The organism is Segatella copri, assembly GCF_026015625.1.
GTDB classification, from domain to species: domain Bacteria; phylum Bacteroidota; class Bacteroidia; order Bacteroidales; family Bacteroidaceae; genus Prevotella; species Prevotella copri_H.
In genome coordinates this window covers 2,413,357-2,528,699 of record NZ_JAPDVG010000001.1, presented here as the reverse complement: position 1 = coordinate 2,528,699, position 115,343 = coordinate 2,413,357, and the positions used below count along the sequence as shown (strand labels likewise).

76 protein-coding genes and 3 pseudogenes (2 of these 79 only partly in view) are annotated in these 115,343 nt (G+C 44.3%); 47 read left to right on the top strand and 32 right to left on the bottom strand.

Features of this window, described 5'->3' with window-relative positions; translation table 11 throughout:
* Together ONT19_RS10710 and ONT19_RS10705 are read left to right on the top strand one after the other, a co-directional pair.
* Nucleotides 1-3,191 carry the 3' portion of a SusC/RagA family TonB-linked outer membrane protein gene (locus ONT19_RS10710; protein WP_264951933.1) on the top strand. It extends 121 nt beyond the left edge of the window, so the window shows 3,191 of its 3,312 coding nt (coding positions 122-3,312); its start codon lies beyond the left edge, outside the window; it ends in the stop codon at nt 3,189-3,191.
* A gap of 36 nt (nt 3,192-3,227) precedes the next feature.
* Complete coding sequence (locus tag ONT19_RS10705) at nt 3,228-5,417, top strand: RagB/SusD family nutrient uptake outer membrane protein (protein WP_264951932.1); 2,190 nt, start codon at nt 3,228-3,230, stop codon at nt 5,415-5,417.
* Nucleotides 5,418-6,156: 739 nt separating this feature from the next.
* On the opposite strand, the gene ONT19_RS10700 is transcribed toward ONT19_RS10705, so the two are convergent.
* Together ONT19_RS10700 and ONT19_RS10695 are read right to left on the bottom strand one after the other, a co-directional pair.
* Nucleotides 6,157-6,612 (bottom strand): T9SS type A sorting domain-containing protein, encoded by a 456-nt coding sequence (locus ONT19_RS10700; RefSeq protein WP_264951931.1) that lies wholly within the window; start codon nt 6,610-6,612, stop codon nt 6,157-6,159.
* Complete coding sequence (locus tag ONT19_RS10695; RefSeq protein WP_264951930.1) at nt 6,588-9,215, bottom strand: hypothetical protein; 2,628 nt, start codon at nt 9,213-9,215, stop codon at nt 6,588-6,590. Before ONT19_RS10695 ends, ONT19_RS10700 begins: the two co-directional genes overlap by 25 nt.
* Nucleotides 9,216-9,410: 195 nt before the next feature.
* On the opposite strand from ONT19_RS10695, the gene ONT19_RS10690 reads away from it, so the two are divergent.
* From ONT19_RS10690 to ONT19_RS10670, 5 genes are all read left to right on the top strand, one after another.
* Nucleotides 9,411-11,156 carry a polysaccharide lyase gene (locus ONT19_RS10690; protein ID WP_264951929.1) on the top strand — a complete coding sequence of 582 codons (1,746 nt, stop codon included), beginning with the start codon at nt 9,411-9,413 and terminating at the stop codon, nt 11,154-11,156.
* A gap of 60 nt (nt 11,157-11,216) precedes the next feature.
* Complete coding sequence (locus ONT19_RS10685) at nt 11,217-11,834, top strand: DUF3826 domain-containing protein (protein WP_118151836.1); 618 nt, start codon at nt 11,217-11,219, stop codon at nt 11,832-11,834.
* 43 nt (nt 11,835-11,877) lie between these two features.
* Entirely contained in the window at nt 11,878-14,646 is a 2,769-nt protein-coding gene (locus tag ONT19_RS10680; protein WP_264951928.1) for a DUF6298 domain-containing protein, read from the top strand.
* Nucleotides 14,647-14,683: 37 nt separating this feature from the next.
* A complete protein-coding gene (locus tag ONT19_RS10675; protein WP_153080522.1) occupies nt 14,684-14,941 on the top strand; it encodes a hypothetical protein in 258 nt (85 codons plus the stop codon).
* 117 nt (nt 14,942-15,058) lie between these two features.
* The gene (locus ONT19_RS10670; protein WP_117691936.1) at nt 15,059-15,631 is read left to right on the top strand and encodes an RNA polymerase sigma factor; all 573 of its coding nucleotides are present in this window, start codon (nt 15,059-15,061) and stop codon (nt 15,629-15,631) included.
* Between the two features lie 171 nt (nt 15,632-15,802).
* On the opposite strand, the gene ONT19_RS10665 is transcribed toward ONT19_RS10670, so the two are convergent.
* Nucleotides 15,803-16,471 (bottom strand): 2-C-methyl-D-erythritol 4-phosphate cytidylyltransferase, encoded by a 669-nt coding sequence (locus ONT19_RS10665; RefSeq protein WP_118415506.1) that lies wholly within the window; start codon nt 16,469-16,471, stop codon nt 15,803-15,805.
* A gap of 67 nt (nt 16,472-16,538) precedes the next feature.
* Nucleotides 16,539-17,111 carry a DJ-1 family glyoxalase III gene (locus ONT19_RS10660; RefSeq protein WP_006847960.1) on the bottom strand — a complete coding sequence of 191 codons (573 nt, stop codon included), beginning with the start codon at nt 17,109-17,111 and terminating at the stop codon, nt 16,539-16,541.
* 83 nt (nt 17,112-17,194) lie between these two features.
* Between ONT19_RS10660 and ONT19_RS10655 the strand changes: the two genes are divergently transcribed.
* A complete protein-coding gene (locus tag ONT19_RS10655; RefSeq protein ID WP_117586787.1) occupies nt 17,195-18,085 on the top strand; it encodes an NAD kinase in 891 nt (296 codons plus the stop codon).
* A 216-nt stretch (nt 18,086-18,301) separates the two neighbouring features.
* Here the strand turns inward: ONT19_RS10655 and ONT19_RS10645 are convergent.
* The 11 genes and pseudogenes from ONT19_RS10645 to ONT19_RS10595 all read right to left on the bottom strand — a co-directional run bounded on the left by ONT19_RS10645 (nt 18,302) and on the right by ONT19_RS10595 (nt 33,492).
* Nucleotides 18,302-20,080 (bottom strand): annotated as a pseudogene (locus tag ONT19_RS10645) (alpha-amylase family glycosyl hydrolase).
* A 1,363-nt stretch (nt 20,081-21,443) separates the two neighbouring features.
* Nucleotides 21,444-22,901 carry an IS1182 family transposase gene (locus ONT19_RS10640; protein WP_264951925.1) on the bottom strand — a complete coding sequence of 486 codons (1,458 nt, stop codon included), beginning with the start codon at nt 22,899-22,901 and terminating at the stop codon, nt 21,444-21,446.
* Nucleotides 22,902-23,093: 192 nt separating this feature from the next.
* Entirely contained in the window at nt 23,094-23,474 is a 381-nt protein-coding gene (locus ONT19_RS10635; RefSeq protein WP_264951924.1) for an Rpn family recombination-promoting nuclease/putative transposase, read from the bottom strand.
* Nucleotides 23,475-23,526: 52 nt separating this feature from the next.
* The gene (locus tag ONT19_RS10630) at nt 23,527-23,802 is read right to left on the bottom strand and encodes a type II toxin-antitoxin system RelE/ParE family toxin (protein WP_153119127.1); all 276 of its coding nucleotides are present in this window, start codon (nt 23,800-23,802) and stop codon (nt 23,527-23,529) included.
* Nucleotides 23,799-24,005 (bottom strand): hypothetical protein, encoded by a 207-nt coding sequence (locus ONT19_RS10625; protein WP_118082101.1) that lies wholly within the window; start codon nt 24,003-24,005, stop codon nt 23,799-23,801. The genes ONT19_RS10630 and ONT19_RS10625 overlap by 4 nt, the downstream gene beginning before the upstream one ends.
* A 455-nt stretch (nt 24,006-24,460) precedes the next feature.
* Nucleotides 24,461-24,808, bottom strand: coding sequence for a PDDEXK nuclease domain-containing protein (locus ONT19_RS10620; RefSeq protein ID WP_437182849.1), 348 nt, complete (start codon nt 24,806-24,808; stop codon nt 24,461-24,463).
* 247 nt (nt 24,809-25,055) lie between these two features.
* A complete protein-coding gene (locus ONT19_RS10615) occupies nt 25,056-25,907 on the bottom strand; it encodes an Rpn family recombination-promoting nuclease/putative transposase (protein ID WP_264901463.1) in 852 nt (283 codons plus the stop codon).
* 188 nt (nt 25,908-26,095) lie between these two features.
* Nucleotides 26,096-27,496: an Outer membrane protein SusF domain-containing protein gene (locus tag ONT19_RS10610; RefSeq protein ID WP_118066273.1), complete on the bottom strand. Its 1,401-nt coding sequence runs from the start codon at nt 27,494-27,496 to the stop codon at nt 26,096-26,098.
* A 16-nt stretch (nt 27,497-27,512) separates the two neighbouring features.
* Nucleotides 27,513-28,706 carry a SusF/SusE family outer membrane protein gene (locus ONT19_RS10605; RefSeq protein ID WP_117695723.1) on the bottom strand — a complete coding sequence of 398 codons (1,194 nt, stop codon included), beginning with the start codon at nt 28,704-28,706 and terminating at the stop codon, nt 27,513-27,515.
* A gap of 38 nt (nt 28,707-28,744) precedes the next feature.
* Entirely contained in the window at nt 28,745-30,424 is a 1,680-nt protein-coding gene (gene susD, locus ONT19_RS10600) for a starch-binding outer membrane lipoprotein SusD (RefSeq protein WP_118066271.1), read from the bottom strand.
* A 20-nt stretch (nt 30,425-30,444) separates the two neighbouring features.
* Entirely contained in the window at nt 30,445-33,492 is a 3,048-nt protein-coding gene (locus ONT19_RS10595; protein WP_264953049.1) for a SusC/RagA family TonB-linked outer membrane protein, read from the bottom strand.
* A gap of 343 nt (nt 33,493-33,835) precedes the next feature.
* On the opposite strand from ONT19_RS10595, the gene ONT19_RS10590 reads away from it, so the two are divergent.
* The 18 genes from ONT19_RS10590 to ONT19_RS10505 all read left to right on the top strand — a co-directional run bounded on the left by ONT19_RS10590 (nt 33,836) and on the right by ONT19_RS10505 (nt 65,306).
* The gene (locus tag ONT19_RS10590) at nt 33,836-34,861 is read left to right on the top strand and encodes a LacI family DNA-binding transcriptional regulator (RefSeq protein ID WP_118066268.1); all 1,026 of its coding nucleotides are present in this window, start codon (nt 33,836-33,838) and stop codon (nt 34,859-34,861) included.
* A gap of 20 nt (nt 34,862-34,881) precedes the next feature.
* A complete protein-coding gene (locus ONT19_RS10585; RefSeq protein ID WP_200756251.1) occupies nt 34,882-36,216 on the top strand; it encodes an MFS transporter in 1,335 nt (444 codons plus the stop codon).
* Nucleotides 36,217-36,393: 177 nt separating this feature from the next.
* Complete coding sequence (locus tag ONT19_RS10580; RefSeq protein WP_264951923.1) at nt 36,394-39,069, top strand: 4-alpha-glucanotransferase; 2,676 nt, start codon at nt 36,394-36,396, stop codon at nt 39,067-39,069.
* 184 nt (nt 39,070-39,253) lie between these two features.
* A complete protein-coding gene (locus ONT19_RS10575; RefSeq protein ID WP_264951922.1) occupies nt 39,254-41,389 on the top strand; it encodes a glycoside hydrolase family 97 protein in 2,136 nt (711 codons plus the stop codon).
* A 131-nt stretch (nt 41,390-41,520) separates the two neighbouring features.
* The gene (gene pulA, locus ONT19_RS10570; RefSeq protein WP_264951921.1) at nt 41,521-43,491 is read left to right on the top strand and encodes a type I pullulanase; all 1,971 of its coding nucleotides are present in this window, start codon (nt 41,521-41,523) and stop codon (nt 43,489-43,491) included.
* A 26-nt stretch (nt 43,492-43,517) separates the two neighbouring features.
* A complete protein-coding gene (locus ONT19_RS10565) occupies nt 43,518-45,443 on the top strand; it encodes a glycoside hydrolase family 13 protein (protein ID WP_264951920.1) in 1,926 nt (641 codons plus the stop codon).
* 145 nt (nt 45,444-45,588) lie between these two features.
* Entirely contained in the window at nt 45,589-45,774 is a 186-nt protein-coding gene (locus tag ONT19_RS10560; protein WP_117587261.1) for a DUF6722 family protein, read from the top strand.
* A gap of 219 nt (nt 45,775-45,993) precedes the next feature.
* Nucleotides 45,994-48,987, top strand: a complete 2,994-nt coding sequence (locus ONT19_RS10555) for a two-component regulator propeller domain-containing protein (RefSeq protein WP_264951919.1) — start codon at nt 45,994-45,996, stop codon at nt 48,985-48,987.
* Between the two features lie 370 nt (nt 48,988-49,357).
* Entirely contained in the window at nt 49,358-52,564 is a 3,207-nt protein-coding gene (locus ONT19_RS10550; protein WP_264951918.1) for a SusC/RagA family TonB-linked outer membrane protein, read from the top strand.
* A 52-nt stretch (nt 52,565-52,616) separates the two neighbouring features.
* Nucleotides 52,617-54,374 carry a RagB/SusD family nutrient uptake outer membrane protein gene (locus tag ONT19_RS10545; RefSeq protein ID WP_153079998.1) on the top strand — a complete coding sequence of 586 codons (1,758 nt, stop codon included), beginning with the start codon at nt 52,617-52,619 and terminating at the stop codon, nt 54,372-54,374.
* Nucleotides 54,375-54,459: 85 nt separating this feature from the next.
* On the top strand, nt 54,460-56,271 hold the full coding sequence (locus ONT19_RS10540) for a bacterial Ig-like domain-containing protein (RefSeq protein WP_264951917.1): 1,812 nt from the start codon (nt 54,460-54,462) through the stop codon (nt 56,269-56,271).
* A 131-nt stretch (nt 56,272-56,402) separates the two neighbouring features.
* Nucleotides 56,403-58,061 (top strand): arabinan endo-1,5-alpha-L-arabinosidase, encoded by a 1,659-nt coding sequence (locus ONT19_RS10535; protein WP_153079996.1) that lies wholly within the window; start codon nt 56,403-56,405, stop codon nt 58,059-58,061.
* A gap of 110 nt (nt 58,062-58,171) precedes the next feature.
* Nucleotides 58,172-59,197, top strand: a complete 1,026-nt coding sequence (locus ONT19_RS10530; protein WP_194252684.1) for a family 43 glycosylhydrolase — start codon at nt 58,172-58,174, stop codon at nt 59,195-59,197.
* A 646-nt stretch (nt 59,198-59,843) separates the two neighbouring features.
* Nucleotides 59,844-61,076: a phage integrase SAM-like domain-containing protein gene (locus tag ONT19_RS10525; RefSeq protein WP_264964883.1), complete on the top strand. Its 1,233-nt coding sequence runs from the start codon at nt 59,844-59,846 to the stop codon at nt 61,074-61,076.
* A 64-nt stretch (nt 61,077-61,140) separates the two neighbouring features.
* Complete coding sequence (locus ONT19_RS10520) at nt 61,141-62,352, top strand: site-specific integrase (protein WP_264964882.1); 1,212 nt, start codon at nt 61,141-61,143, stop codon at nt 62,350-62,352.
* On the top strand, nt 62,349-62,711 hold the full coding sequence (locus tag ONT19_RS10515) for a hypothetical protein (RefSeq protein ID WP_264964881.1): 363 nt from the start codon (nt 62,349-62,351) through the stop codon (nt 62,709-62,711). The genes ONT19_RS10520 and ONT19_RS10515 overlap by 4 nt, the downstream gene beginning before the upstream one ends.
* A gap of 229 nt (nt 62,712-62,940) precedes the next feature.
* Entirely contained in the window at nt 62,941-63,993 is a 1,053-nt protein-coding gene (locus tag ONT19_RS10510; protein WP_203069454.1) for a transposase, read from the top strand.
* 266 nt (nt 63,994-64,259) lie between these two features.
* The gene (locus ONT19_RS10505; protein WP_007896893.1) at nt 64,260-65,306 is read left to right on the top strand and encodes an IS110 family transposase; all 1,047 of its coding nucleotides are present in this window, start codon (nt 64,260-64,262) and stop codon (nt 65,304-65,306) included.
* Between the two features lie 390 nt (nt 65,307-65,696).
* Here the strand turns inward: ONT19_RS10505 and ONT19_RS10500 are convergent, their stop codons facing one another.
* Entirely contained in the window at nt 65,697-66,005 is a 309-nt protein-coding gene (locus ONT19_RS10500) for a helix-turn-helix domain-containing protein (RefSeq protein WP_264964880.1), read from the bottom strand.
* A gap of 82 nt (nt 66,006-66,087) precedes the next feature.
* Complete coding sequence (locus tag ONT19_RS10495) at nt 66,088-66,399, bottom strand: helix-turn-helix domain-containing protein (protein ID WP_008656559.1); 312 nt, start codon at nt 66,397-66,399, stop codon at nt 66,088-66,090.
* A gap of 397 nt (nt 66,400-66,796) precedes the next feature.
* On the opposite strand from ONT19_RS10495, the gene ONT19_RS10490 reads away from it, so the two are divergent.
* The 5 genes from ONT19_RS10490 to ONT19_RS10470 all read left to right on the top strand — a co-directional run bounded on the left by ONT19_RS10490 (nt 66,797) and on the right by ONT19_RS10470 (nt 70,483).
* Complete coding sequence (locus ONT19_RS10490; RefSeq protein ID WP_117829707.1) at nt 66,797-67,279, top strand: DUF3408 domain-containing protein; 483 nt, start codon at nt 66,797-66,799, stop codon at nt 67,277-67,279.
* 184 nt (nt 67,280-67,463) lie between these two features.
* A complete protein-coding gene (locus tag ONT19_RS10485) occupies nt 67,464-67,877 on the top strand; it encodes a plasmid mobilization protein (protein WP_140223396.1) in 414 nt (137 codons plus the stop codon).
* Nucleotides 67,874-68,824 carry a relaxase/mobilization nuclease domain-containing protein gene (locus ONT19_RS10480; protein WP_264964879.1) on the top strand — a complete coding sequence of 317 codons (951 nt, stop codon included), beginning with the start codon at nt 67,874-67,876 and terminating at the stop codon, nt 68,822-68,824. The genes ONT19_RS10485 and ONT19_RS10480 overlap by 4 nt, the downstream gene beginning before the upstream one ends.
* 32 nt (nt 68,825-68,856) lie before the next feature.
* Nucleotides 68,857-69,606: a hypothetical protein gene (locus ONT19_RS10475; RefSeq protein ID WP_264952491.1), complete on the top strand. Its 750-nt coding sequence runs from the start codon at nt 68,857-68,859 to the stop codon at nt 69,604-69,606.
* 127 nt (nt 69,607-69,733) lie between these two features.
* Nucleotides 69,734-70,483, top strand: a complete 750-nt coding sequence (locus tag ONT19_RS10470; RefSeq protein WP_153113406.1) for a ThiF family adenylyltransferase — start codon at nt 69,734-69,736, stop codon at nt 70,481-70,483.
* A gap of 24 nt (nt 70,484-70,507) precedes the next feature.
* Here ONT19_RS10470 and ONT19_RS10465 read toward each other — a convergent pair whose 3' ends face one another.
* Nucleotides 70,508-71,269: a helix-turn-helix transcriptional regulator gene (locus ONT19_RS10465; RefSeq protein ID WP_118080992.1), complete on the bottom strand. Its 762-nt coding sequence runs from the start codon at nt 71,267-71,269 to the stop codon at nt 70,508-70,510.
* A 167-nt stretch (nt 71,270-71,436) separates the two neighbouring features.
* Between ONT19_RS10465 and ONT19_RS10460 the strand changes: the two genes are divergently transcribed.
* The 4 genes from ONT19_RS10460 to ONT19_RS10445 all read left to right on the top strand — a co-directional run bounded on the left by ONT19_RS10460 (nt 71,437) and on the right by ONT19_RS10445 (nt 75,008).
* Nucleotides 71,437-71,643 (top strand): hypothetical protein, encoded by a 207-nt coding sequence (locus ONT19_RS10460; RefSeq protein WP_264952492.1) that lies wholly within the window; start codon nt 71,437-71,439, stop codon nt 71,641-71,643.
* The gene (locus tag ONT19_RS10455) at nt 71,615-72,064 is read left to right on the top strand and encodes a hypothetical protein (RefSeq protein ID WP_264952493.1); all 450 of its coding nucleotides are present in this window, start codon (nt 71,615-71,617) and stop codon (nt 72,062-72,064) included. Before ONT19_RS10460 ends, ONT19_RS10455 begins: the two co-directional genes overlap by 29 nt.
* A 147-nt stretch (nt 72,065-72,211) precedes the next feature.
* Entirely contained in the window at nt 72,212-74,518 is a 2,307-nt protein-coding gene (locus ONT19_RS10450; RefSeq protein ID WP_118080991.1) for an outer membrane beta-barrel family protein, read from the top strand.
* A gap of 106 nt (nt 74,519-74,624) precedes the next feature.
* Nucleotides 74,625-75,008: a hypothetical protein gene (locus ONT19_RS10445; RefSeq protein ID WP_264952494.1), complete on the top strand. Its 384-nt coding sequence runs from the start codon at nt 74,625-74,627 to the stop codon at nt 75,006-75,008.
* A gap of 98 nt (nt 75,009-75,106) precedes the next feature.
* Here the strand turns inward: ONT19_RS10445 and ONT19_RS10440 are convergent, their stop codons facing one another.
* The 3 genes from ONT19_RS10440 to ONT19_RS10430 form a co-directional block, all read right to left on the bottom strand.
* Nucleotides 75,107-75,376: a hypothetical protein gene (locus ONT19_RS10440; RefSeq protein ID WP_264952495.1), complete on the bottom strand. Its 270-nt coding sequence runs from the start codon at nt 75,374-75,376 to the stop codon at nt 75,107-75,109.
* A 205-nt stretch (nt 75,377-75,581) separates the two neighbouring features.
* Nucleotides 75,582-76,217, bottom strand: coding sequence for a hypothetical protein (locus ONT19_RS10435; protein ID WP_264952496.1), 636 nt, complete (start codon nt 76,215-76,217; stop codon nt 75,582-75,584).
* Nucleotides 76,218-76,250: 33 nt separating this feature from the next.
* Entirely contained in the window at nt 76,251-77,885 is a 1,635-nt protein-coding gene (locus ONT19_RS10430) for a hypothetical protein (RefSeq protein ID WP_264952497.1), read from the bottom strand.
* Nucleotides 77,886-78,147: 262 nt separating this feature from the next.
* Between ONT19_RS10430 and ONT19_RS10425 the strand changes: the two genes are divergently transcribed.
* Both ONT19_RS10425 and ONT19_RS10420 read left to right on the top strand, forming a co-directional pair.
* Nucleotides 78,148-79,143, top strand: coding sequence for a sensor histidine kinase (locus ONT19_RS10425; protein ID WP_264952498.1), 996 nt, complete (start codon nt 78,148-78,150; stop codon nt 79,141-79,143).
* Nucleotides 79,140-79,892, top strand: coding sequence for a LytR/AlgR family response regulator transcription factor (locus ONT19_RS10420; RefSeq protein WP_264952499.1), 753 nt, complete (start codon nt 79,140-79,142; stop codon nt 79,890-79,892). The genes ONT19_RS10425 and ONT19_RS10420 overlap by 4 nt, the downstream gene beginning before the upstream one ends.
* A 602-nt stretch (nt 79,893-80,494) precedes the next feature.
* Here the strand turns inward: ONT19_RS10420 and ONT19_RS10415 are convergent.
* Nucleotides 80,495-81,385, bottom strand: coding sequence for an Abi family protein (locus ONT19_RS10415; protein WP_234698984.1), 891 nt, complete (start codon nt 81,383-81,385; stop codon nt 80,495-80,497).
* Nucleotides 81,386-81,723: 338 nt separating this feature from the next.
* Between ONT19_RS10415 and ONT19_RS10410 the strand changes: the two genes are divergently transcribed.
* From ONT19_RS10410 to ONT19_RS10400, 3 genes are all read left to right on the top strand, one after another.
* Nucleotides 81,724-82,161, top strand: coding sequence for a transposase (locus ONT19_RS10410; protein ID WP_089543290.1), 438 nt, complete (start codon nt 81,724-81,726; stop codon nt 82,159-82,161).
* 2 nt (nt 82,162-82,163) lie between these two features.
* Nucleotides 82,164-83,066: an IS3 family transposase gene (locus ONT19_RS10405; protein WP_153083943.1), complete on the top strand. Its 903-nt coding sequence runs from the start codon at nt 82,164-82,166 to the stop codon at nt 83,064-83,066.
* A 374-nt stretch (nt 83,067-83,440) separates the two neighbouring features.
* Nucleotides 83,441-84,880, top strand: a complete 1,440-nt coding sequence (locus tag ONT19_RS10400) for an AAA family ATPase (protein ID WP_264952500.1) — start codon at nt 83,441-83,443, stop codon at nt 84,878-84,880.
* Nucleotides 84,881-85,323: 443 nt separating this feature from the next.
* On the opposite strand, the gene ONT19_RS10395 is transcribed toward ONT19_RS10400, so the two are convergent.
* Nucleotides 85,324-86,889 (bottom strand): ATP-binding protein, encoded by a 1,566-nt coding sequence (locus ONT19_RS10395; RefSeq protein ID WP_118079168.1) that lies wholly within the window; start codon nt 86,887-86,889, stop codon nt 85,324-85,326.
* Nucleotides 86,890-87,156: 267 nt separating this feature from the next.
* Between ONT19_RS10395 and ONT19_RS10390 the strand changes: the two genes are divergently transcribed.
* On the top strand, nt 87,157-88,461 hold the full coding sequence (locus ONT19_RS10390; RefSeq protein WP_264952501.1) for a solute carrier family 23 protein: 1,305 nt from the start codon (nt 87,157-87,159) through the stop codon (nt 88,459-88,461).
* Nucleotides 88,462-88,604: 143 nt separating this feature from the next.
* Here the strand turns inward: ONT19_RS10390 and ONT19_RS10385 are convergent, their stop codons facing one another.
* From ONT19_RS10385 to purL, 9 genes and pseudogenes are all read right to left on the bottom strand, one after another.
* Entirely contained in the window at nt 88,605-91,046 is a 2,442-nt protein-coding gene (locus tag ONT19_RS10385) for an alpha-L-arabinofuranosidase C-terminal domain-containing protein (RefSeq protein WP_264952502.1), read from the bottom strand.
* Between the two features lie 233 nt (nt 91,047-91,279).
* Nucleotides 91,280-93,382, bottom strand: coding sequence for an AAA family ATPase (locus ONT19_RS10380; protein WP_264952503.1), 2,103 nt, complete (start codon nt 93,380-93,382; stop codon nt 91,280-91,282).
* A 125-nt stretch (nt 93,383-93,507) separates the two neighbouring features.
* Entirely contained in the window at nt 93,508-94,530 is a 1,023-nt protein-coding gene (locus ONT19_RS10375) for a hypothetical protein (RefSeq protein WP_264952504.1), read from the bottom strand.
* 2 nt (nt 94,531-94,532) lie between these two features.
* Nucleotides 94,533-96,920, bottom strand: coding sequence for a sensor histidine kinase (locus ONT19_RS10370; protein WP_264952505.1), 2,388 nt, complete (start codon nt 96,918-96,920; stop codon nt 94,533-94,535).
* 32 nt (nt 96,921-96,952) lie between these two features.
* On the bottom strand, nt 96,953-97,885 hold the full coding sequence (locus tag ONT19_RS10365; protein ID WP_264952506.1) for a helix-turn-helix transcriptional regulator: 933 nt from the start codon (nt 97,883-97,885) through the stop codon (nt 96,953-96,955).
* A gap of 137 nt (nt 97,886-98,022) precedes the next feature.
* Nucleotides 98,023-99,755: pseudogene (locus tag ONT19_RS10360) on the bottom strand (AAA family ATPase).
* Between the two features lie 71 nt (nt 99,756-99,826).
* Nucleotides 99,827-100,399: a chromate transporter gene (locus tag ONT19_RS10355; RefSeq protein ID WP_022121458.1), complete on the bottom strand. Its 573-nt coding sequence runs from the start codon at nt 100,397-100,399 to the stop codon at nt 99,827-99,829.
* A 40-nt stretch (nt 100,400-100,439) separates the two neighbouring features.
* A complete protein-coding gene (locus tag ONT19_RS10350) occupies nt 100,440-100,991 on the bottom strand; it encodes a chromate transporter (protein ID WP_022121457.1) in 552 nt (183 codons plus the stop codon).
* Between the two features lie 19 nt (nt 100,992-101,010).
* On the bottom strand, nt 101,011-104,742 hold the full coding sequence (purL, locus tag ONT19_RS10345; protein WP_264952507.1) for a phosphoribosylformylglycinamidine synthase: 3,732 nt from the start codon (nt 104,740-104,742) through the stop codon (nt 101,011-101,013).
* 442 nt (nt 104,743-105,184) lie between these two features.
* On the opposite strand from purL, the gene ONT19_RS10340 reads away from it, so the two are divergent.
* The 6 genes and pseudogenes from ONT19_RS10340 to ONT19_RS10315 form a co-directional block, all read left to right on the top strand.
* The gene (locus ONT19_RS10340) at nt 105,185-106,039 is read left to right on the top strand and encodes an OmpA/MotB family protein (RefSeq protein ID WP_006848523.1); all 855 of its coding nucleotides are present in this window, start codon (nt 105,185-105,187) and stop codon (nt 106,037-106,039) included.
* Nucleotides 106,040-106,329: 290 nt separating this feature from the next.
* Nucleotides 106,330-107,541, top strand: coding sequence for an NADP-dependent isocitrate dehydrogenase (locus ONT19_RS10335; protein ID WP_117693399.1), 1,212 nt, complete (start codon nt 106,330-106,332; stop codon nt 107,539-107,541).
* 461 nt (nt 107,542-108,002) lie between these two features.
* Nucleotides 108,003-108,698 (top strand): response regulator, encoded by a 696-nt coding sequence (locus tag ONT19_RS10330; RefSeq protein WP_022121453.1) that lies wholly within the window; start codon nt 108,003-108,005, stop codon nt 108,696-108,698.
* A gap of 5 nt (nt 108,699-108,703) precedes the next feature.
* Nucleotides 108,704-110,164 (top strand): sensor histidine kinase, encoded by a 1,461-nt coding sequence (locus ONT19_RS10325; RefSeq protein WP_264952508.1) that lies wholly within the window; start codon nt 108,704-108,706, stop codon nt 110,162-110,164.
* A 414-nt stretch (nt 110,165-110,578) separates the two neighbouring features.
* A pseudogene (locus ONT19_RS10320) lies at nt 110,579-113,898 on the top strand (SusC/RagA family TonB-linked outer membrane protein).
* Between the two features lie 16 nt (nt 113,899-113,914).
* Nucleotides 113,915-115,343: the 5' portion of a RagB/SusD family nutrient uptake outer membrane protein gene (locus tag ONT19_RS10315; RefSeq protein WP_264952509.1), read on the top strand. 161 nt of this gene lie beyond the right edge of the window; 1,429 of the gene's 1,590 nt are visible here — the first part of the coding sequence; it begins with the start codon at nt 113,915-113,917; its stop codon lies off the right edge, out of view.

Genomic DNA, 115,343 nt, shown 5'->3' with positions numbered 1-115,343 from the left:
TCGGTGCTACCGTAAAGGTTGCAGGTACCAAGACTGCTGTGATTACCGATATGGATGGTAACTATAAGTTGTCTGTTCCTAAGGGTGGCAAGGTTACCGTTTCTTATATTGGTTTTAAGGATGCTACTACCAATGGTGGTACCATCAAACTGGTTGCTGACGACAAGACTCTTCAGGAGGTGGTAGTCGTAGGTTACGGTACTCAGAAGAAGGCTCACCTGACCGGTTCTGTAGCTAACATCCCAACAGATGAAATTCAGGACCTCGCTAATGGTGGCTTGGCTTCTTCTTTGGGCGGTCTGGTTAACGGTTTGAGCGTAAGTGGTGGTGAGAGCCGTCCAGGTGTGAATGCACGTATCATGATTCGTGATACCAACTCATTGGGCGAAGTAGGTTCTACAGCCCAGCAGCCTCTCTTCGTTATCGATGGTTATATCTATCCTAACGATGTAAAGGTAGGTAACACTTACCAGAACCTCGGTGCTGAGGCTTTCAATAACCTGGATGCCTCTGAGGTAGAGAGTATCTCAGTATTGAAGGATGCTTCTGCTGCCGTTTATGGTGCCCGTGCTGCCAATGGTGTTATCCTCGTAACAACCAAGAAGGGTAAGATGGGTGCACCTCGCATTTCTTATAGCGGTTCTTTCGGTTTCACAGATGAGTTTTCTCGTCCTAAGATGCTGAATGCTTACCAGTATGGTCGTTTATACAATGCAGTTATTGCTGAAGACCCAACCAATACTTCCCTCAATAAGACTACTGCCCTTTTTCAGGCTGATGAGTTGGAGGCTATGAAGGGACTGAATTACGACTTGCTCGATAAGTATTGGGAAACTGGTATGACCCAGAAGCACAGCGTGAACGTAAGTGGTGCTACCGATAAGGTGAACTATTTTGCAGGTATCTCTTACTTCGATCAGGATGGTAACCTCGGTAAACTCAACTATAACCGTTGGAACTACCGTGCCGGTGTCGATGTAAAAGTAAGCAAGTGGTTGGGTGCTAATCTGACTGTTAGCGGTGACTATGCTACAAAGGAAAAGCCATTGGTAAAGGTGGGTGGATCTGGCGATGAGAAGGACTACAACCTCCTTCTGACCCGTCCTACTTACATGCCAGAATCAGTAAATGGCTATGATATCCTGGCTTATGGTCCTAGCAATACAGAGAAGAACCAGAACCAGCAGTATAACTTTGCTACTCTGCAGAATAATGGCGACTACCGCAAGAATATGAATTCTAACCTGAATATCAGCGGAAGCCTTAATTATGATTTCGGTTGGAGCAAGATTCTGAAGGGATTGAAGTTGCGCTTCTCTTATTCCAAGAGTATCAATACCGATAAGGGTAATGAGTATGGTTCAAACTTCACCCTCTATCAGATGTTGACTCGTTATGGTAGCGGTAACCACCTTTATACTCCTACCAGTGGTGATGATGCAGATTTCGATTACCTGGCAGAGTCTAACTTCAAACGTGTGACAACCGCCAATGGTGACTATCTGGCTCGTACCATGGTTCGTACTGATAATTATCAGATGAACTTCACAGCCCAGTATCAGCGCGATTTCGGTCAGCATCATCTGGGTGGTCTGTTCTCTATTGAAAAGTCTGAGGCAGAGAGTGAGTACTTGCAGGGACAGCGTTTGACCCCATATCCTTTCACTACCGGTCAGTATAACTCTGCAACAGGTGAGATGACTACTATGTTTACCCGTAGTGAGAGCGGTACCCTTTCATATATCGGCCGTATCAACTATGCATACGCCAATAAGTATCTCTTCGAGGCTCTGGTTCGTTCTGATGCATCAACCAAGTTTGCTCCAAAGAACTACTGGGGAACATTCCCTGCTTTCTCTGCAGGTTGGGTAATCTCAGAGGAGAGCTGGTTCCGCAACAAGGTGAAGGGAGTTGACTTCCTGAAGCTCCGTGCTTCCTGGGGTATGACCGGTCGAGACAATACAGCGGCATGGCAGTGGATGCAGGTTTATGCACAGGATGCTAACCGTGGTACAGTATTCGAGACTGGTAAGGATTCTGGCAACCGTATCACTATCAACAAGAACAATTCTGCTGTAAATACAGATGTTCATTGGGATAAAGACTACAAGACCAACGTGGGTATTGATGCCCAGTTCCTCAACAACCGCCTGGCTGTAACCTTCGATTACTATTATGAGAAGAACCGCGAGATGCTGATGAATATCAAGCAGACTGTTCCTTCTACCGTAGGTACACAGAGTGCTGCATCCAACATCGGTGAGATGGATTCATGGGGTGGTGAGCTCTCTGTTACATGGAAGGATAAGATTGGTAAGGACTTCAAGTATCGTATCGGTGTCAACACTGGTTGGTCTGATAACAAGGTATTGAATATGGACTGGGTTACAGATTATCTCTACCGTCAGATTACTCCAGGGCATCGTACAGACGTAGGTCTGTGGGGTATGCAGTGCATCGGTATGTTCCGTAGCTTCCAGGATATTGAGGAATACTTCACGAAGTACAACATCTCTACTTATATGGGTATGACCAAAGACCAGGTTCGCCCTGGTATGTTGATGTATAAGGATGTTCGTGGTGCTTACGATTCTGAGACCGGTACTTATGCCGGACCTGATGGTATCGTAGATGTAGACAACGACCAGGTAGAGTTGGGTCATCGCAGCAGCAACCTCTATGGTTTGACCATGAATTTGGGTGCAGACTGGAAGGGAATCTCTCTGACAGCTCAGATTGGTGCAAGCTGGGGTGGTTATACCACACTTCCTGGTGCAGCATTGAAGCCAACTGGTAATCTGGAGTATAGCAACATGCCTTCATTCTGGAATCCAGACAATATGTTTGCTTATCAGAATGTATATGATGGATCAGGAAATCTCGTAGTTAAGGAGAACCGTGAGGCTTACTATCCTAACCTGAAGTATACAGATGTGAATGCTGTAGCATCCAGCTTCTGGAGAGTAAGTACAGCACGTGTGGCTCTGAACCGCTTGACCTTGGCTTATACTTTGCCAAAGAACTGGTTGGGTAGCATCGGCATCAACAGTTGCCGTATCAATATTACCGGTCAGAACCTCATCAACTTCTACAATCCATATCCAGACAACTTCATGAATCCTATGTCGGGATCATACGGAAGCTATCCTAACCTCCGTAAGTGGACAGTGGGTGTAAATCTCTCATTCTAATGAGATACTTATATAATTCTTAAAAAGAAAAGAACAATGAAAACGACAATAAAATTATTCAGTCTTGGTTTGGTTTCAGCCTTGGCTTTCAGTTCTTGTAGTGACAGCTTCCTGGAGGAAAAGAAGAACTATGACAATGTAAATAAAGACATCTACAACTATTATGAAGGATGTGATGGTCGTGTAAACGATATCTACAGTTGGTGTTTGCCAGCAACCAACGATTTGACCTGGAAGTATCCTTCTATGGGTAATGCGGATGAGGCTGGTAAGTCTACTGAGGAATACAGTGGTCTCAGTTCTTTTGTAGACCCACAGGTTGAGCTGAGTTCTACCAGTACCACAAATTCGGTTCCTGATTTCTTCATGGGCGACCAGTCCAATATCCAGGCATCTGTATATGGTAGAATCCGTAATGTCAATGATGTTATCCAGGGTATCAGCGGCAGCACTCTTTCTGAGGAACAGAAGAATGAATTGCTCGGTCAGGTATATTTCTTCCGTGCATGGTGCTATTACAACTTGTTCAAGTGGTATGGCGGTGTGCCTCTGGTTAAGGAAACACAGGATCCTGTAGAAAGTTCTGTTACTCCTCGTGCTACGTCTAAGGAGACTTACGAGTTTATTCTCGATGATTTGAACAAGGCTGCTGATATGTTGGCTGCCAAGACAGAGAATGGTCCTGGATGGTCGCAGAAAGGCCGTGTAACAACTGGTACAGCCTTGGCATTGAAGGGTCGTTTGATGCTTTTGTGGTGTAGCCCTCTCTTCAACCGTACTAACGATGAAAACCGTTGGAAGACTGCTTATGAAACCATGAAGGCTGATTTGGAACGTATCAACAAGTGTGGTTATCACCTGTATACTGCCAATGACAATGTGAATGGTTCTGCCTTTGCCAAGATGTTTACCGATGGTGGTAATAATCCTGAGGCTGTGTTCGTTACCTTATACAATAATGTAACAGGTGATGGTCTCGATAATCAGAAGAACAACAACTGGGAGCGTCAGATTCGTCCAGCTAATACAGGTGGTGGCGGTAAGAATGCTTCTCAGATGCTGATTAATATGTTCCCAATGTCAGATGGTAAACTTCCAGAGAGTTGCGATACTTATACCAAGTTGGCACGTTCAGAGAAGACTTTGGATAACGTGACTCCATTCCTGAATCGTGACAAGCGTTTCTACCGTACCTTCGCTTTCCCAGGTTTCCGTTGGGCTTACGATGGTAATGCGTCAGAGCGCGATGCGAACAACCCTTCGGATGGTGCCAACTACGTACTTTGGAACTATGTATGGTATACCAGCATGAATGATGCCGGCAACCCTGAGAGTGGTGAATCTTATGGTGCAGACAACCTGTTGAAGAGCCGTCAGGGTGTATATGTACGCAAGAAGAGTGATGATTTGGATGTCAATTCTACTCCTCTTTATAAGTACGTAGCTCTTGATAAAAAGGGTGCAGCTCCATTCTATTCTGCTGCTCCGTTGATTGAACTCCGTTATGCTGAGGTCCTCCTAAACCTTGCTGAGGTTGCAGCAGGTGCTGGTCATCTGGATGAGGCTGTTGGATATGTTAAGCAGATTCGTGAGCGTGCTGGTTATTCAGCAGCTAATTCTGAGGATGATGGTATCACACCTGCAGCTTACAATGATCAGGCTACCTGTATTTCTCAGATTCTCTATGAGCGCCAGATAGAGTTTGCTTACGAGGGTAAGCGTTTCGATGACCTCCGCCGTTGGATGCTCTTCGATGGTGGTACTGGCAAGGTAGAGGGTGCTCCTTCTACATGGACTTTGACTGGTTGGGGTGGCAATACCTGTACATGGCTTGGCTTCAAGGCTTTGAACGGTCAGCGTCGTGAAAATATCCAGTATCGTGTTGCTGATAAGTATGGCGTAGGTGGTACAACTTTCAATTCTGACCCATTGTTGAAAGCTGGTACTGAGCGTCCTAAGGGTGTTGATCTCCGTGAGGATGATTTGAATACTCAGCTCGAGAACTTGTCTACATGGTATAAGGACAACTTGAAGATGAAGGTACAGAAGGGTGACGGTTACGATTCTAACAAGAATTACCTCTACATGAACTTCCGTCCTAAGTATTACTTCTTAGGCTTCACTTCTGGTGCATCTATCGCCAACAAGGCTTTGCCTCAGACCATCGGTTGGGGTGATTACAACAATGGTGGTGCCAATGGTACCTTCGACCCATTGGCTGAGTAATGTCAAGAGAGGAATGACGATATAGTCATAACATAATATATTAAGGTTGCGGGGTGTGTTCTCTTTTTAGAGAATGCACCCCGTTTTCTGTCTCTGATATTTTCTGTAGGAGAGTGTGTCTAAGTCTGGATAATAGTTGGCGCACAACAGTTGACCACCGCATGCACATCACCTGTTGTGCGACCGGAGATACTAACTATCTCGCCAACATATCCTATCTTTCCCAGCAACATATCCTATGTTTTCCAGCAACAAGAAGAGAGGGTGTGCCATAAGTCCATAATACAGGCTCGCAAGTCCGTTAGGCGTAATAAGTAACGCGAGTCCGCTAGGCGTTCCTGTGGATTTGCAATCCGCAGACAAAAAAGGCTCGACCTCTTTATTGGGGATTTGTAATCCCCAGCCGTAGGCTTTTCATATCTCTAAACTATATTTGCATTTTCGCTTGAGGCGGATTGCAAATCCGCCGGAACGCCTAGCGGGCTTGTCCTCAACTTCTGCCAAGAAGTCTGTTCGCTATAATATGGCTGGCCAGCAGGTGAATGCTTCTTATAAGGGTCTCGTTATCGAGAATGGCAAGAAGTTCGTTCAGAAATAATCTGACGTTATTCGGTTAGAATTTTAAGATAAAAGAAACAATCATAAAAGGGAGCGCATCACTAATGGTTGCGCTCCCTTTTTTGCATCTCTCAGGATGCTGAGTTATATGAAAAATGCACTTTCTAAGGTGCAGATTGCCTTATTGTATGCAAGTTTTCTTCGAACTGATTACCTTGCCATCCTTCAATGTCTTGATGATATAAACACCTGATGGGAGAGAATCGAGATTCTTGCCTTTTCTCACCTTGATACCTGCAGCATTGTATACCTCGTAGCTATCGGCTGCGATTGAGGTCTGAATGTTTTGAATGCCTGTTGCAGAACCATCTGTCAGATAGAAATGGAAGGTGCGGGTATAGGTGCTGATGTTGTCATCATCGCTTACCTTGACAGTATAATCTACGAGCGCCTTGCCACAATCTTCGTTGGCGGTGAAGATATATTCACCCTCGTTGGCACCCGTATCATGACTCATCTTGCTCATCGCATCACCCTTAGCCTCGCATTCAAACTGAGGATTGTTGGTGTAGCCATCTGCGTTTTCATCGGCATTTCCATCACTTACGCCTTTTACTTCCTCCCACCAGTCTGGCATTCCGTCCTGGTCGGTATCCGGGTAATAGCGATGTGGAAAGTACGTTGTAGGGAAGCTACCTGGTCTTTGTCGGTTGCCTTCACCTTGATGTCGATGAGGCAGTCGGCAGCCTTTTTGTTGAGGCTGATGGTGAGGATTCCCTTCTTATTGAGTTTCATCTTGCCTTCCTGTGGCTGGATGCTGTTCTCCAGGGTGAAGACGGGCTGCTGGTTGTAACCGGCGAAATACTGCTTCAGGTCGATAGTCAGCTTATTGCCTGCTGAGGTGATGAAATGTGGTTCTGCAAGCCAGTTGAGATAACGTTCCAGCTGCGTATATTCGCCATCGGTCAGTTCGTTGTTGTCGGCAGCTGACGGGTTGGTACCAGCCAGCTTCTCCCACCAGTCTGGCATTCCATCCTGGTCGGTATCCCAGTTGGCAGGGCGACGGTCGGTGAGTGCTTCAAACTCCTTCCAGGCATCGTTGCCGGCATCCAGGTTATCATCTATCAGTCCCTTCTTGCCGGTCTTGGAACCAACATATTTATAGGTTCCGTTCAAGGTTTCTTCTACCATGCGCTGGTCGTGCTGGTCGATGCAAGGCTGGTTGGCTCCCACATCGCTCAATACGTTCTTGAAGGCAGCGCGGGCACTTTCTACCTTGGCATAGGATGGGAAGAATGGTTTGTCGGTAAATACCTTCCAGTTGACTACCTGTCCGTGAGAAGTGGTATATTTGTAGGTTTCGCCTTCCTTGTCGCTGACCAGTTCTCCATGCTTTCCTGCCACAGCTCCTGCATTCTGTTTTACATCGCCCACGTAGTTTTGGCGGATATTATCGTGCATGTAGTAAGCCTGACTTCCCTGGCCGGTACCTTCCAGCTGTGCATTGAGGATATATTTCATGCTGGTGGCTGGTCCCATCTTGTAATAGTTGCCAACAAAGTTTACCTCGTGGGCTCCTCCGTCGCAGGCACGGTTGCCCCAGTTGTATACTACATTATTAAAGAGGTCGAGCTTTCCAGCATAATATCCGGCTCCGTCTAGTCCGCCACCCATACTCCAGTTTCTTCCTTCGTTGTTGGCAAGCAGGTTGTGGTGGAACGAGCCTACGTTGCCTCCGATGGTTGCAGCATAACCATGTTTGGCATTGACATAATTTTGATGGCCAGCCTGGTTGAGTGCTTCGGAGATGAGGTTGTGCTGGAAAGAGATGTTCTTGCCGTTGCGGCTGGAGAAAGCCTCGTCGATGGTCCAGCCTACCGAACAGTGGTCGATGATGGTATTATCGCAGCCTGCAGCACCCAGTCCGTCGAGGGTAATCGTCTTACCGTTTTTATCGAGATATTTTCCCAGTCGGAGACGGATGAAGCGGAAGATGCCTTCTGAGCCGAAACCGAAAGGATGCTCACGGAGAAGGATTCCCTTGCCGGGTGCAGTCTGTCCGGCTACCGTGATGAATGGATCGGAACAAACCAGACGGTCTTTCAGGTCGATGATGCCGGCAACATCGAAGACGATGGTACGAGGTCCCTTAACCTTTGTGATTCCGTATCGGAGAGAGCCTGGCTGCGGATTCTCAGGGTTATCTTCTAAAGAGGTAACATGATAAACTGAACCGCCACGACCGCCGATAGCAAATCTTCCATATCCCTCGGCACCTGGGAAGGCGAGACGGCGTGGACGGAAGTTCCATACTTCGCCCTCTGAAACCTTGCCGTTGGCATCTACCTCGTCTACACGCCAGTAATAATCGTTGGCGCTGCTGAGACCGGTGACTTCGAAAGCGGCTTCTTCGGTGGTGGCAACCTTCTTCAACTGGTCGGCGCGCTGTCCTATATAAATAAGGTGTTGCTTGGCACCTTCGCCGGCTTGCCAGCGAAGAACAACCTTGCCTCCTTCTGCATTGACGTGAAGATCATCATCGGCAGGATAAGGGTTGAGAACGGTGGCTTTCGGGTTGGCTTTGTCGAATACCAAACCATTGATGGTGAGCGTGTTGTTTGCGTTATCCACACCTTGTAACTGATAGTGGATAACTACAGGCTGGTCGTCGGTTACATCAAATTCAATGTACGACTGGCCGCTCTGCGATGCCTTCATCTCTCTTACGGTCTGCTTAATATCCTGTGCAAGAATCTCCTGCATCATGCTCTTCTGCTGGATACGTTTCTTGCCCTTCTTCACGGTGATTATCTGTTCCTTCTCTCTGGAAACCTGGATAGAAGGAATATTGCCGGTAAGTCCGTCTACGATGTTGTGATAGGCAAGGAGAGAGTGATGCCCCGGTTTCAGACCTCGGATGGTGATGCGGAGCTGGGCATTATCGCCTTTTGACGGATATACTACGATACCATCGCTGGTGAGTCGGTCGCCCAACTGTATGCCCTGCTTAAACCAGTTGGATTTGATAATCTGGTCTTTTACGGGAGTATCGAGTGTAATCTCCAGTCCACCCAGAGCAAACTGGTATGTATTGCCCTGCTTCACGCCAACGGGAGTGAAATTGAGGGCTGTAACTTCAGCAGCCTTTCTGCTGGCGATATTGAAATCAATTTGCTGCGCCTGGCTTGAAAGCGCCATCAGCGAAGCGGCAACTAAGGGGAAGCATCTTCTGTTCTTCATTTTTCAACTTTATGTTTTTTGTTTTATGTTTCAATAAAATAATAGATAAGTAACTTTCGTTTATATATTATAGGTGTAAGACGTTCCTGCGGATGAAATGTCCCCACCTGTTCCCGAAAAAATGCGCATGTTCATTGAGGACAAAAGAAAGGGAAAGGCGTCTTTAAGATATAACGAACAAACAATATTAAAACAATGCAAAGAAGTAAGAAGATTTTCGCTGCGATGGCTTTGACTATCTTGCCAGCAGCAACTTTCGCTCAGTATCCTACTATTACAAAGGAGGCTCAGGCGAAGATTGATTCTATGCAAGCTGCATGGACTGCCCATTCTGATTCTGCTTGGGCTGTGGCTTTCCCTATAGTAAAACAAGAGGCAATGGCAGGACGTCCTTATGTGCCATGGGCTTCCCGTCCATACGATTTGCGCCAGGCTAAGATTCCTGCATTCCCAGGTGCTGAGGGTGGCGGTATGTTTACCTTCGGTGGCCGTGGTGGCAAGGTGCTGACTGTGACCAATCTCAATGATGCTGGTCCTGGTTCTTTCCGTTGGGCTTGCGAACAGGGTGGTGCCCGCATCATCGTCTTCAATGTATCGGGAAATATTGTATTGAAGACTCCAATCATCGTCCGTGCTCCTTATATTACCATCGCCGGACAGACAGCTCCTGGTGAGGGCGTGATGATTTCGGGTGAATCTTTCCAGGTTGATACCCATGATGTCATCGTTCGCCACATGCGTTTCCGCCGTGGTAATACCCATGTATGGTATCGTGAGGATTCTTTCGGCGGTAATCCGGTAGGTAACATCATGATTGACCACTGCTCTTGCGAGTTTGGTCTGGATGAGAATATCTCTTTCTACCGCCATATGTTCGATTTGCACGACGGTAAGCCAAAACGCAAGGTGCCAACGGTGAATGTAACCATCCAGAATACCATCTCTGCCAAGGCACTCGATACTTGGAACCATGCCTTTGGCAGTACAATCGGTGGAGAGAATTCTACCTTCATGCGTAACCTCTGGGCGGATAATACAGGCCGTAACCCTTCTATCGGATGGGGTGGTGTGTTCAACTTCGTGAACAACATCGTTTACAACTGGGTACATCGTACAGCAGATGGTGGTGAGTTCTCAACCATGAGCAACTTCATCAACAACTATTATAAGCCAGGACCTCTTACTCCGAAGGGTGCCATCAGCTACCGTATCGTGAAGAGCGAAAGCCGAAGCAACAAACTCTTCCCTTGGGCTCAGTATGGTCGTATTTATGCTGAAGGAAATATCGTAGAAGGCAACGAGGCTGTAACCAAGGATAACTGGAACGGCGGTATTCAGATTGCTGATAAGGATCTTCCAAATGGAATATCTGCAGATGTAAAGGCTCTGATGCGTTCTAACGAACCATTCGCCATGCCACACATGACCATTATTCCTAAGGACCAGACTTTTGATAAGGTACTTGAGAATGTGGGTGCAACCATTCCTTCCCGCGATATCGTGGACCAGCGCATCGTAGAAGAGGTTCGTACCGGTCAGGCTTACTATGTAAAGAAACTGCCTAAGAAGAATCCATACGGCGACTTCTGGGGATTGGCTAACAAGTCGAAGGCTGAAGATGGCAGTTTTAAGTACCGCCGTCTGGACAAGGAATCCTATAAGTTGGGTATCATCACAGACATCTGCCAGGTTGGTGGATTCCCTAAATATAAGAAGGTGAAGCCTTATGTAGATACAGATGGCGACGGTATGCCTGATGAGTGGGAGATTGCCAACGGCCTGAATCCTAACGACCCTAGCGATGCCAACAAGGATTGCACGGGTGACGGATATACCAATATCGAGAAGTATATCAATGGTATCAGCACCAAGGAAAAGGTGGATTGGACTGACATGAAGAACAACCACGATACCTTGGCTGAGAAGGGAAAACTCCTGTAAAACAGGAATGAATGCCCGGAGTTGTTTCTCCGGACTCATTTCTTAATGCATGACAAGAATATGAAAAAACTTTTGAGAAATAAGTTGTTAGGCGCAGCCTGTCTGCTCTTGCTTCCTTTGGGAGCAGGAGCACAGGTACAGCTCGACAGCGTGGGGCGTGATGCCAAGTATGTGAACAACATCATCGCCCGTTCGCAGAAAATCGTGGATGCGCTGCAACTGACTGATAAAAGCAGCAAGCAGAATGTGCTCCACATCATCTGTAACCGTTATTTCCTGCTGAACGATATCTATGAGAAGTTCGGCAAGAATAAGGTTGGGCGTGATGCGGAACTCTATAAGCACCACTTCGAATTTGCTGCCAATCTGGAAAACTATCTCTCAGAGAAGCAGGTAGAGCAGGTGAAGGATGGTATGACCTTCGGTGTCGTTCCGAAAACCTATCAGGCTCATCTGGAGATGATTCCTTCTCTGAAAGAAAACGAGAAACTCCAAATTCTCAATTGGTTGAAAGAAGCTCGCGAGTTTGCCATTGATGCCGAAAATTCCAAGGCTAAACATGGCTGGTTCGGAAAATACAAAGGACGCATCAATAACTGGCTCACCAAACGGGGCTACGACCTGAAGGCGGAGCGCGAGGGGTGGTATAAGCGTATTGAAGCGGCAAAGAAAAAATAAACAGTTTCCGTAAGGTTATAAAAACTCTGATGAAACAAGAGGTATGAAAAGATTATTTTCTATATGGATATTTACGTTAGTAGGGGTTGTGCAAATCTTTGCGCAACCCTTCGCGTTTGATTTTAGCTACGTGGGCTACCAGCAGAGCGAAAAGGGAATTCCGGATGCGGATGTTGTGGTCTTCGTAAAATGGCAAGATGGTGACCAGAGCGCTCGCATCCAGAAAGCTATCGACTTTGTTTCTGCCAGAAAAGTGGATAAGAAGACGGGACTACGAGGGGCTGTCTTGCTCGACAAGGGCGTATTCGAACTCTCACAGCCACTTCGCATCCAGACTTCGGGCGTGGTGCTCAGAGGTACTGACCGCAACCAGACGGTACTATATAAAAAAGGTGTAGACCGTGGAGCGGTGGTGTATCTAGAAAGCGAAAAGCAGATGCAGACGCTGGGCGAACCCATGAAACTGTCTGCTCCCTGGAAGTTGGGAGAGCGGAAGGTGACGCTGCCTGCCGGCTGCAAGATGGGCGATGAGATACTGATAGTACGTCCTTCTACCAAGGAATGGATTCAGAAGATGGGCTGTGTTGACTTCGGTGCAGGCAAGGATCTGGGCTATTGGGGCTGGCATCCGGGAGAAATCAATGTGCGCTGGACCCGTAGTGTGGTTTCTGATGGAAAGGGAGGATTGCAGTTGGATGCTCCTTTATCCATGTCGCTCGGTCAGGATGATGCGGAATGCTTCGTTCAGCGCATCGCCGGTAATGACTGGCGCTTGAAGAATGTGGGTGTAGAAAATCTCACGATAGATTCTGAATATGATGCTACCAATCCGAAGGATGAAAACCATGCCTGGGAGGGTGTATATATTAATAAGGTGAAAGATGGTTGGGTGAGAATGGTGAATTTCCGCCATCTGGCTGGTTCGGCTGTAGTAACCCAGCGTGATGCTTCCCGTATCACGGTAGAGGATTGCATTTCTCAGGCTCCTGTCTCTGAAATCGGTGGCTACCGTCGTCGCACCTTTCTCTGTATGGGCGAACAATGTCTGTTCCAGCGTTGCTATTCTGAACAGGGCATGCACGATTTTGTGGCTGGTCTCTGTGCAGCGGGTCCTAATGCCTTCGTACAATGTGATGGTTATGAATCGCTGGGTTATAGTGGTGCAGTGGGACCTTGGTGTACAGGATTGCTCTTCGATAATGTGAATATCGATGGCAATGACATCAAGTTCTGCAATCTCGGTCTCGAAGGTTACGGCATCGGATGGAATACAGCCAACAGCCTCGCTTACCAATGTACGGCTGCCGGAATCTTTGCCGACAGCATTCCTGATGGCAGCAACAACCATGTGTTTGCCTGTTGGGCGCAGTTTAACGGTTCTGGCGATTTCCAGCAATGTAACAATCATGCCAAACCATGGAGCCGCTTTGCATCTCTTCTGGAGAAACGCCTGGGTAGGGATGTCTCTGCTCAATGTCGTGTGCTGGAGAGAGAACGCAACAATGTGAGCAATAATCCTACCTATGATGTGGCACAGAAGATGGTGGAAGAGGCGCGCAAACCTCGCATCACCATGCAGATGTGGATAGCAGACTGCGCCCGGTTCATGGCTTCTGTTTCTCCTGTTAGGGCTATGGATGTGGATAAAATCAAGGAACGTTCTAAGAAAAAGGCGGATCTTGCCCATGCCGGGAAGCCTGTCTTCGCGATAAAGGAGGGTAAGATCATGGTGGCTGATACGCTGTTGAAGGGTGCAAGAATGAATACTCCTTGGTGGAACGGACGTGTACGTTACTCGGCTTTCCCTAAGATTGCCGATGCCGTGACCCGTTTTGTGCCGGGAATGGAGGGACAGGGCACTACCACCCGTGTGGATAGTGTGGTGGCTCATCTTCGTGATAAGCATGTGGTGCTCTTCAACCAGAACTACGGCTTGTGGTATGACCGCCGCCGTGATGACCACGAACGTGTGCGCCGCCGTGATGGAGATGTCTGGGCTCCGTTCTATGAACAGCCTTTTGCCAGAAGCGGACAGGGCACGGCTTGGGACGGACTGAGTAAGTATGACCTTACAAAGTTGAATCCGTGGTACATCAGCCGTATTAAGGAATTGGCAGAAAAGGGAGCCAAGAATGGTTTGCTGGTTATCAACCAGCACTATTTCCAGCATAATATCCTGGAGGCAGGTGCCCATTGGGTAGATTGTCCATGGCGCCCGGTCAACAATATCAATGGTACGGTATTCCCTGAACCTGTTCCTTTTGCTGGTGATAAGCGTGTATGGATGGCTGAATACTTCTATAATATAGATAATCCGGTGATGCGCCAGCTGCATAAGCAGTATATCATGAAGATGCTGGATGCCTTTGCTGATGAGCCGAACGTGATTCAGTCGATTGGCGAGGAATATACGGGACCTTATCATTTTACGAAGTTCTGGTTGCAGACCGTTGCCGAATGGGAGGCTAAGACGGGCAAGCATGTCTGGGTGGCTTTGTCGTGCAACAAGGATGTGCAAGATGCCATCCTCCAGGATCCGGAGTTGAGAAAGGTGGTTGACATCATTCATATTGAACAGTGGTATTATACCCAGAAGGGACTTTATGCTCCTGAAGGAGGCAAGAATCTGGCACCTCGCCAGTATCAGCGTCGCCTTCGTCCGGGCAAGGTTACCTATGATGATGTCTTCAAGAGTGTGAGCGAGTATCGTCAGGCTTATCCTGAGAAGGCTGTCATTTACAGTGGGGCTTCGGCACCCGAGAATGGCAAGGCAGTGATGGATGCCGGCGGCTCCTGTCCGAATGTGAAGTAATATGTAAGATGTAATAAAAATAGAGAAGATGAAAAGAATGATGATAACAGAATCTGTAAGAAATCTTTTATTGGATTCCGACTTTCTGGAGTCGGTACTCGGTTCTCCTATCGTAGAACCGGATGCCAACTCTGGGAGGCCGGCATCTTCTCGAAAGTTTGAGAAAATGTATCTTCCTGCCGAAATAGAGCAGGCAAAATATGTTCTTCTTCATCTTGACGAGATTTCTGACTTGTTGTCTGAAACAGATATAGAAGAACTGAAAAATCGCATAAAAAGCCACTTGTACCCTTAAAATGGGAGGAAAAATACACTGAATACCAATTTTTCCCATTCATTTACCTGATTTTTCCTTAGAGTTTGCCGCATTTAGGCTACTTTTGCACCATCAACAAACAAAAGTACACCTAAGATGAAAACAAACTACAATAACATCAGAGAAAGAGAGGAAGCAGCACAGACGTTGCTCGCTGCCTATCGCCAAGGCGACCAGAACGCTTTCATGTCTTTATATGATATGTACGCGGAAATGTTGCTCAATTATGGTCTGTGTATAACATCAGACAAAGAACTTGTAAAAGATTGTGTACAAGATGTGTTTATCAAACTCATCTCTAAAAGCCAGGATTTACAAGTTACAAAGGTAACCTCTTACCTGCTCATTTCTCTCCGCAACAGATTGCTGGATGAGTTTCGCCGCAAGAACTATATGACGGAGACTGCGGTGGAGGATATCCGTATCTCTACAACTGTAGAAGATGTGGAAAACTCTTATATCCTTGATGAAAGTTCGCTCAATAATGTTCGTAAGGTACAGATCCTGATGGATGAGCTGACACCACGCCAGCGCCAGGTGTTCACCTTATATTATATAGAGCAGCGCAAATATGAGGACATCTGCGACATCATGCAGATGAACTATCATAGTGTACGCAACCTGGTACATCGTGGCATGTTGAAGTTACGTGCAGCCGTAGCAGTATAAACTCTTCTGAAGGAGAAAGGTGTTTGACTGATGTTATTGGTAGACCCGAAATAGAGATTTGCACTTTTAGGTTAGTGATTATCAAAAATAGGTTTATTATAGTTATAAAAAATAGGCAGGGGACTCCGTGAGGAATCTCCTGCTTTTTGTTTTATGTCTTGTTGTTTCGCTTTACCCCAGCAACGCTTCAGCTATCTTGATGTCGAATGGGGTAGTAATCTTGATGTTCTCACGATTACCATCAACCATCGCAACCTGGCAGCCAAGACTTTCTACCACCGAAGCATCATCGGTAAACTGCTCCTTGTATTCCTGGTTGAAAGCCTGCTTTGCCAGACCGATGTCGAAGGTTTGGGGAGTCTGCACCACGCGGTAATCGCTGCGCAGCACATTCTTTCCGCCTCCGTGCTGGTCGATATAGCGCAGGGTGTCGGTTACGGCATATACAGGGATGGCTGCATATTCTTCGCGAGCCGTCTCGAAACATTCCTCGATGACTTCTTTAGATACGAATGGGCGCACGCCGTCGTGAATACCCACTACGCCATCTTCATCATCAGGAATGAGTGCCAGTCCGTTTTTGGATGACTGGAAACGGGTGTCGCCACCATTGGCTATCTGGTGCTTGATGCTGAAATGATGCTCCTCGCAGAGCTGGTGCCAGTATGCCTGCTGACTCTCCGGCAGAACCAGGATGATGTTCAATGCAGGGTCATATTCATGAAAACGCTCTATGGTGCGCATCAGGATAGGCTTGCCCGCTACCGGCAAGAACTGTTTTGGAATCTCACTTCCCATGCGGAGGCCCTTGCCTCCGGCTACTATGATTACGTAATCCATTTTTTAAGTGAAGAGTTAAAAGTGAAGAGTGAAGAATTCTAATCCTGCCTTTCTTCACTCATTGTTATTATTTGCTCTGCATGAGATGATCATACATCATGCCATCCTGCAGGGCAGCTACAGTTTCCTTGCTTACGAAATAGCTCAATATCTTATAGGCGTATGGGAGGGTTGCTGCAGGACCTTCGCCTGTAATCACGTTGCCGTCTTCCTGGAAGAGGGTGGCGGTATATTCGGTGTTCTCGCCGAAATACTGCTCAAAGCCAGGATAACAGGTAGCCTTCTTTCCTTCGAGGATGCCTGTGCTTGCCAGAACCATTGGGGCTGCGCAGATGGCACCGATTCGCTTACCAGCCTTGTGCTGGGCGATGAGCGCCTGGCGTACACCTTCGTGCTCGTTCAGGTTTGTACTGCCTGGCATTCCGCCCGGAATCATCAGCATGTCAGCATCTTCAAAGCTGGCAATATCCTCAAACTTCAGGTCAGCCTTGATGGTAACACCATGCGATGTTTCTACCCATTCAGTACCCGTTACACTTACAGTCTTGATGTCTACACCACCTCTACGGAGGATGTCAACCGGAGCCAATCCTTCGATTTCCTCGAAGCCATTGGCAAGAAATTCATATACCTTAGCCATAATTTATTTGTTTTTTGTCTTGTTATTCAAATAATATGATTACCTTTGCAAAAGTAAGAATAATTATTGAAATAACAAAATAAATGGCACAGCAACATTTAAAATTCGCAATATTTGGTAATGAATACCAGGCTAAGAAGTCGGCTTCGATAGAGAAAATCCTTCTTTATCTCGAAAAGAAGGAGGCTGAAGTTTATGTGGAGAATGCTTATTACGAGTTTCTTACCCGCGACCAGCATCTCGATGTGAAGGCGGCTGGGGTGTTCGAGGATTACAACTTCGATGTGGATTACGTCATCTCTATGGGTGGTGATGGTACCTTCCTGAAGGCAGCGAGCCGGGTGGGAGCCAAGGGTACGCCTATCATCGGTGTGAATATGGGCAGATTGGGCTTCCTTGCCGATGTGCTGCCTAGCGAGATAGAGTCGGCGCTGGACAGTCTTTATGCTGGTGAATGTCTGATAGAGGAGCATGCGGTGATTCAGGTTGAGGCTGAAGGAGGCGTTCTGGCTGGCAATCCGTTCGCACTCAACGATATTGCCGTGCTGAAGCGTGATGATGCTTCGATGATTTCCATCCGTACGCAGGTAGATGGCGAATTCCTCGTCACTTATCAGGCGGATGGTCTGATTGTTACTACGCCAACCGGTTCTACGGCATACAATCTCTCGAATGGTGGACCTATCATCATTCCGCAGAGTGGTAGCATCTGTCTTACTCCGGTAGCTCCTCACAGTCTGAACATCCGTCCTATCGTCATCAACGATACGGCTGTCATCACGCTCGATATCGAGAGTCGCAGCCACAACTATCTGGTAGCCATCGATGGTCGTAGTGAGCGTATGACGGAGGAAACCCGCCTTATCATCCGAAAGGCTCCTCATAGCATCAAGATTGTGAAGCAGCGCAACCAGCGTTATTTCTCTACCTTGAGAGAGAAACTGATGTGGGGTGCTGACCAGCGCGAAAGATAATTAGAATAAGAAAATAATAAGAATAAGAAAAGAGGTATATCCCGAAGATGAATCTTGGGTATACCTCTTTTTCCTAACCTAAAACAACTAACTAGTAACCTTGTATGTACTAAAACTACCTTTAAAACAAACCTAAACCTAAAAACATAAACCTTAATAAACCTAAAAACTTAAAACTGAAAAACTTAAACTAAAAACTGAAACTATTCTTTGAACTTATTTGTTGTATTCTGCAGTAACATCCTTCACTTTATAGTTCTTACCTTCTTTGGATGTTTCGATTTCGAAGTAAGCCGTACTGGTGAGACCTGTTATATCTACAGTCTGCGGCTTATTTTTGCCATTATTGAATATGACATTTACCAACTCGGTTGCATTATCAATGCTGACTTCCTTGTAGTACCATGTCTTACCACCGATGGTCTTTGTTTCTGTCATCTTTTCACCAGGCCACTCAACAGATGCTGCTTTCTTCCATGTATAGCAGTATAATGGGTTCCATTTCACAGCATCGGCATTCACATAAACCATAAATTAATATGCCTTGAACTTCTCAATCGTATATTGATGAGTGGCGATATTTCTTACTTCACCATTCACAAGCAATCCAACTTTCAAGGTACAAGTACCATTGATGCTGATTTCCTTACCACTTTCTACAGTTGTGCTCTTTGCAGTAGGGGTAGAACCATCCAAGGTATAAACCAATTTGGCTCCCTCTGTCTGGCTGACTGCAGTAAGTGTGGTCTTGAAACCTTCCTCGTATGAGCCGGAAGGCATGCTTGTCCAAGAGGTCTCTGCATCATTAGAGAGGAAATAGGCATAGTGATAACCGGAAAGAATCTTCGTATAGCCTGTTTCTCCTGCATATCCTGCTGCATCATTACCTACAGCCACAAGAAGTTTGTGCTTAGTACCAGTAACCTCGTTCACATAAAGAGTTTTCTTGCTCTGCTTGTTGGCATAATTGCTCATATTAGTGATGCCTGCATATTTGCGGGCTGCAATCATCTCCTTTATCTCAGACTTATAAGCATTCCAGTGTGGCTGGAAGATACATGGTGTGCCTGGCATGGCGAGCATATAGGCATTGGCTGCTATGGTATCTTTGCGCAGAGGGTCGTTCTGTTCTGATTCAGAGCGTTTCTGTGTATCATGATTTTCTACAAAAGTAACCGCATAACGACGATAATTGGCATCGTGCATAAGATTGTCGTTACTGTTGAGCTTTGACCAGTCTGAAGATGTTGTCACCTTTCCGTTAGCCGCTCCGTTTACGGCATCGCGTACGTTATAACGGAACTGGAAGTCGAAGGCAGCACTCTTCTTGTTAGTTTTGTTTATCCAACTTTCTATTTTGTCGTTACCATCCCAGTATTCACCTACAGAGTATTCTACACCTGTGGCATCATTATAGTCGGCAACATGGCTACCATCGAAGCCTTTCACCATATCATAGCGGAAACCGGTGTAACCCAAATCATCCTTCAGATATTTCAGATACGCTTTGATCACCTTCTGCACATTTTCGCTCTTGTGGTCGATGTCACGGCAACCTCCAAAGTCGGTTCCCTCATCATTGTTCTGGCTGAGGCTTACCCCGTCTGTGGCAGCCTGGGTTGCTGTAGTTCCGCCATCATCATTCTTGCAGATGTCTGTAGATTGCATTTGGTAGGTCACTCCCTTGTATGTTTCAGCAGGGAATGTATACCAGCCATCCGTATTGCGGTGGTTGATGACTACGTCAGCAATAGCACCTATACCAGCGGCTTTAAACTTAGTAATCAGACTTCTGAGCTCAGCCTCAGATCCGAAAGAAGAGTTCTGATTAAAATAGTAATATGGCATATAACCCATCACCTGAGTGGTCTCCATACATTTTCCGCTTTGTGGAAGCCAAACAAGGTCGATATAACCTTTCAGCTCATCAGCCTGCTTCTCTAAGACCTTCCATTGTGATTCATTATAAGAATCCCAAGAGAATCCTTGCAGCATAACGCCACTATAATCGCTAGCCCAGCCTTGCGAATTGAGACCTGGTTCAGGCTCAGGTTCTGGACTTGGGGTAGGCGCTGGCGTTGGCTCAGGATCTGGAAGATCAGGGTCATTGCTGCTAGAACATGCTCCAAGTGTGAGTGCCATTGTGGCAAGGAGTGTAAAGTATATCTTCTTCATAATTATCTTTGTATTTTGTGATTATTATTTTATGTTTAATTGCAAGTTGTATTGTTATACGTTGGCAAAGTTACGATTTATTTCATTAGCTTGTTCAAAAATTGATGCAAATCAAGCGAATAAATTGTGCAAACGTTTGCATTCCGGTGCGCTTTTCTTCTATATATAATTTAAGGTATATATAGCTTTAGGAGATAATTATGATTAAAAAACTAGAAAACATTTGTCGGTCTCGTTTTTTATTGCGTAATTTGCGTTGCGTAAAAAGCGCAATGAACGTTTGTATAATGAATGATAACAAGATATGGCAAGATTGAACAATCCTTTTGTGGTATATGGCTATAAGGGCGCAGAGTATTTCTGCGACCGCTTCTTTGCGAAATGGCTGGTGAGAGGAGGAATCATAGCCAACTGAGGAAATGAAAATTACGTCCCGATGCAGCATTTGCTACGTCCCGACGCAGCAAAAAATGCGTCCCGACGCAGTAACAGATACGTCGGGACGTAGTTTCAGAAGCATCCTGGTAATCATCAAGTGAGCCTCTTTCGCATCATGTACGTCATTGCGCAAGTTCATACGTTTCATTGAGTCTACGGATACGACTGCGCTGGGTGACGGATTCGACTGCGCTGGGTGACGGATTCGACTTCGTTGGGTAAAAGATACGACTTCGTTGGGTGGAAGAGTCAATTTCGTTGGGTGAATAAAGCACTTGATGTTGCAGAATGAAGTGGTTGATTTTGCAGAATGAAGTACTTGAATAAGGCGGTTGATGTTACTGAATTTTCAACTATAAGTTGACTGAACTTTAGCATGCGGTTCAAGAACGGGCTGAAGGCCCAAAAGCTCCTAGCCCAGGGCATCGCCCTGGGTATAATAGCAAACAGCAAGGCGCCCTGTAAGGGCAAAAGCTTCGTAAATATTTGATTCTTTGAAGCTTTTGCCCTTACAGGGCGACAGGTTTGCGTCCATGATTACCCAGGGCGATGCCTTGGGAGGGCACTGAAAAAGGTACCCAATTTTAAGTTGCATAGCTTGTTTTTGAACTTTAATTCTTGTCCAAGAAGCATTTCATCTTTTAAAAGTGAAATACTTTTTTGGACAGGAATATAGTCTCAAACAGCTTTCTATAGCGTTTCTGGCATTTAATTCGGCAATATATAGAGAAATCTACTTCCCCCCTTATGCATTTTGCATCAATTTGATGATTCTCTTCACATTTGCAGCGAAAATAGTCAAAGCTCCCTGCATTTCCATGCACGACAAACCGTATGACAGGGCTCTGTCATATCCTAAGACATTCTTAAGTTCGGAGTTTTTGGCTTCTATCTTGTATCGTTTCCTCTGAAGATTTATAAACTCTTCTGTTTTTTGATATTCGATTTGCTCCAACTGTTCATCCGATTTGATGGTAACCGCATATGTTTTTGTCTTGGCTCCTTCCTTGTAGCAACCTTCACGTAATGGACAGACCTTGCATTTGTCCACATCAAAATAATAGGTAATGCTGGAGTTTCTGTGACGCTTGTCATTTTTGCGATAATTCATCTCTTTCCATTTCGCCAGATGCCCTGCTGGGCAGACGTACAGATCTGCATCCTTGTTGTATTCAAAAGGGAGTTTGTTTGTTCGATTACCGTCAATTACAGAGCTTAAACGAGCAGAGAGGCGCATATTGTTTTCCTTTGCCATTTTGAGATTCTCCTTGCTGGAATATGCCTTATCTGCTACTATGGAATCAACTTCCATTCCTGCTTCCTCTGTCTTTTTTATCAATTCTGGCAATTGCTGTCCATCACCCTTCTCGCCGGAGGTGACGGTAGCTGCGGTGATAATTCTCTCATCGCTCATAGCTATATGCGTCTTATAGCCAAAGAATGAAGAATGCGCTGTTTTATGTCCTGTACGGGCATCTGCATCTTTTGATATTACGCCTCGGGTCTCTGCGTCTGAAATGGTTTCTTTCAGCATATTGAGACGCTCCTTGACTGCAGGCATATTGGCAGTTGCAGCATCAGCTTCCACCGTAGCAACTATCGTTTTGGCTGCAGTCATGATAGAAGAATACTTCTTTTCTTTTGGAAGCTCAGGCAATTCCATGCTGTCATCCACAGAATTAACGACCTTGATTACGGCCTTGCAATAATACTCCAAACTCTTTGCTGCACTGATAGGGTTGGAACGAGAATGCGTATGGGTTGCATCAACAATGATGGTTCTAGACTTGAGGACACCTGCTTCTATAGCAATAGAAACAGTCTTCTTGATAAGAAGATCCAACAGCTCCATATTCTTCAGACGAAGTCGACGGAATTTGGTCAAGGAACTAGGATTAATCAGATTAGTCTCCTCAGGAGTTAATCCCAAGAAGTACTTAAACGACATATCATAGCGAGTACGTTCAACAACATCAACATCCGATATGTCATAGATTACCTTTAAAAGAAGATACTTAAACATACGGATAGGACTCTCTGCTGTACGACCATTGTCATGACAATACTTGTCCTGCAATTCCTGGTATACGAAACTAAAGTCCACCAGGTCAGTAATCTGGCGGAGCAGGTTGTCTTTTGGGATAATCAAGTCATACAAACTTGAATAATCACTGAATGATATGGTCTGTTGTTGCTCTAGCATAATCCTTGTATTTTTCTACAAAGATACAAAAAATATTGCACATATGCAACTTTTGGGTACACTATTTCAAAGATCGAATGTTAAACTAACATAACCCATGAAGGGACTTTTTCAGTGCCCTCCTTGGGCTAGGGGCTTCTGCCCCTTCAGGGCGTGTGGGGCAAAACTTGCGAAAGTCCAGCTAGCCTCTACTTATTCCTTCAATTTCTGGATTTCCTCCAGTGGAAGTTCGGTGGCTGTTGATACTTGCTCATCAGAAAGGCCCATTGACAGAAGGCGGCGAGCTGTGGCTAGCTTTTCTTTTTCCATACCTTTCGCCATACCTATTTCCATCCCTTTCTTTTCATCAAACTTTCTGGTGGCATATATATCACGCATATTCTTGATATCCTCGTCATACAGCTCTAGTTCCTCTCGGGAGAGCTTGCGTAGGTCGCCTATTTCTGCCAACTTGCGGAAGACTGGATACTTCTCGCTGAATGGCATCTGTTCAAACATGTTCATATTCTTCACTATATAAATCCAACAATCAAATATATCCATACACTCTGCCTCCGTGTGCTTGTCGAACAATGGCTGTTAGATTAATTATAATACAATGTTGGTATATGAATTTACATTATAGTCAAAACAAATCGCTATGGGTTCCATTGTTGAGAAACAGCAAAGTTAATTTTTCATCGTTTTGTTCCCACAGCATCAGCCAATCAGGGGTTATGTGACATTCCCATATACCTTCTAGGTTTCCATGAAGTTTATGCGATTTATATGATGGCGGTAGTTTACCCTCATTAGCTAATTTCTCTACAGCTTTTTCTATGAGAGTAGGGTCTAGCCCACGTTTCACTCCTTTTCGCAAAGACTTTTTAAATCTGTTTGTAAAGTCAATAGAGTATTTCATTCTAAGCACTGTTTGATTAAGTCGTGAGCATCTTTTGCATGATATACTCTGCCTGCTTTAACATCTTCTAGGGCTTCTTCAATACCACTTTTCTTTTCGGTTTGAATAACCCAGCCAAACTTTTTTGCCAGTTCCTTTAATAAGTTGAAGTCAACTTGCGGAACAGTTATAGTTGTTTTTATATTATTTATAGCTACATCCATATTGCTTTCCTTTTAATATTATTTTAAATGATGCCGCAAAGATACGATTTTTCTCTTTAATATCCAAATGTTTAAGTGAAAAATACTTGATATGAATGAGAAAAAAATAAGTTTGCAAATGTACTGGTCGCAATTTGCGACCGGTTTGCTTTTATCTTGATTTTCTATGTTATTTGCCATCTGCTTACGCTTTATAAGGTCAGGTCGTGGACGCAATATCGCTATTCGTTGGCAAAGAAAATGCAAACGAGCGCAAAGAAAGCTTGTTTTCAATTTGCCGAGTGCAGCTTTTCTTATGCAAAGATACGACTTTTCCTTATAACTTCCAAGGTTTTAGGGAAAAATACTTGAAAAGGGGGAGAAGAAAAAGAAAATAGGCGACTCCCGAAATTGAGAGCCGCCTATTGAATGTTATTCTTTAATTTTCTAATAATCTCCAAATGTTTAGGGGGATATTATTCTTCCTTGTTTTTTAGCAAGTCCATCATTTTCTTCATATCAGGCAAAGCCTTGCGTAACCTTTCAGGCATGTCATCCAACGTCTTGTAGGTAGCAACTCCCATCGGCTTGCTGTAGTCTCGAACAGCATATTCTGCATAAGAGTAGTTTGCTGATTGGCAAAGAATGATTCCAATAGACGGATTCTCGTGTGGCTTACGCACCTTGTCGTCGAGAATTTGGAGATAGCCAAAAAGTTGCCCAAGATAAGAGGTCTTAAACTCGCCAAGTTTTAGTTCTATGCAAACCATGGCGTTCAATTCTCGATTGAAAAACAGCAGGTCTGGGAATTGTTCAACACTAATGATGGCAGAGTGGTGTGTGAATGGTACTTTAAAGAAGTCCTCAACAGGAAAATCTGGAATATTAGAAATAGATAAAGTATGGAATATATCTATCTGATTTTCACTATTTTGTAATTCAGCGGTTCAACCGCTGAATTCTCAAAGCACAATTCGGCGGTTGCAACCGCCGAATTGCTGTCAAGCATATTCCATGCTTCATAAAAACGTCTCATATCCTACATTTGAGTTCCTGAAAGTTCAGCCAGTTTCAGGCTTGTTCCTTTAATTTCTGGATTTCCTCCAGTGGAAGTTCGGTGGCTGTTGATACTTGCTCATCAGAAAGGCCCATTGACAGAAGGCGGCGAGCTGTGGCTAGCTTTTCTTTTTCCATACCTTTTTCCATCCCTTTCTTTTCATCAAACTTTCTGGTGGCATATATATCACGCATATTCTTGATGTCCTCGTCATACAGCTCAAGTTCCTCTCGGGAGAGCTTGCGGAGGTCGCCTATTTCTGCCAATTTGCGGAAGACTGGATACTTCTCGCTGAATGGCATCTGTTCAAACATGTTCATATTCTTCACTATATAAATCCAACAATCAAATATATCCATACACTCTGCCTCCGTATGCTTGTCGAACAATGGCAGTTGGAGGTACACAATACGCATCCTGTCGGACACTCGCTGGCGTGTCTGCAAATCGGTAAGCACCAAATCGGTGCGAAACTCCTTTAATATCGGACTTTGCGATACAAAGTCCATGAAACATACCGTATAGACTGGAGCCAAGTGGTAGTCCCAGATTCCACGGATGCCTTGCTGCACAATGGCACGTGCCGTGTAATACAATGCCCTGTCGGCAAAGTATTCCTGCTCTTTCTTCTGCATCTCTACGATGACATGCTTGCCTTCGTTTGTGATGCAATAGACATCGAAGACCACACCGCGGTCATCGGGGCGCAAGCCAAGTTTTTCGGTCTTGGCAAACGTCACGTCCTTGATTACCAACTCGTCTTCAAACAGTCCGTTGAGGAATGTGATCAGACATTCTTTCGTGTCTTCGCTTCCAAATATCCTCTTGAAAGCCCAATCGACACGTGGGTCTATAAATCTTGCCATCTGCTTACGCTTTATAAGGTCGTGGACGCAATATTGCTATTCGCCTGCAAATATACGACTTTTCCTCGTAACTTCCAAGGATTTAGGGGAAAAATACTTGAAAAGGGGGAGGAGAACGAAAAAAAATAGGCGGCTCCCGGAATTGAGAGTCGCCTATTGATATTTAGTTTATTTGATGAAGCAAATGCTTACTTCTTTGTCATCACACATTTAGCAAAGCCTTCAGCCCAAGCATAAAGCTTGATGTCGTAAGTACCTGCTTCTACAGTGATGTTTCCACCATTCTTTGTTGTGAGGTTATCTAACTCTCCACCCCAACTGATGGCCCAATCGTCGTTGGCGCGGAACTTGATTTCACCAGCACTCAATGTGATGTTCTTAACTTCCCAGTAGCCATTAACTTCCTTGGTATCTTTATTGTAAGGAACGTAAGTCATATCTACGTCTGACTCCCAACCATTAGGTGATGCGCTACCAATGATTCCAATAGATGTAATAGGAGTCAGTTCGTATTTCTTCTCAGACAAATCAACATCTACCTGATAGTAACCTGCAGGTTCTGTAATAGTGATGTTGGCTGCATCTGGAGCAGTATTGAAGTCTGCGCCATAGTTGGTGCCCTTCCACTCTGGCTGAGTACAGAACTTGAAACCATTCTGGTTCAGGTACATGTAACCAGTGAATTTTACACCATCTTCACCTGCGAGATAGTCATTTGTTGCCCAGCCATTAGCATCGCCTGCCATATAGAGGATAGGCTTGCCTACAGAGTAAGACAGGTTGTTCATGTCGAGAGTTACAATCCATGTACCAGTACCTACGATAACCATGGTCTGTGGTGTACCCCAGCTGTCGCCAGTATAATAGATTGTACCAGAAGCATCTTCGCTACCGTCTTTCTCGCAACCCAAGACACCTGTGTTGATAACATCCCAGTTGCCGGTTTCATCCCACTTGCTACCTTCGTAGAACTTAAAATAGTTCTTATCTTTCTCTGTGGTGACCTTGAGCTGGTAAACACCATCAGACACTTTGTTCATCCATACAGGTTTTGTTGGCTTCCATCCATTGCCATTAACTTCACCGAGCATGTAGTAACCTTTCTCATCAATAGCAGGAGTTGGGGATGGCTTAAGTTTGGCTGTAGTCGTACCTACAGTATTGATGGCAACGGCATCACCTGATGCCAAGTTGACAGAAACCTTAGACTCAACGTTGATGTCACGAGCAACGCTTGCGCGTGATTTGTTCTGGCTGCAGAGAATCTTCTCCAATTCTGTTGCGTCTACCTGAATGCTGTTACCGTTGATTTCGCCTTTAATGGCTTCGCCATTTACTTTCAAGTCTTTGAGTGTGAAACCTGTAACATCTGCATCTGATGAATTGACTGTGACGAGATTGATAATACCGTCATCGTCTGGCAAGCTACTTTCAGCTTCAGTACCTGCTGCGAAAGTAATTCCGTATTTGGCAGCTGAGGCCTCCTGTGGATTGGTCTGAGGATTAGCCCAATCATCGTAGTCGCCGTTGCAGCTGGCAAGTGTAACACTTGCCAAGACTGCTAAGCTATATAATAATGTTTTTTTCATTGTGCTTTGGTCTTAATTATTTAACTTCTGCTGTGTAATTATCAAAGTCGATATACAACTTCTGTCCAACTTGGGTAGTTACAGAGTAATCTGCGCCCTCAGTCTCAGCCCAGCTGTTTACGATATCATATCTACGCCAGAAGACGTTGCCCTTGTAAAGAGTGAACTCTGTACGATACCAATCTAATTTGCCTACCTTGACAGCTGCGCGAAGCTCTGCGCTGGCAGTGAATGCTGGAGAAACCCATTTGCCATTCTTATCTGCTGGAGCTGTCAGAGCATAAGCGTCATCAAATGCCCAAGTACCAGACATCTCGACACTACCACCTAAGATGTAAACCTTTGTTGGGTAAACAGTCAGTGTCCAATCGATGTTCTTCTTGTCTTCGGTAATCTTACCCTTGAAGTGGAGAGTGTACCAACCTGCGTTTGCTACCTTGATTCTATGCTCTTCACCTTCTGAGATACCGGCGTTGGCCTCATCGTTGATTTCCTTGATACGGTTGTAACCGCGGTCGTCATTGTTCTCGGTACCCCACTTGAACTCACCACCAGCTGGCAAGTAGATTATACCATAGTAGTTACCTTCCAAACCAAAGACCTTAGGAATTGGTTTCCAACTCTTCCATGGATCCTGGATAGAACTACCAATCAAGTAGAGGTTGTCAGTGAACTTAGCATCAGGAGCCTCATAAGTAGCCTTCACAGAACGCAAGGTGATGGTATTTGAGAATGTCTCGCCCAAACTTGTATCAGTAGCGTCTCCAATCACAGCACGCAAGCGAATGTAAACAGGCATTTCTGCAGGAACACTTGTATCTGGATTTGCAGCCTGGAAGAGAGCTACTATAGCGTTGTTTATTTCAGTTGCATTAACTTGCATATCGGCAGTTCTATAGAATGTCGCTAACTCTGTGTGAGTTGCAGTACCATCGCTGACGAATGCTGGATCGATAGATACCTGTACGTAATATCTCATAGAGTAAGGTACTCCACCATAGTTTGGCTGAGAACATGTCAATCTTAAACTTTTTGCACTGATGAGATCGTAAGTATTGTTTTCTGCTACGGCAGGAGTGTTCAATACAAATCCATCTGCAACATGACTCAAGTCCAATGTAGGGTTGCTGTCTCTGTCATCATCGCATGATGTAAAGAGCAAAGGGAGTACCAATGCTGGCAACAGCATGAATTTGAATATCTTTTTCATAATTCTTTCTTTTTTAATTTAATCTGTTAACCTAACAATTAGTATTTTGGGTTCTGTGTCATGTTAGGGTTGTTCTTAGTCTCATTACCTGGGATAGGGTAGATATCGAAATGCGATTCAATACCTGCACCATTAGGTACACCACCCTTGAAACTCCAGAGATACGCTGAACCACTGAACAAGCCAAAACGAACCAAGTCTGAACGACGGCGGCCTTCCAAATAGAACTCACGGCACCATTCGTCAATAAGGGTCTGATTATCTACTGATGTAGCTTCTGTCCCACGGTGAGCACGGTCCTGAACTAACTTGATGTCAGCCAAACCTTCCTGACTGCCGTTGAGACGGAACTTAGCTTCTGCTCGGGTCAGATAGATTTCTGCCAGGCGGAACAATGGGATGTCGGTGTCTGAAAAGTTCTGGTCATGCTGTGCTGTACCATCTGCGTGGAAATTGCTCCACTTTACGATAGCCGCACCGTTCAGAGGGTCTGTGATAGCATCACCTGGATTGAGTGTACGAACTTTTCCACTTTCGCAGCCACCTACACCCATGTATAACAAAGCTCGGTCGTCTTTTGCCTTTGCTATAACAGCGTCTGTGCCGATGCCTTTCTCATTATCTTTTGCGATAATCTGATCCTTTGTTGCATTAGGTAAAACATCATCTGTAGTTGCCATAGGAATTTTCCCGTCAGGGAAGAACTTCTTAACCAAGTCTTCGCGTGCAAAGATACATTTCCAAGGGTCAGCGGTACTTGCTGATGGCATGCCAGCTTTGGTGCAGGCTGCTACGAGATAAGTAGAACCGCCATACTGGCGAGTCTTCAAACCATCCTGACGAACAGCAAAGATGATTTCCTTCATAGCCTCTGGATTGCAATCATTGTCGCCCATGAACAACTGCTGGTAACCGCTGTAGCCATTCTTTGCTTCGCGAGAAAGGTCATATTTGCCGCTATTGATAATCTTGTCGCAATAATCGATAGCCTTCTGGTAGTCCTTAACCTGACCATCTGTATAAACAGCTGAGTTAAGTGCCAAACGAGCATGGAGGGCATAAGCTGCACCACGGTCGGCACGTCCGAAATTCTCACTGTTATTATAAGCACCCACCTCTGCCATCATAGGCTCGATGGTAGTCAACTCGTTGTCAAGCCACTCGTAGAGATCCTTGCCGCTTTTCTCAATAGGGAGATTGCTGTCGAAGGTTTCCTTGAAAGGAGCCTTGCGATACAGGTCGAGGAAATAATAGTAGTTCAGTGCACGGAGGAAGCGGACTTCTGCAATCTTATCTTCGCTCATCTTACCTGTCTGCTCGGAAATAAACTGGTTGTACAGGGTGATGTCGAAAATTAATCGCTGGTATGCCCAGTTTACTCGTGCATTACTCTTATCCCAGTTCATGTTGGTAATAGCGGCAATACCTTCATTGTCTTGCCATGCCCACAAAATTTCGTCTGTCATTAATTCTTGCAAGTTGAAGACGGTACGGATAAATCCGCTCTCACCCTCGTCTCCACTCAAGTCTGCTGAACCAGCAGGACCTTTCTGACCTGTAAGACCGAGGGTTGCATACTGTTTAGCCAAGAGGCCCTCCGCAGTATATGTTGGGGAAGACTGTGGATCAATGGACTTGATATTCAGTTCGTCTGCGCATGAGACAAAGCCCATGCACAACATACTTGCCATTGCAGTCGTTATAAATAGTTTTTTCATAATTGTCTCCTTTTTTATTTTTAGATGTTAAGATTCAAACCAAGCTGGAAGCTTATTGGACGTGGGTAAGGATTACTGTCGATACCACTGCTTACCTCAGGGTCAATACCCTTATACTTGGAAATGATGAATGGGTTCTGAACTGTGAAGAAAATTCGACCACTGCAAATCTTCTCAGCACCAGCCTTAATCAATGCAGGGAAGCTATATCCCAATGTCATGTTTGTACACTTCAAGTAAGAAGCATTGCGTACGAAGTAGTCACTGGTGTTGGTTGCTTTTGAGGTTTTACCCCAGAAACCAAGATCAACAGCTTCTGCTGTAGTATTTCTGAAGATGTTGTCTTTATTGAGGTCGGCTAAAACTGCCTTCTCGTTCAAGAAATCGTAGTAAACATAGTTGCCGATAGAGGCATGGAATGCTGCACTGAAGTCCCAGTTCTTATAGATGAACTTGGTGGTGAGACCCATGATTACGTCAGGAGCTGGGCTCTTGTAGCAATAGCGGTCGTCATCATCGATTGTACCATTTCCGTCGCGGTCAACATACAGACCCTCGATAGGTTTGCCGTTTTCATCATAAACCTGCTGGAAAACATAGAATGATTTGATAGGCTGGCCTACCTTGTTTACCTGAATCTTGGTGTTGTTACCACGAGATACTTTATCTCCAGTCCATACCCAGTCTTGCAAACCAGCCTCTAACTCTGTGATTTCATTGTGGTTCCATCCTACGTTGTAGGTTACATCCCATATGAAGTCCTTTGTAACAATAGGCTTGACATCGAATGCCAATTCAACACCATAGTTTTCCAAAGAACCAATATTCTTCAGAAGCTGGTCGCCAAAGTTAGTACCACCGGCGATGGCAATTGTTGACAGAAGGTCGGTAGTCTTACGATAGTAACCATCCACATTCATACCGAAACGACCATTGAGAGCGGTGAAGTCTAAACCAGCATTGTAGGTTGTTGTCTTTTCCCAAGTCAATTCAGGATTGTATGCTGATGGACGCATGGTTATATAATATTTGTCACCAAATGGATACTGTGCATAAGTATCGCTGACTGTATATACAGGAGTATAGTAGAAGTCTGGAATACCATTCTGCTGACCAGTCATACCCCAACCCAAGCGGAGCTTCAACTCATCAAGCCATTTTGCGTCCTTCAAGAAAGGTTCGTTGTTAATCTTCCAAGCAAAGGCTGCAGCAGGGAAGTAACCCCACTTCTTGCCTTTTTTGAAACGAGAAGAACCATCGGCACGGAATGTTGCTGTAAGCAAATAGCGATCTAACAAGTTGTAATTAAAACGTCCGAAGTAAGACACCAATGAGTTGTGAGCCTTCCACATGGTGTTCTTCTGATACGTTGGACTATATATATAGTTCATTTTACCATCTGCTTCAACGAACTGAGGATTGTTGTCTCTCAAGTACTCATCAATACCACTTCCGTAGTTATAGCCTGTTCTGTGGTAGTGGCTCTGCTCTGCACCTGCCATGATGTCGATATCATGAACACCGAACTTGTGTGCATATTCAGCAAAAGCTTTTCCTTCGATGCTATATTTGTATTGATGGTCAGTGCCATAATATCCAAAATAGTTGTTAGAGAAGGAATACTTGGAAATGTCTTCATTCTGCTTACCATCTGTATACTGGGCACCGATGGCAGCATGCAAATGCAAGTCTTCGAAGCCATGAATCTTGTAGTCTACCTCAAGGTTTCCTGAAATATCATTAGACTTTGCTATACACTTGTAGTTGTCGAGAACTGCAACTGGGTTCTGTGTAACTTGAGAGGCAGCCATCTTCTTCCAATCAGGATCGCTAATCTGGTCGCTCTTGTTCTGCAAGTACTGGAAATATCCACCAACGTATTTGTAGTCTTCACCATTTCCATATACAGGCTGTGTAGGATCCATTGACAATGCATTACCGATAGCATCACCAACTTTTGCATAGCGGTCCTTCTCGAACATATACTTTGCTGTGAAGTTGAAGTTCAAGTGCTTATCGAGGAAAGAAGGAGCAACATTGACAGATGTATTGAAACGCTTCATCCATGTTGTCTTGACAATACCATTGTTGTCTTCGAAACCTAAGCTGACGCGATAAGGCATATTCTTCAGACCACCCTGAATACTAATGTTGTGATTAGTAGAAACAGAGGTGCGGAAAATCTCATTCTGCCAGTCTGTATCGTAACTGCCTAATGTGCTTGTGTCGATACCAAGAGAGGTAAGAGCCTGCTTGTACTCGCTGGCATTCATCACATCATATTTCTTCTGGATGGTTGACAGTGTTACGTTGCCATTATAAGTAACAGAAGGCTTCTGACCAGAACGTCCCTTCTTGGTTGTAATGATGATGACACCATTAGAAGCACGGGAACCGTAAATTGCTGTAGCAGAAGCATCTTTCAATACAGTGAAGCTCTCGATATCGTTAGGGTTAATCATGGCTAAGACGTTACTCATACCCTTGTTGGTATTGTTGTCAATAGCCAAACCATCGATTACGTAGAGAGGGTCATTAGAAGCACTCAGAGAAGCACCACCACGGATACGAATCTGTGCACCGGTACCAGGCTGACCGCCACCAGTCTGTACATCTACACCGGCAATCTTACCTACCAACATATCAGAGGCACTGCTTGTGATACCCTTTGACATCTCATCTGGCTTGATAGCTGTAACAGAACCAGTCAAGTCGTTCTTCTTAGCGCGACCATAACCAATGACAACGACCTCGTTCAAAGACTTCTGGTCGTCAACCAAGGTAATCATCATGTTAGATGTTGCTTTGATTGTTTTTGGTGTCATTCCAAGATAGGTGAAAGTAAGATTGGCACCTGGCGCTGCATCAACTGAGAAGTTACCATCCATGTCGGTAATGCCTACTGCCTTACCGTTAACTGTAATGGTAGCACCCATGATAGGCTCACCAGAAGCATCCTTCACATGTCCCTTAATTGCATTACTCTGCGCAAAGGAACTCACCGTCAGAAGCAGACCGCTTGCTAGGGTCAACGCTCTGAGAGGCAATTTAATTTTTACCTGCTTCATCATTTGCTTGATTTTTAAGTTAATGTATTATATTAAATTATTTACTTTTTCGTTCTTTTCGGCTTAAGTTGTCATCGTTCCTACTCTAAAATACCGCTCTGGCTCTTTTCGGGGTCTTTCTGGCATCTTGCTTATATTATATAAGGTAGGAATGGGGCGTTTGCCCATAAACTTGTCGTTTCTGTGTGCAAAATTAAGTTCTTTTCTCTTATGTTGTACTATTTTTATGTTAATTCCGTTATTTATTTTGTGCAAACGTTTGCACAGAAATTACTTGATTTAAGTCAAGAACTTTGAACTGATATTAAGGATATTTCGTAATTTTGCAGCACAACTAATAGCAATGGGCGATAAAGAAACAATAACAATGAAAGATATAGCTCGCGACCTGGGCGTAAGTGTTGCCACGGTGAGCCGAGCATTGAAGGACAGTTCTCGTATCAGTACTGCCCAAAAGGAGCGTATTCAGAAATACGCGCGTGAACATAACTTCTTTCCTAATTTCCTGGGTGAAGCTTTAAGACATAATAAGGTGAAGCCGATGAAGGTGATTGGAGTTATTGTACCTCAGGTGGTACACTATTACTTCATGTCGGTGCTTTCGGGTATAGAGGAAGAGGCTAGAGCCAGAGGTTACCGTGTGATGGTGGCGCAGAGTAACGAGCGTTACGATAAGGAGGTGGCCATCTGTGAAGACTTCTATCAGAACAAGGTTTGTGGCATCATCGTTTCACAGGCGAAGGATACCAAGCAGTATGACCATTTCGAAAAACTGCTGCAGAATGGGGTGCCGCTCATCTTCTATGATAGAATATGTACGGGCGTGAACTGCTCGCGAGTGGTGGTAGATGACTATATGGGTGCATTTACTGCCGTTACCCACATGATTGATACGGGCTGCAAGAAGATTGCCTTCTACGGCTCGCCGATGAATCTGGAAATCTCCAAAAACCGATATAACGGTTATCATGATGCGCTGGTAAAGCATGGTTTGACGGAGAACCCTGACTGGGTGAAGATCTGCGATGACCGTGCCAGTGCCGAAGCAATAACGCCGGATATTCTGAAAGGGGAAGATCGTCCGGATGCGTTCTTCGCCATCAATGATGATACGGCAATCGGCATTCTCTATACCGCCAAGCGGATGGGGCTCAAGGTGCCTGAAGAAATCAGTATCTGCGGATTCACCAATGGTGACCGTGCCAAGGCGTGCGACCCGATGCTTACTACGGTTGAGCAGCGAGGTGTTGCCGTAGGCGAGGAAGCTGCCAATATCCTGATTGGCCAGGTGGAAGGCTCCATCCCTAGAGATGAGGTGGAGAAGCGAGTGGTGAGAACACGACTCGTGGTGAGAGGAACAACCCGATAATAATATAAAAACATAACAATATGAAACAAAAACCTGATTTAAGTTTCTGGAAGCTCTGGAACTTGAGCTTCGGATTTTTCGGAGTACAGATTGCCTACGCCCTACAGAGCGCCAACATCTCCCGAATCTTTGCAACGTTGGGTGCTGACCCACACAACTTGAGTTATTTCTGGATTCTCCCTCCTCTGATGGGAATCCTGGTACAGCCTATCGTGGGCACGCTGAGTGATAAGACGTGGTGCCGCTTCGGTCGCCGCATCCCTTATCTCTTTGTGGGTGCTACAATTGCCGTCCTGGTAATGTGCCTGCTCCCGAACGCCGGTTCGCTCGGACTGACTGTAAGCGGTGCGATGCTCTTCGGTCTGATTGCGCTGATGTTCCTCGATACGAGCATCAATATGGCGATGCAGCCGTTCAAGATGCTGGTAGGCGATATGGTAAATGAAAAACAGAAGGCAAAGGCTTACTCTATCCAGAGTTTCCTCTGCAATGCCGGTTCTGTGGCCGGATATATCTTCCCGTTCCTCTTTACCTTCCTCGGTATCAAGAATTATGCTGAGAAGGGTGTGGTTCCTGATTCTGTCATCTGGTCGTTCTATATCGGTGCGGCTATCCTGATTCTCTGTGTTATCTACACCACGATGAAGGTGAAGGAGTGGAATCCACAGCAGTATGCGGACTATAATGAAGCGAAGAGTGAAGAGGGAGGAGTGAAGAATTCTAATGCTGAGGCTTCTGAAGACAAGGCTGGTTGGATTACTTTGCTGCGCAAGGCGCCATCTACCTTCTGGAAGGTGGGGCTGGTTCAGTTCTTCTGCTGGGCTGGTTTCCTTTATCTCTGGAATTATTCTACGGGAGCCATCGCTGAAACCGTATGGAATACGACCGACCCTGCTTCTGAAGCATTCCAGGAGGCAGGCAACTGGGTGGGCATTCTCTTTGCAGTTCAGGCTGTAGGTAGTGTTATCTGGGCTGTCGTTCTCCCTCAGTTTAAGAATACGAAGGTGGCATACGCTGTCAGCTTGATTATTGGTGGCGTGGGCTTTGCTCTCATTCCATTCCTGCATGACCAGTACTTGCAGTTTATCCCATTCCTGATGATTGGTGCCGGTTGGGCAGCCATGCTGGCGATGCCTTTCACCTTTGTTACCAATGCTTTGCAGGGATATGGTCACATGGGTGCTTATCTCGGTCTGTTTAACGGAACCATCTGTATCCCTCAGATTGTGGCTGCCATCTGCGGTGGAACAGTCCTGAGTCTGGTGGGTTCTCATCAGAGCGATATGATGATTGTGGCAGGTATCCTGCTGATTGCGGGTGCGCTGTCTGTGAGCATCATCAAGGATAAGAAATAGGTGTAAGTAACAGAGTGAACGATTAATTGATTGCTTCTGCGGAGTGGGGAATGTGCAAACGTTTGCAAGGTTTGTGTGAGAAAAAATGCAAATTTCTGATACGTTTATCATACGTTTTTCTTACCTTTGTAGCAGCAAATATAAATTATAACATTTTCTAGAGCCTTTAAGAGTCTTATGACAGTACAGTTTAATATTGAGTATAAAGCAATGTTCGGCGAACAGATCGTCGTAAACATTCAGACGGAGGAAGGTGAACTGAAACTTCCTCTCGAGACAACAGATGGTGAAAGATGGGCATGCGACTGGTGTGTTGAAGCACCAGAAAAATCGTATACCTATTATTATAGTGTAGAACGTGAAGGTAGAGCAGTCAAGACCGAATGGCTTATGATTAAGCATCAGCTCGAAGTAAATGCCAAGAAGGCTGCGGTTTATACCCTTTACGATCATTGGAAGACTATGCCTGAGGATGCTTTCCTCTACAGCAGTGCCTTTACCGATTGCATCAATCATCAGGCTCCACAGAAGATGAAGCCGGAATCGGGCAGCAAGATTGTGCGTCTGATAGTCCGTGCTCCTCAGCTTCGCGATGGTGAGCGTCTGGGTGTATTGGGTGCAGATAAAGCTTTGGGTGCCTGGGATGTGCAGAAGATTCTTCCGATGACTCAGCATACCTATAATGAATGGGTGGCTGATATTGATGCGACTCATCTTGAGGGCAGTCATCTGGAGTTTAAGTTCGTGGCTTTCAGAAATGCAAAGAACGAGCTTCTCTGGGAAAACAGCATGAACAGAACCGTGGATTTGCCGGAGATGAAGGCAGGTGAGTTGGTATCTTATGAACTCGACCAGGCTTCCTTCGCTCTGTATAACCGCAAACTTGCCGGAACGCAGGTGCCTGTATTCTCATTGCGTACCCGTAAGAGTGCCGGTATCGGTGATTTCGGTGATCTGAAGACCATGATTGATTTTGTGGCTTCTACCGGTCAGAAGGTGCTCCAGCTCCTTCCTATCAATGATACCACCATCACCCATACATGGACCGACAGTTATCCATACAGCTGCATCAGCGTCTTCGCTATTCATCCGCAGTATGTCGACCTTCATGCTCTTCCTGAGTTGAAGGATGCAAAGGCTCGTGCTGAGGCTGAGAAGACACGTGCTGAGTTGAACGCACTGGATAAGATAGATTACGAGAAAGTAAATGATTTCAAGATAAATTACTTGCGCCAAATCTTCAATCAGGAAGGTGAAAAGATGATGAAGACAGCCGAATATAAGGCTTTCTTCCAGGATACTGAACTGTGGCTAGTTCCTTACGCACAGTATTCATACCTGCGTGATAAGAATGGTACGGCTGATTTCAACCAGTGGCCAGATCATCAGGTATGGGATGAGGCTGAGCGCAAGGCACTTACCGACCCTAAGACTGCAGCTTACAAGAACGTGGCGTTCTTCTATTTCGTACAGTTCGTACTGGACCGCCAGATGCAGGAGGCTCACGAGCATGCCAAGGCTAAGGGCGTTATTTTGAAGGGTGATATTCCAATCGGCGTAAACCGCAATGGTTGCGATGTATGGATGGAACCTAAATACTTCAACCTCAATGGTCAGGCGGGTGCTCCACCTGATGACTTCTCTGCCAATGGTCAGAACTGGGGATTCCCTACCTATAACTGGTTTGAGATGCTGAAGGATGGCTGCCAGTGGTGGAACCGCCGTTTCAAGAACATGGCAAGATATTTTGATGCTTACCGCATCGACCACGTATTGGGCTTCTTCCGTATCTGGGAGATTCCGGTACATAGCGTACATGGATTGCTCGGACAGTTTGCACCGGCGCTTGCCATGAGCCGTGAAGAGATAGAAAGCTATGGTTTACACTTCCAGGAAGACCGTTTTACCCGTCCGTTCATTACCGATTGGGTATTGGATCGTGTGTTCCATGAGCGTGCCGGCGAGGTAAAGGAGAAATATCTCGACCGTCTGGATGACGAGCGTTATCAGATGAAGCCTGAGGTAGATACCCAGCGTAAGGTTGAGGCTCTCTTTGCTGATGTAACAGATGAGAAGGAACTCTGGCTGCGTGATGGCTTGTATGCCCTGATCAGCGATGTACTCTTCGTACGTGATCATACCAACCCTGGCGTCTTCCATCCACGTATCTCAGCCCAGCTTGACTTTATCTACGAGTCGCTCTATGATAATGACAAGGCTGCGTTCAACCGCCTTTACAACGACTATTTCTATCGCCGTAACAACCAGTTCTGGTATCAGGAGGCGATGAAAAAGTTGCCTAAACTGGTTCAGGCTACCCGCATGCTGGTTTGTGCCGAAGACCTCGGTATGGTGCCAGACTGTGTGCCTTGGGTAATGGACGAGTTGAAGATATTGAGTCTGGAACTCCAGAGCATGCCAAAGGATCCATCGGTTAAGTTCGGACATCTGAGCCGTAACCCATACCGCTCGGTATGTACCATCTCGAGCCACGATATGCCTACTCTGCGTATGTGGTGGGATGAGAATGTCCAGCGTACCCAGGAGTATTACAATACGATGCTCTACCGTCAGGGACCAGCACCTCATCCACTCCCAGGCTGGTTGGCTAGTGACATCATCAGCCGCCATCTCACCTCTCCATCCATGCTCTGCATATTGAGTATCCAGGACTGGTTGGCTACCGATGAGGCTCTCCGTCTGCCTGATGCTGATGCCGAGCGTATCAATATCCCGGCTAACCCTAAGCATTACTGGCGTTATCGCATGCACCTCAACATAGAGGATCTGGCTGCAGACAAGCGTTTCGTGCAGAATATCACAGAGATGATTTCGCAGTCTGAAAGAGTCTAACTAACATGATTATATATAGTGCAAACGTTTGCACACTCATTTGCAGAAAAATACCCTCCCAAAACGTGGAGGGTATTTTTGTTTTTTGTATCTTTGCAAACGAATAAGTTGCATTCGCAAAGTAAAGCAATCTTCACTAGCGTATAAACTAACAAATAGACGATAATAACAACAATAGCATAGTATGAAGAAACTGAATGTATTAGTGATGGGTCTCTTGCTTCCTATGTTGGCAGCGGCCCAGACCGTAAAGTCACCTGACGGCAATGTCTCGGTAACTTTCTCTTTGACCGAAAAGGGACAGCCTACCTATGAGATGAGCTATAAGGGAAAGACTGTATGTAAGCCATCCCACTTAGGATTGGAGTTGGCTAAGGATAAACATGCCTCTAAGGGTATGGAGGAAACCAGCCTGATGGATGGTTTTACTGAAACCGGCAGCAAGACATCGACTTTCGATGAAACCTGGAAGCCGGTATGGGGCGAGACCGCTACCATCCGCAACCATTACAACGAGATGGAGGTAAACCTGAACCAGGCTGCTTCTAAGCGCAACATTACCATCCGTTTCCGTGTATATGATTATGGTATGGGCTTGCGCTATGAGTTCCCACAGCAGGAGAGTCTGAATTATTTTGTCATCCAGGAGGAGCATACCCAGTTTGCCATGGCAGGCGATCATACCGCTTACTGGATTCCTGGTGATTATGATACACAGGAGTATGATTACAACATTACTCCATTGACAGGCATTCGCCCAATTATTGCGAAAAACCGTGAAGCTTACAAGAGTAATTCGTCTACCACCGTCTTCTCTGATACCGGTGTTCAGACCTCTCTCCAGATGAAGACCAAGGACGGACTCTACATCAACATCCATGAGGCAGCCTGCCTGGATTATCCTACCATGCACCTCAATCTGGACGAGAAAACATTGACTTTCGAGTCTTGGCTTACTCCTGATGCCGTGGGCAGAAAGGGATTTATCCAGACTCCATTCAATACCCCTTGGCGTACCGTGATGGTAAGTGATAATGCACGTGATATGCTTTCATGCAAGTTGACATTGAACCTTAATGAGCCTTGCAAGATTAAGGATACATCCTGGATTCATCCTACCAAGTACTGCGGTGTATGGTGGAACATGATTGTGGGTACCAAGACCTGGAGCTATACCAACGATCTGCCATCTGTGCGTCTCGGCGTTACTGATTACAGCAAGTGCAAGCCTAACGGTACTCATGGTGCAACCAACGAGGAAGTGAAGCGCTACATCGACTTTGCTGCCAAGAACGGTTTGCAGGAAGTATTGGTAGAAGGCTGGAATGAAGGTTGGGAAGACTGGTTCGGTCACCAAAAGCTCGATGTCTTCGACTTCGTGACTCCATATCCTGACTTCGATATCAAGATGCTCAACGAATATGCTCACTCTAAGGGCGTGAAACTGATGATGCACCACGAGACATCTTCTGCAGCTCTCAACTACGAGCGCCACATGGAAGATGCCTTCAACCTGATGAACAAATATGGTTATGATGCCGTGAAGACCGGTTATGTAGGTGATATCATCCCAAGAGGTGAGTATCACTACAGCCAGTTGATGAACAATCACTACCAGCGTGTCATCGAGACCGCTGCCAAGCATCATATCATGGTGAATGCCCACGAGGCAACCCGTCCTACAGGTATCTGCCGCACCTGGCCTAACCTGGTTGGCAACGAGAGTGCACGTGGTACAGAATATGAGGCATTTGGCGGTAACAAGTCTTATCATACCGTAATGTTGCCATTCACCCGTCTGCAGGGTGGTCCGATGGATTATACTCCTGGTATCTTTGAGACCAAGCTTTCTGAGTGGAGCAACAATAAGAGTTATGTTCATACCACTCTCTGTGGTCAGCTTTCGCTCTATCTCGTAATGTACAGTCCGCTGCAGATGGCTGCCGATCTTCCAGAGCATTATGAGAAGTATGACGATGCCTTCCAGTTTATCCGCGACGTAGCTTGCGACTGGGATGACTCCAAGTATCTGGAAGCAGAGCCAGCCAAGTATATCACCGTAGCCCGCAAGGCTAAGGGTACCGACAACTGGTTTGTAGGCGGTAAGACTGATGCAGCCCGCACAGCCGTAGTAAAACTCGACTTCCTGGATAAGGGCAAGAAGTATGCTTGCGCTATTTATCAGGACGGCAAGAATGCCGACTACGAGAAGAACCCTAAATCTTATCAGATCATCCACAAGACTGTGAAGAAGGGTGATGTTTTGAAGATTAATGAAGCACGTGGTGGTGGTTTCGCCATCTCATTGCTCGCTAAATAAGCCTATAATTTCCGTATTTCCGTCCAACTGTCCGGTTGGTCGGAAATACGCCAAAAATGAGCGTAGATAATCTGTCACGGTTTTCTTCGCTCAGTTCGCTTTAATGTCCTGTATAACAATAACTTAACAATATGAATATCCAAAAACTAATAATTGCAGCATTGACAGCAACCGTTTTACCAACTTCATTGAATGCGCAGCAGACATTCAATGAGATGATGTATTCCAAGGAGAAAACCATGTTTATCCTGAATGCTCCAACAGCCCAAAAGTCTTCTGTAACCCTCCGTCTTTATAAGCAAGGTCAGGGAGGAAAGGCTTATAAAACGCTGAAAATGAAGAAGTTGGGCGATGAACGATGGGAGGCTACTGTCAAGGGCGACCTCAAGGGAAAGTTCTATACCTTTGATATTGGCAAGGGTGAAACACCAGGTACATTTGCCAAAGCAGTAGGTGTGAACGGAAACCGTGGCGCCATCGTAGATTTGTATGATACCGATCCATCTGGATGGGATAAGGACGTGCGTCCTGCCCTGAAATCGCCAGCCGATCTCGTTGTCTACGAGCTTCACGTGCGTGATTTCTCCATTTCTCCTACATCCGGCTTGAAATATAAGGGCAAGTATCTCGCCCTCACCGAGCCAAAGGCCATCGAATATCTCAAGAATCTGGGCATCAACGCCATCCACTTCCAGCCTGTATTCGATTTCGCTTCTATAGATGAGACCCGACTCGACAAACCACAGTTCAACTGGGGTTATGATCCGAAGAACTATAATGTGCCGGAAGGCAGTTACGCTACCGACCCTTATTCTCCAGTAACCCGCATCAAGGAGTTCAAGGAGATGGTGATGGCGCTGCATAAGGCAGGCATTCGAGTGATTTTCGATGCCGTATATAACCATACTTTCGATATCAATGGCAGCAATTTCCAGCGTACCTATCCTGATTATTATTATCGCAAGACCAAGGATGGTAAGTATTCTGACGGTTCAGGCTGTGGCAACGAGACTGCTTCAGAGAAGCCTCTCATGCGCCAGTTTATGCTGGAGAGCGTGAAATACTGGATAGACGAATATCATATCGACGGTTTCCGTTTCGACCTGATGGGTGTTCATGACATCGAAACCATGCAGGCTATCCGTGAGATGGTAAACCGCATCGATCCCAGCATCTATATTTATGGTGAGGGATGGAGTGCAGGCAGCTGTGCTTATCCTACCGAGAAACTGGCGGTGAAGGCGAATACCCAGCAGCTCAAGGGCATCGGTGCTTTCAGCGATGATATGCGCGATGCGCTCCGTGGTCCTTTCTCTGATGACCATCAGGGAGCGCTCCTGGCTGGTCTTACAGGTCAGGAGGAGAGTCTGAAGTTCGGTATTGTGGGTGGCATTGCTCATCCGCAGGTGGATATGACAAAGGTGAACTATGACAAGAAGCCTTGGACCAACAATCCTACCGAGCAGATCAGTTATGTAAGCTGCCATGACGATATGTGTCTGGTAGACCGTCTGAAGGCAAGTATCTCATCTCTTACCGACAAGAATATCCCAGAAGCAATACGTACTGCCGAGTTGCTCCGCATCGATAAGCTTGCGCAGACCTGCGTCTTCACTTCCCAGGGTGTTCCTTTCATCCTTGCCGGCGAAGAGATGCTCCGCGACAAGAAGGGAGTACACAACAGCTATAATTCTCCTGACAGCATCAACCAGTTTACCTGGACCAATCTGCAGAAGTATCCGCAGGCGTTTGCTTATTACAAAAGTCTGATCCAGCTCCGCAAGAATCATCCAGCCTTCCGTCTTTCAACAGGCGATAAGGTACGTCAGCATCTGGAGTTCCTGCCTTGTCAGGATGCCAATGGCAACAAGCAGACTTGCCTCGTAGGTTTCCAGCTTAAGAATCTGGAGGGCATTGATGCCTGGAAGAACATCATCGTGATCTATAATTTCAATAAGGAGGCAAAGAAGATGCAGATTCCTGAGGGTAGCTATATTGTGGCTTGCTGCAATGGTGTGATCAATGAGGAAGGCTTAGGCTTTGTTTCGGAAAAGGAAGCTGAGATTGCCCCTCAGTCAGCCTTGATTCTTTATCAGAAATAGTTTATATATTTATAATAAGGTGTAATATGAAAAAGATAATAGCTTCATTAGTGCTTATGGGTAGCGCAATAAGTATGAACGCGGCAGTTAACGTAAGCCGCATTGAACCTACTGACTGGTATGTGGGCATGAAGGATGCTTCGCTCCAGCTGATGGTGTATGGCAAGGATATCAAGAATGCCGATGTAACGGTAAACTATCCGGGTGTGAAGGTAGACAGCATCGCCCGCCTTGATTCTCCTAATTATCTCCTGGTTTATCTTAACCTCGATGGAGCAAAGGCTGGTGAGATGACCCTCAACTTCAAGCAGGGCAAACAGTCGAAGAAGGTAAAGTATGTGTTGAAGAACCGTGAGATGGCGGGCGATAAGCGCATCGGTTTCTCTAACGAGGATGTGCTCTATATGCTGATGCCAGACCGTTTTGCCAACGGCAATCTGAAGAATGATGCCTTTAAGACGATGCGTGATAAGACCTGCAACCGTGCAGAGCCTAGTCTGCGACATGGTGGCGACCTGGAGGGAATCCGCCAGCACTTGGATTATTTTAACCAGTTGGGTGTAACCGCTCTGTGGTTTACCCCGGTTTTGGAGAACGACAGTCCAAGTAACGGCAAGAACAGCAGTTATCATGGTTATGCTACCACCAATTATTATCGTGTAGACCCACGTTTCGGAACCAATGCCGATTATAAGCAGCTGATAGATGAGGCTCACAAGAAAGGTTTGAAGATTGTGATGGATATGATTTTCAACCATTGCGGCTTCGAGCATCCTTGGGTTGCCGATATGCCTTCAAAGGACTGGTTTAATAAACCAGAATGGCTGGCTCCTGAAAATCAGACTGCCGAGCATCAGAAGAACATCGGTACGGTGGATGGCGCTGCTAAGGTGAACGATAAGTATCTGCAGACCAGTTATAAGCTGACTCCGGTACTTGATCCATATGCCAGCAAGGTTGATCTCACAGAAACCGTAGATGGCTGGTTTGTTCCAACTATGCCTGACCTCAACCAGCGTAACCCACACGTTATCAAGTATCTGATTCAGAACAGCGAGTGGTGGATAGAGAGTGCAGGTATCGACGGCATCCGTATGGATACCTATCCTTATGCCGACCGCGATGCGATGGCACGCTGGATGAAGGTGCTAGGCGAGGAGTATCCTCACTTCAATACCGTAGGCGAGACTTGGGTAACCGAACCTGCCTATACTGCAGCCTGGCAGAAGGACAGCAAACTTTCTGAGAAGAACAGCTATCTGCCAACCGTTATGGATTTCGCCTTCTTCGACCGCATCAATAGTGCAAAGAAAGAAGAGACCGATGACTGGTGGAACGGCATGAACCGTCTCTACAACGTGTTCTGCTACGACTATCTCTATCCGAATCCAAAGAGCGTAATGGCATTCATCGAGAATCATGATACCGACCGCTTCCTGGGTGAAGGCAAGGATACTCTGGCTTTGAAGCAGGCGCTGTCATTGCTTCTTACCATCAATCGCACTCCTCAGCTCTATTATGGTACAGAGGTGCTGATGAATGGTACCAAGAGCGTGACCGATGGCAATGTACGCAAGGACTTCCCTGGCGGTTGGGCTGGTGATAAGCACAATGCCTTTACAGCTGAGGGTAGAACACAGGCAGAAAACCAGATGTTCAACTGGCTCAGCAACCTGTTGCACTGGCGTCAGGGCAATGAAGTGATTACCAAGGGCAAGCAGACCCAGTTCTGTCCTCAGAAGGGTGTTTACGTAATTGCCCGCCAGTATAAGGGTAAGAATGTGATGACGGTTATCAACGGCAAGAACGAGGCAAACGAGCTGAATGTTTCCCGTTATGCAGAGATTATCGGTTCTCATGACAAGGCCACGGATATTACAAACGGTCGCACCGTTCTTATCAACAAGAACGTAAAACTCCGTCCTCGCCAGAGCATGATTCTTGAGTTCTAAAGACTTAGTATCAGTCACTTGATACTTTCATATCTCAGCAGGCTAACGCAGTTATCAGTGTTAGCCTGCTTTTTTTCATAAAAATATTCTTTCGTTTCAATTATTCTTTGTAAATTTGCAGCAGAGTTAACGAAATAGCTTTAGAATGATAGAAGAATTAGGCAAATGGCTGTTAGATATAGCAAAATATATTGTTACAGCTTATGTTTTAGTGAGAATGTTTGGTAATGATGATGGTTCGATTTGGACTTTAATAGGAGCAGTCTTTTTTGCAGCTCTTACGTTTGGGACAGGGTTATATCTTATCAGACGAAGTGAAAATAAAAAATAAGAAAGGTAAATAATATGGATTACGGATTATTAGGAATGTACTTGTTCCTTTCAGTTATAGCTATAGGCTCATTGGTTTATGTGAAGATAGAGGATCACAAAGAACAAAAAAAACAATAGCTATGAATTGGAATCTTTTTAGTATGTATATCGCTCTTGCTTTGTTAGGAGTTGGTATGGTCATCTATGCAAAAATAGAAGACAGGAAGAAAGGAAAATAATGATTAGAAGATACATTCTAACCTTTATAGCAGCATTGATCGTTACCTTGAGCAGTTGGGCGCAAGGTGGGCTGCCTAGTCGCTATAATGTAAGCTATCTCAATATGGCTGCAGGTATGCCGAATAATTTTGCTGATGATATCTTTCAGGATTCCTACGGCTTCGTATGGATCAGTACGCATGGTGGTGGACTGGTACGCTACGATGGTTTCAATTTCATGAACTTCGGTTTGGGGTCTGTAGGAATCAGTCTGCGAAGCAACAGCTGCCGTAATGTCTGCGAAGATCCGTTCAAGCGCCTTTGGGTGGCTTTCGAAGAAGGTCCGCAGGTGCTCGACCTCAATACCATGCAGCCTGTTGTTCCACCTTGTGAGAACAGCCAGGTAGAGGCACAACTCAACAAAGTATTCAAGAACCTTTGCACCCGAATATATTGTGATGCAAAGGGCAATATATGGATGCTTTCTTTCAACCAGCTTACCCGTTTCGGCTTTAACGAAAAGGGCGAGGTGAGCAGCGTCTTGTCCACATCCTATCCTTATAATGCTCCCGACCTCGGAATCTGTGATGTCTATCGCAGAGGAACGGTTGTATTATGCAACAATGGAGTGGTGAGCGAGTTTTCTGTGAAGAACAATCAGCTCGTGTCAAAGAACATCTCATCCCTGTTCCCTCCGCTCGAAGGTCGGTATGGGGGGGCGCTTATTTATTATCATGGCAAGATATGGATGGGTACGAATCGCGGATTGCTTAATAGCGGCAAGCAGGAATTCCATTGCTCTGCTACCGACCATTCGCTCCAGCACGAAGTAGTGACGAGCCTTGCTGTTTCTCCAGATGACAAACTTCTGGTAGGAACGCTCTGTGGCGTAGATATCTTCAATGATAAGACCGGAGAGATAGAACATTGGAACACTGCTACGGCTGTGAATCCGCTGAGCAGCAACTTTATCAACAGTCTTTTCTCAAAGAACGGACAGATATGGGTAGGTTCTGAGACAGGTGGTGTTATCAAGCTGGCTCCACGTCAGCTGAATTTGGAATTCTACCGTCACGACCCCGCCACCCCGGGCAGTATCTCTCCTAATGCTGTCAATGCTATGTATGCGGCAGCCGGCGGAACCCTGTGGGTAGGAACAGTAGAGGGAGGTCTCAATGCCTTGACTCCAGGCAGCATGAACTTTGTTCATTATACGGTGGCAAATTCCGGTTTGCCGCATAATACCGTCTCGGTTCTTGCAGCTGATAACCGCAATCAGCTCTGGATTGGTACCTGGGGAAGGGGCTTTGCTGTGATGAATCTCAGTCAGCCGGGCAAGATTATTCCTCTGGTGATAGATGCTAAGCATCAGCATTTACTCAACTTTGCCGGTGCCTTGGCTTACGATCCTATCAATGATGGTATGTGGCTCGGAACCAATGACGGTCTCTTCTTCTATGATATGAAGCGCCGCCAACTCATTGAACCTTTCAGGGGATGCCTGAATGTGCGCGGCTGCATTGGTTCTCTGATAACCCGAAAGGGCAAACTCCTGATGGGTTGTGTGCGGGGAATGGTAGAGGTCGACCTCAAGTCGCGTCCTCATGGCAAGGGCGATTTCGCTGTGACGTATCATCAGTATAAACTCGACAATCCGAAGAGTGGAGTCTTCGATAAGATATTGTCTTTCTGCCAGGCTAAGGATGGAAAGATATGGATGGGCAGTAACGGCTACGGTCTGTATTGCTATACCAGCGATAAAAACGGAAAGACTCAAGTGAAGTCGTATACCACCAATAACGGACTTGCCAACAATATCGTGAAGGGTATTGTAGAGGATAACCAGGGGATGTTGTGGATAGCTACCGATAATGGACTCTCTATCTTCAATCCGAAGACCGAGGCATTCTGTAGTTTCTCCCGTGAAGACGGTCTGATCAGTTCGCAGTTCTATTTCAATGGAGCCATCCGCAATGCCAAGGGCGAAATATTCTTGGGCACCGATGCGGGTATGATGGCTGTAAAGGGCATAAACCGTTCTGTGCATCAGACGGGTAAGTTGTGCTTTACCGAACTTCTGGTAGATAACCAGCCTGTCTTTGCCGGCAGCGATTATCTGGAAGAAGACATTTCTATTGCCAGAAAGTTGCGTATCCATGAGAGTGATAAGTCGTTCACCCTCTTTTTCTCAGCGCTCAATTATGGATGCGAGACACAGGGCGTGTACCTTTATCGCATGAAGGGATACGAGAATGAATGGGTTCAACTCAAGGCTGGTCAGCATAGTGTGCGTTATTCCACTCTGCCAGCTGGAGACTATAAGTTTGAGGTGAAATATATCCCATCTATCAATTCCGACAAGGAGCAGGTGATCTCTGTAGAAGTTCAGATTACTCCTTATTTCTGGAAGAGCTGGTGGTTTGTTGCTCTTATTATAATAGGTATCATTGCCTTGCTCCAATATGCTTATGTGCGCCGTCTCAACAAGATGCGCGAAGAGGAAGTTGAGGCTCTGTACCGTCCTATCGAGGCAGCGATGAAGGAAAGTGATGAACCAGAAAAGCTGCAGAGTCGCATCCAGATGATTCTGCAGAACCAGAAGCGTTATCAGGACAGTCAGAAAAAGAGCATTGAGGCTGACAGGAAGATGGTAGAGGAGACTATGCGTCCATTCATGGAAGAAGTGATGGATGTGATGGAGAAGAATTACGATAATTCGGAGTTTGGTGTACAGGAACTGGCAGATGCCTTAGGTATATCCCGCAGTGTACTGAGCAAGAATCTCTCCAAGGAGACAGGCTTACCAACAGCCCAGTTTATCCGCAACTACCGTCTCGACATCTCGCGCAAGATGATGGCTGATAAAACTTCCAACCGAAATATTACGGAGATAGCCTACCGTGTAGGCTTCAACGATCCGAAGTATTTCACCCGTTGCTTCACCAAGCAGTTTGGCATCTCGCCGACTGCATATAAGGATCAGTTGGATTCTCAGGGTTCAGATATGGCATAGTTCTCTTTGGATTCTTCGGAGAAATAATGTTCCTGGATGTGATAATTTGTTAAGTAAATAAAATAAAACTGAGGGGCTACTTGATATAAGTCAAGTAACCCCTTGTTTTGTATGTGTGGGTACACAACTGGTGGATAAGCACGTAATATCCTTAAAAATCCACTGTTTATGCGTTTTGTCCACCTATAAAACCCAATTGTCCACCCAATATAATCCGGTTAATTGTACTTTTGCCACTGAAAAATGATGGTTGATGTATAGTTTGGCCAGCATTAATCATTTCATCCGCAACCTAAAAAGAGAACGGACGAAGCAATAACAAACTGTAAAAATTGAATAAACAAAGTATAAACCTAAAAATTGATAAGCAATGAGGAAACAATTATTCTCTATGATGCTATGCCTAGGTGCTGTTGGTGGTGCTTCTTTTGTCACCCCAATGCCCGCAATGGCTGCAGTTGCACAAGATCAGGTGATCACGGTCAAGGGACATGTTGTAGATGATCAGGGTGAACCTCTGATTGGTGCAACAGTTAAGACTAAAGATGCCAAGACTGGTGCAGTTACCGACTTAGATGGTAATTTCGAAATTCGAGTAAAGGCTAATGCGACTCTTTTCGTGAGCTATCTTGGCTACAAGGAGCGTGAGATTGCAGTGCGCGGTCGTGCCATTATCGATTCTATCCAACTCTCTGCCGACAATCAGGTGCTTGACCAGGTTGTAGTAGTGGGTTATGGTACACAGAAAAAGGCAGACCTTACCGGTTCTGTATCTATCGTAAATGCTGAGGAGATGAAGAAGGTATCAAACTCTAACATCTCTACTATGCTTGAAGGTAAGGTTGCCGGTGTGCAGATTACATCAGACGGTCAGCCTGGTGCAGATCCTAGTGTGAGAATTCGTGGTATCGGTTCTTTCGGTAGCACAGCTCCTCTTTATGTCATCGATGGTGTGCCAATGGGTACCACTATCCGTGACTTCTCTCCTAATGATATCGAGACCATCCAGATTCTGAAGGATGCTTCTGCGGGTGCCATCTATGGTTCCCGTGCTGCGAATGGTGTCGTTATTATCACTACCAAGAATGGTAAGAAAGACCAGCCTCTGAAGGTGAACTACTCCGGTTACTTTGGTGTTGACCAGATTCCTGGCGATGTATATGATGTAATGAACGCTGACCAGTATAGCAACTATCTGGGTCAGGCTTGCAAGAATTCCAACACTCCTCTGCCTGGCGGTTACAAGATGGGCGAGGATGGAATGTATCATTTCCAGGACGAAACCAACACAGATTGGTTTGACGAGGTATTCAAGACCGGTATCCGACAGAACCACAACGTAGCCCTCAGCGGTGGTAGCTCTCACAGTACTTATAATGTATCTCTCGACTACTATAACCAGAAGGGTACCTTGGAAGGTGCAGGTCCTAACTACGAGCGTTACACAGCCCGTGTGAACAATACCATGGACACCAAGTTCGTGAAGTTCCGTACCAGCATGGTTTACTCTCACTCTAACCAGGACAACATGGGTCTTTCCAATGCCTCAGAGTATGTCCAGGGTCTGTATGGTGATGTAACCAACGTGCTCCGTGGTACACTTCTGATGCAGCCAACCATCAAGGCTTACGATAAGTCAACATGGGTTCTCGATGACAAGGTAGGTGCTGCAAACGGTTATCGCTACGATGCTTACGGTTATGGTGTTTACTATGATGGCGTACATGGTGATATTTCAGCTTCTAACCCATTGCTGGTTAATAACCTCCTGCAGCGCAACACCTTGGTTGACCGCTTCGTAGGTACCGCTTCTGCCGACGTAGATTTGTTGGGCATGGTAGGTATCAAGAGCAAGAACCATGGTCTTCACTATAATGTAAACCTCTCTTACAGCAAGACAGAGGCAAAGGATAAGACCTGGATTCCTTCCTGGATTCAGAGCAACCGTGTATATCTTGCCAAGGAGAATGAGCGCCTTACCAAGGGCTCACGCAACTACAGCGACGCCTTGGTTGAGAATACCATCACATACGATGGCAAGATTGGCAAGCACAACATCAACCTGCTCGCCGGTATGACATACGAGGAGGAAAATACCAACCTCCTGACTGGTTGGGGTATCAACTTCACTGAGCCATACTTCCTCCAGCTTCAGAATGCCAAGAATACTTACTCTGAGTCATACGAGTATAAGCATAGTCTGGCATCATACGTAGGTCGTTTGAACTACAACTATGATGAGAAGTATCTGCTTTCTGCAGTAGTACGTCGTGACGGTAGCTCCCGTTTGAGCAAGAACATCCGTTGGGCAACCTTCCCATCTGTATCTTTAGGTTGGCGCTTCGATAAGGAGAAGTTCTTCCCTATCAGCCGCGACATCGTTAACATGTTCAAGATTCGTGCCAGCTATGGTGAGCTCGGTAACGAGAACATTGGTGAGTACCAGTATATGGCTAGCATGAACCGTAACAACATGACTTACAGCTTCGGCAACAGTCTTGTAACCGGTTCTGCCGTTTCTACCTTCGTGAACAGCGATATCGCCTGGGAGAAGAAGAAGACCACCAACGTGGGTATCGACCTGGCAATGTTCAACAACCGTTTGGAGTTCACTGCCGAGTGGTATAAGAACAAGTCAGAAGACCTGCTTTACTCAGTTCCTGTGCCAGCACAGACCGGTGTATCCAACACCTCTGTAACCATGAACGCTGCCTCTATGGAGAACAGTGGCTTCGAGTTCAGCGCTACCTACCGCAACCGCGATCATGCCCTCAAGTATGATATCAGCGCCAACGTAAGTACCTTGAAGAATAAAGTAACTTCTCTGGGTATCGGTAAGAATTCATACATTACGGGTGCATACGCTACTTACGTAGGTCAGGAGATTGGTAAGTTCTATGGTTGGGTTTACGAGGGAATCGCCCGTACACAGGATGAACTTGATGGACATGCAACCCAGCAGGGAGCCAATGTTGGTGATTGTCTCTACAAGGATATCTCAGGTCCTAACGGAGAACCAGATGGCGTAATCGATGCTTACGACCAGACCGTATTGGGCAGTGGTCTTCCAAAGGTGAACTTCGGTTTGAGCACTCACATGGAGTATAAGGGTTTCGACCTCAACATCTCAACCTACGGAGTTTTGAATTATCATGTATCAGATGATATCTATAACAGTTTGAACTCTTGCTACGGCTATGGCAACAAGGAAGTAGGAATGCTGGATGCCAACCGCTGGTCAGAGGATGGTTCTACCTACCTCTCTAGTGTTCCACGCACCTATGCAGCCAACAATGCAACATTAGGCTGGAACGACCTCTTCAGCTCTCGCAAGATTCAGAATGCTGCTTACTGGAAGATAGCCAACGTAGAGTTGGGCTACAACTTCCCAGACAAGTGGTTTGGTGGATATGTAAGTGGTGTACGTCTCTATGTATCAGCACAGAACCTCTACACCTTCACAGGCTATCATGGATATAATGTAGACTACGCTGGCGGTACCTTTACCCCAGGTTATAACTTCTGCTCTTTCCCAAGTGCCAGAACGTTTATGTGCGGTCTCCATTTCACATTCTAATAATGAGAATAGACAAGAATAAGATTCATTATTATTTAAAAGAACATTTGATATGAAACTATATAAATTATCATTAGCTCTCTTCCTTGGCCTCGGTGCTATGGCTACCACATCTTGCGAGGACAAGTTGGATGTTACCAATCCTAACCAGCAGACCACCGGTACCTTCGGTTTCAATGCTGATGATCTGGAGGAGTGCGTTATTGCAGCATACAACCATATTCGTATGGAAGGTTCTTCGGCACGTGTGGGTTATACCCTCGATGTGACACGTGGCGATGAGGTATGGAACTCATCACAGGTATGGTACATGCCATTCGATGACATGAACGACCCTGTGACGGATGAAATCTCCATGTGGCCTTGGCGTGAGGCTTACTATACTATTAATGTATGTAACTTCATTCTTTCACGTACCACAGGCGATGATGCTTCGCTCAGCGAAAGCATGAAGCGAATCAAGGGACAGGCTCTCTTCCTCCGCGGTTATTCATACTATACATTGGCAGGATATTACCAGAATCCTGCGCTGATAACTGATTATGCCAACTATTCTTCTCTGGATGGTCTCTATGGCAAGAACAGTACCTACGACGATGTGCTCGATCAGGTAGAGAAGGACTTCTCAGAGGCAATGACTCTCCTCCCATCACGTGATGAGGGTGGCGAGTGGGCAAAGGGTCGTGCTACCTGCGGTGCTGCTGCCGGCTACTATGCCCGCACTCTGATGCAGCGCCATAAGTATAGCGATGCACTCGTTGTACTCAAGGACATCATGAACAAGAAGTATGGCTCTTACAAGCTGATGGCCAACTATGGCGACAACTTCCGTGAGGGTTCTGCTTATGAGAACAATGCCGAGAGCCTCTTCGAAATCCAGTATCTCGACTACGGTTCACAGGGTGTAGATGATGAGTGGACTCCTGGTAATACCAGTCCTAATGCTACACAGGGTCATGCCGTAGAGTCTAACTTCGCTCCAGGTAGATTCGGTGGATGGGCAGACCTCTCAGCTTCTCCATGGTTGTACAACCTCTTCAAGCAGGAGCGTACCACAGCTGGTAAGTTGGATCCACGTCTCTACTGGACCATCGGTACATACGAGACAGACTGGGTTGGTTTTGAGAATGGTAACGTAGCTTACAAGAGCGAGATGACAGCTTCTGATACCATCATAACCAACAACAACTATGGTGGTCTTCCTATCGCTAAGTGGACCAATTTCCGTACCAACCTTTATGATAAGGTGACAACCGGTCTTCATTGCGGTATCAACCTCCGTATGATGCGTTACTCTGACGTTTTGCTTCGTGCTGCAGAGTGCGAGAACGAGGTGAACGGTCCTACACAGCAGGCTATCGACTGGATTAACCAGGTTCGTGAGCGTGCCAACCTGAAGGATTTGAGTCTCTCAGACTTCGATACCAAGGATAAGCTCTTCGAGCAGATTGCCAATGTAGAGCGTCCAAAGGAGTTCGGTTGCGAGTATGGTCGTGGTTTCGATTTGATTCGTTGGGGATTCTTCTATGATCAGGGTCGTTTGGCTCAGTTGAAGGAGCACGGAACCTTCCGTCGTTCTCCATACAAGGCAAAGGAGTCGGTAAGCTACTCTTTGGTAGGTGTTGATTCAGAGGTGAAGAGCTCTTACGATACATACGTACCAGGTCATGAGTTCCTGCCTATCTATCAGGGCTTGTTGAATGATAACCCTAACCTGACAGGTAACTCAGCTAATACGAATACGGATAACTCATCTGATTTCTTCGGAAGAGGTTGGACTGTTCATCCTGTAGTTAACTTGGGCAACTAATAATATCTATTCCTATGGGGGGTCTTAAGGATAGCCCCATAGGAAAACCAAAATAACAATTTATATATTTATAATAGGATATAATATGAAACGTCTAAATAAATTAGCAGCCGTCTTCTGCGTGGCAGCCATGACATTGACAGCGATTACAGGATGTGAGGGAAGTGACATGTTTAGCGTCAACTCTCCTGATTGGCTCTCTGAAAAGATTGATTCAATCGAAAAAGCTAACCAATCTACAGAGGAAGTGCTCGTAGGTATGAATGAGGATGTCTATACTGTAGGTAATACTGATTTCTCTTCAGGCTTTTGGACTTCATTCTCAAAGTATTATGTGGTTCAAGACAACCAGAAGTGGAATGCCGTGTTCAATCTGAACATCAATCCTTCTGCGACTAACACCTATAAGAACTTTGCCCTCGTCATCACCAATGATGTGGATCGTGGCGGAACAGGTTATACCGAGTATGGTGCTATCCGTTTTGATAACCAGCCAAGCGGTAACTCTGAGTGGGGTGACCATATCGACAGAAGCTGCGTGCAGAGTAATCTCACCTTTGAAACTGATACAGACAAGGGTGTAGATAAGTTGGGTGGTAAGGTAACATTGACGGTTGACCGTTCCCGTGTAGATACTTTCATGGTGAAGATTACCAATGGTACTGTTACCAAGACCTACATTCAGCCATCTAAGATTGCTAATCTGAATGCAGACGAGAGCAATACCAACATCCGTTGCTTCCTGGTACCTGAGGGCTCTTACATCGATTTCATGCAGAGCAACGTAGAACCTATCGGCGGTTATACATCTGCCCAGGATAAGGCTCCGGTTTCTATGGTGTTGAACAATGTTCCTGCCGAAGTAGACGAGAATACACCCCTAGAGAAGGCAATGGAGAATGTATCTGCTACCGTAACCTTCGAGGAAGGTATAACCAAGGTAATTCCTGCCAAGGAACTTTATTTCTCTCCCATCAACGATATGGATGTTTCTGGCACCAAGAACCTCATCGTCATCTATAACAAGACATTCAAGGGCGAGAATGCTTCTACTCCTATCGTTGCACAGAAGACATTCGAAGTTGTGCCAGCTATCACAGCTCTCCATATAGTAAGTGCGCCTAAACGTCTTGACTATACATATTATGAAGCTTCTGGTATAACATTGCCAGAAAATGCAACTTTGGCTTTAGATGTAAAAGGCTTGGCAGTACAAGCTACATATTTGGATGGCAAGACTCGTGACATTGCTCTTGATAAGTTAACTTTTTCTAACGTACCTATGAAGGTTGGTAAGCAAGCTATTACGGTAACTGCAAAAAATGGTGTTAAGACAACTTTCGATGTTAATGTAACGAAGAGTGCTGCTACATTCGTAACCCCTAGCCCTGCAGTCTTGGGTGCAGAGGATTGCACTAGTCCATTTTGGAGTGCTCACCTTGATGCAGATGTTCATGTCCCTTCTGGTGAAGCTCGTGCATTCTCTCTGACTAATTATGGCGCAGCTGCTAATTTTAACAATTATGTAATAGTCCTCCGCAAGGCTGATTTGAGTGAGTATGGTGTGTTCCGTTCTGACAACTGGGGATGGGGCGCCGCTGTAGGTGGTGATGGTGCTCCTAGTATCTCTCATGCAGGAACTCAGGGTGAATGGGCAACTTGGCTTGCTGGTATGAATGGTGCCAAAGTACAAGTTTATGTAGCCAATCAAAATGGTAAGGTTAATATTTTGGCAGTGATGGTTGGTACTACAGGACAGGTTTCTACACAGTATTATCTGGATATTCCTGTAGAGGCTGATGATGTCAATGTTGACTTTACTGTAGATAGCAGCTGCTTGAAGTTCGATTCTACATCTTCTGCTCGCAAGCACTATACTCGTGCTCACCGCAGATAATCCTCGAAGAGAAATCTTTGGCAAAACTATAATAATAAAGGTAGGTCTTGATGCTAACAGGCTTCCGTAGACCTGCCTTTATTAGAAAGAAAATATAAAGGATATAAAAACTAACTAAACGTAAGGAAACAATGAAGAAACTTCATACTTTAGTACTATTGCTCGCTTGTACTTTGGCGGTAGGCTGTAGCAGTGGAGGCGATGACCCAATTGACGATCCAAAGCCTACACCAACTCCTACGCCTACTCCAACACCTAGTGATCCAACGGATGCCGACTTAGCAAACTACAAGTGCCCAACCTATGTTGATAACTATGTATCCATAGCCGACTGGAGTAAGCGTAGCCAGTGGAATCTTGCCAATGTGCACGACCCATCGGTGATGAAGGCAGCCGACGGCTATTATTATATGTATCAGACTGATGCCAGCTATGGCAATGCCCACGATGGTCATGGACACTTCCATGCTCGTCGAAGCAAAGACCTCGTAAACTGGGAATATCTCGGTGGTACGATGAAGGTGGCTCCTGCTTGGGTGAAGGCTAAGTTGAACGAGATTCGTGCTGAGCAAGGTTTGGCTCCTATCGCCAACCCAAAATATGGCTATTGGGCTCCTTGCGTAAGAAAAGTGAAGGATAATCTTTATCGTATGTACTATGCCATCGTGGTGGACAACTACATCAAGACAGGTGGCATTACCTATGATGGCTCTTGGACGGAGCGTGCCTTCATCGGTATGGCAGAGACTACGGACCCAGCCAGCAACAAGTGGACAGACAAGGGTTTCGTGATTTGCTCTTCTTCTGATAAGGGTAAGAACTGGACTCGCAAATCGAACAGCGACTGGGACGGCTACTTCAAGTTCAATGCCATCGACCCTTCGTTCATCATCACACCTAATGGCGAGCACTGGCTTATCTATGGCTCTTGGCACAGCGGTATCGCTGCCGTGCAGTTGAACCCAGAGACAGGCAAGACCTTGAAAGAACTTCCTAAGTCATACGGTACAGCAGATGAGATTGCTCCTTACGGAAAGCTTATCTTCACTCGTACCAACGGTAGTCGTTGGCAGGGAGCTGAGGCTCCTGAGGTTGTATACCATGATGGATATTATTATCTCTTCTTGGCTTACGATGGCTTGGATGTTCCTTACAACACCCGTGTGCTTCGTTCCAAGAATGTGGACGGTCCTTACGAGACGATGAACAACAGAGTGACTAATGCAGCCAATGGCGCAGGTGACAATCCTACCGTCTTGACTCATCCTTATAAGTTCAGCCAGGGATATGGTTGGGTAGGCATCAGCCACTGTGCCGTCTTCGACGATGGCGCGGGCAACTGGTATTATGTATCCCAGCAGCGTTTCCCACAGAATGTAGGTGGAAATGCTTATAGCAACGCCCTGATGATGGGTGGCGTGCGCAGTATCAAGTGGAATGAGAACGGATGGCCTGTTGTCATGCCTGAGCGTTATGGCGCTGTGCCACAAGTGGCTATCAAGGCTAGCGAACTGGCTGGCACTTGGGAAGGTATCGACCTCGCTTATGAGTATGGCAAACAGCGCGTCAGCACCGAATTTACACTCAATGCCGACGGCTCAATGACGGGTGGTACGGCTTGGCCTAATGTGAAGGTATGGAACTTTGATACTTCTTCTAATACACTCACCATCGGTACTACCAAGCTCAAGGTACAGCGTGAGGTTGACTGGGAGGCTAGTCCTCGCAAGTTGACTATCGTATACTCTGGCGTCAGTGGTAGCAAGAGCTTCTGGGGCAAGAAAAAATAAATGTTAGTTAGTTTTTAAGGTATAAAAGAATCTAAGTAGAATCTTTGGGGGAGTTAAGCAGTGAAGCTATGACTCCCCTTTTTTGTTAAAAAAATAGAGAAGATATACAGATGAAACAAACTGCAATGAAATATTTTGGCATTGTGGCGATAGCCATGATGCTAGCGCCAGCTGAGTCTCGTGCACAACAGCCTTTGGTTGTAGATACTCCTTTTGTCCACGACCCCGTGATGGCGTATGAGAATGGCAAGTACTATCTCTACTGCACAGGTCATGGCATCACGCAGATGACTTCCACCGACCGCAAGCATTGGACCATCGTTCCTCAGGGCGTGCTCAAGAACAGCGAGATTCCGGCATGGACGCATGATAGTGTGCCGGGTTTTACCACGCATATCTGGGCTCCGGATGTTATCCGCTTCAAGAACAAGTGGTATCTGGCTTATTCCTGTTCCACCTTTGGCAAGAATACTTCTGCCATCGGCTTGCTGAGCAATACTTCCTTATCTGATAAGGATGGATGGAAGGATGAGGGCTGCCTCGTCGCCTCCAAGGGCGATAGAGACAACTGGAATGCCATCGACCCGAATTTCATTGTTGATGAGAAGGGGAACCCTTGGCTTACCTGGGGTTCTTTCTGGGATGGTATCCAGATGATCAAGCTGGATAAGAAGACGATGCATGTCAAGAAGGGCGCCAAGCCTCAGACCATCGCCCGTCGTCATGTCGTGGGCGATGCATCAGCAGAACCGAATCCTACTTCTAAGTTTGCCGGTACCAATGCCATCGAGGCTCCTTTCATCATGAAACATGGTGGTTATTACTATCTCTTCGTGAGCTGGGATTACTGCTGCCGTGGCATCAAGAGCAACTATCGTGTTGCCGTGGGCAGGAGCAAGAAGGTGGCTGGTCCTTATCTGGATAAGGAGGGTAGGGACATGCGCAATGGCGGTGGTACGCTGATTCTGGAAGGCGATAAGAAAGAATATGAGGCGATGGGCCATTGCTCTGCCTACTCTTTCCCTGATGGCGATTTCTTCTTCTGTCATGGTTACAGCGTGCCAAAGAATGGCGCCAGCATCCTGGTTCAGAAGAAAGTCAACTGGACGGAAGATGGGTGGCTGACGCTGGAATAACGTCGCGACGTATCTGTCGCTACGTCGTGACGCGTCGATTGCTACGTCGTGACGCCTCAGATGTTACGTCGTGACGTAATTTCGGGAACATCGGCAAGTGGAGACGCTTACGCTTTATTTTTAAAACACGGACAAATTGAATTTGTCCGGCTCATTTGTCTGGTAGCTTGTAAGTTGTTGAAAATAAGTAATTTATAAGACTGCGGATAATTTGTCCGTGTTGTTTTTTTAGCCCTTTTTTGCTTGAAAACCATGGGATATGGTGCCGAAACCTATGAGATGCTGGAAAGAAACCTATGAGTTATGATGAAAGAAACCATGAGTTGTGAGGGAGAAAACTATGACTTAGTTTTTTTAACATAAAGCTCTAAAGCAACCAAAGGAGAATAAGAGAGGTTGGAACGTAAACAGTTGGGAATGAGCAGATTTGCACAAAGTTGCCAAATCGGCATAAAGCAAGCGAGTGAGGAATATTGAAGTAGTTCAGTTACTAAATCGTGAGCCACAGTTACCTATGCAAAGCAGGTAACAATGCGGAAAGGCAACTTTGTGCATCAACGGATTTTATTGCGCTGATTCTCAATGTTTTGCGTATCAAGGAACGCTTACAAAATGATTATATTTGCACACTCAAAATGTAAGCGTTATGAAAATCGAAAAATTCAAGGTGTTGCTCTACCTAAAAAAGAGCGGAATGGACAAGAATGGAAAAGCTCCCATCATGGGACGCATCACGGTGAACAGGACTATGGCGCAGTTCTCCTGCAAGTTGTCTTGCTCTCCATCGCTTTGGAATCCCCGTGCCAGCCGATTGGAAGGCAAGAGCAAGGAAGCCGTGGAGACCAACAAGGACATCGAGCAGTTGTTGCTTTCCATCCAAAAAGCTTTCGATGTGCTTGTGGAAAAGAGAACGGACTTCGAGGCTAAGGATGTCAAGGAGGCTTTGCAGGGCAGCGTCAAGACACAGACCACCCTTCTCTCCTTCGTGGACGAGCATATCAATGAACTCAACACCCATGAGGGCATTGATATGTCGAAGAGCAGTGTCTGGACTTACAGAAAGATTCGCAAGAATCTCGCTGAGTTCATCGGGGAGAAGTATAGGTTGACTGATTTGGCTTTCGGACAGCTGACCGAGCCTTTCATCAGTGACTTTCACCATTACTTGCTTGACGAGAAAGGCTTTTCATCAGGAACCATCACCATCTATGTGTCGCTCTTCAAAAAGATGTGCCGCATCGCCTTTGAGCGAGGCTTGTGCAAGAACCTGCTGTTCGCCCATTATCGGGTTGGCACTCCAAAGGTTACGACACCCAAGGCTCTCAGCATGTCTGATTTCATAAAAATCCGTGATGCGGAACTGCCCGAAGACAAGCCGAGACTATCCGTTAGCCGTGACATGTTTCTTTTCGCCTGCTATGCAGGAACAGCCTTCATAGACACCGTTTCCATCACGAAAGCCAATGTCAAAGTGTTGGAGGATGGCGACAAATGGCTCATCTATAACCGCAAGAAGACCGGAACACTTGCCAGGGTGAAACTCCTGCCCGAGGCGTTGGAGCTGATGGCGAAATACGAGGACGGGGCAAGAGATACCCTTTTCCCATTGCTGAGCACGAATCGTGTTCGTATCGATCTCATCACCATCTGCAAGTTGGCGGAAACGAGCAAGACCTATTCCTACCATTCGGGACGACACTCGTTCGCCAGCCTCATTACGCTGGAGGCAGGTGTGCCGATGGAGACCATCTGCAAGATGCTCGGTCACAAGGATGTGAAGATGACGCAGCGGTATGCGAGAGTAACCCAAAAGAAGCTGTTTGAGGACATGGACAGGTTCATCGCTGCAACCGGGAAGGACTTTATTCTCGCATTATGAACAAGGCTTTCAACTTTTCTTTTTACAGTTTCAACTACATTATTATATTATAAGGACAACAACTATGAGCAGAAGTACATTTTCAATTTTGCCTTACATCAACAGACAGAAGGTGAAGGCAGACGGAACAGCCAACATACTTTGCCGCATCACCGTTGACGGCAAAAGCGCAGCCATTTCCACAGGCATATCCTGTACCCCACAGGAGTGGAACGCCAAGAAGGGAGAGGTACGGAACGCAAGGGACAACGGACGATTGGCAAGTTTCCTTGCTGGGGTCAAGGATAAATACAACTCACTTCTTACCACCAATGGCATCATCACCGTGGAAATGCTGAAGGCTGTGTTGAAGGACAAGGACACGACAGGAAGGTTCTTGCTGAACTTTGGTGATACCATCGTGGAATGGTATCGAACCTCAAAAGCCAGACAAACCTTCCTGCACAAGCGGACATGGCAGAAGAACCTGAGAGCCTTTGTCCATTCGTTGGATAAGGACGACATCGCCTTTGAGGACATAGACGAGAATTTCGGGGAGGAATACAAACTATTCCTGAAACGAGACCAGGGACGCATCGACAGCTACGTGAACCATTGCCTTCTCTGGCTGAACATGTTGATGTACAAGGCAGTGGACAGGAGCATTATCCGCTTCAATCCCATAGCCAAGATAGGGTATGAGAAGAAGGCAGCCCCGAAGATGACCCATATCAGCAAGGCAGACTTCATCAAGATGCTCTCTACTCCGATGGCTGACGAGCGAACGGAGCTTGCACGCAGATGTTTCATTTTTGCCTCGCTCACCTCCTTATCCTATATAGATGTAAAGAAACTGTACCCTCACCATATCAGTGAGAACTCCGAGGGTAGGAAGTTCATCCGCAAGGAAAGAGAGAAGACAGGCGTGGAGTTCTTCGTGCCACTCCATCCGATAGCCGAGAAGATTCTTTCGCTCTACAATACCACGGACGACAGCAAGCCTGTTTTTCCACTGGGTGAGAAGAAAGACATCTATCTTGATGTGCATACCCTTGGAATGGTGCTTGGCATAAGTAATAAGTTGGGATTCCACGCCAGCCGCCATACATTCGGAGTCTTGATGCTCAACGAGGACATTCCCATCGGCAGCATAGCCAAGATGATGGGACACGCAGACATCACAAGCACACAGGTCTATGCGCAGGTGACGGAGCAGAAGATTTCAAATGACATGGATAAGCTTATTGCCAAGCGAGAAAGAAACAGATTGTCGAACGAAAAAACTATTGGAAAATGAACAGAGGAGTTATAACAATCAGCGAGAGCGGAACGGTATCCATGCCGACCGATACTGTATGGATGACCATGCAGGAGATTGCCGACATGTACAATGTGTTCGGCTGCTATGTGCGCAAGGCTATCAAGGCTGTATTCAAGGACGGCATTCTGAAAGAGCAGGGTGTACGCCGTCATGTCAGGAAGAACGACCGCATCAGCTATGATGTGTATAGCCTTGAACTCGTCATTGCGGTAGCCTTCCGTGTTGACAGCATTGAGAGCAGAGCCTTTCGGGAGTTCATCATGCAGTCCGTCATAGGCAAGCAGACAAGCCGCACTAAACTGGTCTGTATCTTTACAGAGAATGCAATGGCATAGACCTGCCATAAAGCAACGTTCCTTGGAGGCTTTGCGCCTCCAGCCACTTGGGCGAGCCACCGCAGTGTTTTAGCTTTTACCTTTGCACCCAGGAATCAAGTTAGGATATTTGGTTAATGGGTGTTAAGGTGAACTATCTTTCTTTCAAGGTATGCCCTTTCTCATGTCATAGTCCTTATATAATCCAGCCAACTTTCTTGATTCCATTTAACTATTAAATGTCAAAATTATGGATAAAGAACTTTACATAGGCGTGGATGTCTCAAAGCAGACTCTCGACCTTGCTTATTATGACGGAGAAAGCATTGATTGGAAGAAAGCCCATATAAAGGTGAGCAACAACAATGCAGGTTTCAAGAAAATTGGTTCATGGGTGGCAAAGGTAAGCAAGGGGTTTGATATAGTCTTGTTCTGTATGGAATATACAGGACTTTACACCCAAAACTTTAGACTGTGGTTGGAAGAGAAACATTATATTTATAGGATGGTGGAACCTCGCAAGATGCATCGCTTTGAGCCAGACTTGGATGATGGACTGCGTTCGCTCGACCGCATCAAGACTGACGAGCTTGATTCTTTCCGCATAGCCATTTACTGTGAGCAGAACCACAGAAAGATTCTTCGCAACCCATCAAAACTTCCTCCTCCTGTATATTTTAAGTTGAAGAGGCTTTTGGCGGAACGCAAGCAGACAGTCAAGCAGTCAGTCCTTTACAAGCAGCAGCTTCATGATATATGTGCGTATGACACAGATTTGTCTGTGGAACGTAAGAATGGGCAACTTAAAACGCTCAATGATGCACTTAAAGGCATAGACAATGAAATTGACATGTACATAAAAGAAGATGCGGACATCAGCAAGAACTTTTCCCTGCTGACATCAATACCTGGTATTGGGCGTGTTGTCGCACTTGAAACCATTGTCTTGACCGAAAACTTCATGGCAATAGATAACCCACGTAAATACGCTTGCTATATTGGTGTCGCTCCTTTCAAGAAAGAATCTGGTACATCTGTGAGAAAAGGCTCGTCAGTCTCTAAGAAAGGTTTTAAACAGGCAAAGGCAGATTTGTCCATTGCCTGTTTGGTTTGCATGCAGCACATTCCGAACATCAGAGATTACTGGGAACGCAAGAGAAAGGAGAAATGCAGTGGAATAGTGTTTAATGCAATCAAGTTTAAGATGATACTCCGTATGTTTGCCGTTATAAAACGAGGTACTCCGTATGTGGAGACGGACAATTATCGAAATGGGAAAAACAAGCAACCAGGAGTGAACTAACAGTGTTTTAAGACCATCACTATACCATGATAGAGTCTCTTGGTTGCTTTTGGCACTACCTTTGCGAGGAATCCTCAAAAGGAAGGAACTCCAGACAGAGGTAGTGAACTTTTTAATCTTAGGCAAAGCCCTTTCCCTTGATATAGTCTCCTCTGCCCGAAATGTCAGACTCAGTGCCTTTTAGGGAATTAGCTGTCCGTCCCAGCTTTTAAAAGATTTGGCTTATCCTGACATAGAGAGTTCCTTTCGTAAAGCGGTGCAAAGATATGAAAAATAAATCATTTGTAGGCATTGACATCTCTAAAAATGTCATAGATGTATCTATATTTCGTGAGGATACCAACATCAAAATGTTCCCTCATGAGGTGTTCAACAACACTCGCAAGGGATTTGGCGATATGTGCTCATGGCTCAAAAAGAGCCGTGTGGTACTTTCCCAAGCCCTGTTTGGCATGGAATTTACAGGTTGCTACTCCTTGGACTTGGAAAAATTCCTCACGTCCAAGAATTACTCTTTCTGTATGCTTAGTACACGTATAGTAAAACATCATCCTATGGGGACAATAGATAAGCGAGACAAGAATGACTCTGCAAAGATAGCTGACTTCCTCTATCGTTATGATGGCACGGAATGTGCCAAGCCATACAAGTTGCCAAGCAAGGCTATGCAACAATTGAAGCAACTTGTCAATGAGCGTAAGTTCCTTGTGGAGCAACGGACAAACTTTATGAACCGAATGCAGATGTTTGAAACGAAAGAGGATTCTGCCATGTATGAGAGCTACATTAAAAAACTCAATCATGACATTGAGAAGATAGATCAGGAAGAGTGTGAATTAATGTCCAAGGAGGAAGATGTCTTTGACACTTTTCAGAATCTGTTGACGATACCAGGAATTGGTTTTGTCAATGCAACAAACATAATTGCCATCACACGAAACTTTACCGCTTTTGACACAGCTCGGCAATATGCGAGATATGTTGGCGTAGCTCCATGCAGTCACACTTCTGGTACCAGTGTGAAATGGCGTGCCCGACCTTCCGCACACTGTAACGGTCAAGTGAAAGCTGACCTGTCTATGGCGGCATTGAGAGCTGTTGAGTACGATGTGGAAATGCAAATGTTTTATAATCGAAAGTTAGGAGGCAGAAAAGATTCTGATACTAAGCGTAAGGCATTGAATGCCGTCAAGTTTAAGCTCATTTGCAGAATGTTTGCCATAGGCAAGCAAAAGAGAAAATGGGAAGTGTTGAACACCTCTGACGACAGAAAGAACTTACATATTGAAAAGTCCAAAGCAAGTGAACTATGACAATGTACCATTGTCTCTTATAGTCTTGTGAGGACAGATACGGATAACTAATTAGGAATCGAGCAAAAAGCTATTAAAAGAAAGAGTTCCGTATCGTTTTTTTTTTGTAACAGAAAAGTCAAAAAATGTCTTCTTCTGCTACAGGGGTAGGTATGACTATATGCTTTCTGGGGGCTATTTTGCTTATTTTAACACAAAAAAGCTCTCAAAAATTTGGTGATGTCTTAGGAATCATGGTATTAGATTTTATACAGACCATACGGAGAACACCCGGCAAACACGAACAACTCGGTATAGCCAATAAAACGAGGCGACAACCTATAACAGCCACACTCGGTAAGTTATACGTTGTCGCCTTGTTCATTTCACACACTCATCAAGGACATTCTCCTACACACTTTTCATTCTGTACGCTTCACGATAGTTAGCCATCAGAATCTTCTGAATGTCGGACTCGCGGTAGAGTATCTTTCCGCCAAGCTGGATATACGGGATGACACCGTTGTTTCGGTAGTCCTGCAGGGTTCTTCGGCTCAGTTGCAGCCTGGCACAAAGCTCCTTGTCCGTCATGAAGCGCTCACCGTCAAGCATGGGGCGGTAGTTCATCACGGCACGTTCAAAATTGTCAACCATTCGGTTGAGGTGGTTCACGATGTGGTTCATCCACTTGCTGTTTCTTGTCATTACTTCATTGCTCATAGTTGTCTCGTTTTATTGTTGATACTTACGTTACTCGGTTTACTTGCTGCTTTGGATTAAGTGGCTGTTGTATATTGACAGCCTAACCTGTGCGCTTGCGAAAGCGCATGTCCTTTTTCTTGTCCTCCACTACTGCTACGATAGCCATCACGTCCTCCGGCTTGTAGTAGGTCTTGTGGCTGATTTGCGTATAAGCCAAAGTTCCGTTGTCCCGAAGCGTCTGCACTGTCCGTGGGCAGATGTTGAGCGTCTGACACACGTCCTGCGTGTCGAGCCACTTGTTCATGGTCTTGTCCTCACTGCGCTCACGGATTCTGTCCATGCGCTTCACGAAGTTCTCCAACTGGGCATCAAGATAGTTGAATGCCTCTTCCTCGAATACGATGAATCCCATACTTTTCTTTTTTCTAAGTTAATACTATGTTGTATGTCGCAAAGCTCCAAGCATATGCTGTGCTCCACGTTTGTGAGTGCAAAGATAAGGCACGGCAATCTAAAAACAAGCGTTTTCAATTTCTGTGGCAGTATGTTGCCGGGGTTTGCCGACTTCAACGCCAAAAACAACAAGAAAAACTTGCACGACTGCAACGAATACATGAACAATGATGAGTTGAGAAATACGTTGAAGTTCTCACAACTATCTCGGTATGCAAATAAGCAAGCCACAACTAAATTGCCACGTTACACCCAATCAGTTGCATGGCTGCACTCTGTACACTTACTTTGCACCCGACAATCGGTCAATGGTGCAAACCGTGACCACTATACTAACAAATAAAACAGCATAAGCTATGGCAAGAACAAAAGATGTAGTCTTGGCTCCTGAGCAAAAGGAGCTGATGGAAAAAGAGTATTTGGATTTTGTTAAACCATCTACGTATGGCAACAAAGCCAATCCAAGTAGTTGTGATTCTCTCTATGATGATGTAGAGAACCCAGAGTTGAGAGCAATTGTAGAGAAAGTTGCTGCAACAACTCCCTATAGAGAGGAAACATCAACGAATGAGGCTCAATCGCCACCGAATCCGCAGAAGCGCATCAGTGGCAAGCAGCGCAAGGCGACATTGGAGGAGTATCAGCAGACCTTCCTCCAAGTTCCAAGGATTGACGACCGCAAGCCAGTCTTCGTCAGTTCCGATGTGCGAGACCGTCTTGATCGTGTCGTCCGCATCCTCGGAGGGAGACGCATGAGCGTATCGGGCATCATCGAGAACATCGTGCGCCACCATCTAAGCCTTTATGAAGAGGACTTCGAGGCTTGGCGCAAATTGTGAGAATTAAGGTCTGCGACCTTGGACGTGGATAGCTGAAAGGCTGTAGTTCCAACTAACGTGTTCTGAGAGGGAGCGAGGTTATGTTTTGGGAATCCCAAAACGCCTCGCTCCACCATGAGGGCGGAGGAATTTTGCTCCCGACGGTCGCAGAAAGTGAGTGTACCAACTGTAAACAGTATATCGAATGACAAGCATACATGAACAAGACAAGAGAAAGGGCGGAAGACCGCCCACAGGCAGGGTTCGCAAGCTGTCGAAGTCTGTCACGGTGAAGTTCTCGAAGCCAAGCTACGAGGCATTGAGACTGAGGGCGAGAAAAGCCAACCGCAAGCTGGCGGAGTACATCCGTGAGTCCGCCTTGAACGGCGAGGTGGTCAGCGGACACAATGCAGAGACGGTAGCCATCGCCAAGAACCTCATTGGCATGGCGAACAACCTCAACCAACTTACCAAGCTGTCGCATCAGAGAGGTTTCCATGAAACCCATGTATATGTGGTGGACTTGTTGAGAAGATTGAAAGAAATCCTTGGCGAGTATCGCCAAGCAAGTTATAAACCGAAGCCAAGCAGTATGGGCAGAAAGGAGGATACCACATGATAGGCAAGCTAAAGAAAGGTGCATCCTTTGGTGGTTGCGTCCGCTACGTGACAGACAAGGACGAGGCGAAAATCCTTGCATCCGATGGAGTGTTACTCGGCACGAATGCCGAGATAGTACAAAGTTTTGAGCTGCAAAGACAGCTAAATCCAAGGATTAAGAAGCCTGTGGGACACATTGCATTGAGCTTTAAACCCGAGGACAAGCCACGTTTGACAGATGAATTCATGGCTAAGATAGCCCTTGAATACATGCAGATGATGGGCATCACCGATACCCAATTCATTATCGTAAGGCATCACAACACGGACAATCCACATTGTCATATTGTGTATAACCGCATCAACAATGAGAGCAAACTCTTATCAGACAGGAATGATTACAGGCGTAATGAGCAGGTGACCAAGGCTCTTAAATCCAAGTATGGACTTACTTACGGAACGGACAAGAGCAAAACAAACACTCGCAAATTGCGCAATGCAGAGCGTGCAAAATATGAGATTCACAATGCCGTTAAAGATGCCTTGAAAGCCGCAGATAGCTGGCAGAAGTTCAAGAATGAACTTGCAAAACGAGGTGTTCACTTGGAGATTGTCTATAGGGACAAGGCGCAAACCCAGGTTCAAGGCATCCGTTTCTGCAAGGATGGATATAGTTTCAAGGGTACGCAGATTTGCAGAGAATACAGCTTTGTCAGGTTGGATGCAAGACTTGGCACAGAGTATAATCGTGTATCGCCAAGAGCCGAATCTATGCAGGGAGGACAACTAAGTTGTCACCAAGTAGAACAGACTCAACCAACGACAGAACATACCCAAGACCCTTGGAGTAATATTTCTTCCATCGGCTTGTTTGCTCCGTCTAATGCCCAAACTTATGAGCCATTCCCAGAGGATGAATCCGCCAAGAAGAAAAAGAGAAAACGCAGAAAAGGCTTCAGCCTTTGATGCAAGTTACAAACTTAAAATTAGAATCGAACATGAAAGAAGAACTATTGGAAGCCATCTATGGCACAGTTGAGAGATTGGAGCAGAAAGTCGATGAGCTTTCTGCCTCCACAAAGAACGCAGGAGCAGAAACCGTTCCTGCAAGTAATGACATAACCAAGTTGGATAAGTCAATCAATGCGATGTTTATCAAAGAAGAGGAAGTCAGAGGTAAAATATCCAAATTAAGAGATGCCATTGTCGTTTTTGCAGACCTTATCAAGGTTGAACTTGGCAAAAATGAGCAGCGAAGCAAGTTCTTGGTTGATGCAGTTAAGCAGATGATACAAGGGAATGATGTTTCCTCGAAGGCATTGCAAGACAAACTTGAAGTGATGAACAATTCACCTCAGAAGAAACTTGTCACCCATCGCTTCGAGCCTACATCAAAGTATGTTCTTCTTTTCATTGGCGGCTTGGCTCTATCCCTTGTCATTTCCATTTGGGGCAACCTCACCCAATGGCGAGAGCACCAAGATTGGGAGGAGGCAGACTTGAAGTATCGGGCATTGAAGATGGTGCTTCCATCCGATGACCCGAATGTTAGTTACATCGAAAAGCATTTTTCTGTTTGTCGAAATGAGAATGTTATTGATGATGTAAGAAATCGAGTTGCTGCTTATGAAGATTCAGTATGTCGATACCGTGAAATGGTTGAAACTGCAAAATATAAGGATAGTATTGCCAATAAATTATTGCTTGAATCAAAAGAAATTAGACGAATAATGGAAAAACCAAAATAGGAACATCATTATTTAGTTAATCTTTGTTTATGTTGGGTGTTATAATCCAAATATTACCCTTTTGTGTAGTGGATGTTTGAAAAAACAAATCTACTTTTGCACAGTAAAAATTTAAAGTATCATCAAAATGGAAAAAATGTATAGTAGAAATCGAATTTACATCAAGCCAGATGAACAGGAAAAAATTAAGCATTTTCGTGTTCTTTTGGGGGGTGCTGGCTTAGGAAGTGTCATTGCGGAATGTGCATTACGCTTAGGGTTTGAAACTATCACTATCATCGATGGTGATAAGGTGGAGAAAAGCAACTTAAACCGTCAGAACTATCGGTTGGAGGATGTTGGAAACTATAAGGCAGAGAGCCTCGCCAAGAGATTACTTTCCATTAATCCACAAGCGAAAATCACGGTCATCAATAAGTTTGTTGACCATGATAATGTAGAGGGATTGATAGAGGGACATGATGTTGCCATCAATGCCTTGGACTTCAAGAGCGACATTCCGTTTGTCTTTGACAAGATTTGTTCAGAAAAGAATATTTATGTCCTTCACCCTTACAATTTTGGCTGGGCAGGTTTTCTAACAGTAGTGGATCCTGATGGAAAACCTCTGGAAAGTCTTTCGGACAAGCCTTTAGGCTTTGAGTTGAAAGTTGCAGAATATGTTCTTGGCTACCAAGCATTTTGGATGCAACCCCAAGAATGGCTTGACAAGGTGGTCAAGCAATATCAAAGAGAGGAAGGTGCAATTCCTCCTCCTCAGTTGTCTGTTGCTTCATGGATTACAGCAGGTTTGTGTACGCAAGCTCTGTTTAATATTGCAACAGGCAAAGAGGTGAAACGATTTCCAAAATTCTATTTTTCATCCTTGCTTCAATAGTGAAGCAGGGATGGATGAGGGAAATCACAGTAGTTTATAGATGGTGGCAAAAGTAAGTGCTTCAGTGATGTTCTTGGTTCCAATTTTCTCAAATAAAGTTCTTCTATAGAATTTGATGGAATCAATGGACTTACACATCTTGTCCGCAATCTCATTCATAGTGAGTCCTTGCGAGCACAAAGTGAGCACTTGCTTTTCCTCCTCTTTCAATTGTATCATTTCCTTTTCTCTCCACTTGTGGAAATCCAAGTCGTATTTCCAATACTTCTGTGAACCCTCAATATGAAACTCTATATGGCCTGGTGTGGATTGCGAAGAAAGAGAAACAATGCACATTGCAATCCATATTCTACCATCTTCCGTAAGCAAAATTGGAGTTAACTTGTGATTGATAAGTACTTTTCTGTTACCATCGAGCATGATATGGAAATCGTATGAGATATAGCATTTGTGTTTGTCTTCTGGTGCAATCTTTGTTTCAAAGAACTTAAAGCCATTGCTATTGATTTCCACCAACATCTGTTGCTCATTTTCTGGTACATGCTCCGAATAAAAAGCATACCCCATCTCTTTCATTTCTTTTGCAGTATGTCCGCAAAGAAATAAAGGATTCTCTGATACATACAGGAATCCTTTCTTGTAATAATCGATAAGATACACACTTTGGTATAGAGAGCGTGATATTGCTTCTGTCGTGTGGATGAGTACATCCAACTTCTTATATTGCTCTTCATTGATAGCTCCAACAGAGTTAGCTGCAATGAAATAATCTTCTTCGTTTGCCATCTTGTTTTTATTATTTTGCTGCAAAAGTACTAAAAAATATTGATTTTACATCATTTTGTTACCCAAAAGGGTAAAGTTTTAATATAAAGTAACAGCATTACCCAAAAGTGTAGCCGCTTGTTTTGAAAAACGGGGTAGTTTTGCAACAGAAATATAAACATATAAAAATGGAAAAATTAATTGCAACATTTGAAGATTACTCTATCTTCAAGGCTGATGCCAAGTGCATCAATGAACTCTCTCAATTCATCGTGGTGGAGAATTATAAGCATCACGTAGGTACTGTTGGGGCATCTCAGATAGCTGATGATATTGCCGATGTAACAAAAGAAGAGCTAGCCCTATATGGGGACAATACCTATTTATATAGCTAGGGACAATCAAGGAAAAATATTAGGCTCCATTCGTTCCTTTCTTTGGAACCGCCAATCAGTATTACCATTGGAGAGAATCTATGGCATCAATCCGTTAGAAGCCATACATTCTGATGTAAAGTTCAACTATTGGCATGTAGGTCGCTTTGCTATAGATTCGACTTCTGGTATATCAACATTCACTCTTTTCAAAAGTTTGATGGCTTTGGCTGTCCAGCCTATAGTTGGTGACTGCGATAGTTATATGGTTGCAGAAATTGACTGTAAGCTATTGAAAGTTATGAATGCTCTAGGATTTGAGACAAATCAATTAGGAGATTCGCTTTACTATTTAACTTCCGAAACAGTACCTATATCTTCTAGTAAACAAGGTATAATGGGCTTTTATTCCAAGTATGGATACCTATGTGGAGTAGCTTGATTACACAAAGGGGTAATAATAATTGTTAAACGTTATTTATTACCCAAAAGGGTAAAGGTGGCTTGCTCTATTAGTTATACTTTTGCAGCAGAAATATTTATAGCACATAAATATAGTATAGCATTTAGACTAAAATAAAATACAAATATGAAGAAAGTATTTTCAACAACAATCTTGTGTCTCTCGGCAATGACCCAAATGATGGCACAGAATATCATGGGAAAAGTAGTGGACACCAAGGGTGAGCCTTTGGCTTTCGCCAATGTGGTGCTCCTAAACCGGCAAGACTCCGCGTTCGTCAAGGGAGCGGTGAGTGGAGAGGATGGTAGCTTCTCAATAGACTCCGTCTGCAATGGCGGAATCATCAAGGTGACATCCGTGGGCTACAAAACCATCTGCAAGGATTGCGAGGGTGAAAATGTGGGTGTCATCAAGATGGAAGAGGACAGCAAGATGCTCGGTGAAGTTGTGGTGAAATCATCACGCCCTGTTATTGCCATCAAGGGCAATGCCTTGGTTACTACTGTAGTTAATTCTCAACTGTCTCATGCAGGCACGGCGAACGATGTGTTGCGCCAAGTGCCGATGGTTACTGGCAGGGATGGAAACTTCGAGGTGTTTGGTAAGGGTACGCCGCTCATCTATATCAATGGTCGTCTTGTCCAAGACAAAAATGAACTTGCACAGCTCAATTCACAGGACATCAAGAATGTTGAAGTCATTACAAATCCTGGTTCCAAGTATGATGCCTCCGTCAAGTCTGTCATCCGCATTCGCACCAAGTTACCACAAGGTGACGGCTTTAGTGGAACACTTCGTGCGCAAAATGGCTTCCGCCACTATTTTTCGAGCATGGAGCAAGCTAACTTGAAATACCGTACGGGTGGACTGGAGTTGTTCACCAATCTCAATTACTATGGCGGCAAATTCTATAGTCATGAGAATACGAACATGGAAACGCAAGGTTCTACTACTTGGCTTCAGAACATAGAGAGCATCAACCGCATGAGAAATAATGAGTTCTTTGGCAAGTTTGGCTTGTCATGGATGATCAGTGAACGTCATTCCATCGGTGCTTACTATATGAATGGAGTGGGTTTACAAAAGCCTCATTCAGATTATAGCTCTATATCGTATGCCAATGGTAAATTGGACGATGAGGTTTCAGCTGTGAAAGAGGGGAGAATTCATGCTGTGCCGAAGCACCATGCCAATATCTATTATAATGGTGATGTAGGCAAACTGGGCATTGACTTCAACATGGATTATATGTGGAGAAAGAAGCATGAAAATTCCGATCAGTCTGAGACGAATATGAATCAGCAGAAGAATTTGGTGGCATCCACAAGCATTGGACACTCACGGATGTTTGCGGAAAAGTTGGTGTTGAGCTATCCTTTGTGGAAAGGACAAATCGAAGTGGGAAATGAATATACAGCCTCTCAGGTGCTGAATGATTTCAATATCAATATGGCAACCATTGGCAACAGCAATACCAAGAGTGACGAGAAGAACATGGCTGGTTTCTTCTCCATCGGTCAACAGTTTGGGAAAATCGCAGTAGAGGCAGGTCTTCGTTATGAGCATGTTCGTTTTAAATATACAGAGGATGGACAACTCAAGGAAGATAAGAGCAAGACTTACAACAACGTGTTCCCTTCACTCGCCATTTCTACAGAGATAGGTAAGACACAATGGGCATTGAGCTACAACAGCAAGATGCAGCGTCCATCATACGATGACCTTGATGGAACACTCAACTATGTCAATCGCTTGACCTTGCAAAGTGGTAATCCTTATCTTTCTCCTGTCAAGATTCATTCCGTGGAGTTGATGGGTGCTTGGAAGCAATTCTTTGCAAAGGTATCATACGAGTACAAGAAGAATGCCATCATCAACGAATCGAAACCATACGGCGAGGATGGAGAAATGAAGTTGCTCACGATGGAGAATACGCCAAAGATACAAGAGTTGCAGGCTTTCCTTGGCGCACAATTCCAAATCGGATTTTGGCAACCAAAGGTAAATGCCGGCATCATCAAACAGTGGTTCTCTGGGGAATATCTGGGTGAACGCAAGTCCTTCTATAATCCATTAGCTGTAGTACAGTTTCAGAATGCCATCCATTTACCAGGCGACATCTGGATGAACATAGACATAGAATGGAACAGCCGTGGTAACAAGGAAAATATGAAACTCAGTTCTTCCTCATACCTCAATGCCAAACTTTACAAGGCTTTTTGCAGAAATCGTTTCTCGGTTACGCTCGAAGGTAACGACATCTTCAACAAGAGCAATCGTGACGTACAATTCTACAACAAGGATGTTACGCTTTGGCAAAGCATCACAAACGACAGCCGTTCCTTGCTCTTGACATTGCAGTATAACTTCAATGCATCAAGAAGCAGATACAAGGGACAAGGTGCTGGTAAAGAGGAGTTGAATCGCTTCTAAAAATAAAAAGAGGTATCCGAAAATCTTAAAAAGAGTAGGAATATTTCGTAATTTTATACATTATGGAAACAAACACATTATTGAAGCTCTCAGAGAAAATAGAGCTTTGTGGATTAGAGGACGAGTGCAAATAGTCCTCGCCCTCGCAGTTGCTTTCTACAAGATACCTTATCCTATATCCATAGATGCTAATGGTGAGGTCATCAATCAAAGAACAGTGCAAGTGTTTGTGCCATATAAGTATTTGTACCTTTTCGATGAGCCAAGGACGGCTCATGTATCTTTCGAGGGTAACGACAATGTATCTTATAACTGCAACATTATAAGCCATAATGCCAAGCTCATACATAGTGAAGATGGCAACTATTTTATGGCTATAGCCACAGTGATCACACTGGGACAAAATACTCCTATACTGCAAAAGTATATGAAAGCCGATGTCAGGATCATCGTAAGCAACAAAACGTTGTGGCAGCAGGTATTTGGATAATTCTAGTAAGCAAAAATAAAAAATGACACTTTGTGGTTATTCTTTACAAGAATTGCCACAAAGTGTCTTCATTGTTGTTGTAAAATCAAGAAGAACCACTATAATGTATATCCCAATGTCAGATGATAGCTGTGGTTCTTGAATTTAAACTGAGGTGACTTGTCAAGAAAACCACGAGAATAGCCTAATGTTACAGCATAACGATTGGCATAAACAAACTTTCCTTCAATTAAGCCTCCAACATCCCATCGCTTATAACCATTAAGGCGATTGGTATTATGTTGATAGTTGTTGAAGCTGTTCCATTTGAAGCTATTTCCTGAGTTTTCACCAGCATTCTCTGTTACATTCTCCTTGATAGATACCATGGAAAATCTACCATATGCACCAACAGAAGGAATGAAATGCAACTTCTCACCCAGAGTGAAGTCATATCCAAACTTAACAGGGATTTGTACAGATACTTCTCTAGAATTAACAGATGGGAATGTCTTTTGATTTAACTTAAAAAAATGATGAAAATGAAGATGTGCCAAGTTTAGAAATTCTTGACACACCTTTGTCTTAGATGACTTAATATAATTTGAAATTTATGTTAAGTTTTATGGCCTGGTTTGGTGCAGAACTATTAATGAATGTACCATAAAGTCTGCCATTAATGCCAGACCAAACTGTCCCCGAATAATCCCATGTCACACCATTATGCTTTTCGGTTTTACGGTCAGATGTAACCGTAAAATAATTCCATTCTGCAGAAATCTGAGAATGCTCAGTTGGAGTATAAGTTGTAGATTTCCCAGTTCTTATATCCTCTGCAGTAATATAGCATTTGTCTTTTGTCTGAACTGATGCAGGGTCATTGTTTGGAGATGCTATCATGCTATTAGTCCTTGAAATGTTATCAAGATGAAGGAAAAGTGTAACAATAGAGTCTGATGTATCTATAAGTTTTACATTCCAATCAAACACAGAAACCTTCTCTTCATTTTCTCTGACTATAAAGCTATAATCGGATTTGGTCGAAGAAACTAACGCATTAACATCATTCATTGATATTTCTGCATCATTCAACTTACCCTTAACATAACTCTGATGATATATGACTTCTTCTGGCTCGTCGTCTTTTGAGCAAGATGCCAACACTGTTAGCATAAAGAAAGTGTACATAAGCAGCCTATAGCTTTTGTTCTTTATCAAATTCTTTACCATAATAATAGCCATTTTAATTTTACGGTCAATTTCCTATCTGATACTTGTAGGTGCTATAACAACATCTATCGCACCAGTGTTGAGAGAGTACATTTCATAGCCTTTTGAACTAGCATATTTGTCTGACACAATAATCGGATCTTTGAAGTTTAGGTATAGGCTACCTAAATCATCGTCTTCATCCTTATATTGATATGAAATGGTGAAAGTCTTTTGACTTGTTACTTGGCTGCTGAATCCAAGACTAAAACTTCCTTTATCATATTTTCCACTTGCGCTCAAATCTGCTTTGTTGATATAGCTTGTTGTATAACTATCTGTTATAGTTTTTGTTGTGCCATTGTCTTTTTCGAAGAATTTGATGTATATACTTACAGGACTATTTGAAAGATCCCATGTTCCAGTAAGATATATATCTTTATAAGCAACATTTACCCATTTCCCCATAAGTTCATCTGGGGTAGTAGTGTACCACCATCTGCTATGACGGAATCCTGTATGGTGTTGTTTAGTAACATGAAATTTACTAATGTAGAATAGGTCTGAGCCTAGTACTGAAATTGTTTTAGTTTCGACCATATTGCTGCTTCCAAGATAAGCTTGGAAAACAATTTCATAAGCACCATCTGTCCATAAATCTTTTGCTATTTGTTTGCCTGAAGGATGTCCTTTTTTATAATCGGCTTCATTTTTAAGATGTGGATCTTCTCCTATCTGTTCGTTTGTAATGGCACCGTATTTCTGTGGATCAACTCTAAATTTATATAGTTTCTCTCTTATATTTGGATCCAACTTGCCATTTTCTTTATTGTTTGGTGACAGACCATAATAGACATATTCTCTATCGATTAAATACTTGTTGTTGCGAAAGTAGTTGTAAGCTGTAATACATCTTTCATCAAGACTATCTTTTTTCAAATAAGGTTTTTCTTCTGGAGCAGTTTCGGTATTATCTTCGTCGTAATGAGAATACTTTGCCCTTGTTTCACAAGATTTTGTTCCATCAAAAGCAGAATCAACAAAATCATACTTATTCATATCCATGTCAGAGTTGTTGGCAGAACGAGTTGCCTTTTTGCCTACAACTTTCATTCTCTCGTTTGACTTTACCACCATAAAAGGGAAATTAGGTAAGTCTCCCTTAGGTAAAGACAAAAGGGAATCCCCTTCTGCATAGAATACAGAATTGTCGTTATCCTTTGCATATGTAACTGCAACTTGTTCATCAGAAGTATCCCACTTATTGATGCTAAAAGCACCAAAAGAAGCTAAGTCTGGTATCATCACAGTCAGCAAAGGTAAATTTTTCTCAATTGTAGCGATTTCATTTTCAGAAGAATAAGACACAAGTATGTCACGCAAGGTTTTTCCATCTGTGACAGTCTTGTCTTTTACAAATGGATAAAACACGTCATAATCCTTATCATACTGCTTCTCTGCTTCACTCTTTAAAAAAGTTCTTAAAGCTTCATTCTTTGCTACTGCAATAGACAGAATTTTAGCAAAAGATTTCTGAGCGTCAGTTTCACTAATCGTTAAATCACTCACATTACTCTTGGCATCAAGTACGCCACTTACATTGTCGTCAGACTCACATGCTGACAATGAACACATAAGTGTTACAATGCATAGGAGCATAAAGATTTTTTGTTTGACAATTAAATTCATTTTAATACAATTTTTGATAAAACATTAAATTTTTCGGATGCAAAATTATAACGTTACTTCGGTTCGTGCAAGCCCAATCACCATGAGTCGGAGAAATTGGGATATGAGTCCCTATAAATTGCAGATGAATCTTGTCCTACTACCCAATAACATGGTTCGTAGGCGAAAATAACGGATTCATGGGCGATTTTTCGTCTTTCATAGCTCTAACTATTGGTAATTTCGTAAAAAAGCACTAAATTTGCACACAAAAATGAGTAATATGAGCAAATATAATAGTTTTATAAAGAATTGGTGCATCATATCCATCGCCACCTGTATTTTTTCCTACATAATGTGGGGATTGATGGACTTTGAAACATTCGTAGGCACAGGTCTCACCATTGAAGACTTGTGCTTCGACATTGCATATTGTTCCTTTTACACATTGTTTTCTTTGTGGGTTTCATTTTTCTTGGGTAACATCTTTGTAAGAGACAAGATAAGCTATCCTCGCTTTGCCACCCATATCCTATTGTTGCTGCTAGCCAATTCTGTTTTGGCTGTTGCATTTGAAAACATATTTGATAATCTTTGGCATGATGGGAACGATGTGTATTGGGACAGATTATATGTTTTTGGATTAATCGCCACATTGCTGACCATGGTGAATGCGTGCATGTATTATTGTTCCATCCTCATCAGAAAAGAGAAGGAAAACGTAGTGCTTACCAATAATCTCTTGCGTCAGCAGATGAATCCGCATTTCATATTCAACAGCATTAACACGTTGGCAGACTTGATTGAGGAGAATCCTGTACAGGCAGAAAGTTTCACTCTGAAATTCTCTGAAATCTACAGATATGTAGTCACACATTTGGATGATGAGACGGTGCCTTTACATGAAGAGATTCATTTCGTGAAGAACTATTGTGAGCTTCAAGAGATAAGTTCTCCTCATACCATACATGTGGAAATTGCCGAAGAACTGGAAAGATGCAAGAATAAGATCTTACCATTGGCGATACAAATGATGGTAGAGAATGCGATAAAGCATAACTGTCATACTAAGGAAAGTCCGCTTTCTATCTCAGTGTATTGTCATGGCGAATATATTATCGTTAGAAATGTAGTGAATCCGATAAAGAGCACTTTACCTACAACACAAAAGGGATTGTCAAACTTGCGTCTGCGCTATAGTCAATTAGGAAAGGAACTAGTCGTTAGTAACGATAATAAATATTTTGAAGTCAAACTTCCAATCTTATCAAAATCATGAAAGTTTTAATCATAGAAGATGAAGAACGTGGCTTTTCAAGACTGAAACGCCTCTTGCAAAACATAGACAACTCTATGGAAATACAAGGACCGTTAACAACAATGAGAGCGGTCATCGACTATCTGCAAAATCCGCATGACGAGGATGTAATCTTTGCGGATATAAGACTGGGCGATGGTGATGTGTTCGAGGCTTTCTTGGAGATAGCCCCAACTTCGCCTGTGATATTCACCACGGCTTATAATGAATATGCCTTGGAAGCATTCAAGAGCAATGGCATCGCCTATCTTCAGAAACCGATATTGGCAGAAGAATTGGAGAAAGCTATAACAAAGGCTAAAGCCCTGTGCAATAAAAATATAGATTACTCAGCTCTGATGGAGAAAATGGGGATGGCAACAGGCAAGAAATGGAGAGACCATTTCCTTGTGCATATCTATGATGGCTTCAAACTTGTCAAGACTACTGACATTAGTTATTTCTTCTCGGAGAATGGTGTCGTTAGAGCATATCTTAGTGATGGTAATTCTGTAACCATCAATCAATCTTTGAGTGACTTGGAACAGCAACTGAATCCCAATTTGTTCTTCCGTGTCAGCCGCCAATATATGGTAAATATCGAGCGCATTGACAAACTCACCAATTTCTTCAAATACAAAATGACCATTAGCCTTCATGGATTTCCTGAGTTGCGAATTGTGGTCAGCAAAGACAAAATCATGCAATTGAAGAATTGGCTCGACAGATGATGACAAGAATTGACTTGATGTTTTTTTCGCACAACTATATAAAAAAAGAAGTTTCACTGTGGTACATATTGTTGGGAGGCGTACCACGGTGAAAATTGTGGAAACAGACAATATACATTAAATTTGGATTCACTGATGTTTCTAATCTCAAATTACTTGCGAAGCAAGGTTTTACTATAAAAAGTTCTAATTTCCATAAAATTCCTCTTGTAAATCATTGGATATTTAGAAAAATATCGTATCTTTGCCCCCAAATTGAGGTGTTCTTTGCATATTGCAAAATACAGAAACGAGCAGAAGTCCGCTCGTTTCCATATTGTTACCTATATAATATAGGCAAACGCCCAACTTCTTGATTTTCAATCAAAGTCCAAATTAGAGCGAGTTAGTTTTTTTAACAAAAAGCTCTAAAGCAGCCTAGTACCAAGCTTGTACATAAGGAAGATGGCAACTATTTTGTGGCAACAGCTACGATTCATACACAAGGGAATAGCAGAGAGTCTGTATTACAAAAGTATATGTAAGCAGATGTAAGAATCATCATTAGCAACAAAACTTTATGGCAGCAGGTATTCGGATAAGTTAGTCCGAATACCAAACTGCTATCTCCACAATGGCTCATCTTGCCAATGCTTAGGAAATCCCATGGCATTCGTGTCGACTTCTGGATATTGTGACAATAAGTCCTTGAACTTAGCACATAATTCATTTCGTGGATCAATGGCATTGAGCCAATATAACAAGCAGCAAAGAACGGAATATAGTCGATTAGCGACTTCGGGCTTATTCATTATCCATGCTTGTTTTAATTTCATTGGAAGTTGGGGCATAACAGGCATCACACGATTCCATACACGCCCATGATGGGCACAACAGTTGCGAAGCGCATTGATGGATTTCATCCAGCTTTCAAGTATTTCTTGCTGAGGAACGTTATAGGAACGAGCTATTTTCTTTTTGGCAGCACCATTGGCGAAATTGAAATACAATTTTGTCAAGCAGCCAAACGATGTCAAATCTATTAGTTTCCAAGCTGGCGGAAAATCTTCCTTGCCATACTTTACATAATGCTCTTTGATAAAATCATCCTTGGAACGCTGCAGTTCTCTATCCAAAGAGGAAAGATTCTCTGCAAACTTATGCTTGTCAACAGCTAAATCGGGATTGATAAACCAAAAAGCTCCATAATTCAAAGAAAACTGGTTGATAACCTTTGCCCGCAAAGAAATCTCAATCTTTTGAATAGCGGAAAATAGTAGGGTTCTAAGTTTGACATCAAACTCATAAAGTCTCACAGCTTTCTCAAAGGTAGCATTTTCCTTATAGCCATGCTTATCCAATGCCTTGAAAGGACGCAAATATGCTGCAAATCTAAAGTAGCTGACATTCTCAAGGAAAGCAAATGCTTTTCTCTCATCCATAATCACTAATCCCTCATTTTGAAGATTGGCTAAAAGGGTTGCTGTACCAAGTGGTGGATTAATATATTCCATACGCATATAAACAAAAAGTTCCGCCCTGGTACGCTGTTCTATGGGAAGCGTGGCGGATTCTAGTGCTGCAAAGATACGCTTTTAATTTGAATTCTCCAAATGTTTTCAGAGAAATCTGTTTATAAGATAGAAAATTTAACGCAAAAAGTTCTAAATTAAGTTCGCTCGTTTCCAGATTGTTACCTACTATTATATAGGCAAACGCCCAGTTTCTTGATATTCAAGCAAAGGCCAAACTGGAACGGCTTAGGTTTGTAAACAAATCAAGTAGGCTCTAAATACTCTATGAGTGTACTTCCCTGAAAAAGGTTGTCACTTAGGAACAAACAGAAGTGACAATGAAACGTAAGACAAGAATTGAACGTGTGTATAATGAGGACACTGGTTGGTTTGAGACCCGTGAGGTAGAGTTGAATAGCTACTCTTTTACAGATGATGATCGTATCATGATAGTTCGTGAGTATATGGAGAGTGGGCTCCCAGCAGAAGAAATCATCAAGAAATACTATATAAGCAGTCGTACAGTGCTATTTTCTTGGATGGATAAGTTCTTAAATGAAAAAGATTTGTTATCTTTGCCGCCAGAAGACCAAAACCGTGACGATATGGCAAAGACAACAAATGAACAGTTGAAAGAGAAAGATGCAGAGATTAAGCGTCTCCGCAAGGCTTTGGAGTTAGAGAAGCTTCGCTCTAAGGCATTCTCCACCATGATTGACCTCGCAGAAGAAACCTTCAATATTCCTGTGAGAAAAAAATCTGGTACCAAACAGTAAGCTTGCTCCGCACAGAGTGCCAGAGCCAAGGTTTAGGCACTCTATGCGGGCTGTTTGGTTTCACCCGGCAAGCATATAATAAGCGCAATGTCTCTGACGGCTTTGCTGAAGAGGCCATTGAGTCTATCATCATTGAAAAGGCACGTGAGTATCGTAAGTCGAATCCTGGCTTAGGAGCTGCAAAGTTGCATGCCATATTGAAACAGATGTTTGAGGATACTGGCTGCTTCCCTGGTCGTGACGCATTTATTGAGATGCTGCGTAAGCATGGACTCATGGTACGTATAAAGCGCCGTAGGCGCTATAAGACAACAGATTCCGACCATAATTATCGCAAATACCCAAACCTGATTAAGGGAGTAGTTCCTACCCATCCGAACCAGATTTGGGCAAGTGACATCACCTATGTTGAAACCAATGAAGGTGTGTGCTATCTCTCGCTTATAACAGACCTGTATTCCCATAAAATCGTTGGATGGGCTGTTGGTCCAACATTAGAAACTGTATATCCATTAGAAGCGCTTAAAATGGCATATAAAAGCATTGATGAAGAAACTGCAAAAGGACTCATTCATCACTCTGACAGAGGAAGCCAGTATTGCAGTCAGAATTATGTATCTATCCTAAAAAGTCATGGCTCACAAATAAGTATGACTCAAACAGGAGATCCTTTGGAGAATGCTATAGCAGAACGTGCAAACGGCATTTTAAAAACAGAATGGCTTTATAGAATGACAATTCCTACTCGTAAAGTATGTAAGAAGGAACTGACCAGGATTATTGCGTTTTATAACGACGAAAGACCGCATATGAGTATCGGTAATCAAACACCATCAGTTGCACATACTCAAGTGGGGCCACAGCAGAAAATGTGGAAAAATCCTTGGGAAAATTCTTCTAATTAGTTGAAAATGTGTATCTTTGCATTTGAAAGAATATCATCACCGTAACCTTTCTAGGGATAGCTCCTTAAAAAGAGTAACCTAGTTAGGTATAATGGGTATTCGCTGACAACCCATATAGTGATAAAAATAAAAATGCGTAACTCATTTAGTGATAAGAAAAATAGATAGTAACATATTTAGTTTAACCATCCTAAAGGTGACAACTTTTTCACGTATAAGATAGAGTAAGGAACTGAAGTGTTAAAATGGAGTTAAAATAGCGTTTATTTCGCTACGAATGGTAAAAAATCGGTTTCGTAGCGAAATAAACGCTATTTTCTTTCGCTATTTCCGAAATTAGTCGTATATTTGCAGCGAACCAATTGGGTATGATTATGTGTGAAATAATAGGTAGAAAAAAGGAAATAGCAGAATTGAAGCGTTACTACGAAAGTGGTAGAGCTGAGTTTGTGGCTGTGTATGGTCGTCGCCGTGTCGGTAAAACATTCTTGATTGATGAGGTGTTTCATGATGATATGGTGTTTCATCATACAGGATTGTCGCCTTACGACCGTCGTCGGAAGGTAACCTTGAAAGACCAGTTGCAGAATTTCTATTTCTCGCTTCTTCGTCATGGTATGGAGGATATTGCGCAGCCTAAGTCGTGGATGGAGGCTTTCTTTTTGCTGGAACGTTTTTTGGAAACTTGCGATAATGGTTCCCGACAGGTGGTATTTATCGATGAGTTGCCCTGGATGGATACGGCTCGTTCCGGTTTTCTTACGGCATTAGAGGCTTTCTGGAATGGTTGGGGCAATATGCGCCACAATTTGTTACTCGTAGTCTGTGGTTCTGCCACCTCCTGGATGCTTGATAATCTAATCAGTAATAAAGGTGGATTATACGGGCGTTTGACTGGCGAAATCAAACTGTCGCCGTTTACTTTGAAAGAATGTGAGGAGTTTTATCAGAGCCGTGGCATCAAGATGTCCCGTTATAATATTACGCAGGCTTATATGATTATGGGGGGAATTCCTTTCTATATGAATTTCTTTAATCCTTCCTATAGTTTGGCTCAGAACATAGATGCCTTGTTCTTTGCCCGTCATGCGAAGTTGGGGGATGAGTTTGACAGGCTTTTCAATTCTGTGTTTGATAATGCCGAAGACTGTATGAAGATAGTTCGCTTTTTGGGTACCCGCCATGCTGGTTTCACCCGTAAGGAGATAGCAGAGCATACCGGTTTGAATCCGAATGGTGATTTTACCAAGATGCTGAAAGCCTTGTTGGGAAGTGATTTTGTGGTGAAATATACTCCTTTCGGTTTCAGTCAGCGAGAGGAGTATTATAAGCTTATTGATTCCTTTTGCTGGTTCTGGCTTCATTTTAAGGAGAAGAAGGCTGTAAATCAAACTGATTACTGGCAACAGCATTTGAAGGAAAGCGATGTTGCCTCATGGCGTGGTATTGCTTTCGAGGAGGTTTGTTTGCAGCATATTTCACAGATAAAATATGCTCTTCATATAGGTGCGGTGTCTTCGCAGGAGTCTTCGCTCATAGTGAAGGGAAGCGAGGAGGCTGATGGCATGCAGATAGACTTGCTGATAGACAGGGCTGATGATGCAGTGAATGTTTGTGAGATGAAATTTTATAAGGCTCCTTATGCCGTGACCAAGGGCTATGCTCAGGTGCTGAATAGCCGCTTGCAGGCTTTGGAAGAAAAGAACCCTGCCAAGACATTCCTCCTTACGTATGTGGGAAATTCAGAACTGGTGAGTAATGAATATTCCGATATATTCAGGGCTTCAGTAACACTAGATGATTTGTTTATTTAATGAGTTTGTCTGGTTCTAAAACTATACTTTGTGGTAATGGCTGACGCTGGAATAGCCTCGATTTTTAAAACACGGACAAATTGAATTTGTCCGGTTCTTTTGTCCGGTAGCTTGTAAGTTACTAAAAATGAGTGATTTATATAGCTGCGGGCAATTTGTCCGGACAAATTCAATTTGTCCGTTTGTTTTTTTTAGCCCTTTTTGGCTTGAAAACCTTGGGATATGATGCCGAAACCTATGAGATGCTGGGAAGAAACCTATGAGATGCTGGGAAGAAACCTATGAGTTATGATGAAAGAAACTATGAGTTGTGGGTGAGAAAACTATGACTTAGGATTTTTAACAATTCAAGATGGTTTGAACCCCTTGGCTTATCCAAACGAAATAAGCATCAAAAAATCCGAAACAGATAACTTGGTAAGCTTCTGTTTCGGATTTTTTCTTTATTCTTCCTTAATCTTCCAATCGCTGATAGTGCGCTGGGTGCTGTCAAAACTGATACCGATTTTTATCAGTCGCTTGCCCTCTGTATGATATGGCAGCATATAGCCTTTTTCGTCTATTTGTGCCAAAGCCTCATCAGCACTCTTATCTACCTTCAGTTCGAAGACGTAGATTGTATCTGGCATGTGCATCACGGCATCAGCCCTGCCGATGGCACTCTTCACCTCTGTGCGGATATAGATGTTGAGGAAACTGAACATCAGATAGAAGATAGTCTGATAATGCTTCTCGCTGTGATTCTCCAAATCATATGGTATCGTAGCCATATACGTGCGCATGTGCTCCAGTGCCGCCTCGATGTCATTTCTATAAACCGCCTTGCAGAATCCCAAGAGGAAGGCATTGTTGTCAGAACGGCGAGGGTTCACATAATGAGGAATCAATGAGTTGAGCAGTCCGTCGCGTACCTCCTTGTTTGGGATGCCCAGCGTATATTCCTGAAACATCGGTTCATATTTCTTGATGGTCAGATAGCCGCTCTGGTAAAGCAATGGCAAGGCTTCTGTCATTTCCTCTGTTGATTGGTCGAAGGAACTCAATACTGTCTCTTGACTCTCTAAAGTAGAAAGATTGACATGATACTTATCCAAGAGTTTCAAGAGGAAGGATGGAGTGCCGGAACCAAACCAGTAAGGAGCAATCTTGCCTGCATTCATTGCCTTTACAAGACTGAACGGATTGAAAATATCTTCTGATTTCTCGCTGAAATGATAACCGTCGTAGAATTGCGTCAGCTCTTTCAGGCACTCCTCATACGTCATGTTCAGTGCCTCGCCCATAGCCTCAATATCTGGTTTCATCTGCGTGGTAAGCTCGGTTTTGCTGATGCCGCAGATGGCTGAGTACTGGTCGAACAGACTGATATTGTCGAGGTTGTTGAGTTCGCTGAATATGCTGAGCTGCGAGAACTTGGTGATGCCCGTGATGAAGGTGAACTCCAGGTAAGGATCGAGTTTTTTCAGAGGACTGTAGAAGTTCTGCATAATGCGGCGGAGCGGTTGCAGGTTTTCCTTTTCATGTACCACATCCAGCAATGGGGCATCGTATTCGTCGATGATGACAACAGCCTTTTCGCCCGTCTGCTCATAAGCACGCTTTACGATACCATCCAACCTTTCGTTAGGGTAAATTTCCCCTTCTCCTTTACCATAAAGTTTCTCGTAAGGCAAAAGCTGCAGATTCAGATAATTGTTCAAGCCATCTGCATCAAAATGTTTGGCACCGCTCATATCGAAGTGGAGCACAGGATGCTTCACCCATTCCTTCTCGTATTCAGCAATAGCCAATCCCTCGAACAGTTCCTTTCTTCCCTCGAAATAGGCCTGAAGGGTAGATGCAAAGAGCGATTTTCCGAATCGTCTTGGACGGCTCAGAAAGATATACTTCATACCTTTTTCTCTGAAATCCACGATGTATTTGGTCTTATCTACATAGAGATAACCTTTCTCGCGAATTTCTTCAAAAGTCTGAATTCCTACAGGATATTTATTTACTATTTTTGCCATAATCCTACATGCTTTACGTTTTGCGCTGCTAAGTTACAAAGAAAATCCGAATTAACCAAGCATAATGGTTAAAAATAAAATGCTTTGTAAAATAAGGCGTTCTGAATCCCCCGAAACATGTAAAATAAGGCACTCTGATGAGTTAAAAACATGTAAAATAAGGCTTTCCTCATTATTTTTTCTTACCTTTGTTCGCCCCGAAAAAACAACGGGATTGGGTTGTGAAAAGGGGGAAAGAGAAAATAGAGATAAATTTAAATATAAGAAATGAACAAATTAAAAGCTTTATTGGGTTTCGACCCAAAGACTACTACGGTCAAGACGGAATTGATAGCTGGTATGACTACCTTCCTGACCATGTGTTACATCCTGGCAGTGAACCCTACCATCCTCGCCACTACGGGTATGGACAAGGGAGCTCTCTTTACTGCCACAGCCATCGCTTCAGCCATCGCCACCTTCCTGCTGGCTTTCATGGCAAAGTTGCCTTTCGCCCAGGCTCCCAGCATGGGACTGAACGCCTTCTTCGCCTTCACCCTTTGTCAGGCTATGGGCTTGACCTGGCAGCAGGCTTTGGCAGTGTTGCTCGTAGAGGGTATCATCTTCCTAGCCATCACCTTCCTCAATATCCGCGATAAGATATTGGAGTGTATTCCGAAGAATCTCCGATTCGCCATTTCTGCCGGTATCGGTATGTTTATCGCTTTTATCGGTTTGAAGAATGCGGGGATCATTACTGCCAATGCGGATACTTTCGTGCAGCTCGGCAAGTTTACACCAGTCAGCATCCTGGGTCTCATCAGCATCCTGCTCTGCGGCTGTCTGATGGCGAGAAGAGTGAAGGGCTCTTTGTTTATCGCCATCATCATCTCTACCTTGATAGGTATTCCGATGGGCGTAACCCAGTTCTCTGACAACTGGATGCCGGTATCTACCCCTCACAGCATCGCTCCTATCTTCTGCCAGTTCGATTTCACCGGCTTCTTTACTCCTAAGATGTTCATGGTGGTATTCTCGCTGTTGCTTGTCAACATCTTCGATACCATCGGAACGGTTCTGGGATTGGTTTCCAAACTCGGTGTCAAGGAGAATGAGAAGGGCGAGATTCCGGGTGTGAAGGAGGCGATGATGAGTGATGCCATCGGTACTACAGCCGGTGCATTGCTGGGTAGCTCTACGATTACCACTTATGTGGAGAGTGCTTCGGGCGTTGCCGAGGGTGGTAAGTCGGGTCTGACATCTTTCTTTGTGGGTTTGATGTTTATCCTGAGCATCTTCCTGGCTCCAATCTTCCTCCTGATTCCGAGCGCAGCCACCAGTGGTGCCCTGGTAATGGTGGGTGTATTGATGATCGATTCGTTCAAGAAGATTGAGTTGGAGGATATCTCCGAGTCTTTCCCTGCCTTTATCACGATGATTACAATGGTACTCTGCTACAGTATTGCCGATGGTATCTGCCTCGGAATCCTGAGTTACGTGCTTATCAAGATGATGGTGGGTAAGTTCAAGGATCTGAATCCTACGCTGTATATCCTGAGCGTCTTCCTGCTCTTCAATTATGTTTTCGGTTAATTAAACGACAGATAAAAAACGAGGCGGCAAACTGCATCACGCAGGTTGCCGCCTTCTCTTTTCTAACTAACTTTCTTATCAACTATTCAAAATGTTATTACCTATATATGGATTCCAGGGCATCCTGCCCTGGATGTAGTCTGTTACTTCAAACGGATGATATTCAGCGAGCTGGCTGGAATCTCTACCATAGCACCGTTCTTCTCTGTAGTTACGTAGTTTTCTACAGGATAGATGTTGGTAGGATTGTCGATGGTGTTCTCCTCCAGACCATTCTTGGCAGAAAGGCGGATGAGCTTGCCATTCTTGATTTCCTTGCCCTGAAGATTAATCTTCGCTGTGGTGTGCTCGGTGCTGGTGTTGGCAATCTTCAGGATTACCTCGCCCGTCTGCTCATCAAGTGTGGCTGTTGAGAAGATACCAGAAAGGGTGTTTGCCTTCAACTTGGTAGAGAATACTTCCTTGCCATCCAACTTGGCGAAGATGCTGTCGCCTACTACTTTCAGCTCGATGTCATACCACTTGCCGGTCTCAATCTTGCCTGGGCAGGTAGCAATCTGACTCTTGGCACCATTCACGATAGACTCCACACCGTGCTGGGTATTGTTCCAGCCACCGAGGTTCAACCAGCAGTAGTTGTTCTTGTCTACATAGTTGAAGATGATGAGGAAACCTTCGTTTCCGGCATCCTTCTTCGCGCGTACCTTATATATATAACCGTTGCTGGTAATCTCACCTGGGTTCAGACGGATGCAGCTCTCTTCGTTGCTGGTCTGCTTGATGAGGCTACCTTCAGTCTTCCACTGTCCACGAATATCGGTAGGCAACTCCTGCAAGGTCATCGGCAGCGCCTTTCCGTTCTCATCGCTGTAGCCCTTGTCCTCGAAAGAAACCTGAGTGCCCCATGTTCCCATACCTACACGGCAGATGGCTGGCTTCACCTGAGTCTGCTCATATTTGTATGGATTCTCCTGGTTCACCTTCAGTACACGGGTACCGATGTTGTTTGCCATCACGTTCTGAACGTAGTAAGATGGAGTTCCGAATACCTTGTCTGATGTATACTGAATCATATCAGGTGCCCACATACGGTTGTTGAGGTTGGCGAAGATAGGAGCATAGGATGCCATGGTCACGATGTCTGAGTTGTTCTCGATGCCCATCATATAGACAGCCTCACCGAGTGCTGCATCGAGCGAGCCCATATTGCCGAAGCCCTGGGTTACGGCATATTCACCTACATAAATCTCGCTGCCCTTACGGTCGTAGTTATCATACTTGTTGAAGTTCTCGGCAAACCAGGCAGGATTTCTGTAGTAGTGCTCGTCGAGGAGTTCTACGCTCTCGTTGCTTTCCCACTTAGGGTTGTCATCGCCCCAAGCCACCACGTTACCGATGAGGTGCATCTTAGGATATTTCGCCAATACAGCATCCTTGAATTTCTTGAAGCGCTCGTAGTAATGGTCGCTCTGAGCCGCAGGATCCGGCTGGTTGTTCTCATTACCAATTTCCAGATACTCGATATTGTATGGTTCCGGATGACCGTTCTTAGCTCGGAGCGCACCATATTTAGAGGTAACAGGACCGTTGGCATACTCCAGGGCATTCATGCACTCATCAATCCAAGGCTGGATGCTGTCTACAGGAGTCATACCGCCGTGCCACAAACCTACGTTTACAACATAGAGAGGCTTGGCGTTCAGATCCTCGGCAAGCTGAAGATACTCGTCGAATCCCATACCATCGCTGGTACGGTAGCGCCAGTTTACGTTCTTATGGCCCGGACGTTCCTCGATAGGACCGATAGTCTTCTCCCAGTGGAAAGCATTCTCAGGAGATTCCTGTCCCTCTACGTAGCAGCCGCCTGGGAAGCGGACGAACTTAGGATGGATGTTATAGAGAAGCTGAGCCAAATCAGGGCGCAAGCCATTCTCGCGATTCTTGAAAGTAGGAGGGAAGAGGCTTACTACATCGAGAACAATGGTACCCTTTCCTTCGGCTACGAGTTCAAACTGGGCCTTGGCGTCGTTTCCGTTGGCAGTCAACTCAGCCGTATATTTGGTCCACTTCTTGCCAACCTTGGCATTGAGTGCGGTTTCTGCATACACCTTGTCGCCCTTTGCGTTGATGAGACGAGCCTTCAATCCGCCCTTGTAGCTACCTTTCGCCCAGAAGGAGAGTTTGTAGGTTCTGCCCTGCACGGCGTTGATTCCCCAGAAACCTTCGTTGATGAGAGAGGCTGTAGCAGCTGGCTTGGCAGCGATGGTAAGCTGGAGTGCCTTGCCCTGTGCATTGTTGAGCAAACCCTTATTGATGAGTTGTGCATTGATCTTTGCACCTTCCTGAGCGGCAGTTTTCCAGGTAGGGATATTCTTGTCATCGTCTTCGAAAGAACGGTTGCTGATGAGTTCGGCATAGAGACCGCCATCTGCAGCATGGTTGATATCCTCGAAGAAGATACCATAGAGGTTAGGAGATACCTTGATACCTGGGTTAGAGGCATCTACATTGATGGTAACCTGTGCGTTGGATGCCAAAGCAGAGGCCAACACTGCTGAAAGTAAAATCTGTCTTTTCTTATTCATTTCTTATTCTTAGGTTTGTTTGTTTACTTGTTGGTTGGCATGAAACCAAGCTAAGCCTGAATTCATGCCGCTATTAATACACAGTTGCAAAAGTACACAAAAAACACAAAGAAGAGGTGGACAAAAAGCGAATTATAGTGTAAAAGGTGGATTTTCTGATGAAAATCCACCTTTTGTTTGCAGCTAACAATAAAATTGCGTTACTCCTTGTTTTATGTTTGTACTTTTTAAGGTTATGAAAAGTTCTTTTTCAGTTTGTCTCTTAAGTTTAAGGGCGTAAGCTTTTGCATATTCTTTATAAGATATCTGCGTAGCATTTTAAGTTCTTTTTCGTCCGTACATTCTTGTGTCTTCTTCAAGAAATCTTGCTGAGAAAGGCTTTGGTCATTAAACGCTTCGAGCAATTCGATGTGTTCTTCTTCCTTGTCATATAGTATTCCTATGTGAGAGTTTTGAAACTCATTTCTCAACATAATATAGGTAGAACGAAATTCTGGGCAGAGCGCGAATAGTTCTTTGCAGAATGGTGCTATTGGATTGCCAATATGTTCATTGACTCTTGCTTCAAAGAGAAGTAACTTCTTGTCAATGGCCTTTTTCTCCTCACCTTCCTGAGATATGCTGACAATTTGGAACGTTACATCGTATGCCTCGTCATATCGCTTGAGTTCATAAAGAGCACGCCCTTTAATGAACATCGCTTCAAGACAGGTCCTTCTCCCCAATACCATGTCTGTGTAACCAATAGCTTCCTCATAACGATTGCCATATAGGCAGATTACGGCATTGAGGAAGTTGGCAGTCATGCTACAATCCTTTAATAGTTGAGCATTCTGGGTTTTTCCTAATAGGCAATTGTCATCCAGCATGATATCAAACATTCTTTTGGCCATTAAGGCTGCGTTTCGGTAGTCATTCTTGCGAATCTTGTCTTGCATAAGAATCAGGCATGTTTTTGAGGCCATGTCGTAGTCTTTTGTGCTTAGATATTGGTAGATTCGCTTTTCCGCACCTAATACGTCATCTATCATCTCTGTGTCATTGTAAGAGTTGGCAAATACTCTTACCTCTTGATTTTGGGTGACGTGATAAGGGCGGATAGGATTACTAAGTGTCAAACCGTCCAAAGAACGTAAACGACTGATGGCGACGTAAGCTTGTCCTGGCAAGAATGTGCCATGAGATAAGTCAAAGTGCATTCTGTCAAAGGTCATTCCCTGTGATCTGTGAATGGTTATTGCCCAAGCTAATTTCAAAGGATATTGCGTGAAGGTTCCCACAACTTGGGTTTCCATTTTGTGGGTTTGACGATTGTATTTGCTCTTGACATTATCCCATGTCACTTCTTTGACATCAATGGTTTTGCCGCTTTCCAAAGTCACTTGTATTTTATCATCGCCAAGTTCTGAAACTTTACCGATTGTCCCGTTCATATAACCACAACCTGTATTATTGCGGCAGAATATGACTTGTGCACCTACTTTTAGCCTAAGCTTTTCTGGTACAGGCGCCTCATTTTTCTTGAATTCGTTTTGAATCTTTGCCTGATAGCAGAATTCTTCCGATTGGATGGCACATAATTTCTCCTCGTTGATTTTCTCAGCCATCTTGTTGAATGCGGTTAAGGTCACAGAAAAATCCTGTTCTTCAAAATTCTTGCTGACATGCTGATTTAGTAATTCTAAATCTTCAGCCTTTACTTCACCCGTGCGCATCTTGTTCAGAATGTCAAGAAACTCTTCGTCTCTTTGACGATATACTTTTTGAAACTCAATCTTGGGGAGGTTCATTCTTTTCAATACAAAAGCCTTGTAAAAGAATGGAGTGCCAGCACCATAAAGGTCTTGTAGCATTTCTGCATCGGCGCTATTAGACTTGATGATAGGAGGTAACTGGAACAAGTCACCCACAAAAACAACCTGTTTTCCACCAAAAGGCATGTTGGTCTTGAATACCATGCGAAGACATCTGTCCATTCCATCCACCATATCACACCTTACCATAGATACCTCATCAATAATGATAGTATCAGTTTCCTCGAGAATACATTTGCTTTCATAAGAAAGCATGGTATTAGTATGTGGACCAATTGCTTGCATCGGAAAGCCAAAGAAGGAATGCATCGTTTGTCCTCCGACTGTGATAGCTGCAATGCCAGTAGGTGCCAATACCAAGAAGTTTTTGTTGATTTCTTCCTGGATGCGTTTGATAAAGGTTGTCTTACCAGTGCCAGCCTTTCCTGTGATGAAAAGGCAATTGTTGGTGTTTGCAACAAGGTCGAATGCTTTTTGCTGTTCTGCATTCTGTAGGTCGAGTGTTGAAATGTTCTTTTCCATATCGTCGTCTTTTGTATTCTGATGCAAAATTACGACGTTGTTGTGTAGTCTTTCTTCACAACAAAATAAAAGTAGGGCGATATGATGAAAATGTCATATCGCCCTAATATTGTAGCAAGAGTTTTTTACGCCTTATCCCATTCTAAACGATTTCTTTCTTCATCTGGGTGTTCACGAATGTAGCTGCGATAGAATAGGATTAAATCGCATAGTTGGAAAGTGAAACTTTTTAGCAAGAATGTGGATGATTGTACGCGTTCCATATATTCTTTCTTACTTATATCCTCTTCTGTACTATTCTCGGAATGGCAGAAGGGTGGAAGAATATTGACTATTACTTTCATTGTCTTTGACATTGCCTCTGGGAGAATGCGCTTATAACTTTTATAGACAATTTCTCCTTTAGAGTTTGTGGCATTCTTACCACTAAGGATAATACTTGACCAAGTAAAGTTCACCTGCTTACCCCAGTCGGGCAATAAGCCATGAATAGCCATAGAACGGAATACGTATTCTAAAACTTCGCGGGCTTTCTCAAATTTATCATTGTAATCTTTAGACTCGATTGTGTCTGGAAAATGAATAGGAATGAGTAAATCCTCAAGGGCATTGTACCCCATGTCGTCAATGCCGCATTCTTCTATAGCATCAAATACATCCTTGTACATTTTCTGAATCTGAAGGCGAGGAGATTTCCTAGCATGTACTTTGATGCGTTTATACAGCATTTCGTTGTCAACATTTTTGGAATAGTATTCTTTATAAGTACTATTTGTCCAATCAGCATCCCATTTCATACGATCATCATTGATGGAGTCAGATACCTCTTCTGCATCACCGCCAGTCAAGACATACCATGGAATAACACGCCCTCTTTTTTCACAAATGAGGGCTATGTCATTTAAGGCTCTGCCAAGAAATCTTACAGCATTATCCTCGCTGTCACGATGGTACTTGCATTTTGCATCCAAAATGATAGCTGACCAACAATCAAAGTCATTTTCTAATGCAGCTTTTGCTTCATCCCAACAAGGGAAAGCAACTAATTGTAATCCGAAGTTCTCTGCCTTTAATGGGTATTGCTCTATTACCATAGGGTCGTCTTCAACCCAAAGAACTTGGATTAAGTCTAAATCGTAATCTTTCATATCTAAAGAGTTTTAAGAATATTCGTACGATTGAAAGTAAGTATATACTTGACGCTGAACTCGTCATCTGGAGAAGAAACAAGTTCTATCTTTCCGTCATACTTACGCATGATGCCGTCTATCTCATTGCATCCGATTCCATGATGTCCGTTAGAGTTAAGGGAGGTGGATACTCCATATTCTAATAGCGATGATGTACTACGGTCAGCTGGTATAGGTGCTCCATTGTTCTCTACGCACATTTTCAATGCGGTACCATCTGTTTCCCAAGAAAAACGCAATTGGTAGTCGTGGCGAGATTCGTCTTTAAATCCATGGGATATGGCGTTTGAAACAATATTGTCCAAAATCTGCTTGAGAGCATCTCTTGGGAACATCATTGTATATATAGGTTCTCCCTTATGCAATAATATGGTTTCTCCGGATAAATCAGTCAAGTCTTTATCTGCCAAATTATGTCCTTTAGCCCATTTTACAACAGGCTTGAAGTTTACCCAACCATTTTCATGCTTTTGGATATAGCTTTCGACGAACTCCTCTGGATTAATCCATTCAGGCTTTTTAAAAGTGTATTCCACATCTGCAATATGGTCCAACTTTACCAACAAATCCTTAGTTGCCATAGAAAGATATTCGAAGGCATCCTTGACGGTTGTTTGTTTGATGCGTGAAATACGCTCATTGTCCGAGATTGTTCCATTTTGTCTTACTCTGTAAGCATTCAACGCATAGAGAGTTGCTTCTATGGATGAGGCAGATTGGGTCAAAGCATGTTTACGCATACGAACAGCTTTGACATAATGCTTATGCTCTTGTTCCAACTCCTTACGTGATGATGCAAAAGCATTGTAATTGGCTTCTGACAAGAAGGTAGCTCGTTCCAAATCGGTGTGATTTGGAACAATAATCTTGTCCATAATCAATGGGAAGAGTTGTGCATCCACTTCTCCTTCACAGATGGATATGATTTGATTCCTGACTTCTGGGGTAAGCAACAATGCTGCCACATATCGCACGTCGATTCCTTCCTTTGGAACAAGACATGCGAACAGCCAGTAAGCAACAATGCCTTCAGATGGTAAATCCTTTATATAGCCAGCAACGAGCTTATCTTTTCTTCCGAAGAGAAGAACACAAGGCTGCATAATATTGCTAAGCAATCCTAATTGTTTTTCAAACAAAGGGGTGCCTGCCGGATGTAAATTCTCTTTGCAGAGTTTTGCATCCTCATATCTTGTAGAAAGGTTTGTCGGAGCAACAACAAGGATATTCTTTTCTTTATCAGAGAGTATCCACTCTATACATTCTTTCTCGTCGTTAAATCTTGTCTTTTTAAAGACAATGTCTTCCTTATTCTTAGGTTTTAAGTCTTGGAAAGACACTATTTCTGAAAGAGACATGCCTTCCTTTGGCTTGGCTGTCAAATAATAGCTTGGCCAAAGTATTTCTGGATTAAGCAAATCGGGAGATATCTTTGTTTCTTTCCCTGTAACGGCATTCTTTATGCAAATAGAGCTGTTAACAGCTTTATTTACATGGAGGAAAATTCTTTTCTCTGTACTTCTGGCTTGAGTCTCCTCTGTTTCTTTTAAAGAAACGATGGAATAGATTTGCTTATCTTTAGCGAGCTTTGTTGTAAAGTTTGCTAAAGAAAGATCAACAGCCTCGCGTTTGTTCATAAATAGCATTGATTCGCTATTTTGAGGCATGAATGTAAATAGCATCTCTGCCTTAATGCAGGATGAATTTTCTGTTGCTCCAAATATAGCTATGTCAATGTCTGCCATATATTGGCTATTTTCTGTGTCTTTGCTATATTGTTTGATTTCGGATTTTATACCAGCAGCAAATAATCGGATTTGTCCTAATGCCCAAACTTTGTTTTTACAAATCTCTTCTTCGCTGCTATATCCTTTGATAGTGCAGCCAGGAAACAGCATGGCAATATCACCAAATCCAGAATTGGCGATGAATATAGTTTTTCCTGTTCCTATTTTAGCTGTGGTCAAAGTATCATAAGCTACTTTAGATGGCTTTTCTAAAGAAAAGTCAAGTGTTGTTCTTAAATTATGATAGAGGCAATCAAAGATAGATTCTGATACTTCAGAAAAGTGATTAGCCAAGAATACCAACTCTGTCTCCTTGAGTGCATCAACATAAAAATCAGCCACATATTTTGAAAGTGCTTCCAAAATAGCTTGGTCTGCATTCTCACCTGCTACTCTCTTATAAAGAGTAGCAAGTAACTGCTCTTCTGCCTCATCATTGTAAGGTATATCAAATTTGTGTACTCCATCAGATTCGCAGCTCTTTGGACAATGCTCATCTACGAAGTTACGATACTTGGCAACAAGTGCCTCTACTGTGAAGTTGTTGTTTACTGTCTGCATAGTTTTTTGCTTTTTTGTTTACGGCTGCAAATTTACAGGGATGTTGTGCAGTCTTTCTTCACACCAAAATATTCTTGATACATTTTTGCGATTATCTCCTTAATTTCTTCTCGAAGAGACTCTGGAGAGAGTATTTCCACATCATCACGGAACCAAATGAGCTCAGAAATCAATTCCTTGTTAGGGATAAGATTTAGTGAGATAATTCCTTCTGATTCATTCTCCACCATTTGCGAATGGTGAATAGGTTTGGAAATCACGTATGGTAGGCGTTGTGGGGAGAATTTCAGACGGATATGCTCTATCTTCTTGTCCTTCTCTATGGATATGCCAAGGATGTCACGGAAATAAGCATCGAAATCGAAACGCAAGTTTCTTTTGAATGTTGTATCAGAATATTCGATATTTTCGATTCGGTCTAATGGGACAATCGATAAATCTTCAAATTCTGAATTATATCCTAAAAGATACCACCTATTATTATATTGCTTGAGGTAGTACGGATGAATCGTCCATTTTACGACCTCTTTGCCAAAAGGGTGATAGTCGATGAGGATTGGTTGGCGTTTGATAACACAGTTGGTAAGAGTGGATAGAAATCGCAAGCCTTTCATGTCTCGGTTTTGTTCAAATCCGATAAAGTTAGTCTCTACTCCTCTTAGACCAAAGCGGTAGCGAAGATTGGTAAGCAATTCTTCAATCCAACTATACATAGGTATGCCCTGAAAACGAGAAAGTGAAGTGATAAGCGTTTCGAGTTGCTCTACTTCCATCTCTGTTATCGGAGTCTCTATGATGGAAAAGTCAAATTCATAGCTAAGGTACTTACGCTTACCATCTTGGTAGGATTTTATTGGCGCTTCCCATCCTTCGCTACTTTTCATAAACTTGATGTCATCGTATATCTGTTTCTTGGATATAGGCTTTATTCCTGCATCTATTAATTGGATATTGACTTTTTCCATAAGATCTTCTATGAAGTACTTATGGTATTTGTCACTGAAACATTTGTCCAGTATTTTATATCTTATGAAAGCATTCTTGTTTATTGGCATGTCATGTTGTATAATGTTTATTTAACCTTTCTTATTGGTTGCTATAATCAATCATTACTTTTCACTTCAAAAATCTTGCAAGCCTTGTTTCCTGCGATATAAGCTACGTATGCTTTTATTTGATAGTGAGGATAGGCTTTCTGCATATCTGCTGCATAAGCCTTCACCTGTTGGGCATCTTCTAGGTGTGCCTCTTCCAAATGATCAACAATGCCTGCGTCTTTAGACTTGTAATATTTAAACTCAATGATGCGGCAGTCGTTGTGGAATGATGTGCCAGGAATGCCGGTCAGCACTAAGTCTGCACGACCTGATGGCAAGTTCAGTTCGATGGCGAATGTATAGCAATTGCTCAAGTAGCGGCTCAGTAACTCGAAAAATGAACAGCGAATGAAATTCTCGTTCATCTTGTCAAAGGCCTGGGCTGGAAGCTGACCTAAGTATTCCTTAACATAGTTATAGAATAATGGCTCCAGTTCTCTGTCTCTGGCAAATGCCTCGTATGCAGGAACAAACTTACGGGCATTGTCGCTGATACTATTCAATTCGTTGTAGTAACTCATATATACACTCTTGGTCGTCAAGTTTGGCAAAGCCATTTTGTAATTGTCCTTCAGGGTGGTCATACCCAAGTAGTAGAGGCTGATAGGGTAGAACTCTGGGGAGAAGAACTTTTGCTTGTTGAACTTGCTGCGTAAATCGGCTTGTGAATAGTACAATTCTCCATCCATCAACAGGTTGTCGAGCATTTCCTTGGCATTGTCAAGCGTGATGGTCAATCTTCTTATCCAACTAGTGTCAGTACGTAGGTTCTCATCTACCATTTCCGTAGGGATGCCGCCTTTCAGTTCTGCAAAGTTCTTGAGGAAGTAAGTCAGAATGGTAGAGTTGAACAATGGTTCCGCATTTGGTAAAAAGTGGTAACCATCATAATTGTTGAGTATCAGAGTCCACAATTCCTCGAAAGAGGCTTGAGGGCCATATTTATTGATGACATACTTCAGATATTGGGCTGCTTCCTCATGGGTAAAGCCCAATAAGTTGGTAAATTCAGGCTTCAGTGTCAACATCTCTGCGATGTTATAGCCACTGGTTAAGTCATCCATGGTGACAGGCAGTACTCCAGTGCAGAAGCAAGTACGGATGGTGCCTTCGCCAATGCCTGCCTTGATAACCTTGAAGAATGTTCGTAGGAAACTTTCCCCTGTGGTCGGTCCTGGTACAGCGAGTCCTTATAGACAACTAGTAGCTGGTTGGTAAAGTTGTCATATTCATCTATTAATATATAAAGAGGTGGAAGATTATGGGAAGAGATAAACTCGCATACTTCAACCAACATGTTGGAGGCATTGCCATCCTCTCTGAACCTGAAATCTCCAAAAAGGTCTCTGTTGCGTTCCACCAATGTACGGAGTGGACTGCAATTCACTGCGTTGAAGTTCTTCTCGATGTCTTCCTTCTTGCTGGCAACGGAAGTTGTGGAAAAGTCATATCTTACAACGAGATATTGGTTGTGCTCGTTTGTTGGGTGTTCGCCAATCCAAGTTCCACCAAACAAATCTTTGAATTGTGTTGCCATGTTACGGTCGTAATAGTGAGCCAACATGGAAACGAGCAGACTCTTTCCGAATCTGCGAGGACGGAGAAAAACTGGTGCTTTGTAACGCTCAAGCAGTGGAATATAGTTGGTCTTGTCCACATAATAATATCCCTTGTGGCGAATCTCAGCAAAGTTCGCCACAGCGTATGGAACGGTAATATCTGCCTGTGAGTATGTCATGGTCTATCTCCTTTTTGTTGCAAATGTACGATTTTTATTTATTACTACCAAATAAAATCGAAAGATTTTGTTTAATATAGTAATACCAGTCCGGCAAAAGCCGAGTAGAGTATCATGCGGATAGGATTGATCTTCATCACCTTCACGCCGATAAAGGTAGCAAAGAATAGGGCGATGGAGATGTAGAAATGCCAGGGATTGGCTGGCGTAGAGAAGTTCTCGCCATTCATCAGAAGCAGGGCTGCGGCTCCTACCAGACCGACGATGGCCGGGCGAAGACCGATGAAGATGCTCTGAACGGCTGTGGTGTTCATATACTTGTACAGCATCTTGCTGATAAGAATCATCAAAACCAAGGATGGGAGAACCAGCGCAAAGGTCGCCATGGCACTTCCGAGTACAGCCATCATGCCACTCATACCGGCATTATGGACAGCTGTATAGCCACAATAGGTAGCGGTGTTGATACCGATAGGTCCCGGTGTCATCTGAGAGATGGCAACCACATCGGTAAACTCTTGCATCGTCATCCAATGATACTGCGTAACAACCTGTCCCTGAATCAGGGATATCATGGAATAGCCACCTCCGAATCCGAAGATGCCTATCTGAATGAATACGATGAAAAGCTGAAAAAATATCATCATTATGTTTTAAGCGATTTACTTTTTTACCCTTTTACCTTTATTCCGTTGGCTGGATAAACTGTCCATAGATGTAGCCACCTACGGCAGCTGCGATAATCACCCAGATTGGGTTGACGCCCAAAAGCCAGATCAGAAGGGCGGATAGAATAGGAATCCAGCAGTTGACAAGCGAAATACCGGCACTCTTGGCAAGCGAGAATGTTGGTACGGCTATCAGTGCCACGACGGCAGGACGGATGCCTGCAAACATGGCAGCAACAACCTTGTTGTCTTCAAACTGATGGAAAAACATGGCTATCGCCAAGATAATAAGGAACGATGGCAACGAAGCGCCGAGGGTGCAGACGATGGCTCCCGGTGTCTTTGCCAACTTATATCCGAGCAGGGAACTCATGTTGATGGCCAAGGCGCCCGGACAAACCTGGGTAGTAGCAATGGCATCCAAGAATTCCTCCTTCGTCATCCAATGATGCTTGTCGACGACTTCGGATTCTATAATAGGAATCATGGCATAGCCACCCCCAAAGGTGACTATGCCAATCTTCAAAAATGTTTTGAATAATGTAAGATAACTTACGCTATTATTCATTTTTTACCTTTTTATTTTTTTACTTTTTCAAAGCTCTTTCTTCAATCCACTGACGTGCATTGACAAATGCCTCAATCCAAGGAGTAACCTCGTCGTTGCGGCGATCGGCTGGATACCAGGCGTTCTGCCATGGGAAGATGGCACGCTCCAAGTGTGGCATCATAGCCAAGTGACGACCATCTGCAGAGCAGATACCTGCTACATTGTAGTCACTGCCGTTAGGATTACCTGGATACTCAGCGTAGTTGTACTTCGCAATGATGTTGTAGTGATCCTCTGGCTCAGGCAAGTAGAAACGGCCCTCGCCGTGAGCTACCCAGATACCGAGCTTATCACCGCTCAGGCTACCGAACATCACACTGTCGTTCTGAGGAATAGTCAAACCGAGGAATGTGCTCTCGAATTTCTTGGATGTGTTGTGGCAGAGGTGTGAACGATGCTTGTGCTCAGGATTGATGAGGTTCAACTCAACCATCAGCTGGCAACCGTTGCAGATACCGAGTGAAAGGGTATCCTCACGGGCATAGAACTTATCGAGTGCCTCTTTAGCCTTAGGATTGTAGAGGAATGCACCAGCCCAACCCTTGGCAGAACCGAGAACATCGGAGTTAGAGAAACCACCGCAGAATACGATGAAGTTCACATCCTCCAGAGTCTCACGACCAGAAATCAAGTCGGTCATCATCACATCCTTTACATCGAAGCCGGCGAGATACATAGAGTATGCCATCTCACGCTCACCATTGGTACCCTTCTCACGGATGATAGCTGCCTTGATGCCAGATGGCTTGCGACGGTTTGCGTCGAGGCTGTAGCTAGCGAGGGTTCCCTTGAAGCCGTAGCCGAAGTTCATCTCGATAGGCTGCTTCTTATAGTTGGTGTAACGCTTCTTGGCCATACCGTTCATACTCTGCTTGCGGTCGAGGAGGTAAGATGTCTTATACCAGTCGTCGCGCAAAGCATCGATATCGAACTCGTGCTCGAAGCCTTCCTTCTTGATGATAATCTTGCGGAGCTCTGGAGCTGGATAACCAATCTTGGCATAACCGATACCGTTCTCATCGAAGAATGCCTTCAACTCGTCCTTGTGAGCATCGCTTACCTGGATGACAACACCTGGGTTTTCTGCGAAGAGAGTCTTGATGATGTCGGCATCTGCGATGTCGTGGAGGTTGATCTTCATACCGCCCTCTACGTTGGCGAATGTCATTTCGAGGAGAGCTGTAATCAAACCACCGGCGCTGATATCGTGACCAGCCATTACCCAACCGCGGTTGATGAGTTCCTGTACAGCGTTGAAGCAATCAACGAAGTACTCTGGGTTCTTCACGGTAGGAACATCGCTGCCCACCTTGCCCAAACTCTGAGCGAAGGCAGAACCACCGAGACGCTGCTCGTCGAAGCTGAAGTCGATATGATAGAGGCTTGAGTTCTTGTCGTTGACGAGAACAGGACTAACCACCTTCTTGACATCTGAAACCTCACCACCAGCACTTACGATGACGGTACCCGGAGCGATGATCTTCTCGCCGTTAGGATATTGCTGGGTCAATGAGAGAGAGTCCTTACCTGTTGGTACGTTCACGTGGATGGCGCAGCAGAAGTCTGACAAAGCCTTCACGCCCTCGTACAAACGAGCATCCTCACCCTTCTGACTGCGGCAAGGCCACATCCAGTTAGCAGAGAGGCTGATGCTGTCCATGCCATCTGCCAATGGAGCCCATACGATATTAGTCAATGACTCTGCTACAGAGAGTACAGAACCTGCCTTAGGATCGGCAAGACCAGCCTGAGGTGCATGACCCATTGCTGTTACGATACCCTTCTCGCCACGGTAGTCGAGTGCTACGACACCACAGTCTGAGAGTGGCAACTGAATCTGACCCTGACCCTGCTGACGGGCAATCTTACCTGTTACGGAACGGTCTACCTTGTTGGTCAACCAGTCCTTACAAGCCACAGCCTCCATCTGGAGAACACGCTGCAAGTACTCGTCGAGGTTATCTGCAGAATAAGTTACATCTTCATATTTACGCTCTACGGTCTCATCTACCATCACAGTCTTAGGAGTATGACCGAACATCTGAGCTACATCAAGGTCGAATGGCTTTACGCCGTCAGCCTGCTTGAAGCTGAAGTGAGCATCGCCAGTAGTCTCACCAACCACGTACATTGGAGCACGCTCACGGTCGGCAATCTTCTGAACCTCGCTGATATACTTCTCGTCGATGAGCAAGCCCATGCGCTCCTGGCTCTCGTTGGCGATGATTTCCTTGGCGCTCAAAGTCTTGTCACCGATAGGCAACTTAGACATGTCGATTTCGCCACCGCACTCTTCTACCAACTCAGAGAGACAGTTCAAGTGACCGGCTGAACCGTGGTCGTGGATGCTGACTACTGGGTTCTCATCGTTCTCAACGAGTGCACGAACCAGGTTGTAGGCACGCTTCTGCATCTCAGGGTTGGCACGCTGAACAGCGTTTAACTCGATACCGTTGCTGTAACGGCCTGTATCTACAGAAGAAACAGAACCACCACCAAGACCGATGCGATAGTTATCACCACCTACTACGACAACCTTATTGCCCTTCTGTGGCTCACCCTTCTTATAGTCACGCTTCTTGCCGTAGCCTACACCACCAGCAAGCATGATTACCTTATCGTATGCATACTTCTCACCATTCTCCTCGTGCTCGAATGTAAGCACAGAACCAGTGATGAGAGGCTGACCGAACTTGTTACCGAAGTCTGATGCACCGTTAGAAGCCTTGATCAGAATCTGCTCTGGAGTCTGATAGAGCCACTTACGTACTGGCATGATGTCTTCCCAGTCGCGCTCAACATCGCTCTTGCCGTTGTCATCCTTCAGGCGAGGATAAGCAGTCATGTAGCAGGCTGTACCTGCGATAGGCCATGAACCTACACCACCACCCATACGGTCGCGGATTTCACCACCCGTACCGGTAGCAGCACCATTGAAAGGCTCTACGGTAGTAGGGAAGTTGTGGGTCTCAGCCTTCAGAGAGATAACACTCTCGATATCCTTCACCTGGAAGAAATCGCTGGTAGTCTGATCGGCTGGAGCAAACTGCTCGATAACAGGACCCTGAGAGAAAGCCACGTTGTCCTTGTAAGCAGAGAGGATCTTGTTAGGATTCTCGTTGGTGGTCTTCTTGATCATGTTGAAGAGAGAAGACTCCATCTCCTTACCGTCGATGATAAACTGGCCGCCGAAGATCTTGTGGCGGCAGTGCTCTGAGTTGATCTGTGCGAAACCGAAGATTTCGCTGTCGGTGAGAGGGCGTCCGTTCTCTTTCTCCAGCTTGTGGAGATAAGCCATTTCGTCCTCGCTGAGGGCAAGACCCTCTTCCTCGTTATACTTCTCGAGGTCATCGACGTACTTGATAGGTTCTGGCTGGTGATTCACGGTGAACACATCCTGTCCGATACCGTTGTACATACGCTGGAGCATAGGGTCGTGCTCAGCGTCTTCGCTATCTACAGGGAAGTACTCCTCGATACGCGAAATGCCGTTAAGACTCATGTTCTGAGTAATCTCAACGGCATTCGTACTCCAAGGAGTAATCATTTCACGGCGTGGGCCGACATAGAAGCCCTGCAACTGCTGGGCGTCCTCTAAAGTCGCGTCACCATAAAGCCAACAAAGTTCATTGATTTCGTCCTGAGATGGTTTGTGGTCAATCTCGGTCGCAATCACACTCTTAGATGGAGTTCTAAAAAAAAGAATCATACTTGCTTTCTTTTATATTATTAATGTATTTATTTCTTTTCGAGTGCAAAGATAGTGCAATTTCAAGACACTACAAAATAAAACTCTGTTTTTTATGTTTTTTTTGTTGAGATTTGGGCTATTCTTACCTTGAGAGGCTACATTTGACGGTTTAGCTATAAGAAAAGTGCTTTCTGTTGCCTTTTTTGGTTAAAAAGGTGATAAATAAAGATTTAGAGGTTAAAAATGTCTAAATGCATTTGACAAATATTGTTTATTCGAGTCTTATCTGTAACTTTGCAAGTGAAAGAAGTGAATCAGTTTCTATAATGCCCTAAAATGTAGAAGCTTCCGGATAACGGATAAAAGCCGGGAAAACTCTAATATAATAGGAGGTAGAAAGCGACGTTAAGATATACTATAATCAATTAATAATAACAAGAAAATTTAAATTAGAAAGAATATGAAACAGACAAAGTTAATGGTAATGGCAATGATGGCTGTAGCTCTGATGGCTACAAGCTGTGCAAGTAAGAAGGATCTTCAGAATTGCCAGAATGAGAATAAGGAATTGTCAAGCAACTATCAGGCTACCAAGGAAAAGCTGGCAGCTACTGAGGCTAGTCTGGCTGCTGCCCAGGAGCAGCTCGCTACTGCAAAGAGCGATTACGCTAAGTTGCAGAACTCGCTTGACAAGAGTTTGAACAATGCAAGCCAGAACAACGTGAGCATTGAGAAACTCGTTGACCAGATCAACGAGAGTAACCAGTATATCCGTCACCTTGTTGAGGTAAAGAGCAAGAGCGATTCGCTCAACATGGTTCTTACCAACAACCTGACCCGCTCTTTGAGCAAGGAAGAGATGAAGGAGGTTGATGTTCAGGTTCTGAAGGGTGTAGTTTACATCTCTCTGGCTGACAATATGCTCTATCAGAGTGGTAGCTATGAGGTGAACAGCCGTGCTCAGGAAACATTGAGCAAGATTGCTAAGATCATCACAGACTACAAGGATTACGATGTGCTCGTAGAGGGTAATACCGATAACGTACCAGTAAGCACTACAAGTGCCAAGATGAAGAATATCCGCAACAACTGGGACCTCTCTGCTCTCCGTGCAGCTTCTGTTGTTCAGTACTTGCAGGATCACTTCGGTGTAAATCCTAAGCGCCTTACTGCTGGTGGTCGTGGTGAGTACAACCCTGTAACAACTAACGATACAGAGGTAGGCAAGCAGCGCAACCGCCGCACTCAGATTATCATCACTCCTAAGCTCGACCAGTTCATGGACTTGATCGACAAGGCTCCAGAGGAGAAGTAAAAAGGCTATTTAAAGGTAAAAAGGTAAAAGGGTAAAAAAGTAAAAAGGTAAATAAGTAGAGGCATCAATGAGTTTCGGGCTCATTGATGCCTTTTTAGGTATAAATATACAGATTTTATGTTTTAAGTACGTAAAAAAGTACTTTTTGTTATCATTTTGCTAGAATTATTCTTAATTTCCTTTCTTTTCTTGATTATTTTTATTAATTTTGCAGGCAAAATATCAAGGGGCCACTTGGCTGCCCTGATCATTGTACATTGTAAATTATTAATTATACATTATATTGTGTTATGGAAAAGATTAAGATGACAACTCCATTGGTAGAGATGGACGGTGATGAGATGACAAGAATTCTCTGGAAGATGATTAAGGACGAACTGATTCTTCCTTTCGTTGATTTGAAGTCTGAGTATTATGATCTCGGTCTGCCTTATCGCGACCAGACCAATGACCAGGTAACCATCGACTCTGCTGAGGCGGCTAAGAAATATGGCGTGGCTGTGAAGTGTGCTACTATCACTCCTAATGCACAGCGTATGGACGAGTATAAACTCCACAAAATGTGGAAGAGCCCTAATGGAACTATCCGTAGCATCATGGACGGTACCGTATTCCGTGCTCCTATCACCATCCCAAGTATCCACCCTTGTGTAAAGAACTGGGAGAAGCCTATTACCATCGCCCGTCATGCTTACGGCGATGTATACAAGAGCGTGGAACTTCGTGCTGATGAGCCAGGTACAGCCAAACTCGTGTTCGAGGGTAAGAGCGGCAAAAAGCAGGAGATTGAGATTCATTCTTTCGATGGTGCTGGCGTTATCCAGGGCATGCACAATACTGATAAGAGTATCCGCAGCTTTGCTCACAGCTGCTTCAAGTTTGCCATTGATACCAAGCAGGATCTCTGGTTTGCTACCAAGGATACCATCTCTAAGACTTATGATGCCCAGTTCCGTAAAATCTTTGAGGAAGTATATGAGAGCGACTATAAAGAGAAGTTTGCAGAACTCGGTATCGAGTATTTCTATACATTGATTGATGATGCAGTGGCTCGTGTTATCCGCAGCAAGGGCGGCTTTATCTGGGCTTGCAAGAACTATGACGGTGATGTGATGAGTGATATGCTCAGTACAGCCTTCGGTTCTCTGGCGATGATGACTTCCGTATTGGTTTCTCCTGACGGCAAGTATGAGTATGAGGCAGCCCACGGTACCGTGACCCGTCACTACTATCGCTACCTGAAGGGTGAAGATACATCTACCAACCCTATGGCTACCATCTTTGCATGGAGCGGTGCGTTGAGAAAGCGTGGCGAACTGGATGGCATCAAGGAACTTCAGAACTTTGGCGACCAACTGGAGGCTGCATGTTTCGATACTTTGAATGATGGTATCGCTACCAAGGATCTCGTAAACCTGATGGAAGGTGTTGAGGCTAAGGCTGTAAACTCTGCCGGCTTTATCGCTGCCATCCGCGAGCGTCTGGAAAAGCGATTGGCATAAAAACAATAAGACCTGGGGTGATTAACCTCAGGTCTTATTGTTTTAGTTATTTTTAGTTTAAATCTTGATTCTTTTTCTTGCGTTTGCGCAAAGCGTCTGAATAAACCTTAAACAAATCAATGTTCAGCAAGCCATACTGTGGTCTTGCCTTGCTTGTTTAATTCCTCTTTGATGATTTCACCGATTAAGGGAATTGCATTTACTTTATCTTTCATACTCTTTCAGTTGTGTTATATGCTCACTTATAGTTATATCGGGTGCAAAAGTAGCATTTCTGTTTCTAACTAGCAAAGAAACATGTAGCGAATTTGGAACACTAAGTTAAAATGTGTAACAAAATACCCGTTTTTTTATATTTTTTTTCTCTAAAGAACTAAATGTCACGAAATTGTAACCGAATGTAACGCTTATTACGAAAGAAAAGTCGTAATTTTGCAGCGATATTTTAAATAACATGAAATATGGAAGAGAATATGAAAAGAATACTTGTTGTTGATGATGAGCAAGACTTGTGTGAGATTCTGAAATTCAATCTCGAAACAGAAGGATATGAGGTAGAGACTGCCAATTCTGCAGAAGAGGCTTTGGAGATGGACATCGCTTCGTTCGACCTGCTGCTACTGGACGTCATGATGGGAGGAATGAGCGGTTTCCAGCTGGCTAAGCAGTTGAAGGACAATCCGATGACAGCCAATGTTCCAATCATCTTCCTTACAGCCCGTGATACGGAAAACGATACGGTGACAGGATTCAATATCGGTGCCGATGATTATATCTCGAAACCTTTCTCTATCCGAGAGGTGATGGTCAGAGTGCGTGCCGTCTTGCGCCGTACGGCTGAACAGGCTGGCGATGCTGATGAATCGAAGATCATCAACTATCAGGGACTGCAGCTGAATCTGGACAAGAAGACGGTGAGCATCGATGGTGAGGCTATCCCTTTCACCAAGACCGAGTTCGAACTCCTGCGTCTTTTCCTCGAAGAGCGTGGCAAGGTCTTCTCACGTCAGGAACTTATCGACCGGGTATGGCCTAAGGATGTGATGGTACTCGACCGCACGGTGGATGTCAACATCACCCGTATGAGAAAGAAGATTGGTAAGTTTGCCAAGTGCATCGTTACCCGTCTGGGGTTCGGTTATTATTTTGATGCGTAATTAAAATGTTTAAGCTAAATAGTGTAGGTAGGAAGTTGTACTTCAGTGTACTGGCGGTGTTCCTTGTGTTCGCCGTCAGTTTTATCGTGTTCCAGCAGGCACGAGAGAAACAGTATAAAATAGGTACGCTTACTATCAAGCTGGAAAATTATAATGAACTGCTGGCAGAAGATCTGGCGCTCTCTCCTGGTGAAGGAATTATTCTGCAGGATAGCCTTCACAATAAGAAAGTGACTGTGGCTCATGAGAAGTTGCAGGCTTTTGTCCGAGAACATGAAAGCAAGGATCTTCGTGTTACGCTGGTGCGCCCTAACGGTAAGGTGATTTATGACAACATGAGTTCCGACTATGAACATTTTGCCAACCATGCCAAGCGGGAGGAAATAGCAGAGGCCTTGAAAAACAGGGTAGGCTCAAGCGTGGAGCGACAGTCTAAAACCCTGAAGCACGATTATTTCTATGTGGCTTCTTATTTTCCGGAAAGCAAGCTCATCATCCGTACGGCACTACCTTACAATAATGATTTGGCTAAGTCGCTGCAGGCCGACCAGCATTTCATCTGGTTTGCCATTGTAGCCGTCATTCTGCTTACCATCGTGCTCTACCGTTTTACGGACCGTCTGGGTAAGAATGTTTCCAAACTGAGCATCTTTGCTTATAAGGCAGACCACAACGAGAGTCTGGAGGTGGAAGATCTCGCCAAGTTTCCTAACGATGAGTTGGGCGAGATAGCTGAGCGTATCATCAAGATGTATAAGCGCATACAGACCACCCGACGTGAACAGGATGTACTGAAGCGGCAGCTTACCCAGAATATCGCTCACGAATTGAAGACTCCTGTAGCAAGTATTCAGGGTTATCTGGAAACGATACTCGACAATCCGCATATCAACGAAGAGATGAAGTCGCAGTTTCTGCAGCGCTGTTATGCCCAGAGCGAACGTCTCACCTCTCTGCTCCGCGACATCTCTACCCTGAACCGGTTGGATGACGGTTCGGATATGATAGATTTCGAGGCGGTAGACATTACGCAGATGGTGAGTGAAATAGCCCATGAGACGGCGTTGGAAAGAGAGTCGCACAAGATGACTTTCGAGAATCTTCTTCCCGACCAGCATATTATCGTGAAGGGTAACCGCAGTCTGCTCTATAGTGTGTTCCGCAATCTTACCGACAATGCCATTGCTTATGCCGGCGAAGGACGTAAGATAACGTTGAGTGCCAAGGAGCAGGGCAATAAGTGGCATTTCATCTTCTGTGATAACGGTCAGGGAGTTCCTGCCGAGCATCTCTCCCGTCTTTTTGAGCGTTTCTATCGGGTAGATAAGGGACGCAGCCGCAAGATGGGTGGCACCGGTTTGGGTCTTGCCATCGTCAAGAATGCCGTTCTCCTGCATGGCGGAACCATCCGGGTGAGCAATCTGCTGGAAGGCGGCTTGAAGTTTGAATTTACGCTTAAGAAATAAAAATGTTTTTTGAATAAAATATCTAAGCGGCAAATATAAATAATCAAGTGGCTGATATAGGTACTTAAGTATAAAGAAAGGCAAGACTTCTGGGAAACTTCTGAATGAGGTTTTACAGAAACCTTGCCTTTTTTGAGTTTTAGAACATTTTTATTTTCTTTTCGTAAACTTTGCTTAAATCTATTATTTCTGACTTTTTTCTATTAAAAGTGTAGACGATATTTCTAAATGTTGACGAAAATCAAGAAAAACTAACTTTTTTCTATAAAAATATCGATAAAGTTTGCATTAATTCAATACTTTTTCTTACCTTTGCACCCATAAAGCAACGAGAGAGGCTTAAAAAATGTAAGAAGAGAAAAAATAAATATATAAAGTTATATAAGAGTTGTTTAATTATTTAGAGAAGATTTTATGGAAAAAAGATTGCTTTTCTTGTTAGTCAATCTCTTCCTTTTTGTGGGGGGGTATTGGCTCAAACGAAAGTAACAGGTACCGTAGTTTCTCAGGAAGATGGTGAACCTGTCATTGGTGCATCTGTCGTAGTCGCTGGAGCGGCACGTACAGGTACCGTCACCGATATTGACGGTCACTTCTCTTTGGAGGTACCTGCTGGTAAAAAACTTGTAGTTAGCTACATCGGTATGCAGAGCCAGACCTTGACTCCAGCCGCCAAGATGACTATCCGCCTGAAGGCAGATAGCAAGAGCTTGGGCGAGGTGGTTGTAACGGGTATGCAGAAGATGGATAAGCGTTTGTTTACTGGTGCTACTACAAAAATTTCTGGCGACAAGACAAAGCTGGATGGTGTCGCAGACATCAGTCGTGCCTTGGAAGGTAAAGCGGCCGGTGTGTCTGTGCAGAACGTCTCAGGTACTTTCGGTACAGCTCCAAAGATTCGTGTGCGTGGCGCTACTTCTATTTATGGTAGCTCAAAACCTCTTTGGGTGGTAGATGGTGTTATCATGGAGGACGTAACTGAGGTTGATGCTGATGATTTGTCTTCTGGTAACGCTGAGACCCTTATTTCTTCAGCCATAGCAGGTCTGAATGCTGATGATATTGAAAGTTTCCAGATTTTGAAGGATGGTTCTGCTACCTCTATTTATGGTGCACGTGCCATGGCTGGTGTCATCGTTGTTACAACCAAGAAAGGTAAAGCTGGTACAAACCGTATCAACTATACTGGTGAATTCACCATGCGTTTGAAGCCAAGCTACCGCAATTTCAATATCATGAATTCTCAGGATCAGATGGGTGTATATCGTGAGATGTACAACGATGGCTATTTCTCTTTTGAAAAGAGCTATCGTGCCTCAAATAGTGGTGTGTTTGGCAAGATGTATCACTTAATGAATACATACGATGCCAAGACTGGCACTTTTGGATTGGCAAATACTGAGGAGGCGATGAGGTCTTATCTTCAGAAGGCAGAGTATCAGAATACAGATTGGTTTGATTTGCTGTTCAGCAACAGCATTTCTCAGAACCATTCCATCAGTTTGGCTACTGGTACAGACAAGGCTCAGTACTACACCTCATTCAGTGTGATGAACGACCCAGGATGGTCTAAGCAGAGCAAGGTGCAGCGTTATACTGCCAATGTGAATGCTCTTTATAATATATCTAAGAAGGTGTCATTCAATGCCATTGCTAATGCTTCCTATCGTAAGCAGCGCGCTCCTGGTACTACTTCACAGTCTGTAAATAATGTGACAGGTGAGGTGAGTCGTGACTTCGATATCAACCCATATTCTTATGCGTTGAATACCTCTCGTACAATGAACCCAAATGAACTCTATGTTCGTAACTATGCGCCATTCAATATTTTCCGTGAGTTGGATAACAACTATCTGAGCTTGGATGTTGTAGATATGAAGTTCCAGGGCGAGTTGAAGTATAAGCCTATCTCTAAGGTGGAACTTGCAGTGTTGGGTGCTTATAAGTATTCTACCACAACCAATGCAGCAACCATTACCGACCAGAGTAACCAGGCTTGGGCATACCGTGCCATGGATGATGCCACGATGCGTGATGCCAACCCATGGCTCTATACCGACCCAGACAAGGCTAACTCTTTGCCATTCTCTGTATTGGAAAAGGGTGGTTTTTATCGTGAGACCAAATATAAGATGAATAGCTGGGACTTCCGTGCCACAGCTAGCTATAATGATGTATACAACAAAGACCATATCGTGAACTTATTCGGTGGTTTGGAAATCAATTCACTCGACCGTAGCCGTTCTTATTTTAATGGCGTTGGCATGCAGTATGATATGGGTTATCTCCCTGCTTTCAACTATAACTTCTTCAAGCAGTTGGCGGAGGAGAATGGTCAATATTATAGTTTGGATAATTCATATCAGCGTGAGGCTTCTTTCTTTGGTACTGCCACCTATTCTTATAAGGGTCGCTACACAATTAATGGTACCATTCGTTATGAGGGTTCCAATAAGTTGGGTAAGAGTCGCTCAGCTCGTTGGTTGCCTACTTGGAACGTGTCTGGAGCATGGAATGCTCATGAGGAGAGTTGGTTTGCTAAGTTAAATCCAGTTCTTTCTCATCTTACATTAAAAGCATCATATTCATTGACAGCTGATCGAGGTCCTGCTTCCGTTTCTAACTCGTTGGTAGTGATACAGAGTTACAACCCTTGGCGTCCATTTGCCGGTGACAAGGAGACTGGACTTGAGATTTATCGCTTGGGTAATGATGATTTGACCTATGAAAAGAAGCATGAGTTGAACCTCGGTTTGGATATGGGCTTTTTGAATAACCGCATTAATGTGACTTTCGATTGGTATCGCCGCAACAATTATGATTTGATTGGTCCTAAGCGTACCATGGGTGTTGGTGGTGAGATCTATAAATATGCCAATGTGGCAAGTATGCGTTCACATGGTGAGGAGTTGACTATTTCCACTCGCAACATTGAGACCAAGGATTTTAAATGGAGTACCGACTTCATTTTCTCTCACTCAAAGAATACTGTAACCGACTTGGATTCACGTGCTAACATCATGCAGATGATTACAGGTACCGGTTTCACAATGAATGGCTATCCTGTTCGCTCTTTGTTCTCTATTGATTTCAAGGGATTGAACAAAAAAGGTCTGCCTATCGTTGTGAATCAGAATGGCGAGAAGACAAGCTATGGTGGCGATCTCTACTTCCAGTCAACTACAACAGATTACTTGAAGTATGAAGGTCCAACAGACCCAACCATTAACGGCAGTTTCGGAAACACCTTCTCTTATAAGGGTTTTAAACTGAATGTGTTCATTACATACGCTGCAGGAAATAAAGTACGTCTTGATCCAGCTTTCAGTTCTTCATACTCAGACATGACTGCCATGCCAAAGGAATTTATAAATCGTTGGACTCAAGCTGGTGATGAAGCTTATACGGATGTGCCAGTCATAGCAGACCAGCGCATGAAGCAGAATGACAATTATATTGGTTATCTTTATAATGCATATAACTATTCTACGGCTCGCGTAGCTAAGGGTGATTTCATTCGCATGAAGGAGATTTCTTTGGCTTATGATTTCCCAGGCAAGTGGATTCAGGCCCTTCGCTTGAACAGCGTAAATTTGAAACTTCAGGCTACTAACTTGTTCTTGATTTATTCAGACAAGAAGTTGCACGGACAGGATCCTGAGTTTTTCAACACTGGTGGTGTGGCAACCCCAATGCCACGTCAGTTTACATTGACATTAAGAGTAGGACTTTAAAGAAAGAGAGATAATTATGAAAAAGAATAAATTATATATAGCATCGGTGGCTTTTGCGGCATTGTCATTGGTCACATCATGCGACAGCTTCCTGGACAAGTTGCCAGATGATCGTGCCGAGGTAAATACCGAGGAAAAGGTGACCTCTCTGCTTGTGTCTGCTTACCCAACTGCAAGCAGCAATCTGATATTGGAATGGAGCTCAGATGATTATGCAGACAATGGAAAGCAGTATAGTACCAATCAGGAAATAGAGCAGGTTTATCGTTTTCAGCCAATTACAGCTCAAACCAATGATAGCCCAAAGAGTTTGTGGAATGGTTATTATTCTGCAATTGCAGCAGCCAACCAGGCTTTGGCTTCCATTGATGAGATGGGTAATCCAGCATCGCTAAAGGCGCAGAGAGCTGAGGCTTTGCTCTGTCGTGCCTATAGCATGTATCGTCTTGCTACAACTTTCTGTATGACTTATAATCCAGATAATGCAGAGAAGTGCATGGGACTTCCTTATCCAACAAAGCCTGAGACAACTGTAAACCCTGATTATAAGCGTGGTACACTGAAGCAACTTTATGAGCAGATTGATGCAGATATTGAGGCTGCCTTGCCTGATGTGAGCGATGATATCTATACCCAGCCTAAGTATCATTTCAACCAGAAGGCTGCGTATGCTTTTGCTGCTCGTTTCAACCTGTACTATATGAACTATGACAAAGTGATAAAATATGCTGACAAGGTGCTTGGAGCAAATCCAGCCTCTTTGTTGCGCAACTATGTGCCTTTTATGTCTTTGTCTAATTCAGAGGATATGGAGAATCGCTATATTTCTTCATCAGAGAATGCAAACCTCTTGTTGATGACGGCATATAGTCGAATTGGTAGAAATATCAGTGGTAATGAAGGGCGTTTTTGTCACAATCAAAATGTAGGTCTGTATGAAACGATTTGGGCTAAGATGCCATGGGGAAGGGGATCCAAAGACAATACTCTCTACCAGTCAAACTTGTTGTTTGGCAATGCCCGTATTCTTATCTTCCCAAAGATGTTTGAACATTTTGAATTTGCTGATAAGGTGGCTCAAACTGGATATCTTCATGTTGTAGATGCTGTGTTCACTACTGATGAAACCCTTCTTTGTCGTGCTGAGGCTTATGCCATGAAGAAGGAGTATGATAATGCAGTGAAAGATATCAATACTTGGATTGTGTCGCATACTGGGACTGCGAAAGGTACGGCAAAACGCCCAACAATGACAGTTGAAAGTATCAAGACTTTTATCGAAAGCTTGCCGTATGCACCTGTTACACCAAAATCCAATTTGGAGCATAGCATTCGTAAGACATTCCATCCACAGGGATTCACGGTTGAGGCTGGTACCCAAGAGGATATTTTGCAATTCATCTTACAGATGCGTCGACTGGAGACCCTGTATCAAGGTCTTCGCT

Coding starts and splice junctions, on each gene's coding strand:
- ONT19_RS10705 (WP_264951932.1), top strand. CDS start 3,228: ATGAAAACGACAATAAAATTATTCAGTCTTGGTTTGGTTTCAGCCTTG.
- ONT19_RS10700 (WP_264951931.1), bottom strand. CDS start 6,612: ATGCCAGACTGGTGGGAGGAAGTAAAAGGCGTAAGTGATGGAAATGCC.
- ONT19_RS10695 (WP_264951930.1), bottom strand. CDS start 9,215: ATGAAGAACAGAAGATGCTTCCCCTTAGTTGCCGCTTCGCTGATGGCG.
- ONT19_RS10690 (WP_264951929.1), top strand. CDS start 9,411: ATGCAAAGAAGTAAGAAGATTTTCGCTGCGATGGCTTTGACTATCTTG.
- ONT19_RS10685 (WP_118151836.1), top strand. CDS start 11,217: ATGAAAAAACTTTTGAGAAATAAGTTGTTAGGCGCAGCCTGTCTGCTC.
- ONT19_RS10680 (WP_264951928.1), top strand. CDS start 11,878: ATGAAAAGATTATTTTCTATATGGATATTTACGTTAGTAGGGGTTGTG.
- ONT19_RS10675 (WP_153080522.1), top strand. CDS start 14,684: ATGATGATAACAGAATCTGTAAGAAATCTTTTATTGGATTCCGACTTT.
- ONT19_RS10670 (WP_117691936.1), top strand. CDS start 15,059: ATGAAAACAAACTACAATAACATCAGAGAAAGAGAGGAAGCAGCACAG.
- ONT19_RS10665 (WP_118415506.1), bottom strand. CDS start 16,471: ATGGATTACGTAATCATAGTAGCCGGAGGCAAGGGCCTCCGCATGGGA.
- ONT19_RS10660 (WP_006847960.1), bottom strand. CDS start 17,111: ATGGCTAAGGTATATGAATTTCTTGCCAATGGCTTCGAGGAAATCGAA.
- ONT19_RS10655 (WP_117586787.1), top strand. CDS start 17,195: ATGGCACAGCAACATTTAAAATTCGCAATATTTGGTAATGAATACCAG.
- ONT19_RS10640 (WP_264951925.1), bottom strand. CDS start 22,901: ATGCTAGAGCAACAACAGACCATATCATTCAGTGATTATTCAAGTTTG.
- ONT19_RS10630 (WP_153119127.1), bottom strand. CDS start 23,802: ATGAAATACTCTATTGACTTTACAAACAGATTTAAAAAGTCTTTGCGA.
- ONT19_RS10625 (WP_118082101.1), bottom strand. CDS start 24,005: ATGGATGTAGCTATAAATAATATAAAAACAACTATAACTGTTCCGCAA.
- ONT19_RS10615 (WP_264901463.1), bottom strand. CDS start 25,907: ATGGCAAGATTTATAGACCCACGTGTCGATTGGGCTTTCAAGAGGATA.
- ONT19_RS10610 (WP_118066273.1), bottom strand. CDS start 27,496: ATGAAAAAAACATTATTATATAGCTTAGCAGTCTTGGCAAGTGTTACA.
- ONT19_RS10605 (WP_117695723.1), bottom strand. CDS start 28,706: ATGAAAAAGATATTCAAATTCATGCTGTTGCCAGCATTGGTACTCCCT.
- susD (WP_118066271.1), bottom strand. CDS start 30,424: ATGAAAAAACTATTTATAACGACTGCAATGGCAAGTATGTTGTGCATG.
- ONT19_RS10595 (WP_264953049.1), bottom strand. CDS start 33,492: ATGAAGCAGGTAAAAATTAAATTGCCTCTCAGAGCGTTGACCCTAGCA.
- ONT19_RS10590 (WP_118066268.1), top strand. CDS start 33,836: ATGGGCGATAAAGAAACAATAACAATGAAAGATATAGCTCGCGACCTG.
- ONT19_RS10585 (WP_200756251.1), top strand. CDS start 34,882: ATGAAACAAAAACCTGATTTAAGTTTCTGGAAGCTCTGGAACTTGAGC.
- ONT19_RS10580 (WP_264951923.1), top strand. CDS start 36,394: ATGACAGTACAGTTTAATATTGAGTATAAAGCAATGTTCGGCGAACAG.
- ONT19_RS10575 (WP_264951922.1), top strand. CDS start 39,254: ATGAAGAAACTGAATGTATTAGTGATGGGTCTCTTGCTTCCTATGTTG.
- pulA (WP_264951921.1), top strand. CDS start 41,521: ATGAATATCCAAAAACTAATAATTGCAGCATTGACAGCAACCGTTTTA.
- ONT19_RS10565 (WP_264951920.1), top strand. CDS start 43,518: ATGAAAAAGATAATAGCTTCATTAGTGCTTATGGGTAGCGCAATAAGT.
- ONT19_RS10560 (WP_117587261.1), top strand. CDS start 45,589: ATGATAGAAGAATTAGGCAAATGGCTGTTAGATATAGCAAAATATATT.
- ONT19_RS10555 (WP_264951919.1), top strand. CDS start 45,994: ATGATTAGAAGATACATTCTAACCTTTATAGCAGCATTGATCGTTACC.
- ONT19_RS10550 (WP_264951918.1), top strand. CDS start 49,358: ATGAGGAAACAATTATTCTCTATGATGCTATGCCTAGGTGCTGTTGGT.
- ONT19_RS10545 (WP_153079998.1), top strand. CDS start 52,617: ATGAAACTATATAAATTATCATTAGCTCTCTTCCTTGGCCTCGGTGCT.
- ONT19_RS10540 (WP_264951917.1), top strand. CDS start 54,460: ATGAAACGTCTAAATAAATTAGCAGCCGTCTTCTGCGTGGCAGCCATG.
- ONT19_RS10535 (WP_153079996.1), top strand. CDS start 56,403: ATGAAGAAACTTCATACTTTAGTACTATTGCTCGCTTGTACTTTGGCG.
- ONT19_RS10530 (WP_194252684.1), top strand. CDS start 58,172: ATGAAACAAACTGCAATGAAATATTTTGGCATTGTGGCGATAGCCATG.
- ONT19_RS10525 (WP_264964883.1), top strand. CDS start 59,844: ATGAAAATCGAAAAATTCAAGGTGTTGCTCTACCTAAAAAAGAGCGGA.
- ONT19_RS10520 (WP_264964882.1), top strand. CDS start 61,141: ATGAGCAGAAGTACATTTTCAATTTTGCCTTACATCAACAGACAGAAG.
- ONT19_RS10515 (WP_264964881.1), top strand. CDS start 62,349: ATGAACAGAGGAGTTATAACAATCAGCGAGAGCGGAACGGTATCCATG.
- ONT19_RS10510 (WP_203069454.1), top strand. CDS start 62,941: ATGGATAAAGAACTTTACATAGGCGTGGATGTCTCAAAGCAGACTCTC.
- ONT19_RS10505 (WP_007896893.1), top strand. CDS start 64,260: ATGAAAAATAAATCATTTGTAGGCATTGACATCTCTAAAAATGTCATA.
- ONT19_RS10500 (WP_264964880.1), bottom strand. CDS start 66,005: ATGAGCAATGAAGTAATGACAAGAAACAGCAAGTGGATGAACCACATC.
- ONT19_RS10495 (WP_008656559.1), bottom strand. CDS start 66,399: ATGGGATTCATCGTATTCGAGGAAGAGGCATTCAACTATCTTGATGCC.
- ONT19_RS10490 (WP_117829707.1), top strand. CDS start 66,797: ATGGCAAGAACAAAAGATGTAGTCTTGGCTCCTGAGCAAAAGGAGCTG.
- ONT19_RS10485 (WP_140223396.1), top strand. CDS start 67,464: ATGACAAGCATACATGAACAAGACAAGAGAAAGGGCGGAAGACCGCCC.
- ONT19_RS10480 (WP_264964879.1), top strand. CDS start 67,874: ATGATAGGCAAGCTAAAGAAAGGTGCATCCTTTGGTGGTTGCGTCCGC.
- ONT19_RS10475 (WP_264952491.1), top strand. CDS start 68,857: ATGAAAGAAGAACTATTGGAAGCCATCTATGGCACAGTTGAGAGATTG.
- ONT19_RS10470 (WP_153113406.1), top strand. CDS start 69,734: ATGGAAAAAATGTATAGTAGAAATCGAATTTACATCAAGCCAGATGAA.
- ONT19_RS10465 (WP_118080992.1), bottom strand. CDS start 71,269: ATGGCAAACGAAGAAGATTATTTCATTGCAGCTAACTCTGTTGGAGCT.
- ONT19_RS10460 (WP_264952492.1), top strand. CDS start 71,437: ATGGAAAAATTAATTGCAACATTTGAAGATTACTCTATCTTCAAGGCT.
- ONT19_RS10455 (WP_264952493.1), top strand. CDS start 71,615: ATGGGGACAATACCTATTTATATAGCTAGGGACAATCAAGGAAAAATA.
- ONT19_RS10450 (WP_118080991.1), top strand. CDS start 72,212: ATGAAGAAAGTATTTTCAACAACAATCTTGTGTCTCTCGGCAATGACC.
- ONT19_RS10440 (WP_264952495.1), bottom strand. CDS start 75,376: ATGGTATCTATCAAGGAGAATGTAACAGAGAATGCTGGTGAAAACTCA.
- ONT19_RS10435 (WP_264952496.1), bottom strand. CDS start 76,217: ATGGTAAAGAATTTGATAAAGAACAAAAGCTATAGGCTGCTTATGTAC.
- ONT19_RS10430 (WP_264952497.1), bottom strand. CDS start 77,885: ATGAATTTAATTGTCAAACAAAAAATCTTTATGCTCCTATGCATTGTA.
- ONT19_RS10425 (WP_264952498.1), top strand. CDS start 78,148: ATGAGCAAATATAATAGTTTTATAAAGAATTGGTGCATCATATCCATC.
- ONT19_RS10420 (WP_264952499.1), top strand. CDS start 79,140: ATGAAAGTTTTAATCATAGAAGATGAAGAACGTGGCTTTTCAAGACTG.
- ONT19_RS10415 (WP_234698984.1), bottom strand. CDS start 81,385: ATGGAATATATTAATCCACCACTTGGTACAGCAACCCTTTTAGCCAAT.
- ONT19_RS10410 (WP_089543290.1), top strand. CDS start 81,724: ATGAAACGTAAGACAAGAATTGAACGTGTGTATAATGAGGACACTGGT.
- ONT19_RS10400 (WP_264952500.1), top strand. CDS start 83,441: ATGTGTGAAATAATAGGTAGAAAAAAGGAAATAGCAGAATTGAAGCGT.
- ONT19_RS10395 (WP_118079168.1), bottom strand. CDS start 86,889: ATGGCAAAAATAGTAAATAAATATCCTGTAGGAATTCAGACTTTTGAA.
- ONT19_RS10390 (WP_264952501.1), top strand. CDS start 87,157: ATGAACAAATTAAAAGCTTTATTGGGTTTCGACCCAAAGACTACTACG.
- ONT19_RS10385 (WP_264952502.1), bottom strand. CDS start 91,046: ATGAATAAGAAAAGACAGATTTTACTTTCAGCAGTGTTGGCCTCTGCT.
- ONT19_RS10380 (WP_264952503.1), bottom strand. CDS start 93,382: ATGGAAAAGAACATTTCAACACTCGACCTACAGAATGCAGAACAGCAA.
- ONT19_RS10375 (WP_264952504.1), bottom strand. CDS start 94,530: ATGAAAGATTACGATTTAGACTTAATCCAAGTTCTTTGGGTTGAAGAC.
- ONT19_RS10370 (WP_264952505.1), bottom strand. CDS start 96,920: ATGCAGACAGTAAACAACAACTTCACAGTAGAGGCACTTGTTGCCAAG.
- ONT19_RS10365 (WP_264952506.1), bottom strand. CDS start 97,885: ATGGAAAAAGTCAATATCCAATTAATAGATGCAGGAATAAAGCCTATA.
- ONT19_RS10355 (WP_022121458.1), bottom strand. CDS start 100,399: ATGATATTTTTTCAGCTTTTCATCGTATTCATTCAGATAGGCATCTTC.
- ONT19_RS10350 (WP_022121457.1), bottom strand. CDS start 100,991: ATGAATAATAGCGTAAGTTATCTTACATTATTCAAAACATTTTTGAAG.
- purL (WP_264952507.1), bottom strand. CDS start 104,742: ATGATTCTTTTTTTTAGAACTCCATCTAAGAGTGTGATTGCGACCGAG.
- ONT19_RS10340 (WP_006848523.1), top strand. CDS start 105,185: ATGAAACAGACAAAGTTAATGGTAATGGCAATGATGGCTGTAGCTCTG.
- ONT19_RS10335 (WP_117693399.1), top strand. CDS start 106,330: ATGGAAAAGATTAAGATGACAACTCCATTGGTAGAGATGGACGGTGAT.
- ONT19_RS10330 (WP_022121453.1), top strand. CDS start 108,003: ATGGAAGAGAATATGAAAAGAATACTTGTTGTTGATGATGAGCAAGAC.
- ONT19_RS10325 (WP_264952508.1), top strand. CDS start 108,704: ATGTTTAAGCTAAATAGTGTAGGTAGGAAGTTGTACTTCAGTGTACTG.